This is a genomic window from Streptomyces sp. NPDC031445, from assembly GCF_055581365.1.
Genome location: NZ_JBVIJO010000006.1, coordinates 1 through 113926 on the forward strand (window position 1 = coordinate 1; position 113926 = coordinate 113926).

The following is a 113926-nucleotide window of genomic DNA, read 5'->3' on the forward strand; positions in this document are numbered from 1 at the left end:
GTGAGTTCCAGGCCTCGACGCGGTGTCGCCTCCCAGTGACCTGCTGTGTTCATCCCGGCATCGTACGTGTGTCAGCGGCATGCGGGATGATCGGGGGAAAGGCGAGTGAACGAGGAGCGATGTGGACATGAGCCAGGACGTCAGGACGAGGCCCGAGAGCAGTGGGCAGTCCCTGAGCGAGGCGTACGACACCGCGCTGCTCGATCTGGACGGGGTGGTGTACGCGGGCGGGAGCGCGATCGCGCACGCGGTCGACTCGCTGGCGGCGGCCCGGTCGGGCGGGATGCGTCTCGCGTACGTCACCAACAACGCGCTGCGGACCCCGGACGCGGTGGCCGGTCACCTGACGGAGCTGGGCATACCCACGGGCGCGGACGACGTCATCACCTCCGCGCAGGCCGTGGCGCGGCTGATCAGCGAGCAGGTTCCGGCCGGGGCGCGGGTGCTGGTGATCGGTGGTGAGGGGCTGCGGGTGGCGCTGCGCGAGCGGGGTCTGACGCCGGTGGAGTCGGCGGACGACGACCCGGCGGCGGTGGTGCAGGGCTACGGCGGGCCGGAGCTGCCCTGGGGGCGGTTCGCGGAGGCGTCGTACGCCGTTCGGCGGGGCGTGCCGTGGTTCGCGTCCAACACGGACCTGACGATTCCGAGCGGGCGGGGCATCGCACCGGGCAACGGGGCGGCCGTGGAGGTCGTGCGGATCGCGACCGGCGCCGAGCCGCAGGTCGCGGGCAAGCCACTGCCCCCGATGCACCGGGAGACGATCATCCGGACCGGTGCCGAGCGGCCGCTGGTGGTCGGGGACCGGCTGGACACGGACATCGAGGGCGCGTTCAACGGCGAGGTGGACTCGCTGCTGGTGCTGACGGGGGTCACCGACGGGGCGCAGTTGCTCGCCGCGCCGCCGCAGCACCGGCCGACGTACGTGGACGCCGATCTGCGCGGGCTGCTTACCGGGCAGCCGGACATCACCCGGGAAGGTGACGGTTTCCGGTGCGGCGGGTGGACGGCGGCGGCCGGGACGGACCGGTTGGAGCTGACGGGCGACGGCGAGCCGCTGGACGGGCTGCGGGCGCTGTGCGCGGCGGCCTGGACGGCGGCGGGCGAGGGCACCTGCGCGCTGGACGGGGAGAAGGCGCTGGCCAGGCTGGGACTCTGACGGCTCTTCGGACGGAGCCCGGCGGGCCCCCGGGGCGACGGGACGACACCGGGCGTCGAAGGACCTCGGCGGACCTCACAGCGACCAGGGATCGAGATCGTATGCGAGGGTAGGCTAACCTAACCTCGTGTTGGTCGACAGTCCTCCGGAACAGCGCGCGGAGACCGCCCCCGCGCCCCCAACCCGCCGGGCGGCGCGAGCCCTTGGGCTCCTGCTCTCGGTCGCGCTCCTGCTGTGCGTCGCCCTGGCGAGCATCGCGATCGGGGCGAAAGCGCTGTCGCTGGACCAGGTCTGGCACGGCCTGTTCCACGACACGGGGACGTACGGCGACGTGGTCGTCGACGAGCGGCTCTCGCGCACCGCCCTCGGTCTGCTGGCCGGTGCCGCGCTCGGGCTGTCCGGCGCGGTGCTCCAGGCGCTGACCCGCAACCCGCTGGCCGAGCCCGGTCTGCTCGGCATGAACGCGGGCGCGTCCGCCGCCGTCGTCACGGCCATGACCTACTGCGGCGTCACCAGCCTCAGCGGCTATGTGTGGTTCGCGTTCCTCGGCGCGGCCGCCGTCGGCGCGCTGGTGTGGTTCCTCGGCGGCAGCCGGGGCGCCACCCCGGTACGGCTCGCGCTCGCCGGCACGGCGATCAGCGCGGCCCTGTACGGCTACCTCCAGGCCGTGATGATCACGGACGGCGCGGCCCTCGGCAAGATGCGCTTCTGGACGGTGGGTTCGCTGGTCTCGGCCACGAACGCGACCATCGTGCAGGTCCTGCCGTTCCTCGCGGCCGGCACGGTCCTCGCGCTCGCCCTGGCCCGGCCGCTGAACGCCGTGGAGATGGGCGACGACACCGCGCGCGCCCTCGGCGCGAACCTCAACCGCACCCGGGCGCTGGCCATGCTGTCCGCCGTGGTGCTGTGCGGTGCCGCGACCGCCGCCTGCGGCCCGATCGTCTTCGTCGGCCTGATGGTCCCGCACGTCGTGCGCTCCTTCACCGGGCCCGACCTGCGCTGGATCCTGCCGTACGCCACGGTCCTGGCGCCCGTGCTGCTGCTCGGCGCCGATGTCGTCGGCCGGGTCGTGGCCCGCCCCGCCGAACTCCAGGTCGGCATCGTCACCGCGGTCATCGGCGGCCCGCTCTTCATCTTTCTCGTACGACGGCGGAGGACGGCCCAGCTGTGAAGACGCACTCCAGGAGCTGTGCCGTGCGCACCCCCGGCGGGCTCTCGCTGCGCCTGGACCCGCGTGCGCTGATCGTCGTCGTGCTGCTGCTCGGCGCCGCCTGCGCCGCCGGTGTGGCGCTGATCGGCACCGGCGAGGCGAGCATCCCGGCGGCCGACGTGCTGCGGACGCTCGCCGGCCACGGCACCGCCTACCAGGACTTCATCGTCAACGAGCTGCGGCTGCCGCGGGTCCTGGTCGGCCTGCTGGTCGGTGCCTCGCTCGGTCTCGGCGGGGCGCTGTTCCAGTCGGTCTCCCGCAACCCGCTGGGCAGTCCGGACGTGCTCGGCCTGTCGCAGGGTTCGACGGCCGGCGCGCTCGTCGTGATCGTGCTGATGTCCGGCAGCGCCTCCCAGGTGACCGTGGGCGCGCTGGCCGGCGGCCTGGCGACCGGTGTCGCCATCTACGCGCTCGCCTGGAAGCGGGGCGTGCACGGATACCGGCTGGTGCTCGTGGGCATCGGCGTCAACGCCGTCATGACGGCGGTGAACGGCTATCTGCTGACCAAGGCCGACCTGGTCGACGCGACGCGCGCGGTGGTGTGGATGACCGGCTCGCTGAACGGCCGGGACTGGGACCAGGTGTGGCCGCTGCTCGGGCTGTGCGCCGTCCTCGTCCCGCTGGTCCTGGCGAACGCGCGCGGCCTGCGGATGATGGAGATGGGCGACGACATCTCGAACGCGCTCGGCGTGCGCGTGCAGCGGGTCCGGCTCGTGCTCATGGTCTGCGCCGTCCTGCTCGTCGCCGCCGCCACGGCCGCCGCGGGCCCCGTCAGCTTCGTCGCGCTGACCGCGCCGCAGCTCGCCCGCCGCCTCACCCGCTCGCCGGGACCGAACCTGGTGCCCTCCCTGTGCATGGGGGCGACCCTGCTGGTCGCCGCCGACTGGGTCTCGCAGCGCGCCTTCGGCGCCGACCAGCTGCCCGTCGGCGTGGTCACCGGCGTCCTCGGCGGCGCCTACCTGCTGTGGCTGCTGGTCACCGAGCGCCGGGCGGGCCGGATATGAACCGCGCGCAGGGCCCGGACGGAAGCGCCGCGCACCCGAACACCCCTAGGAGCACCGTGAACCGCCTCTCCGCCGACAACGTCACCCTCGCCTACGACCAGCGGGTCATCGCCGAGCAGCTGTCGGTGGAGATCCCCGACCACTCCTTCACGGTGATCGTCGGACCGAACGCGTGCGGCAAGTCGACGCTGCTGCGGGCGCTGTCGCGGATGCTCAGGCCCAGCGAGGGCCGGGTGCTGCTGGACGGGCAGGCCATCCAGTCGCTGCCCGCCAAGAAGGTCGCGCGGACCCTCGGCCTGCTGCCGCAGTCGTCCGTCGCGCCCGACGGCATCACCGTCGCCGACCTCGTCGGCCGCGGCCGCTACCCGCACCAGGGCCTGCTGCGTCAGTGGTCGGCGGAGGACGAACGGGTCGTGCGGGAGTCGATGCGGCAGACCGGGGTGGCGGAGCTGGCCGAGCGGTACGTGGACGAGCTGTCCGGCGGACAGCGGCAACGGGTGTGGATCGCCATGGCGCTCGCCCAGCAGACCCCGCTGCTGCTCCTGGACGAGCCGACCACCTACCTGGACATCCAGCACCAGATCGACGTCCTCGACCTGTGCGCCGAGCTGCACGAGGAGCAGGGCCGGACGCTGGTGGCGGTGCTGCACGACCTCAACCACGCCGCCCGCTACGCCACCCACCTGATCGCCCTGCGCGGCGGCACGGTGATCGCCGAGGGCGCCCCGGACGACATCGTCACGGCCGAGCTGGTCGAGGAGGTCTTCGGGCTGCGCTGCCAGGTCATCGAGGACCCGGAGACGGGCACCCCGCTGGTGGTGCCGGCGGCCCGGAAGGCGCGCGCGGAGAAGGCCGCGGCCGCCTCCTGACGGCACGCGTCGGACAGGGCCACGGCGGCCCCCCTGACGGCGTGCACGACGACGCGAACGCCCTACAGCAGCTTCCGCAGCCGGAACAGGTCCAGCAGGCTCGCCTCCAGCTTCACCCGGCCCGAGCCCCAGGCGGTCGCGAAGTTCAGCTCGCCGCCCACCAGGGCCACCAGGTCGTCCCCGGCCATGGCGAGCCTGATCTGCGCCTTCTCGCGCGGCGGGCCCGGATGCGTCTCGTCGACCTCGATCCGGCCGCCGGTCATCCGGCCCGCGAAGGTGACGTCGAGATCGGTGATGTGGCAGCTCACCGAGCGGTCGAGCGCGGCGGCCGCGCGGACGTCGCCCCCGGCCCCCTGCATGTTGTCCGAAAGCTTCCCCAGTGCGGCGCGGCACTCCTCGATCGTGGCCATCGCCCACGACGGTACCCCAGCGGTTCGCGGTAGCGTCTGGGCATGAGCGAGTCCGTGTCCGAGGCCGACATCGACACCGAGGCGGCGCCCGCGTACGACCCCGCGGCGCCCGCCCCCCTGAACGTCCCGCGCACCCCCACCGGCAACGCCGAGGTCGACGCCCGGCTCGACCGGCTGGCCGACGCCGACCACCTCGCCACCGACGGCCATGTCGAGGTGTACGAGGATGTACACCGGGGGCTGCGCGACGCGCTCACCGCGCTCGACGCCCGCCCGGGACCCGCGGCCCCCGCACCGTCGTACCACCAGAGCAGGAGCTGAACCGAACGTGGCAGGAGTCGCACGCCGCCGTCTCGACGCGGAGCTGGTCCGCCGGAAGCTCGCCCGTTCCCGCGAGCACGCCAGCCAGCTGATCGCCGCAGGGCGGGTCACCGTCGGCAAGACCGTGGCGACCAAGCCGGCCACACAGGTGGAGACCGCGGCGGCGATCGTGGTCCAGGCCGACGACAGCGATCCCGACTACGTCTCCCGGGGCGGGCACAAGCTCGCCGGCGCGCTGGCGGCCTTCGTGCCGCAGGGGCTCGTCGTCGAGGGCCGGCGGGCGCTGGACGCCGGCGCGTCCACCGGCGGCTTCACCGACGTCCTGCTGCGCGCGGGCGCCGCCCACGTCGTCGCGGTGGACGTCGGCTACGGCCAACTCGCCTGGTCGCTCCAGAAGGATGAACGCGTCACCGTCAAGGACCGTACGAACGTACGCGAATTGACGCTTGAGGCGATCGATGGGAAACCTGTGGATCTTGTCGTGGGCGATCTGTCCTTCATCCCGCTCGGGCTGGTGCTGCCCGCCCTGAAGCGGTGCGTGACGCCGGACGCCGACCTGGTGATGATGGTCAAGCCGCAGTTCGAGGTCGGGAAGGAACGGCTCGGCAGCGGGGGTGTCGTACGGAGTCCGCAGCTGCGGGCGGAGGCCGTGCGCGCGGTGGCCGCGAAGGCGTGGGAGCTGGGACTCGGGGTGCGGGGGGTCACCGCGAGTCCGCTGCCCGGGCCCTCGGGGAACGTGGAGTACTTTCTCTGGCTGCGGACGGGGGCACCCCAGGTGGACCCGGCCGACGTCGACCGTGCAGTGGCGGAGGGGCCGCGTTGACACAGAACCTGGCGCGTACTGTTTTCCTGCTCGCCCACACCGGGCGGCCCGCGGCGATCCGCAGCGCGGAACTCGTCGTCAAGGGCCTGCTGCGGCATGGCATCGGGGTGCGGGTGCTGGAGGAGGAGGCGCGCGACCTGCCGCTCCCGGACGAGGTGGCCCTCGTCAAGGAGGCGACCCCGCAGTGCCTGGACGGCTGCGAGCTGCTGATCGTGCTGGGCGGCGACGGCACGCTGCTGCGCGGCGCCGAGTTCGCGCGGGCCTCCGGGGTGCCGATGCTCGGCGTCAACCTCGGCCGCGTCGGGTTCCTCGCGGAGGCCGAGCGCGACGACCTCGACCGGGTCGTGGACCGGGTGGTGGCGCGGTCGTACGAGGTCGAGGAGCGGATGACCGTCGACGTCGTGGTGCACCGCAACGGCGACATCGTGCACACCGACTGGGCGCTGAACGAGGCCGCCGTGCAGAAGGCCGGCGCCGAGAAGCTGCTGGAAGTCGTCCTGGAGATCGACGGGCGGCCGGTGACGGGCTTCGGGTGCGACGGCGTCGTGCTGTCCACGCCGACCGGGTCCACGGCGTACGCCTTCTCCGCCGGCGGACCCGTGGTGTGGCCGGAGGTGGAGGCCCTGCTGATGGTGCCGATCAGCGCGCACGCGCTGTTCGCCAAGCCGCTGGTCACCTCGCCGGACTCGGTGCTCGCGGTGGAGGTGCTGCCGCACATCCCGCCGGGGGTCCTGTGGTGCGACGGGCGGCGGACCGTGGAGCTGCCGCCGGGGGCGCGGGTCGAGGTACGGCGGGGCGCCGTGCCGGTACGGCTGGCCCGGCTGCACCACTCGTCCTTCACCGACCGGCTCGTGGCGAAGTTCGCACTGCCCACCACGGGATGGCGGGGCGCGCCCCACCACCCCTCGGAGTGACACGGGCGGGCCATGTGCGTTCCCGGCCCCGGACCTCGTATGGTCTGTTCCGTGTTGGAGGAGATGCGGATACGGTCGCTCGGGGTCATCGACGATGCCGTCGTCGAGCTGTCGCCGGGGTTCACCGCCGTCACCGGTGAGACGGGTGCGGGCAAGACCATGGTGGTCACCAGCCTGGGACTGCTGCTCGGCGGACGGGCCGACCCGGCGCTCGTGCGGATCGGGGCCGAGAAGGCGGTGGTGGAGGGGCGGGTCGCCGTGCCCCCCGGCGCCGCCGCCGTCGTGCGGGCCGAGGAGGCCGGGGCCGAGCTGGACGACGGGGCCCTGCTGATCAGCCGGACCGTCTCCGCCGAGGGCCGCTCCCGGGCGCACCTGGGCGGGCGCAGCGTGCCCGTCGGGCTGCTCGCCGAGCTGGCCGACGACCTGGTGGCCGTGCACGGGCAGACCGACCAGCAGGGACTGCTGAAGCTGTCCCGGCAGCGGCAGGCACTCGACCGGTACGCGGGCGACGCCGTGGCCGTGCCGCTCGCCAAGTACGGCGAGGCGTACAAGCGGCTGCGGGCCGTCTCCGCCGAGCTGGAGGAGATCACCACGCGCGCGCGTGAGCGGGCGCAGGAAGCCGACATGCTGCGCTACGGCCTCGACGAGATCGCCGCCGTGGAGCCCCGGCCCGGCGAGGACGTGGAGCTGTCCGAGGAGGCCGAGCGGCTGGGGCACGCGGAGGCGCTGTCGTCCGCCGCGACGGCCGCCCACGCCGCTCTCGCGGGCAATCCGGAGGACCCCGAGGGGATCGACGCCTCCACCCTCGTCGCGGGCGCCCACCGGGCGCTGGAGGCCGTGCGGTCGCACGATCCGGCACTGTCCGCGCTCGCCGACCGGATCGGGGAGATCGGCATCCTGCTGGGTGACGTGGCGGGTGAGCTGGCGGGGTACGCCGACGATCTCGACGCCGACCCGCTGCGGCTGGCGGCGGTGGAGGAGCGCCGGGCCGCCCTGAACGCCCTGACCCGTAAGTACGGGGACGACGTCGCCGGCGTCCTGGCCTGGGCCGAGCGGAGCGCCGCGCGGCTCACCGAGCTGGACGGCGACGACGAGCGGATCGAGGAGCTGACGGCCGAGCGGGACGCGCTGCGCACCGAGCTGGGCGGGCTCGCGCAGGCGCTGACGGACGCGCGGGCCGAGGCCGCCGAGCGGTTCGCCGCCGCCGTGACCGCCGAGCTGGCCTCGCTGGCGATGCCCCACGCGCGCGTGTCCTTCGACATCCGCCAGACCGAGGACGCGGACGGCGTCGAGGTCGGCGGGCGGACGGTCGCCTACGGCCCCTCGGGCGTGGACGAGGTCGAGCTGCTGCTCGCCCCGCACCCGGGCGCCCCGCCGCGGCCCATCGCCAAGGGCGCGTCCGGCGGTGAGCTGTCCCGCGTGATGCTCGCTGTGGAGGTGGTGTTCGCGGGCACCGACCCGGTGCCGACGTACCTCTTCGACGAGGTCGACGCCGGTGTCGGCGGCAAGGCGGCGGTCGAGATCGGGCGGCGCCTGGCCAAGCTCGCCAGGACCGCGCAGGTCGTCGTGGTCACCCACCTGCCCCAGGTCGCCGCGTTCGCCGACCGCCAGCTGCTGGTGGAGAAGACCAACGACGGCTCCGTCACCCGCTCCGGCGTGAAGGTCCTGGAGGGCGAGGAGCGCGTCCGGGAGCTGTCCCGGATGCTGGCGGGCCAGGAGGACTCCGAAACGGCCCGCGCCCACGCGGAGGAACTCCTGGCGACGGCCAGGGCGGACCTGTAGGGCCCTCGGGGCGCCGGGGCCCGTGGGGGAGGGACCCGGGGCCCGGCCGGTCGCCGGGCGACGGGTGCCGCCGTGGCCGTGCTGCCCGACGGCCCCGGTGCGTGCGGGATGCCCGGGGACACGGGACGCGCGCCCCCGGTGCCGCACCGAGGGGCGGCCGTGGTGGTGGGAAACCGGCGCGCGGGAGTTCTCGCGCGCGCCCTCGCTCCGGTGGCCGCCGCACGGTACGGGGGCCGGGCCGGTGTCCAGGAGCGGGTCTGTGAGGGGCTGACCTCGTCGTATGCCCTCGTGCACCGTTCCGCCGCGGCTGGCGCTTCCTCACCCGTGTGGGTGATGTGCTCCGGCGCATTGCCCCGGCCCGCCGCATGGTGCGCCCTGCCGGATGTCCCTGAACGGCCGTACGTCCTGGCATGCTTGACGGGGAACGCGGGGCGAACAGGGGGTACGGACGGTCCGCCCGGGAGGCGCGCGGGATGCGTCCACCCGCCCCCCTGAGCCCGCTACCTTCTGTACGTTTCCTCGTGACCACCCCACGCCGACCCCGTGCCCGTCCCCGTGAACCAGGAGCCCCGGCCCCGTGAGCCCCCTGAGCAGCAACGCACCGCACGGCCAGTCGCCGCTGCGCACCGTGCAGGTGCTCGGCGGAGGCAACGCCGGCAGCAGCGCGCACGTGCGCTCCCTGGCCGAGGGGCTGGTGGCGAGGGGCGTGCGGGTCACCGTGTGCGCCCCCGCCGAGGCCGAACACGCCTACGACTTCCTCGGGGTCGGCGCCGACCACGTGCACGTGCCGCGCAGCAGCGACCCCGTCGCCGTGGCCGCGCTCCGCACGGCCTGCGCGAACGCCGACCTGGTGCACGCGCACGGCCTGCACGCCTCTTTCCGGACCGTGCTCGCGCTCAGCGGGCGCACCACCCCGCTCGTGGTCACCTGGCACAACCGGGCCCACGCGGAGGGCCCGCGGGCCCATCTGCTGCGGCTGCTGGAGCGGCGCGTGATGAGGACCGCGGCCGTGGTCCTCGGCACCAGCCCCGACCTGGTCGACCGGGCCCGGCGCACCGGCGCGCGCGACGCCCGGCTCGCGGCCGTCGGCCTGCCGGGCCGGCACCGCGCCGGCGGCCTCCTCGACGCCGACGCCCTCGCCCCCGAAGGGGCGGACGCCGTCGACGGCCCCGACCGCGACGACCCCGACCGGCGGCGGCCCAAGACCCGGGCCGAACTCGGCGCCACCGGACGCCCGTTGCTCATCGCGGTCGGCTCCCTGGACCGGCACCGCGGCTACGACGTCCTGCTCGACGCCGCCCGCGCCTGGCGCGACCTCGAACCGGTGCCGCTGGTGGTCGTCGCGGGGGAGGGGCCACTGCGTCCGGTGCTGCAACGGCGGATCGAGGACGAGGAACTGCCGGTGCGGCTCATCGGGCACCGCGAGGACGTGCCCGAGCTGCTCGCCGCCGCCGACTTGGCCCTGCTGACCAGCAGTTGGGAGTCGCGGTCCGTCCTCGCCCAGGAGGCGCTGCACGCGCGCGTGCCGCTCGTCGCCACCCGCGTCGGCGGCATCCCGGACCTCGTCGGCGACGCGGCCGAACTCGTCCCGTACGGCGACCCGGAAGCCCTCGCCGGCACCGTCGTACGGCTCCTCGCGGACCCGGAACGCCGCGCGGTGCTGCGCGAACGCGGGACGCGGCAGGCCGCCACCTGGCCGACCGAGGACGAGACCGTCGCCCAAGTGCTCAGCGTGTACGACGAGTTGACCCAGCCCCGACCGCTGGCCTGAGCGGCGTCAGGGCACGTGCCGACGCGCCCGCAGGGCCAGGCTCAACGCCAGTACCGTCTGCGGGTCGTCCAGGTCGGTGCCCAGCAACTCCTCGATCCGGGCGAGCCGGTTGTACAGCGTCTGCCGGTTGAGGTGCAGTTCGCGGGCCGTCTCCGCCTTGCGGCCGGCGTGCGCCAGATAGGTCTCCAGAGTCGGCAGCAGCGGCGGCCGGGAGCGGTGGTCGTGGTCGCGCAGCGGGCCGATCGCCCGGTCCACGAAGGACGCGAGATCCGGGTGGTCGCGCAGCCGCCACAGCAGCAGGTCGATGTCCAGGCGCCGGGCGTCGTACCAGGGCAGGTCGGTCAGGCCCTGGGCCGCGGTCGCGGTCTCCGCCGCGTGCCGCAGACCCGCCGAAGCCGCCGCCCAGCCGCCCGCCACCCCGACCACCACCACCGGCGCCGGCGAGCCCGGCCGGCGCATCCCGGCCCGCTCCACCCCCGCCCGCAGCGCCGCCGCCACCCGGTCCGCGACCGCGGCCCGCTCCGACTCCGAGCGCAGCCCCAGCAGCACCAGCACCCGGCCCTCCACCGGCCGCACCCCCAGCAGCACCGGCACCCCCACCGCGGCCAGCTCCTCGGAGACCGCGCGGGCCAGCACCGCCCAGCCGCCGCCGGGGGAGAGGGTGTCCCCGATCCGCATCACCACGGGCAGCAGCGGGCTGTCGCCGGGCTTGAAGCCGAGCACCCGGGCCTGCGCCGGGGCGTCCTGCGCCGCGATCCGGCCCTCGGCGAGATCGGTGAGGAAGTCGCCCCGCCCGCGCGCCGCCAGCTCCTCCTCCTGCCGCGCCTGCATCAGCACCACGGCCAGGATTCCCGCGGCCCGCTCGGCGGCGATCCGGTGCACCGGGGCCAGCGGTGAGCGGACCGGCAGCAGCACCAGGCGGGCGCGCACGGCACCGGCGGTCCCGGGCCCGCCGCCGGGCACGTCCACCAGCACCGACCCGGCGGGCGGCGGGGCCTGCTTGTGCGGGCCGCGCAGCCCCTCCCACACCTGGAGCGGGTCCGCGCCCTCCGGCCCGGCACCGGCGGCGTACAGCAGCCGGCCGTCGGCGGTCTCCAGGAACACCGGGTTGCCGCCGAAGCCGGCCAGGATGTCCAGCACCTGCGGCACCCCGCCCCCGCCCAGCAGGGCCTCGGTGCAGCGCCGGTGCACCTCCTCGGCGCGCTGGAGCAGCGCGTAGTGGCCGTTGACGATCTCCGTGTGGATCTCCTCGGTCACCGCCACGAACGGCACCTCGCGGTGCAGCTGGACCAGCGGCAGCCCGGCCGCCCGCGCCGTGTCCACCAGGGCGGCGGGCAGCCGGGTGAAGCGCGGGCCCAGCTCCACCACGAGGGCGGCGATCCCGCGCTCGGCGAGGGTGCGCACGAACGCCCGCTGCTCGGCCGGCCGGGTGCCGAGGCCGTAGCCGGTGGTCAGCAGCAGCTCGCCGCCCTTGAGCAGCGAGGCGATGTTCGGAACCTCGCCCGCGTGCACCCAGCGCACGGTGCGGCCGAGCCGGTCGGCGCCCGCCAGCACCTCCGGCAGCCCGCTGCGCAGCCCGGGCAGCTCCAGCGCCCGCTGCACGGTGATCCCGGCGCCCTGGTTGTCGGATCGGTGGTCCGTACGGCTGTGCATGCGGCGACGCTACCTGCGAAGACGCCCTCGGGACAGCTCCCGCCCAGACCCTAGACCGGACGGATGTTGTGGTTGAAGCGGAAGACGTTGTCGGGGTCGTAGCGCCGCTTCACCTTCGCCAGGCGCAGGGTGTTCCCGGCGCCCAGGCCCGCGCGGACCCGTTCGGGGCCCTCGTCGCCGATCAGGTTGAGGTGCACCGCCCCCGTGCTCCACCGCCGCAGGCCGGCCCGCACGTCCCGCACCCAGCCGATCGCCCGCTCGTCGTCGGCCGGGTCCGGCCAGATCGCGAGCGGGTGCGCCGCCCAGGGCGCGTCCCGGTAGGCCACCGGGTACTCGTGCGGACCGGCCGCTGCGGCCCCGCCCTGCGGGAAGAGCAGGTGCTGGGTGGGCGTCGGCACCGGCATGCCCTCCGCGCGGGCGCAGAAGGCGTCCACGGCCTCGTCGGGCAGCCCGGCCAGACACTCCGCCGACCAGTGGTCGCGCAGCCCCGCCGGCCGGTCGAGCATGCACTGCGCGTCGGCGTACGGCATGTCACCGGCCAGCTCCACCTCGTGCGGCAGCGCGAGCAGCGGCTCGGCGAGCTTGCGCAGTGCGTCCTCGCCGCCGGCGTAGGTCAGCAGGGCCGCGCACAGCGGCGCGCCCACCAGCTCCGGCGGTGTGAACCGGGCGGGCGGGCCGGTGAGGTACAGCACCGCGCCGCCCACCTCGTCCGGCCCGGTGCGGAAGACCTCGCGGAAGGTGCGGAGCACGTCCGGTCCGGCGTCCGGCAGGAACAGCAGCAGGACGACCGAGAACTCCGGCAGTTCGTGCAGCCGCAGGGTGAGCGCGGTGGCGACGCCGAAGTTGCCGCCCCCGCCGTGCAGCGCCCAGAACAGCTCGGGGTTCTCGTCGGCGCTCGCGTGCACCCGCTCGGCGTCGGCGGTCACCAGCTCCACGGCGATGAGGTTGTCCACGGCGAGGCCGAAGGCGCGGTCGAGCCAGCCGGTGCCCCCGCCGAGGACGTAACCGCCGACGCCGGTGGTGGAGGCCCGCCCGCCGGTGGTCGCGAGACCGTACGGCTGGGTGGCGCGGTCCAGATGGCTCATCGTGGCGCCGCCCTCGATCCGGACCGCCTCGGCCGCCGGGTCGACGGTCACCTGGTGCATCCGGCGCAGGTCCACCACGAGCGCGCCGTCGCCCAGCGCCGTACCGGCCACGCCGTGGCCGCCGCCGCGCACCGCGATGTGCAGGTCGAGGTCCCTGCCGAAGCGCACGGCCCGCACCACGTCGGTCGCGTCCGCGCACTGCGCGATCACCGCGGGCCGCCGGTCGACCATCGCGTTGAAGACCGCACGGGCCTCCTCGTAGCCCGGATCCCCAGGGACGAGCACATCGCCGACCAGATCCTCGCGGAGCGCGACGAGGGCCGCGCCCGCCTTCGAGAGGGAAGCCATGGCCGCCCCCTTCCGGAAGGGGCATCTGTCCGGTTCCAGGGTAGGCGGCGCGCACCCCCGAACGGGCACGGGGAACCGCGCGACCGGCCCCGACGGGACCGCGGACGCGGGCGGGGAGCCCGCGCCGCGTCCGCGCGCGGAACGTCAAACGAGAGGCCCTAGCCCCCGTAGGCGCCCGACGCCGTCAGCCGCAGGGCCGTGTCGATCAGCGGGACGTGGCTGAACGCCTGCGGGAAGTTGCCCACCTGGCGCTTCAGGCGCGGGTCCCACTCCTCGGCGAGCAGACCGAGGTCGTTGCGCAGCGAGAGGAGCTTCTCGAACAGCTTGCGGGCCTCGTCCACCCGGCCGATCATCGCCAGGTCGTCCGCCATCCAGAACGAGCAGGCCAGGAACGCGCCCTCGTCACCCGGCAGGCCGTCGACGCCTTCGCGGTCGCCCTCCGTCGGGTAGCGCAGGATGAACCCGTCCGGGGTGGACAGCTCCCGCTGGATCGCCTCGATGGTGCCGATCACGCGTTTGTCGTCCGGCGGCAGGAAGCCCATCTGCGGGATGAGCAGCAGCGAGGCGTCCAGCTCCTGGGAGCCGTAGGACTGGGTGAAGGTGTTGCGCTCCTTGTCGTAGCCCTTCTCGCACACGTCCCGGTGGATGTCGTCGCGCAGTTCCTTCCAGCGCTCCAGCGGGCCGTCCGCGTCGCCGGACTCGATGAGCTTGATCGTGCGGTCGACGGCGACCCAGGCCATCACCTTGGAGTGCACGAAGTGCCGGCGCGGGCCGCGCACCTCCCAGATGCCCTCGTCCGGCTCCTGCCAGTGGTCCTCCAGGTAGCGGATCAGCTTCAGCTGGAGCAGGGAGGCGTAGTCGTTGCGGGCGAGGCCGGTCATGTGCCCCAGGTGCAGGGCCTCGGTGACCTCGCCGTACACGTCCAGCTGGAGCTGGTGCGCGGCGCCGTTGCCGACCCGGACCGGAGCGGACTTCTCGTAGCCCGGCAGCCAGTCCAGCTCCGCCTCGCCCAGCTCGCGCTCACCGGCGATGCCGTACATGATCTGCAGGTTCTCCGGGTCGCCGGCGACCGCGCGCAGCAGCCACTCGCGCCAGGCGCGGGCCTCCTCGCGGTAGCCCGTGCGCAGCAGCGAGGACAGGGTGATCGCCGCGTCCCGCAGCCAGGTGTAGCGGTAGTCCCAGTTGCGCACGCCCCCGATGTCCTCGGGCAGGGAGGTCGTGGGGGCGGCGACGATGCCGCCCGTGGGGGCGTAGGTCAGCGCCTTGAGGGTGATCAGCGAGCGGATCACCGCCTCCCGGTACGGCCCGTGGTACGTACAGTGCTCGACCCACTCGCGCCAGAAGTCCTCCGTCGCCTCCAGCGAGGTCTCCGGCTCGGGCAGCGGCGGCGGCTGCTTGTGCGAGGGCTGCCAGGAGATGGTGAACGCGATCCGGTCACCGGGGGCGACCGTGAAGTCGGCGTACGTCGTGAGCGCCTTGCCGTAGGTCTCGGCCTCGGTGTCGAACCACACCGAGTCCGGTCCGGCGACGGCCACCGTGCGCCCCTCGTGCTTGTGCACCCACGGCACCACGCGGCCGTAGGAGAACCGCATCCGCAGGGCGGAGCGCATCGGGACCCGGCCGGTGACGCCCTCCACGATCCGGATCAGCTGCGGGGCGCCGTCACGCGGGGGCATGAAATCGGTCACACGCACCGTGCCGCGCGGGGTGTCCCACTCGGATTCCAGGATCAGCGAGTCGCCGCGGTAGCCGCGCCGGGCGGCCGTGGGCGGCTTGGCGTCGGCGGCGTGCGCCGGTCCGAGCCGCCAGAAACCGTGTTCCTCGGTGCCCAGCAGGCCGGCGAAGACGGCATGGGAGTCGAAGCGGGGCAGGCACAGCCAGTCCACCGTGCCATCCCGGCAGACCAGCGCCGCTGTCTGCATGTCTCCGATGAGTGCGTAGTCTTCGATGCGCCCGGCCACGTGCAACTCCAGTCGAACGGCCACGTCACACCCCCGCGCAGGGGGCTGTCGCTAGTGCGGTCAAGGGATCGTTGTTAAGCGTCGTTGAGCGGTGAAGCAAAGCAGCCCGCCGAGCCCTGAGGCAACACGACAGTCTTTGCTCAACGAACTGCCGCGCTCTCGTTGTTCCGGGTGATGTTGGCGGGGGTGTGCCGTCGTTCCGGCCGGGCTCGGCAGCCAATGTCCGAGCAGGATACGACGCACGTAGATGATCTGCGTGCCGCTCCGGGCAACCTGTGTGGGCCGAACGGGTGAGCGCCGGGTGAGGACGGTGTGTCCGCGGTCGGTCAGAGTGACACGGGTGACCTGTGTGGCGGCTGGCTGTACCCGGGCGGGTACGAACAGTCGCCGGAAGCCATCCCGCCCAGGCGCTGATACGCTGGTAGCCCGTGGACCGGTGGGAGAAAACCCCCGAACCGCAGCGACGGCACCCCCGGAGAATCCCGGGAGGGTCGCCGTATCGCACCCCCCAGACCGCGACCACGGGAGCCCCCTCTTGGCCATGCCGCCCAACACCACGACGACCAAGCACATCTTCGTGACCGGGGGTGTCGCCTCCTCGCTCGGCAAGGGTCTGACCGCCTCCAGCCTGGGCATGCTGCTCAAGGCGCGGGGCCTGCGTGTCGTGATGCAGAAGCTCGACCCGTACCTGAACGTCGACCCGGGCACGATGAACCCCTTCCAGCACGGTGAGGTGTTCGTCACCAACGACGGCGCCGAGACCGACCTGGACATCGGCCACTACGAGCGGTTCCTCGACCGCGACCTGGACGGCAGCGCCAACGTCACCACCGGCCAGGTCTACTCCACGGTGATCGCCAAGGAGCGCCGCGGCGAATACCTGGGCGACACGGTGCAGGTCATCCCGCACATCACCAACGAGATCAAGCACCGCATCCGGCGCATGGCCACCGACGCGGTCGACGTCGTGATCACCGAGGTCGGCGGCACGGTCGGCGACATCGAGTCGCTGCCGTTCCTGGAGACCGTCCGCCAGGTCCGCCACGAGGTCGGCCGGGACAACGTCTTCGTGGTGCACATCTCGCTGCTGCCCTACATCGGCCCGTCCGGTGAGCTGAAGACCAAGCCGACCCAGCACTCGGTGGCCGCGCTCAGGAACATCGGCATCCAGCCGGACGCGATCGTGCTGCGCTGCGACCGGGAGGTGCCGACCGCGATCAAGCGGAAGATCTCCCTGATGTGCGACGTGGACGAGGCCGCCGTCGTCGCCTGCCCCGACGCCCGCTCGATCTACGACATCCCGAAGGTCGTGCACTCCGAGGGCCTGGACGCCTACGTCGTCCGCAAGCTCGACCTGCCCTTCCGGGACGTGGACTGGACGACGTGGGACGACCTGCTCGACCGCGTCCACAACCCCGACCACGAGGTCACCCTGGCGCTGGTCGGCAAGTACATCGACCTGCCGGACGCCTACCTGTCGGTCACCGAGGCGCTGCGCGCGGGCGGCTTCGCCAACAAGGCCCGCGTGAAGATCAAGTGGGTGACCTCGGACGACTGCAAGACCCCGGCCGGCGCCAAGGCCCAGCTGGAGGACGTCGACGGCGTCTGCATCCCCGGCGGCTTCGGCGACCGCGGTGTGCTCGGCAAGGTCGGCGCGATCCGCTACGCCCGGGAGAACAAGATCCCGCTGCTCGGCCTCTGCCTGGGCCTGCAGTGCATCGTGATCGAGGCCGCCCGCAACCTGGCCGACATCCCGGACGCCAACTCCACCGAGTTCGACCCGGCCACCGCCCACCCGGTCATCTCCACCATGGCCGAGCAGCTCGACATCGTCGCCGGCGAGGGCGACATGGGCGGCACGATGCGGCTGGGCATGTACCCGGCCAAGCTGGCCGAGGGCTCGATCGTGCGCGAGGTCTACGACGGCAAGGAGTACGTCGAGGAGCGCCACCGGCACCGCTACGAGGTCAACAACGCCTACCGCGCGGAACTGGAGAAGAAGGCCGGCATCGTCTTCTCCGGCACCTCCCCCGACGGCAAGCTCGTGGAGTACGTGGAATACCCGCGCGACGTCCACCCGTACCTGGTCGCCACGCAGGCGCACCCCGAGCTGCGCTCGCGGCCGACCCGCGCGAACCCGCTCTTCGCGGGCCTGGTGAAGGCCGCGGTCGAGCGGAAGAACTCGAAGTAACACACCAGTTGTACGGTGGCCGGGGTGCGAACCTTCACAGGTGAGCACCCCGGCTTTCTTTGTCGGCCGGTCGTCTCGCACAGCACGTGGAAGGACAGGGCATGACGATCAAGGACACCCCCGAGGAATGGGAGATCCGCGCCACGGACACCCCCTTCGTGGGCAACAAGACCTCCGTCCGCACGGACGACGTGGTCATGCCCGACGGGTCGGTGGCCCGCCGCGACTACCAGGTCCACCCCGGCTCCGTCGCCGTCCTCGCCCTTGACGAGGAGGACCGGGTGCTGCTGATCAACCAGTACCGGCACCCGGTGCGGCACAAGCTGTGGGAGATCCCGGCGGGGCTGCTGGACGTGCCCGGCGAGAACCCGCTGCACGCCGCGCAGCGGGAGCTGTACGAGGAGGCGCACGTCAAGGCCGAGGACTGGCGGGTGCTGACCGACGTGTACACCACCCCGGGCGGCTGCGACGAGGCGGTGCGGATCTTCCTGGCCCGCGGCCTGTCCGACGCCGAGGGCGAGCGCTTCGCGGCGGAGCACGAGGAGACCGACATGCAGCACGCGCGCGTGCCGGTCGGGGAACTGGTACGCCGCGTGCTGGCCGGGGACCTGCACAACAACTGCCTCGTGGTGGGCGTGCTCTCCCTGGTCGCCGCCCGCGGCGGCGACGGCCTGGACGCCCTGCGCCCCGCCGACGCGCCCTGGCCGGCCCGCCCCTTCGAAAACTGACCCGACCCGTCCGGGGCGCGGCTGGGCTCGTCTGGGGCCTGGTCTGGCTCGTCTGGGGCGGCGTGGCCTTTTTGGGGCTCGGCTGGGACCTGGCCGGGCTCGGGTCGTCTGGGGCCTGGTCCGGCCTGGCTGGGCGCGGCCTGGCCCGTCCGGTCCCTGCGGAACCCGACCCGCCTCCCGACCCGTCCCCTCCGGGACCGACCCGGCCCATGAAGGGCGCGGCCCGCCCCTCCCGGACCCGGTCGGCCCCCCTCAGGATGCCGGTGTGACGATCGCCTGATCCGATCGGGGGAACCCTCCGCCGCGCTCTTCCGGGAACGTCGCAGAGCGTGAACTAGGCTCTTCAACGCCCGTATCGGAAGACACCGGCGGGCTTGCGCGTGCGGTGGGACGGGAGTGTGGCCCGTGACGGATCAGGCGGTGGACCCAGACGGTGCGGAGCGGACCGCGCACCCGGCCAGGGAGGACCGATTCCTGGGCCGGGCGCGGGAGTTGAAAGAGCTGCGCGCCGACATCGAGCGCGCCGGACTGGACACCCTCTCCGGCCGCAAGGCCCCCCGCGCGCGCGTGCTCCTGATCGCCGGCCGCCCCGGTTCCGGCCGGACCAGCCTCGCCGAGGAACTCGTCCGGCAGATCGCCGGCCGCTACCCCGACGGAGTGCTGCGGGCCCGGCTCAGCGAGCCCGGCGGCACCCCGGTGCCCGTCGAGCAGGCCGCCCGCGACCTGCTCGGCGCACTGGAGCTGCCCGCCCCCGCCGGAGCCGCCGAGGACGACCTGGCCGCGGCCCTGCGCACCGCCCTGGCCGGCCGGCGCATGCTGCTCCTGCTGGACGACGCGGCCGGCGCCGAGCAGGTCGACGCGCTGCTCCCGGACGCCCCGGACTGCCTGGTGGTGGCCGTCTCCGGGGGCCCGCTCACCGGCATCGCGGACGTCCGCCCCTGCACGCTCGGCGGCCTGGACACCAAGTCCGCGGTGGAACTGCTCACCGGCTACACCGGCTCCGTCCGCGTCACCGTCGACCCGCGCTCGGCGGAGAGCCTGGTCGAGGCCTGCCAGGGCCACCCGGCCGCGCTGGTGCTGGCCGGCGGCTGGCTCGCCGCCCGCCCCCAGGCCGCCGTCTCCGACCTCACCAAGCGGCTGCACACCGACGCCGGCGCGGACGGCACCCCGCTGTCCCGCGTCTTCCGGCTCGTGTACGACCAGCTGCCCGGCCCGGCCGCCCGCATACTGCGACTGCTCTGCCTCGCCCCGGCCGGCCTGGCCGACCCGCACACCGCCTCCGCGCTCGCGGGCTGCTCGGTCGACGCCGCCCGCACGACCCTGGACGACCTCGTCGCCCTCGGTCTGCTGCGCGCGCTGCGCACCCCGCTGCCCCAGTACGAGGTCCCCGGCTGTCTGCACCCGCTGCTGCGCGCCCTGGCCGAGACCCAGGAGCGGCCCGCCGAGTTGCAGCTGGCTCGGGCCCGGATGCTGGAGCGGACGGTACGGCTGCTGCAGTCCTGCCGGGCGATCACCGAGACCGACAGCCCGCAGGCGCGCGAGAAGCTGAGCGGCCTGCCCCCGGCGCTGCGCTTCCCGACCCCGCGGGCCGCCGCCGACTGGCTGCGCATCCGGCGGCCCGCCCTGCTGGCGTCCGCGCGCCTGGCGGTGGCCGACGGCGAGCTGGACACCCTCGCCCGGCGGCTGATGTCCCAGCTGGTCAGGGCCCTGGCCGCGCACGTCGGCACGCAGGCCGCCGCCCCCGACCTGTACGGCCTGCACGGCCTCGTCCTGGGCATCGCCGAGCGGCGCGGGCTGCCCCGGGAGAAGGCCGCGGCCCTGCTGAACCTCGGCGACCTGGACGCGCAGACCGGCCGGACCCGGGAGGCGCTGGTCCGCTACCGGGCCGCCCTGGACGCCGGACGCGAGGCGAACGACCCGTACGCGACCGGCCGCGCGATGGAATCCGTAGGCGGCGCGTACCAGGAGCTGGGGGACCACGACCGGGCCGCCGACTGGTTCGGCCGGGCGCTGGCGGAACGGCTGGCCCGGGGAGAGCACCCGGAGGCGGCCCGGCTGTACGGCCGCATCGGCACCGCCCACACCTACGCCGGCCGGTACGGGGAGGCGCTGCGGAACTGGCGGGCCGCCCTCGCCGGCTACCGCCGCAGCGGCGATGTCGCCGCCAGCGCGCGGGCGTTGAGCGAGATCGCCCGGGTGCAGGAGTACGCGGGGCGGCCCGAGGAGTCGCTGCGCACCTGCCAGGAGGCCGTGGAGTGGGCGCGGCGCGCGGAGGACGCCCGGTTGCAGGCCGCGCTCCAGCTCCGGCTCGCCGACACCCTGGACCGGCTGGGCGACCCCGCGTCGGCCCGCCTGCACCGCGCTGCGGCGGAGCGCATGCTGGATGAGGAGCCACCGGAAGAGGACGCAAGGCCGGAACACGACGCTAACGCCTGCGAAATCCGTAGTGTGCCCAGCGAAGATTGATGCAATGGAAGGCTAGACAGCCGGAATACCTTCATTAAACTGGCTCTGCCGCTCGTTCTCCTGCGGTGTCTCCCGGTATGCCCCCGCATGTCTGGGTACGTCTTCAATGCACCCCCATACCCTCTGAGCCAAGGACCGTGATCGACGTGAAGGTCGGCATCCCCCGCGAGGTCAAGAACAACGAGTTCCGGGTGGCCATCACCCCCGCCGGTGTGCACGAGCTGGTGCGCAACGGCCACCAGGTCGTCGTCGAGCGGGGCGCCGGCCTCGGCTCCTCCATCACGGACGAGGAGTACGTCTCCGCCGGTGCCGCCCTCCTCGACACGGCCGACGAGGTGTGGGCCGCCGCCGACCTGCTGCTGAAGGTCAAGGAGCCCATCGCCGAGGAGTACCACCGGCTGCGCAAGGACCAGATCCTCTTCACCTACCTGCACCTGGCGGCCTCCAAGGAGTGCACGGACGCGCTGATCGAGTCCGGCACCACGGCCATCGCCTACGAGACCGTCGAGCTGCCCAACCGCGCCCTGCCGCTGCTCGCCCCGATGTCCGAGGTCGCGGGCCGGCTGGCCCCGCAGGTCGGCGCCTACCACCTGATGCGCGCGGCCGGCGGCCGCGGCGTGCTGCCGGGCGGCGTCCCGGGCGTGACCCCGGCCAAGGCCGTGGTCATCGGCGGCGGCGTCTCCGGCTGGAACGCCACCCAGGTCGCCATCGGCATGGGCTTCGAGGTGATCCTGCTCGACCGCGACATCAACAAGCTGCGCGAGGCCGACCGGATCTTCGGCACGAAGGTCAAGGCGATCATGTCCAACGCCTTCGAGCTGGAGAAGGCCGTCCTCGACGCCGACCTGGTCATCGGCGCGGTCCTCATCCCGGGCGCCAAGGCCCCGAAGCTGGTGACCAACGAGATGGTGTCCCGCATGAAGCCGGGAAGTGTCCTTGTCGACATCGCGATCGACCAGGGCGGCTGCTTCGAGGACTCCCACCCCACCACGCACGCCGAGCCGACCTTCCGGGTCCACAACTCGGTCTTCTACTGCGTCGCCAACATGCCGGGCGCGGTGCCCAACACCTCCACCAACGCCCTCACCAACGCGACGCTGCCGTACATCGTCTCCCTGGCCAACAACGGCTGGGTGGAGGCGCTGCGCCGCGACCCCGCGCTTGCCAAGGGCCTCAACACCCATGACGGCAAGGTGGTTTACAAGGAGGTCGCCGAGGCCCACGGCCTGGACCACGTCGAGCTGGAGAGCCTTCTCGGCTGAGCCAAAAGGCGATTCGTCAACACGGCTCGTCAACAGCGCGCACCCGGCCGGACCTTGCCCGACAAGGTCCGGCCGGGTGTGTGTATGGTCACTTTGCGGCTCTCGGTCAACTCGCCTCGAACGTAACCCTTCGACCGATTCGCACACCGGTGAAACCTGCCGTGCGACGGCCGTACGCCCTTGACAGAGGGATGTTTCATTGCCGACACATCCTGCCGGGTCCGGCGGATTGTGTTGCTGCGGACGCCCGACACGCCATAGAGTCGCGAACCGTCGGCATGGTGCCACGCTGACCTTGTCTAGAAGTTTCCTGGTCACCAAGGAGGTAAGACGACTTGTGAATGAGTCGACATTTTCTCCCGGAGGTGGTCGACCAGGAATGCCCGCAGGGGGCCAGGGCCCCGCGGGATTCGAGGCTGTCGGCTCCGTAGCTGTGCGCACCTTCGCAGCCCACCAGAGTTCCGGTCCGCAGGCGGCCCGGACAGCACACCAGAGCATGGATGGCCATCACGTGAACGCCATGGCCGGCGACGGAAGTGGCGCGCCCCACAACCACTTCGCCGACTACGACGAACTGCCCGAGGGGCACTTCTACGACCCCGACGCCGAGTACGAGCCCGATCCCGAGTACGCGGCCACGCTCGCGCCCGACGCGGCCCGCCAGCGCCGTGAGCGCATCGGCCCGACCGGACGCCCGCTGCCGTACTTCCCGATCCCGGGCCCGCTGACCGACCACGGCCCCGCGACGATCATCGCGATGTGCAACCAGAAGGGCGGCGTCGGCAAGACGACGTCGACCATCAACCTGGGTGCCGCGCTCGCGGAGTACGGCCGGCGCGTGCTGCTCGTGGACTTCGACCCGCAGGGCGCGCTGTCGGTCGGCCTCGGCGTCAACCCGATGGAGCTGGACCTCACCGTCTACAACCTGCTCATGGAGCGGGGCATGTCCGCGGACGAGGTCCTGCTGAAGACGGCGGTCCCCAACATGGACCTGCTGCCGTCCAACATCGACCTGTCGGCCGCCGAGGTCCAGCTGGTCTCCGAGGTCGCGCGCGAGTCGACGCTCCAGCGCGCCCTGAAGCCGCTGCTGCCCGACTACGACTACATCGTCATCGACTGTCAGCCCTCGCTCGGCCTGCTCACCGTCAACGCGCTGACGGCCGCGCACAAGGTCATCGTGCCGCTGGAGTGCGAGTTCTTCGCCCTGCGCGGTGTGGCCCTGCTGACCGAGACCATCGAGAAGGTCCAGGAGCGGCTCAACCCCGAGCTGGAGCTCGACGGCATCCTGGCCACGATGTACGACTCGCGCACCGTGCACAGCCGTGAGGTGCTCGCGCGTGTCGTCGAGGCGTTCGACGACCACGTCTACCACACGGTCATCGGCCGCACGGTCCGCTTCCCGGAGACCACGGTCGCCGGTGAGCCGATCACCACGTACGCCTCCAACTCCGTCGGTGCCGCCGCCTACCGCCAGCTCGCCAGGGAGGTGCTCGCCCGGTGTCACGCCGAGTGAGTCTGCCCGGGGCCGACGAACTGTTCCGCACGACCGGGGGGATGGCGCTCCAGCCGTCCACGCCCCGCCGCGCGGCCAACGGCGAGGCCCGGGTGCCGGCTCCCGCGGGGGAGAGCGACGAGGCGGCCGCCGCCGAGGACGTACCGCAGTCGGTACCCGTCCGGAGCGGTGACGGAGAGGGCGCGGAGCACGTGGCGGCGGAGGCCGAGTCGGCCGAGGCCGGCGAGTCCCGCACCCGCCCGGCACGCCGGCAGGCGGAGCAGGAAGGTTCTGCCGCGCAGCCGCGCAAGCGCGGCCGGGCGGCGGCCCGGCGGCCCAGCGGACGCGAGCGGCACGACGAGAAGATCACCGTCTACGTCTCCGCCGAGGAGCTGATGGACCTGGAGCACGCGCGGCTGGTGCTCCGCGGCGAGCACGGGCTCGCGGTGGACCGCGGCCGGATCGTCCGCGAGGCGGTGGCCGTGGTCCTGGCCGACCTGGAGTCCCGTGGGGACGCGAGCATCCTCGTGCGCCGGCTGCGCGGGCGGTAGCGGTAGCCTGCGGGGGCTATGACCTCGTATGGAGCCCCTGTCCCCGGCGCATCCGCCGGTCGTCGGCGTGCGCTGGGGCGAGGGCCGGGAACCGCACCGGACGAGCCGGCCGCCGTACTCGCCGGGGCGCCCGAACGGGAGCTGCCCGAGCCGGAGCCCGCCGGGCCGGGGCCGGAGCTGCCCGAGCCGGAGTCCGAGCCCGCATCAGAGCCCGCCGAGCCGGTGTCCGACGGATTCCGCGGCGAGTCCGACCCCGTCGAGTCCGACCCCGCTTCCGACGGTGTCTTCACAGTGCGCCTCGCGAACTTCGAGGGCCCCTTCGACCTGCTCCTCCAGCTCATCTCCCGGCACAGGCTGGACGTCACCGAGGTCGCCCTGTCGAAGGTCACCGACGAGTTCATGGCGCACATCCGGGCCATGGGACCCGACTGGGACCTGGACCAGACCACGGAGTTCCTGGTCGTCGCGGCCACACTGCTCGACCTGAAGGCCGCCCGGCTGCTGCCCGCCGCGGAGGTGGAGGACGAGGCCGACCTCGCCCTGCTGGAGGCCCGGGACCTGCTGTTCGCCCGGCTGCTCCAGTACCGCGCCTACAAGCAGATCGCCGACATCTTCGACCGGCGGCTCGACGACGAGGCCCGGCGCCGGCCCCGTACCGTCGGCCTCGACCCGCAGCACGCCGAGCTGCTGCCCGAGGTCGTCATCAGCATCGGCCCCGAGGGCTTCGCCAGGCTCGCCGTCAAGGCCATGCAGCCGAGGCCCAAGCCGCAGGTCTACGTCGACCACATCCACGCCCCGCTGGTCAGCGTGCAGGAGCAGGCCGGGATCGTGGTCGCCCGGCTGCGCGAGCTGGGCGAGGCCAGCTTCCGGGCGCTGACCGAGGACACCGACGACACGCTCACCGTCGTGGCGCGGTTCCTCGCGCTGCTGGAGCTGTACCGGGAGAAGGCCGTGGCCCTGGAGCAGGAGGCCGCGCTGGGGGAGCTGACCGTGCGCTGGACCGGCGGGGACACGGACGCGGCGCCCAGGGTCACCGACGAGTTCGACCGGCCCCCCGAGCCGCCCAAGGAGGAGGAGAAGCCGTGAGTGAGCAGACCGCCGGGGTCCCGGCCGGGCTGCGGACCGTCGCCGACCTCGACCTCAAGCCCGCCCTGGAGGCGATGCTCATGGTCGTGGACGAGCCCGCGACCGAGGAGCACCTGGCGAAGATCCTGGAACGCCCCAAGCGGCAGATCGCGGACGCCCTGCGAGAGCTGGCCGACGAGTACACCGTGCAGGGCCGCGGCTTCGAGCTGCGGTTCGTCGCCGGCGGCTGGCGCTTCTACACCCGAGCCGCCTACGCGCCCGCCGTCGAGCGACTGGTCCTGGACGGGCAGACGGCCCGGCTCACCCAGGCCGCGCTGGAGACCCTGGCGGTCGTCGCCTACCGCCAGCCGGTCAGCCGCAGCCGCGTCTCCGCCGTGCGCGGGGTGAACTGCGACGGCGTGATGCGCACCCTCCTCCAGCGCGGTCTGGTCGAGGAGGCGGGCACGGAACCCGAAACAGGTGCGATCCTGTACAGGACGACGAACTACTTCCTGGAGCGGATGGGCCTGCGCGGCCTGGACGAACTCCCGGAACTCGCGCCCTTCCTCCCGGAGGCGGAGGCGATCGAGGCCGAGACCCAGGAGGGGGTGCCGTCGTTCGACCCGGACGCGCCCGACGCGCCCGGCGGTCAGGACGCAGACGACTAAGACGGAAACCTTGATGCGAAGCAGCGGCAGCGGCAAGAGCGGCGGGCGCGGTAACTACCGCGGCGCAGGCAACGACAGGGACCAGAAGCAGGGGCAGGACCGGCCCCGCAAGCCCCGCCCCGAGGAGCGCCGCTACGACGTGGGCCCGGGGGCCACCAAGGACGGCCCCAAGGCCGGGCGCGGCGGCGCCGCGCGGGGAGGGGCCAAGGGCGGCCCGAAGCGGTCCCCGCAGGGCGGCCGGACGGCCCCGTCGCGCTCCCGCGAGTACGAGACGCGGGTCGAGGAGCGCAACCGGGAGCGGTACGCCGGCAAGAAGGACGTCAAGCTGCCCAAGACCTTCCCCGGCGCCGAGCAGGAGGGCGAGCGGCTGCAGAAGGTCCTCGCGCGCGCGGGCTACGGTTCCCGGCGGGCCTGCGAGGAGCTGATCGACCAGGCCCGCGTCGAGGTGAACGGCGAGATCGTCACCGAGCAGGGCAAGCGGGTCGACCCGGAGAAGGACGAGGTCAAGGTCGACGGCCTGACGGTCGCGACCCAGTCGTACCAGTTCTTCTCGCTGAACAAGCCCGCGGGCGTGGTCTCCACCATGGAGGACCCGGAGGGCCGGCAGTGCCTCGGTGACTACGTCACCAACCGCGAGACCCGGCTCTTCCACGTCGGCCGGCTGGACACCGAGACCGAGGGCGTCATCCTGCTCACCAACCACGGCGAGCTGGCCCACCGCCTCACGCACCCCAAGTACGGCGTGAAGAAGACCTACCTCGCGCACATCGTCGGCCCGATCCCGCGCGACCTGGGCAAGCGGCTGAAGGACGGCATCCAGCTGGAGGACGGCTACGCGCGCGCGGACCACTTCCGCGTGGTCGAGCAGACCGGCAAGAACTACCTGGTCGAGGTGACCCTGCACGAGGGCCGCAAGCACATCGTGCGCCGCATGCTGGCCGAGGCGGGCTTCCCGGTCGACAAGCTGGTGCGCACGGCCTTCGGCCCGATCACCCTGGGCGACCAGAAGTCGGGCTGGCTGCGCCGCCTGTCCAACACCGAGGTCGGCATGCTGATGAAGGAAGTCGACCTCTAAGGCGCCTTGCCGTGATCACCGTCCCCCTTTATTGTCATGGTGACGATAAAGGGGGACGACGCATATGCCCACACAGCCGGCGACCGGAGCACTCCTCGGCCTCGCCCTCGGGGACGCCCTCGGCTACCCGACCGAGTTCAAGACCGTGCCGCTGATCCTCTCGACGTTCGGGCCCTGGCGGGAGCTGCGGCTGCCGGAGCGCGCCCGGGTCTCCGACGACACCCAGATGACCCTCGCCGTCGGCCGCGCGCTCGCCACCGCCCTGGAACGCGGCCCCCTCGCGCCGAAGCGGCTGGAACGGCCCCTGCGCGAGGAGTTCGTCGACTGGTACCAGTCGCCCGAGAACAACCGGGCCCCGGGCCGCACCTGCCTGACCGCCTGCGCTCTGCTCAAGGCGGAGGGCCGCGCCTGGCAGGACGCCAGCCAGACCGGCTCCAAGGGCTGCGGCGCCAACATGCGCGTCGCCCCGATCGGGCTCGCGCCGGGCCTGAGCGGCGAACAGCGCGCCGGCGCCGCCCAGTTCCAGGCCGCGCTCACCCACGGCCACCCCACCGCGCTGGCCGCCTCCGACCTCACCGCCCACGCCGTCCACCTGCTCGCCCGCGGCACCGACCCGGCCGGACTGGTCGGACGGCTGCGCTCCTACGCCCTTCGGAACCGCACCCGCTACCACCGCACCTGGCTCGGCGACCTGTGGGCCCGCGCGCAGGACCCCGGCCCGGAGCAGTTCATCGCGCGCGGCTGGGACGAGTGCCTGGAGATCCTCGGCCGGCTCCAGGAGGCCGTACGGACCGTCTCCCCGGAGACCGATCCGTGCCTGGCCACCGGTGAGGGCTGGATCGCCGAGGAGGCCCTCGCGACCGGACTGCTGTGTTTCCTGCTCTTCCCCGACGAGCCCGTCACCGCCCTGCGCCGCGCCGCCTGCACCGCCGGCGACTCCGACTCCATCGCCTGCCTCACCGGCGCCTTCGCGGGTGCCTGGCTGGGCGCCGGGGCCTGGCCCGCCGACTGGGCGGGGCGGATCGAGTACCGGGGAGACCTGTTGGCCCTGGGAGCGCTCTGGGACGCTTGAGCCATGATCGACGATCTCGGCATGGACCTGGCCCCGGTGGTCGCGGAACAGCCCGACCCCCTGCTGTTCGCCACCGTCTCCGGAGCCCACCTGTACGGCTTCCCCTCGCGGGACTCCGACGTGGACCTGCGGGGCGTCCACCTGCTCCCCGCCGCCGACCTCGTCGGGCTGCGCGAGCCGGAGGAGACCCGCTCGCGGGCCTGGGTCCGCTACGGCGTCGAGCTGGACCTGGTCACCCACGACCTGCGCAAGTTCGTCCGGCTGATGCTCCGCCGCAACGGCTATGTGCTGGAACAGCTGCTCTCGCCCCTGGTCGTGCTCACCTCCGAGGCGCACCGGGAGCTGGCCGCCCTGGCCCCCGGGGTCCTCACCGGCCACCACGCCCACCACTACCGGGGGTTCGCGGTGACCCAGTGGCGGCTGTTCGAGAAGACCGGCGAACTCAAGCCGCTGCTCTACACCTTCCGCGTGCTGCTCACCGGCATCCACCTCATGCGCAGCGGCGAGGTCCAGGCCCATCTGCCCACGCTGCTCGACGAGGTGGGCGGCCCCGGCTACCTGCCCGAGCTGATCGCCGCCAAGCGGGAGCGGGAGCACGGCAAGGCCGACGTCGACCACGCGCGCGTGGAGGCCGACGTGGAACGGCTGCACACCGTGCTGGACGAGGCGCAGGCCGGTTCAGCCCTGCCCGACGCGAGCGGTGCCCACGACGCCCTGCACGACCTGGTGGTCCGGCTCCGCCTCCAGGGCTGAGGCCCGGCGCACCCGGTGGAGGAACGCGGCCACGCGCGCGTGGTCCGGCTCCGGCGGCAGCGGGCTGCCCGCCAGCGTCTCCTCGGCCTCGTCCGCCAGCCGGACCATCCACGCCTCCACCCGCGCCCACGGCACCTCGCCGTGCTTCACCGCCAGCAGGCGCCCGCGCCGCTCACCGACGTCGATCCGCAGCTCACCGGTGCGCAGCAGGTCCCGTGCGCTCATCAGCAGGCGCAGCAGGTGCATCGCGTGCTTCCAGCGCGGGGCGCCCGTCGTGCGGACGTCGGCGTCGAGCTTCCTGCGCTGGCCGAGGGCGTACCGGGTGAAGGTGCCGTACGCCTGCCGGGACAGGAAGGCGCCGCGCAGGGACAGCAGCTCGCGGCCGGTGGCGTCCGCGTACTCCACCAGCGGGGAGTGCAGGCACTCCAGGATGTTCGGGTTGCCGCGCAGCGCCAGCTCGCAGAACCGCTCCAGCTCCCAGGAGAACCGCTCCTCGCCCGGCCCTTCCACATGCGTCGGCGGCTTTTCGAACCGCCAGAACAGCGGGGTCGGGGCGAGGAACACCCCGCGCCGGTCGGTGTCGCTGGCGTCCGTCGCCAGGCCGAAGGCGCGGGAGCCCATGACACAGGCGTAGACCGTGTGGTCGCGTACGAGATCCTCGGGCCGCATCCCCGGAGCGTACGCGGCGGCCCTCAGGCCAGGCGGATGGATTTCCCCTCCACCTTGATCGGCCGCTTGGGCAGCGGCCTGGTCGCGGGGCCGTGGGCCACCGAGCCGTCGGCGACGCGGAACCTGCTGCCGTGACAGGGGCAGTCGATGGTGCCGTCCGCCACCGTGTTCACCGTGCAGCCCTGGTGCGTGCAGATCGCGGAGAAAGCCTTGAAGTCACCCTTCTTCGGCTGGGTGACCACCACCTTCTCCTCCTTGAACACCTTGCCGCCGCCCTCCGGGATGTCGCTCGTCGCCGCCAGCGCCTTCCCGCCGGCACCGGACTCCTGCGGGGACGACGCCGGCGCCGAAGCCGGGGCCGACGCCGACCCCGACGTGGTCCCGCCGCCCTCCTTGCCGCCGCACCCCACGCATCCCAGGGCGAGCGCACCGGCGCCCGTGGCGATGACTGTCCGCCGTGTCGCTGGCTGGGGCATGTCAGACCTCCGTACAGACGTGCGTAACGGTGGATACCGGAACTCTCGCATCGTCTCAGCGAGCGAGCGGCGCGCGCCCGTCGCGCGCGGGCTGACTACGCTGGACGGACCAAGAACGGAACACGCACGTCAGCGAGGAGCAGCGCCGTGGCGGTACGAGCGGTCCGGGGGGCCGTCCAGCTGGAACAGGACGAGGCCGGTCACATGGAGGAGCGGGTCGGGGCCCTGCTCACCGCCGTCCTGGAGCGGAACGGGCTGACCGCCGACGACCTGATCAGCATCTGGTTCACGGCCACCCCCGACCTGCACAGCGACTTCCCGGCCGCCGCCGCCCGCAAGCTCGGCATCGTCGACGTCCCCCTCATCTGCGCGCAGGAACTGGACGTCGAGGGCGCCATGCCCCGCGTCGTGCGGATCCTCGCGCACATCGAGTCGGACCGGCCCCGCGCCGACATCGCCCACGTCTACCTCGGCGCCGCCGCGGCCCTGCGCAAGGACATCGCCCAGTGAGAACCGCACTCGTCATCGGAACCGGCCTGATCGGCACCTCCGCCGCCCTGGCCCTCACCCAGCGGGGCGTCACCGTCCACCTCGCCGACCACGACCCCGAGCAGGCCCGCACGGCCGCCGTGCTGGGCGCCGGCACCGACCAGGCCCCCCAGGGCCCGGTCGACCTGGCGATCGTGGCGGCCCCGCCCGCCCACGTCGCCCGGGTCCTCGCCGACGCCATGCGCCGGGGCGTGGCCCGCGGCTACGTGGACGTCGCCAGCGTCAAGGGCGGCCCCCGCCGCGAACTGGAGGCGCTCGGCCTGGACCTCGCCGCGTACATCGGCACGCACCCCATGTCCGGCCGCGAGAAGTCCGGCCCGCTGGCCGCCACCGGCGACCTCTTCGAGGGCCGCCCCTGGGTGCTCACCCCGACCCGGGACACCGACACCGAGGTGCTCAACCTGGCCCTGGAGCTGGTCTCGCACTGCCGGGCCGTGCCGGTCGTCATGGACGCCGACGCCCACGACCGCGCCGTCGCCCTCGTCTCCCACATGCCCCACCTGGTGTCCAACATGGTCGCCGCGCGCCTGGAGCACGCCGAGGAGGCCGCCGTACGGCTGTGCGGGCAGGGCATCCGGGACGTGACCCGGATCGCCGCCTCCGACCCGGGCATGTGGATCGACATCCTGTCCGCGAACCCGGGACCGGTCGCCGACCTGCTCTCCGACGTCGCCGCCGACCTGGACGAGACAGTCCGGGCCCTGCGCGCCCTGCAGTCCTGCGACGAGGCCAAGCGCGGCGAGGGCACCGCCGGGATCGAGGACGTGCTGCGCCGCGGGAACGCGGGCCAGGTGCGGGTACCCGGCAAGCACGGCAGCGCCCCGCGCGCGTACGAGACCGTCGTCGTCCTCATCGACGACCAGCCCGGCCAGCTGGCCCGCATCTTCGCCGACGCGGGCCGGGCGGGGGTCAACATCGAGGACGTCCGGATCGAGCACGCGACCGGGCAGCAGGCCGGTCTGGTCCAGCTGAGCGTCGAACCGAAGGCGGTGCCCGTGCTGGAGGAGGCACTGCGCGAGCGGGGCTGGGCGCTGCGCCGGTAACACCCGGTGAGGGCGCCTCCCGCGAGCCAGTAACCTTGTGCGGGGCGCCCTCGCGCCCCGGACCCCGCTCCCCACCCTTCACCAGGAAGGTGCCCTCCCGTGGAAAACGGCGCCGCCCCGACCGCCAAGCCCGTGATCGTCGCGATCGACGGTCCCTCCGGCACGGGCAAGTCGAGCACGTCGAAGGCCGTGGCCGCGCAGCTCGGCCTCAGCTACCTGGACACCGGTGCCCAGTACCGGGCGATCACCTGGTGGATGGTGACCAACGGCATCGACCTGGAGGACCCGACCGCCATCGCGGCCGTCGCCGGCAAGCCCGAGATCGTCTCCGGCACCGACCCGGCCGCCCCGACCATCACGGTCGACGGCGTCGACGTGGCCGGCCCGATCCGCACCCAGGAGGTCACCTCCAAGGTCAGCGCGGTCAGCGCGGTGCCCGAGGTGCGCGCCCGCATCACCGAACTCCAGCGCTCCCTGGCCGCCGGCGCGGCGAACGGCATCGTGGTCGAGGGCCGGGACATCGGTACGACCGTCCTGCCGGACGCCGACCTGAAGGTCTTCCTCACCGCCTCCCCGGAGGCCCGCGCGGCCCGCCGCAGCGGCGAGCTGAAGGGCGCCGACGTCAACGCCACCCGCGAGGCCCTGATCAAGCGGGACGCGGCCGACTCCAGCCGCAAGACCTCGCCGCTCGCCAAGGCCGGCGACGCCGTCGAGGTGGACACCACCGAGCTCACCCTCGCCCAGGTCATCGAGTGCGTCGTCACCCTGGTCGAGGAGAAGCGGGCCGGGAAGTGAGCCGTCCGCCGGTCGCGTCGGAGCGGGGCGCCGAGATCGGGCGGCGCATCGGCGTCGGCCTGATGTACGGGCTGTGGCGGCCGCGCGTGCTCGGCGCCTGGAGGGTGCCGGCCACCGGCCCGGTGATCCTCGCGGTGAACCACTCCCACAACATCGACGGCCCGATGGTCATGGGCGTGGCACCCCGGCCGACGCACTTCCTGATCAAGAAGGAAGCCTTCACCGGCCCGCTGGACCCCTTCCTGACCGGCATCGGCCAGCTGAAGGTGGACCGCGCCGCCGCCGACCGCACCGCGATCGGCCAGGCCCTCGACGTGCTGGCGGCCGGGGGAGTGCTGGGCATCTTCCCGGAGGGCACCCGGGGCGAGGGCGACTTCGCCGCGCTGCGGGCCGGGCTGGCCTACTTCGCGGTCCGCAGCGGGGCGCCGATCGTCCCCGTGGCCGTCCTGGGAAGCGCGGAGCGTCCCGGCCGGTTGATAAAGGCGCTGCCGCCATTGCGCTCCCGCGTCGACGTCGTCTTCGGCGACCCGTTCCCGGCGGGCGACGGCAGCGGGCGGCGTACGCGCAAGGCGCTGGACGAGGCGACCGAGCGCATCCGCAAGCAGCTCAGCAGCCACCTGGAAAACGCCAGGCGCCTGACCGGGCGCCGGGCGACACTTGAGTAGTGGATCAGCCGCTGTACAGCGGTCCACCGATCACCACGAACGAACGAGGTACGGACTTCATGAACGACGACATCCAGCCCGACGGCTCGGACGTGTACGACAACGCGCACGAGTACGAGCACGGGGCTCTCGGCGACGCCGAGTACGCGGAGTTCATGGAGCTCGCCGCGGAAGAAGGCTTCGACATCGAGGACGTCGAGGGCGCCATCGAGGCGGCGGGCCACGGTCCGCTGCCCGTGCTCGCCGTCGTCGGCCGCCCCAATGTCGGCAAGTCGACCCTGGTGAACCGGATGATCGGCCGCCGTGAGGCGGTCGTGGAGGACCGGCCGGGCGTCACCCGCGACCGCGTCACCTACGAGGCCGAGTGGGCCGGCCGCCGCTTCAAGGTCGTCGACACCGGCGGCTGGGAGCAGGACGTCCTCGGCATCGACGCCTCCGTGGCGGCCCAGGCCGAGTACGCGATCGAGGCGGCCGACGCGGTCGTCTTCGTGGTCGACGCCAAGGTCGGCGCGACCGACACCGACGAGGCGGTCGTCCGGCTGCTGCGCAAGGCCGGCAAGCCGGTCGTGCTGTGCGCCAACAAGGTCGACGGCCCGAGCGGCGAGGCCGACGCGGCCTACCTGTGGAACCTGGGCCTCGGCGAGCCGCACCCGGTCTCGGCCCTGCACGGCCGCGGCACGGGCGACATGCTCGACGCCGTCCTCGAGGTGCTGCCGGACGCGCCCGAGCAGTCCTTCGGCACCGCGATCGGCGGCCCCCGCCGCGTGGCCCTGATCGGCCGCCCCAACGTCGGCAAGTCCTCGCTGCTGAACAAGGTGGCCGGCGAGGAGCGCGTCGTCGTCAACGAGCTGGCGGGCACCACCCGCGACCCGGTGGACGAGATCATCGAACTCGGCGGCAAGACCTGGAAGTTCGTGGACACCGCCGGTATCCGCAAGCGGGTCCACCTCCAGCAGGGCGCCGACTACTACGCCTCGCTGCGCACGGCCGCCGCCGTGGAGAAGGCCGAGGTCGCCGTCGTGCTGATCGACGCCTCGGAGTCCATCTCCGTGCAGGACCAGCGGATCATCAGCATGGCGGTCGAGGCGGGCCGCGCGATGGTCATCGCCTTCAACAAGTGGGACACGCTCGACGAGGAGCGCCGCTACTACCTGGAGCGGGAGATCGAGACGGAGCTGGGCCAGGTGGCCTGGGCGCCCCGGGTCAACGTCTCGGCGCGCACCGGCCGGCACATGGAGAAGCTGGTCCCGGGGATCGAGACGGCGCTGGCCGGCTGGGAGACGCGCGTTCCCACGGGCCGGCTGAACGCCTTCCTCGGCGAGCTGGTCTCGGCGCACCCGCACCCCGTCCGGGGCGGCAAGCAGCCGCGCATCCTGTTCGGCACCCAGGCCGGCACCAAGCCGCCGCGGTTCGTGCTCTTCGCCTCCGGGTTCATCGAGGCGGGCTACCGGCGCTTCATCGAGCGCCGCCTGCGCGAGGAGTTCGGCTTCGAGGGCACCCCGATCCACATCTCGGTGCGGGTGCGCGAGAAGCGCGGGTCGAAGAAGAAGTAACGGCGGTACGACGAGGAGGGCGGCCCCGGTGTTCCGGGGCCGCCCTCCTCGTCCGTGTGCCCGTCACGCGCTCCGGCGCGGCCCCGGCGGCAGGGCGGCCGCGGCCGGCACGTGCTGCATCCCGGTCTCGTGGTGCCGGCCCAGCGTGCCGACCCGCTGCCACTGCGACTGCTGCCGGGCGCTGTACGCCCCCGCGCTGTAGGCGCTGTAGGAGCTGCTGAACGACCCCGCCCGGTGCCCGCCGTACGATCCCGAACCGTCCGGGAAGTCCCCGAAGGCACTGAACCCCAGATCCTCCTCACCGCTGCGGTCCCCCGGCAGTGTGCGGAAGGTCCTGACCCACTCCGCGTAGAGCGAGTCGTAGATCGGCGTGGCCGAAGACCCGCCGGACGGCTCGTGCGCCGTCCGGGCGGACGGTACGGAGGAGAAGGACCGGCGGGGAGGAGTGTCGTATGCGTGCACGTATGTCCAAACGACCGTAACCGGAAAGAGATGCGGCCGGAGGGCTCGCCGGGGCTCAGGTGCCCGCGAGGGGGAGCGCGGCGGCGACCAGCCGGCCGCCCGCGGCGGCCTTGTCCAGCGCGTCCCGCAGCAGGTCCTCCCGGGGCTGGCGCCCGATGGACCCGACCGGAGCGGCGAACATCAGTACCTGCTGGTGCTTGTTCGCGGCGGCCCGCCAGCTGTCGGTCACCTGGAGCGGCTGGTGCGCCTGCCACCAGGCCACCGGCTGCCCGCCGGCCGCCGAGGGCTGGAGCACCGCGTGCAGCTGGCCCACGGCCAGCAGGACGGACCAGCCGTGCAGCACCGGCGGGACGGACGCCAGCTCGGTCACCGGCATGAAGCCCTGCTCGATGAGCAGCGGCAGGAAGTCGTCGCCCGTGCCGGTGGTGCCCGGACGGACGATCGGCGAGGTCGGCTCGACGACGAGCGCGGGGTGCAGTTCCCCGTCGACCAGGACGAGTCCGCTGGTCACGCCGAGCACCGCCTGCTCGGGCACGGAGGTGCGCGGTTCACCGCCGGCCGGGTCGCCGCCGACGGCGCCGATGGAGCGGACGGCGCCCTGGAGCTGCTCCTCCGTCACCTGGACGACCTGCGAGGGCAGACAGCTGGCGTGGGCGAAGGCGAGGACGGCGGTCTCGTCGCCGACGAACAGAACGGTGCTGGTGCGCTCCTGCTCGGAGTCGCCCGGGGTGCGACATGACGTGCAGTCGTAACTGCCCGGGGCGTTCTCTCCGGCGAGCAGCCGGTCGGCTTCTTCGTCGCCGATCTCGGCGCGTACGGCGTCGCTGACGTCGAGCATGCGCGGCACGGGTGGCTCCCTCGGGATGCGGTGCTGGGTCGGCCGGGTGGCTCCCGGCCGATGAGCCCCGGGGTTCCCGGGCTCATGAAGAAGACAACGGGCGTCCTGTGGTGGTGGTCACGCCCCGGGGACGACCGGTTCGCACCTTCCACCGCGTACGGTCACCTCGGGTGCGGAATCGAACACTCACGGTCAACTCCGTCCGCCGTCAAGGAACTTGAACGAGTGAAGTGGGTCACAGGCCGCGTCCGTCGGTGGTCGACAAGTCAGGACATCAACGGATGTAGTGGGTGACCGAAAATCACCGCTACCCGAGGTAACAGGCAAGTGGCCTGGAACGACGGCGAGTTGGTTGATTCCCCCGGCTCGACCTCCTTACATTCCTCCGCCGTGTGCAACGAGCACCGCTCGGGTACGTCCGCCGGCCGGCACCAGGCAGCGCAGCATCGCCGACACCGGTCACGGCGGGCGGGGCGGGCGCGAGGAACCGCGGTCCTACGCGGTGAGCCGCGCTCCGCCTTGGGGGAGCCCGGGTTCGTGGAGAGGGAACTACATGTCCGAGTGTGCCGATACCACCCGTAGCACCGCCCGCCCCGACGGCGCCCGTTCCGACGGCGCCCGCAAGGGCCGTACGACGGCCGCGCTCGCCGGAGCCGCCCTGCTGGCCCCGCTGGGACTGCTGGCCGCGACCGGCAACGCCGCCGCGGCGGACAACGGGGTGTGGGACCGCATCGCCCAGTGCGAGAGCGGCGGCAACTGGCACATCAACACCGGCAACGGCTACTACGGCGGGCTCCAGTTCTCCGCCGGCACCTGGCGCGCGTACGGCGGCACCGCCTACGCCCCGACGGCCGACCAGGCATCCAGAAGCGCGCAGATCGCCGTCGCCACCAGGGTCCAGCAGGCCCAGGGCTGGGGCGCCTGGCCGGTCTGCTCGGGCCGGGCCGGAGCCTCCGGCGCCGCCCCGGCGGCGGCCCGCACCGGCTCCTCCGGCACGGCGGAGCGCACCAGCGGCGCGACGACGAAGTCCGCCCCCGCCCGGTCCACCCCGGCGCAGGCGCCGGAACGCCCCGCGGCCACCACCCGCCGAGGTGTCCCGCACGGCGGCTACACCGTCCGCCAGGGCGACACCCTGAGCACCATCGCGGCCCGGCACGGCACCACCTGGCAGCGGGTCTACGCCGCCAACAGGGCCGTCATCGGCGACGACCCCAACCTGATCGTGCCCGGGCAGCGCCTCGCGCTCTGAGCCCGGCCCGCGAGGCGGACAGCCGCTGATCCCGTCGAGGACAGCGGCTGTCCGCGTGCCCTGGCAGACTCGGGCCCATGTTGGAGACCTCGGCGCGCCTGCTGCGCCTGCTCTCGCTGCTCCAGGCCCACCGCGAGTGGTCAGGACCGCAGCTGGCCGAACGGCTCGGCGTCACCCCGCGCACCGTCCGCCGGGACGTGGACCGGCTGCGCGAGCTGGGCTACCCGGTCCACGCCAGCCCCGGCACCGGCGGCGGCTACCAGCTGGGCGTCGGCGCCGAACTCCCGCCGCTGCTGCTGGACGACGACGAGGCCGTCGCCGTGGCCGTCGGCCTGCGCACCGCCGCCGGACAGGGCATCGAGGGCATCGGCGAGACCTCCGTACGGGCCCTCGCCAAGCTGGAGCAGGTGCTGCCGCACCGGCTGCGCCGCAGGGTGAGCGCCCTCAACGCCTTCACCGTGCCCATGCTGCGCGGCGGCCCGCCGGTGACCCCCGTCGACCCGGCCCTGCTCACCGAACTCGCCCACCTGTGCCGGGACGCCGAGCTGCTGCGGTTCGCGTACCGCACGCACGAGGGCGCCGACAGCCGCCGTACCGTCGAACCGCACCGGCTGGTGTGCACCGAGCGGCGCTGGTACCTGGTCGCCTGGGACGTCGACCGGGCGGACTGGCGGACCTTCCGGGTGGACCGGATCACCCCCAGACCGCCGCACGGGCCGCGCTTCACCCCGCGCGAGCCGCCCGCCGAGGACCTCGCCGCCTATGTGTCCCGGGGTGTCTCCACGCGCGCGTACGCCACGCACGCCACCGTCCGGCTGCTGGTGCCCGCGCAGGAGGCCGCCGAACACGTCTCGCCGTCCTCCGGGACGCTGGAGCCGGACGGCGCGGACGCGTGCCTGCTGCGCTGCGGCGCGGCGAGCCTGGACGTGATGGTCGTTCACCTGCTGATGCTGGACCTGCCGTTCGAGGTGATCGAGCCGGCCGGGCTGACCGACGCCGTCAGGAGGCTTCGGGACCGGCTTGATGGCGCTCTGGCTCGGGCTGCGGGGCCTGGGCCGCGTACTGCGGGTGGTGCAGGTCGAACGCCGGGGACTCCGAGCGGACCCGGGGCAGGGTGACGAAGTTGTGCCGGGGCGGCGGGCAGGACGTGGCCCACTCCAGGGAACGGCCGTAGCCCCAGGGGTCGTCGGTGTCCACCTTCTCCCCGTACCTCGCGGTCTTCCAGACGTTGTAGAGGAACGGCAGCGTCGACAGGCCCAGCAGGAAGGAGCCGATGGTCGACACCGTGTTGAGCGTGGTGAACCCGTCGGCCGCCAGGTAGTCGGCGTACCGGCGGGGCATCCCTCCGGCGCCCAGCCAGTGCTGCACCAGGAACGTGGCGTGGAAGCCCACGAACAAGGTCCAGAACTGGATCTTCCCCAGCCGCTCGTCCAGCATCTTGCCCGTGAACTTCGGCCACCAGAAGTAGAAGCCGCCGAAGACCGCGAAGACGACCGTGCCGAAGACCACGTAGTGGAAGTGGGCGACGACGAAGTACGAGTCCGTCACGTGGAAGTCCATCGGCGGCGACGCCAGGATCACCCCGGTCAGCCCGCCGAGCAGGAACGTCGCCAGGAAGCCCATCGCCCACAGCATCGGCGTCTCGAAGGACAGCGAGCCCTTGATCATCGTGCCGGTCCAGGTGAAGAACTTCACCCCCGTCGGCACCGCGATCAGGAACGACACGAAGGAGAAGAACGGCAGCAGCACCGCGCCCGTGGCGAACATGTGGTGCGCCCACACCACCATGGACAGCCCGGTGATCGCCATCGTCGCGCCGACCAGCGTCAGATAGCCGAAGACCGGCTTCCGGCTGAACACCGGGATGATCTCCGTGATGATCCCGAAGAACGGCAGCGCGATGATGTACACCTCGGGGTGCCCGAAGAACCAGAACAGGTGCTGCCACAGCAGCGCCCCGCCGTTCGGCGCCTGGAACACCTGCGAGCCGAACCGCCGGTCCGACTCCAGTACCAGCAGCGCCGCCGCCAGCACCGGGAACGCCATCAGGATCATGATCGACGTGAAGAGCGTGTTCCAGGTGAAGATCGGCAGCCGGAACATCGTCATGCCCGGAGCGCGCATCCCGATGATGGTGGCGAGGAAGTTGACCGCGCCGAGGATCGTCCCGAAGCCGGCCAGCGCCAGGCCCATGATCCACAGGTCCGGTCCGACGCCGGGGGAGTGCCGGGCGTCGTTGAGCGGCGCGTAGGCGAACCAGCCGAAGGCGGCCGGCCCGGTGGGCACCAGCAGCGAGCCGAGCACGATCAGCCCGCCGAACGCGAAGAGCCAGTACGACAGCATGTTCAGCCGGGGGAAGGCCACGTCCGGGGAGCCGATCTGCAACGGCATCAGCTCGTTGGCGAAGCCCGCGAAGCTGGGGGTCGCGAACAGCAGCAGCATGATGGTGCCGTGCAGCGTGAACAACTGGTTGTACTGGTTGTTGCCCATGAGCTGGAGCCCCGGCCGGGCGAGTTCCGCGCGCATCAGCAGCGCCATGACCCCGGCGGCCAGGAAGAACCCGAAGCCCGTGATCAGGTACAGATGACCGATCTTCTTGTGGTCGGTGGTCGTGAGCCAGTCCACCACCAGCCGGCCTGCCCCGGCCCGGCGCACCGGCCGCACCGGCGCCCCTGCGGTCTCGGTCCCCATCGTTCGCTCGCCCCTTCGCATCGTCGCGCCCGCGCCCGCGGCACCCGCGGCGCGCGCACCCGCGAGCTGCCGCCCTGGGGCTCGCCGGGCGCGCGCTCGGGCAGGGCGCGTCCGGCGGTTGTGTGCTGAATCCGTGAATTTCCCATGTGGCGTCAGCTGCCGTGGCGCCACTGCGGATTGCGCGGGGAATCGCGGCCCCGGGCCCGCCCCGATCCCCACTGCGGCACTTTCCGCCGGGTAATTCGGAGCGGCTCTCCGACACGCGTGAATTCTGTTCGATTACCCCGATGGGCCGAACGGAAACCCCCGTTCGTGTGACACCCGCCGTCGCAGCCGATGATCTGACCGCGGCCGAAACGGGATCGCGGTGGCTGTGACAGAAGTGTGACGACAGCCGGATACGGCTCTTACCCGTCCGTGCCCGGCTTCCGTCACCGCCGGTCGCGGCCTAGCGTGGCCGTATGGCACCGATTCCCACTCCGTCAGCGGAGCCCCAGGACAGCCCGGACGGGTACGTCGGCCTCGAAGCGGCGCACGCCGAACGGCTCGCGCGGCAGCGCGGCTGGTCCACGGTGCGGTCGCTGCCACCGGGCGCGATCATCACCATGGAGTACCGGGCCGGACGGCTGAACTTCGAGGTGCGGGACGGCCGGGTGGCCCGCGCCTGGAAGGGCTGACGACCCGTTCCCTGCCCCGGTACGCCACAGGGCCCCGCTCCAGGACAGGAGCGGGGCCCTCGTCGTTGCGCGGGGCGGTGGTGCGTACCGGACCCCGTGCCGGCCCGGCCGTCAGCCGCCGGTGAGCGGCCGGGCCGGCTGGGACGTACCGCGCGGGAGGCGGTCGGCGTGCGGGGGGCGGCGGCTGCCCGCCGGGGTGACCGGGGTGCGTTCCGAACGGGCCGTGTGCGGTCCCGGCGCGAGGTGCGCCAGGCCCCGCGAGGACCGGGTGGAGGCCACCGGCTCGCGGGCCGGCACCGGCTGCTCGGCCGGCAGGCCGCGCGGCTTGAGCGGCACCGGCGCGACCGGCACGGCCGGTTCGGGCGCGGGCAGGCCGCGGCGGGCACGCCAGCGGTCGCGCAGGTCGAAGAGGCCCAGCTCGGCCTTGGCGATCAGCGGCTCGAACCAGGGCAGGGCGAGCAGGATCAGCAGACCGGCGGCCCAGCCCAGCAGCACGTCGCTCAGCCAGTGCGTACCGAGGTAGACGGTGGTGAGGCCGACGCCGAGCGAGGTGACCGCGGAGAGGGCCGACAGCCAGCGGCGCGCCGTCGGGGTGGAGGCCAGATACGCCAGGATTCCCCAGGTCACCACCGCGTTGGCGGTGTGGCCGCTGGGGAATATATCGCCGCCCAGGCCCATCTCGTTCGAGCCGATCACGGTCGCGTAGTGCGGACCGAGCCGCCCCATGCCGAGCTTGGCGGCGCCGACCGTGATGTTCAGCAGGAGCAGTGAGGTGGCCAGGGTGAGCAGCGGGCGCAGGGTGTGCTGCCGCCAGGAGCGCCAGCCGAGCCAGGCCGCGACCATCACGGCGGTCGGGCCGCGCTGGCCCAGCACCACGTAGTAGTCGAGGAACGCGTGGATCTCGGGCCACTGCTGGTACGGCCGGAAGAACATGACCTGCCAGTCCAGCCGGACCAGCCAGGAGGTCGTCACCACGGCCCACACGATCGCCAGGTAGAAAGCCAGGGTCGCGGAGAACAGAACGACCCGGTGCCGGCTCATCCTCGGCACATCGATGTGGGCCGGTCGTTCCGGCTCACGGTCCAGTCTGGCGAACACCCGGTCCAGACGCCGGGTGAGGTTTCGTTCGGTACGCACCCAATCGACGTTACAGCGAGTGAGCGGTGTTCCCGGTCGAAACAGCGTCTTTGTGATGACGATGTGATGTGGGAAACCTCTCAAGGGCGGTCCGAATTCTCGGGATTCCGCAATCCTGTGAGTCCGATCGGGCCAATTCCTTTGATCATGCCGGGTGTTGTTTATATGGCGCTTATGAATGTGTTAACCCGGTCCTGGCACGCAATTCTCCGGGACGTCATCGGACGGCCCGGCCGGTCACGGGGGGCCGGAGCCGTTCAGCCAGAAGGCCCCGTAGACCGCCGCCGCGACCGCCAACCCCGCCGTGAGCAGGGCCGATCGGGACGTACGCGGCCGGGCCAGGGCGCGGGCGAGCGGCAGCAGCAGCGGGAAGGCGGGCATCAGCAGCCGCGGCTTGGAGCCGAAGTAGCTCGAAGCGCACAGGGCGAGGGCGAGCACGACGCCCGTGTAGACCAGCAGTTCGACCGGCTGGCGCGCGCGGACCCCGGTGACGTACAGCCAGATCAGCAGGGCCACCCCGGCGATCAGGCCGAGACCGGCGAGAGCGGACGGAACTGACGTGAACTTGTCGGCCACGAAGCGGGCGAAGGCGTAGCCGCCGTCGAACCCGTTGCGCCATCCGGCCTGCACGTCCAGATAGCCGAAGGGGCCCTTGCCGGTGCGGTGGCCGACCCAGAGGACGTAGCCGGCGGCCCCGAGCGGAGCGAGCAGCATGCCGAGCGCACGCCGCCGGCCGGGGGCGTACGGGACGACGGACGCGCCGGATCCGTGCGCGGGCGCGTGTCCGTCGTCGCGTGCGCCCGGCGCGTGCCGCGTGTCGCGCTCTCGCCCGAAAGAGACCGACGCGTCGCCCTCCCCTTCGACCGAGACCGACGTGTCGCGCTCTCGCCCGAAAGAGACCGCGCCCGCCACCCACACGGCGGCGACGACCGCCGCCCCCACCGGCCGGGTCAGGCCGGCCAGGGCCGCCAGCGTGCCCGCGCCCACCCAGCGCCCGGTCAGCAGCGCGTACAGCGACCAGGCCGCCAGCGCCGTGAACAGCGACTCGCTGTACGCCATCGACTGCACGATCCCGACCGGCAGCACCGCCCACAGCAGCACCGCGCACACCCCGGCCCGACGGCCGTACACCCGGTCCGCGACCGCGAAGATCCCGGCCGCGGCGGCGAGCGAGGCCACCAGGCTCACCACGAACCCGGCCCCCGCGTACGACAGCGGGGTGACCGCGTGCAGCAGCCGCTCCAGCCAGGGCAGCAGCGGGAAGAACGCGAGGCTGGAGTGGACGTCCCCGTTCGGCAGCCGCACCGCGTAGCCGTACCCCAGCTCGGCGACCCGCGTGTACCAGAGCGAGTCCCAGCGCGCGGTCAGCAAGGTGAACGCGCTCTTGCCGCGCGCGGCGCTCCAGACCGCCAGCACCACGAGACCCAGCGCGCGGACCGCCGCGTAGCCCAGGAGGGCCGGAGCGGCCCGGCGCAGGAGGGGGGCGCGGGTCGGAGCCAGGCGCGTCGCGAGATCGGTCACGGGCTCGATTATCGACCGCGCGCCCCACCGGACCTCTCGCCGGGGTCGGGGTCAAGAGGGGCTGACGTGGCGTACGCCACACGGGTTCCCTCCGGTGGGTGAGAGGTCCGCCACGTGACCGCGCTGCGGACTCGCGTACTGTGACGAGTCACCCGCGTGGGTTCGCGCGGGCCGGAGACACCGCTCTCTCCGGCCGTACGACAGGGGGTCCCCGCCCCGTCGGTCCGCCCCGCACGAGGGAGCATCTGGGAGGTACGTACATGTCCGGGACGACCACGGCTGCCGCACGGCCGCGCCGTCGGGCGCCCGGGGCAGGTGCCAACCGCTGGGTCGTCCTCGTCGTGCTCTGCGTCAGCCTGCTGCTCGTCGCGCTCGACGCGACCGTGCTGCACGTGGCGGTCCCCGCCGTCACCGAGGACCTCAAGCCCGGCGCCATCGAACTGCTCTGGATCGTCGACGTCTATCCGCTGGTCTGCGCCTCGCTGCTGATCCTCTTCGGCACCCTAGGCGACCGGGTCGGCCGCAGACGCGTCCTGCTGCTCGGCTACGCCCTGTTCGGGGTCGCCTCCGCCGTGGCCGCGTTCGCGCCGACCGCCGAGACGCTCATCGCCGCCCGCGCGCTGCTCGGCGTCGGCGGCGCCATGATCATGCCGGCCACCCTGTCGATCCTGCGCCAGGTCTTCCCCGACCGGCGCGAGCGCGCCCTGGCCATCGGCGTCTGGAGCGCGGTCGCCGCGGTCGGCGCGGCGGTCGGACCGCTGCTCGGCGGCTTCCTGCTGGAGCACTTCTGGTGGGGCGCGGTCTTCCTGGTCAACATCCCGCTGATGCTGGTGAGCCTGCCGGTGGGCCGGGTGCTGCTGCCGGAGTCCCGGGGCGACGGCGAGGGTCCCTGGGACGTGACCGGCGCGCTGATGGCGGCGGCCGGACTGTTCGGCGTGGTCTTCGGCGTGAAGCGGCTCGGCGGCGAGGCGGTCGCGAGCCCCCTCACCGTGCTGCCGCTGCTGACCGGCGCCGCTCTCCTCGTCCTCTTCGTACGGCGCCAGCGGCGGCTCGCGCATCCGCTGGTGGACCTGCGCATGTTCCGCCGGCCCGCGTTCAGCACCTCGGTGGGCTGCATCGTGCTGGCCATGCTCGCGCTGGTCGGCCTGGAGCTGATCGCCGCCCAGTACCTGCAACTGGTGCTCGGCCTGTCCCCGCTGCGGACCGGCCTGCGACTGCTGCCCCTCACGCTCGCCGCGATGGCGGCCGGCCTCGCGGGCGCGCGCATGCTGCGCCGCTTCGGCCCGCGCCGCATGGTGTGCTTCGGCTTCTGCCTGACGGCCGCGGCGGTGCTGACGCTGACGGGCATGGGCGGCACCGACGACCCGACGCTGCTGCTGGCCGGTTTCGTGCTGCTGGGCTTCGGCCTGGAGACCACGCTCTTCGGGGCCTACGAGTCGATGCTGAGCGAGGCCCCGGCCGACCAGGCCGGCGGCGCGGCGGCGATCGGCGAGACGTCGTACCAGCTCGGGGCCGGTATCGGCATCGCGCTGCTGGGCAGTGTGATGAACGCGGCCTACGCGCCGGGGCTGCGGTCGGTGCCGGGCGTGCCCCGGCCCGCCTCGGCCGCGGCAGGCCACTCGCTCGCCGAGGCGTACGAGGTCGCCGGACGGCTCGGCGGCACGGCCGGGGCCGCGCTGCGCCGCACCGCGCGGGACTCCTTCGTGCACGGGCTGCACATGACGCTGCTGGTGAGCGCCGGTCTGCTGCTGCTGGGCGCGGTGATGGCGCTGCGGCTGCCGTGGGTCATGCAGTGCGGCGAGGAACAGGCGGGCGTCGAAGCGGCGGGCGGCGAGCGCGCGCTGCCGTCGCCGCGCGAGGCCGAGGCGGCGGCCGGGAAGCCGCGGGTCAGCGCCTGACCTCCTCTGGACGTGCGGGACACTGCACCGTAACGTCGGCCGGAGAGCCGTAACTAGCGTTGCTAGTTTTGCCGACGTCCCGTGTGGCGTCCCGTGTTCCGGAGGGTGTTCCATGTCCGCGTCCGCGAAGCTGCCCCCGTTCGATGCCGCCGACCCGCTCGGGATCGACGACCTGCTGGAGCCGGAGGACCTGGCCGTCCGGGACACCGTCCGCACCTGGGCGGCCGACCGTGTGCTGCCGTACGTCGCCGACTGGTACGAGAAGGGCGAACTGCCCGGCATCCGGGACCTCGCCCGGGAACTCGGCTCGATCGGCGCCCTCGGCATGTCCCTCACCGGCTACGGCTGCGCCGGCGCGAGCGCTGTCCAGTACGGCCTGGCCTGCCTCGAACTGGAGGCCGCCGACTCGGGCATCCGGTCGCTGGTCTCCGTGCAGGGCTCCCTCGCGATGTACGCCATCCACCGGTTCGGCAGCGAGGAGCAGAAGCTCCAGTGGCTGCCGCGCATGGCGGCCGGCGAGGTGATCGGCTGCTTCGGGCTGACCGAACCCGACCACGGCTCCGACCCGGCCTCGATGCGCACCCGCGCCAAGCGGGACGGCGAGGACTGGGTGCTCGACGGCCGCAAGATGTGGATCACCAACGGTTCGGTCGCCGGGGTGGCCGTCGTCTGGGCGCAGACCGAGGAGGGCATCCGCGGCTTCGTCGTCCCCACCGACAGCCCCGGCTTCTCGGCACCGGAGATCAAGCACAAGTGGTCCCTGCGCGCCTCCGTCACCAGCGAGCTCGTCCTGGACGACGTACGGCTGCCCGCCACGGCCGTGCTGCCGGAGGTCACCGGGCTGCGCGGGCCGCTCAGCTGTCTGTCGCACGCCCGCTACGGCATCGTCTGGGGCGCGATGGGCGCCGCCCGCAGCAGCTTCGAGGCGGCCCTCGACTACGCACGGTCACGGGAGCAGTTCGGGCGGCCCATCGGCGGCTTCCAGCTCACCCAGGCCAAGCTCGCCGACATGGCCGTGGAACTGCACAAGGGGATTCTGCTTGCCCACCATCTGGGGCGGCGGATGGACGCCGGCCGCCTGCGTCCGGAGCAGGTCAGCTTCGGCAAGCTCAACAACGTCCGCGAGGCCATCGAGATCTGCCGTACGGCGCGGACGATCCTCGGTGCCAACGGGATCTCCCTGGAGTACCCGGTGATGCGGCACGCGACCAATCTGGAGTCGGTGCTCACTTACGAGGGCACCGTCGAGATGCACCAGCTCGTGCTGGGCAAGGCGCTCACCGGGCTCGACGCCTTCCGGTGAGCACCGGGGCGGGGGCGGGGCCGGTGCGGCGGCCCCGCCTCAGCTCTGGTTGAAGAAGCCGTCCGAGCGGTGGGCGGACGCCTCGCCGCTGATGATCTCGGTGTCGGCCGGGGTGAGCAGGAACACCCGGTTCGAGACGCGGTCGATCGAGCCGCGCAGGCCGAAGATGAGCCCCGCCGCGAAGTCCACGACGCGCTTGGCGTCGCCGGGCTCCATGTTGGTGAGGTTCATGATGACCGGGACGCCGTCCCGGAACAGCTCGCCGATGGCGCGGGCGTCCCGGAAGCTGTCCGGGGTCACCGTGCCGATCCGGCGGCCCTTGTCCTCGGCCGTGTCCGTGGCCACCTTCACCCGCGGGTCGGTGACCCAGGCGTCCCCGGACTCGGTGCCCTCGGAGTAGTCGTCGTCGTAGTAGCGCTCGTCATCGTTGTCGTCGACGAGGCCGAGCCACGCACTCGCCTTGCGTACCGATCCCATGGACGCCTCCTCTCACAGCGGTCTCTCTTGCTTTCCGCATCCCTATGGTCATCCATGATGCGGACGCCTCGCCAAGTGGATAGACGCCGCGCGGGGGGTTTGTGACGGTACTGGTGCACAGCGGATCCGTCGAGAGTCCTTGTGCCCCAAGGGGCGAGACTCATACGGCTGCTGACTGAGAGTGAAATATGATTGTCTGCGGCGGACGGGTGATGCACGGTGCGTACGGGTGAACCCCAACGTCGTATCACAGTACGGGGGATGTTGTGTTCGGAATCGTCAGGCCCTGCCCGCACCGGCTCGGTGAGCGGCCCAGGGCCGACTGGACGGCGCACTTGTGCGGGCTGTGCCTGGCCCTGCGCCGCGACCACGGCCAGTTCGCGCGGATCGTGACGAATTACGACGGGCTCCTCATATCGGTCCTGACGGAAGCTCAGACGGGCCCGCTGAGCGGCACCCGCCGCACGGCCGGACCGTGCGCGCTGCGCGGCATGCGGACCGCGTCCGTCACCCAGGGTGAAGGCGCCCGGCTCGCCGCCGCCGTCTCCCTCGTCCTCGCCTCCGCGAAGGTGCGCGACCATGTCGCCGACCGGGACGGGCTGCTGGCCCGCGCGCCGGTCGCCGCCGCCGCGCGCCGGATCGCGGCGAACTGGGGCCGGGCCGGGGAGCGCGGCGGGACGGCGGTCGGCTTCGACACCGGCGTCCTCGTCGACGCCGTCGACCGGCAGCCCGGCGTCGAGGCCCTCGCCGGTCCCGGCACTCCGGTCCTCACGGTCACCGAGCCGACCGAGACCGCGACCGCCGCGGCCTTCGCGCACACCGCGCTGCTGGCCGGGCGGCCGGAGAACGCGGGACCCCTGGCCGAGGCCGGGCGTCTCTTCGGCCGGCTCGCCCACCTGCTGGACGCGGTGGAGGACCGGGAGGCCGACGCCCTGTCGGGTGCCTGGAACCCGCTCACCGCCACCGGCACGCCCCTCACCGAGGCGCGCCGGCTCGCCGACGACGCCTTGCACGGCATCCGGCTCGCCCTCCGGGAGACCGGGTTCCATGACGGCCGGCTCGTCCACCTCCTCCTCGTCCACGAACTGCGCCGCTCGGTGGACCGCGCCTTCGGGGTGGAACCGGGGTGCGCGGCCGGGCGGCACGGGGGGCCGCGGGGGTCCTACGACGCGGGGACGCGGCCGGGGCCGTACGGAGCCGGAGTGCCGCGTCAGCCGTACGGCGCCGGCGCCCCCGTCCCGGGCAATCCGTACGCCGGCGGCGGTTCTCCCAGCGGGGGCGGCGGCTTCGGAGGGGGCGGCGGTTTCGGGGGCGGCTTCGGTCCGCCGCCCGAGCCGGTCAAGGGCCGACGCGGTTTCTGGGCGGGCTGCGGGATGTTCTTCGCGCTGTGCTGCACGTGCAGGATGTGCTGCGCGGAGGAATACGAGGGGCCGTGGTCCCGGAAGAAGCGGGAGGGCTGCTGCCGGGACTGCGACTGTCCTTGCGACGGCTGTGACGGCTGCGACTGCTGCTGCCCTTGCGACGGTTGCTGAGCCCAGTGCCGTCATGAAATGCCTGACGCCCCGCCGGAACTGCTCCGGCGGGGCGTCAGGCATTTGACGCCTGTTCCCTCGTCAGGTCTCTCTCAGCGCTCTTGCGAGCTGACTTTCCGGATCCCACCCCTCTGGCTTCGCCCGGGGATCCGACCAGGTGTAACCGCGCGCAGCCCATCGAGCGCGAGCCCTGAAGACGCCGGCGTCGGTGGCATCCTCGTAGCCGAACTCCGCACCACAGCACGCGCAGATCTCAAAGGTGGGGGAATCGCCGTCCTCTCCCCACGGAGGCGCATCCTGGACCAGGCCGCACACGAAGCAGGAGGTTCCCGTCCGGCTACTGCGCATCGAAGTAGTCCTGATTCGTCGCGTAGCCGTGAACCCGCGGATCCGGCTTGTAGTACGTCCGAATGCTTCCATCGGGTGTCATGATGCCGAAATCCTCGGTGACTCGGTTGTACCGGACTATGTCGCCATTCGCCCGGACTTTGGTCTGGATCCAGGGGTCCTGGCTTCTCATGAATCGCTGGGCTTCCTCCACGTACTGCTTGGCGTTCTGGAGATGGGGATAGTCACCCTTGTGCTTCTTCCAGTGCCCCAGGGCGTTCTGCATCGGGCCCTTGGTCGCTGTCCCCGTCCAGCACGAGGAGTTGTGAACAAGAACCGGAGTGGAGCCCGCCAGCACATAGTACGTGTGGACGTTCTCGACCGTGAGGTTGTACGTGCGGGCGTGCGTCGTGAACGGGCGGTTGGCGGTGATGACGACCGTGTGGCCGTCGTCGGTGCGCAGGGTCATGCCCGGCTTGAGGTCGCCGGCCTGGACCCAGTCGTGTCGTGACGGGGACCAGAAGGGGTGTTCGTGGGTCGCCGTCAGTTTCTCGATGCCGTCCTCGGTCGCGACGGACAGCTCGTTGAAGTGCTTGTCGGTGTCGGTGGCGATGCGGCGGGTCACCCGTTGCGCGGTCGTCTCGCCGGTCTGCGGATCGGTGGTGAGGACCCTGTCGCCGACCTTGACGTCCTCGATGTCCTTGGTCGTCTTGCCGTCGCCCATCAGGACGTCCGTGCCGGCGAGGAAGCAGTTGCACCCCTTGGTGAGTTTGGCGACCCACTCCTCGGCGGCCTTGGCGCCCTTCTTCAGCACGGAGTCGGGCACCAGCTTCATCGCCTTGCCCCACGGCAGGTCCGTGCCGGCGATGAGGCAGCTGGAGACGCCCGAACCCGACAGGCAGTCCTTCCACGCCTTGGGGTCGGGCAGGAAGGTCGAGGCGAGCGCCTTGATGACCGTCACCTGGACGCTGATGTCCAGGGGCTTGAACACGATCTTCTTGCCGAGCGGGGGCAGGTCGCTGCCCGTCTTGACGACGCTGTGCAGCTCCCCCTGTCCGTTGTAGACGTAGTGGGAGTACTCGTAGTGGTACGACCAGGTGCCGTCACCGTTCGGGGACATCCAGTCCCGGTAGCTGTCGTCGCCGCTGCCGCAACCGTATTCACAATCCGTGATGGGCCTCAGCCCGTCGGGGTCGCTGTAGGTGACGGGGTTGTTGAGGGAGTACGAGTAGGCGTTGAGGTACTGCGGGTCGTACGGCGAGTTCAGCGGGTCGGGGCTGAGGAACCGGCCCAGTTTCGGGTCGTACATGCGGGCGCCCAGGATCGACAGGCCCGTCGCGTCGTCCTCGGTCTTGCCGAGGAAGCCCCGGTCCGAGCCGGACGGCAGGGCGGTGCCGCCGTTCTGGGCGCCGAAGGGCAGGTAGCGCCGGCGCTGCGCGGCGCCCGTGCCCGCGTCGATGGTCAGCTGGGTCGACGCCTGGGTGTCGGACATGATCCAGCTGAGCTTGCTGCTGGTCTTGTCCACCGCGGTGCGCATCGCCACGGTCGTCGTGCCGTCGCTGTAGTAGCGGGTGGCCTCCGCGGTGGCGCCGGGTGCCTTGTGGACCTCCTGGCCCGTGAGGTACAGGACGGTCTCGTCGGTGGACCTCCGCTCCAGGAGGTCACCGGAGGCGGCGTAGACGTAACCGGTGGTGGCGGCGCCGGAGGCGGACGTCACCTGGTGCAGCTCGTTCCAGACGAGGGTCGTCTGCTTCCCGCCGACGGTGCGGCTCTTCAGCCGGCCGTCGTCGTCGTAGTCGTAGAGGTCGGTGCCCGTCGGGGTCTTCACCGAGGTCACGGCGTGCGGGTGGGCGGCGCCGGCGGTGTAGGCCGACTGGTCGGCGGAGTAGCCGGGGTAGACGTAGTCGTTGACCTGGGCGCCGGTGGCGGTGGTGTTGGTGACCTTCTGGAGGTTGCCGATGCCGTCGTAGGTGTAGTCGAGCTGGTAGGGGTCCTTGCCGGTGGCCAGGTCGGGGGAGAAGGGGCCGGCGCAGCCGGTGCCCGCCCCGGTGGTCCAGGCACGGCTGAGGCGGTTCAGCTCGTCATACGTGTAGCACTGGTGCTGCCCGGTGTTCCTGTCGGCCAGGTCGGTGGTCTGGCCGGCGTTGTCGTAGAGGTAGTCGTCGTTCTGGACGGTGCCCTTCGTGCTGCTGGTGGTGGTGATGTTCTTCAGCCAGCCGGTGCCGTCGGCGTCGTCGTAGGTGTACGACCGGCTGGCCGTGGTGCCGGTCGTGGCCGTGGTGCCGTAGGTGCGGTCGCTCAGCCGGCCCACGCGGTCGAAGCCGGTGGAGTCGACGTAGACCGTGTTGTTCAGGTCGCTGGTGACCTTCTCCGGGTTGCCGAAGCCGTCGTACTGCGTGGTGACGGTCTCCTGCGGCAGGTCGCCGACGGCCGGGTAGGTGACGCTGGTCTGCTGGCCCAGCGCGTTGTAGCCGGACTTCGTGACGTAGGTGTTCTCGAAGCCCGCTCCGTCGGCCGGGACGGTCGTCTGCGTCTCGGTGGCGTTGCCGTCGGCGTCGTAGGTGTCGACCTTGTCGGTGTAGGCGTAACCGCCCGCGTACGACGTCGAGGTGGCCGGCCTGCCGATGCCGCCGGTGGCCGTGTCGTAGGTGGTGCGGGTCAGCACCTTGGTGCCGTTCTGCACGGTCAGCGGACGGCCGAGGTGGTCGTAGGTGTAGGTCAGGACCGTGCCGCCCGCGTCCTTGACGGTTTCGACGTTTCCGTTGTCGTCGTAGGTGATGGCACCCGTGCCGTTGAGGTCCGCGTCGGGGTCCTTGCCGCCGGTGCGTTCGCCGAGCCAGTCGTAGGTGTAGGTGGTGAGGTTCCCCTTGGAGTCGGTGATCTTGGAGAGCTGGCCGCTGCGGTCGTACTCGTAGTACGTCGTGTACGTGGACGGACCGAACTCGACGACCTTGCTCACCTGCCCGAACACGTCGGTGTAGGTGTTGGTGCGCTCTCCGGTGGGAGGCATCGTGGTGGTGTAGTCACCGTGGTAGTTGGTGATCGTCTGGCCCTGGGCCTGCGGATCGCCGTTCGCCATGATCCGGGACTCGGTGGTGCGGCCGGCGTAGTCGACGACCAGGTCGGTGTAGGACGGCAGCGTGTCCACGGTGGGCAGGACCATGCCCGAGCCGGCGGCGCCGGAGTTGTAGAACGGGGCACTGGTGCCGGTGACGTTGCCCGAGGTGTCGTACCGGGTCGAGATCACGGTGCGTCCGGTGCCGGTGGCCGCCGGGACCTGGGTCTCACGGGCACGGCCGAGGCCGTCCAGGTAGTCGTAGCTGGTCAGGACCTTCCCGGCGGACTGAAGCGTGGTCGTGGTGACCTTGGGCGGGACGGTGGAGACCAGGTCCGGGACGCCCTCGCTGTTGTCCGAGGTCGTGAGGTCGTAGCGGTAGGCGATCGAGGGCGTGCCGTCGGGGTAGGCGGAGATCTGCGAGGGCTTGAACACCTTCGAGACGCGGCCCACGGAGTCCAGGACGATGCGCGTGGTCTGGTTGTTCGGGTCCTGGATGCGGTAGGGCACCCCCCACAGGCGTGAGTACCAGGTCGTGGTGGTCTGCGGTGCGGCCGGGCCGTCGCTGCCGTCGGGGTCGGGCGTGGTCACCTTGACGCCGTCGACCGGCCACGAGGTGTTCGGCTGGTACGTCGTCGTGGTGGTGTTCTGCTTGCCGTCGGTCGTGGAGGTCTGCCGGCCGGCCTGGTCGAACTTGGCGGTCGTCGTGCGGTAGTGCGTGGCGTCCGTGTAGGCGCGCACGGTGGTGGGGTGCCCGTCGGTCGGCTTGTCGGCGTCGACCGAGGTCGCGTCGTCGTACAGGGTGACGGCGTAGGCGTCCTGGTTGGCCGAGGACCTGGCCGCGCAGTCGGCGGCGTAGTGCCTAGTCTCGTCGGGCAGCACCATCCAGCGCTGGACCTGCGAGCCGGGGAAGTAGTCGGTGTTGTAGGCGCGGCCGTAGGTGGTGCACCGGTTGTCGTCGGTGCCGGACAGGCCCCAGTCGTTGGTGCGCATCGGCAGGCCGTACTTGGTGCTGGCCGGCTCGGCGTCGTCGTACTCGTTCTTGACGGTGTGCTCGCGCCAGCCGCTGGAGGTCAGCTCGTCCGTGGTGGTCTGGGAGTCGCGGACGAAGCGGGCGTCGGGCAGGCCGTCGTACTGCGCTGTGTCGTGGACCCAGTAGGTGTGCCAGACCCGCTTGTGGGACTGGCCGGAACCGTCGCGGTTGCTCGACTCCAGCACCTTGCCGCTGAGCCAGGGCGAGTCGGTCACCGCCGGGCGGCCGCTGTCACCGTCGTCCACGGTCACGCTGCGCGTCTTGGACGGGTCGTCCTTGTCCGTGCGGTCGCCGTCCATGCCGCGGTACAGCCAGTAGTAGGTGGAGGCGGCGTTGGACTTGGTGCCGGTGTGGACCTCGACCTGCTGGTAGCCGCGCCAGTCGGTCCAGGACTCGTCCTTGTCCTTGGTCAGCGGGTCGTTGGGGAACGCCCACGCGGGCTTGCCGACGTAGTCGTACGTCGTCGTCATCACCGGGTCGCCGTCGTTGCCCGAGCCCGATCCCGGGCCGGGGTCGACACTGACCTTGGCGACGACGTACTTCTTGAACCAGCCCGTCTTCTCGTCCGTGGCGCCCTCGGGCACCCAGCGCTGCTTGAAGCAGGCCTGGGTGTTGTTCGACTCGCTGGGCGGGTTGTTGATGTCGCAGGCGTCCTGCGCGTCGTAGTCGCGGTAGGTGACGTTGACGAACGAGCCGAGGTCCTGGTGGATCTGGGTGACCCGGCGGAAGTTCAGCACACCGCTGCCGAGCTGGTTGTCCCGCCACTCACCGTTGATGTTGATGGTGGGCAGGGTGATGTCGGTGCCGTCGCCGTAGCCCTTGCGCTGGATGTAGTCCAGCCACAGGGTGTTGTCGATGGTGCCTTCGGGGTTGGGCAGCCCGTACTTCATCTGGTACTGCATCGCCGGGTCCCACGCGGAGCTGTCGTCGTCGCGCACGTAGGTCTTGACGTCCCACAGCATCTTCGTGGCGAAGAACGTCGGCGAGTACGTCTCACCCTTGATCGTCTTGCAGCCGTCGTCGGCACTCGTGCCGTCGCACATCAGGTCCGTCGGCACGTCCGGATAGGAGTCCGGGTGATCGGAGATGCCGGGACAGTCCGCCGGCTCGCTCGCCAGCGGATCCTTGTCCGCCATCCGCTCCACACAGCGCCCCACATAGCGCAGGTCCACCTTCGCGGGCAGCTGCGCGCCCGGAATCTGGGAGGCCCAGCCGTACTCGACACGCACCGGGTAGGCGGCGGAGTCGTACGCGCGTGCCTGGTCGGCGAGGAGCACCGAACGGTAGTGGTTCTGCTCCTTGTCGTAGAAGTAGGCGGTCTCCACCTCGTCGGCGTCCACGACCCGGTCCAGACCCCAGCGGTAGGCCTGCGTGGTGACGCCGACACCGCCGTTGTAGCCGGGCTCACCCGGGTTGTTGCCGAAGACGGGCACGGTCAGCACCGAGTCCGTCGCGGCGTCGGTGCGCTCGGAACGGCCCCAGCCGAAGTAGTAGCGCATGCCGTCCTGGGTGGAGATCACCCAGTACTCGTCGTCCGACCCGTGGCCACCGGTCAGGTGCTGCACACGCCAGCCCGGGTCGTCCTGCACATGGTAGGAACCGGTGCCGTTGTCGTCCTGGACCAAGGTGGAGCTGACGCCGTTGAAGTTGATGACGTAGACGGCCCCGTCCGGCTCCTTGGCGGAGTTGGGCGAGTCCCAGCACAGGTCGCCGACCCAGCCGGTGCCCGTGCCGTCGTCCTGGCAGCCCCGGTAGCGGCGCTCGATGAAACCGATGCCGCTCAGGTCCCAGCCGAGGCCGGTCCAGTTCGCCTGGGTGTTCTGCGCGGAGGTGAGGGCGTCCACCGACTGCGAGTTGTACGACAGCGCGAGCGAGGGCGCCTGGCCGGCGGGCGGCTTGGGCACGTCGAGGGGCAGGCTGTACGAGAAGGCGCCCGAACCGGTCGAGACGTTCCAGGAACCGGACGGCTTCAGCGAGGACGCCCGGTAGTCACCGGCGTCGGAGGACGACGTCGACGCCAGCGCGTACACGGTCGCGCCCGAGGCCGTGGCGGCGCTCAGTGCCGAGGACGAGAGCGCGGACTTCGCGGTCCGGTCCGGCTGGATCACGGAGATGGACGGCTTGGGGTCGCCGTCGGCCTGGACGGTCGCGGTGATGGTGCCCTTGGCCAGGTCGTTGTGGACCGGCACGGGCCGCGGTTCGGCCGTCGAGCAGCCCTTCGCCTCCGGTGTCGTCAGCGCGCAGGCGGGCAGGGCGACCAGGCGCAGCCGGGCGGCGAAGTTGCCGCCGTAGGCGTACCTGAACGTGGAGTAGTCGAAGGTGACGTTCACCGGGCCGGGCGTGCCGCGGCCGTCGCGCCGGGTGAGCTGGACGCCCATGCCGATGCCGTTCGTCCGCTTCAGCCCGGTCCGGTCCAGGACCTTGACGTCTACGTCCGTGGGGGCGGGCACCGCGATGGCCGACCGCTGCCTGGCCACGGCCGCCGCGGGAGCCGGTCCCACCCGCACGGCGGCCGTGTCCGGGGCGTCGCCTGCCGGTGTCACCGGCAGGGTCTTGCCCGGCTTCAGACCCGACAGGGCCAGCCGGGCGTGCGCCGCCTTGGGCCACACCGGCCGGACCGGCTTGGTCTGGGTCGGCTCCGCGCCGTCACGCGGCACACCCCCGGCCGCCCGCGCGGGCACGTCGACCGGCTGCTTGCGCCCGGCCGCGGTCGCCTTGGCCGCACCCGCGGCCTGGGCCGCCGGCGCGGCGAGCAACGACGCCGCCAGCGCCATGGCCAACGCCCAGGAGGCGCCTCTTGCTTGTCTGTGCGCGCGTCGCACGGACCATCCCCAACCCGAAGAAGGCCGGGACACCGTCCCGGCACGTGTGCAAAGCAAAGGCCGCGTGGCATCGGGCTGTCGATGAGGTGAAAGCCGCATGAGGCCAGGCCAACGCTGCACGTTAAGCAGGGCTCGGCGCCAGCGAACAGCCCCTCAAAACGGACCGATGAGCCGCAACCATCTCTTCACGTCACGTTTACAGTTGTGTTCTCGATCACGTTTGCTCTCGTGGTCCTGGCGGGTCCTCCGAGCTGGGCAAACGAGGCTGGCGCGAGCCTGGACGGCATGGTTCAATCCTGCGTCGCACACATCGTGCACACATCAAGGCCCCGGTCGCGGGCCGACGCAACGTCCCGGAGATCACATGAAGCGCGAGCCGTCCAGCGGTCCGACCCGGCGCCAGATACTGCGCGGTGCAGGCGGGTTGACGGCAGCGGCCGTCGTCGGAGCCGTCGCCCTCGACCAGGCCGGCACCGCCTCCGCGGCCGTCAGCACCTCCAAGCGCTTCGACCTCACCGACGCATCCGACGAATGGTTCCGCGAGATCCCGCTCAACGAGACCCGCATCCTGCAGTCGTTCGCGTTCGACAACACCAACAAGCACCTCTACACCGCCCAGTTGATCCAGGGCGGCCGCATCCTGCCCGGCGAGACACAGGCCTCCAGCGGCACCGACCGGGCCAAGAACGGCGACCTGTGCATCACCCGCCTGGACTGGCAGGGCTACATCATCGGCCGCATGTACCTCAAAGGCTTCGGACACGGCGTCTCCATCGGAGTCGAACCCTCCGGCAACAGCGCCTACCTGTGGACCGAGTGCGACTCCGTACCCGACAGCGAGAACAACGGCTACGGCACGAAGATCGCCCGCTTCAAGTTCGCCAACGGCACCGTCCTGCAGCCCGACTCCGCACAGGTCACCCGCTACACCCCCGTCCCCGGCTCCGACCACAACACCGTCGCCATCGACCCCGTCACCAACCGCATCGCCCACCGCCACCGCCTCAACGGCACCTGGAAGTACAGCCTGTACGACCTGGCCGCCTTCAAGGCCGGCACCTTCACCCCGCTGGCCACCATCACCCAGCCCGCCGTGCTCACCGGCCCCACCTTCCAGGGCTACACCAGCATGGGCCAGTACCTCTACACCATCGACGGCACCGCCTACACCTACGACGCGACCGACGGCCACCGCACCAGCGACAGCAACACCTACGTCACCTCCATCGACTGGAACACCGGCACCGTCTACGAACGCCGCCTCAGCAAGGCCGGCGAAAGCCTCTACTACCGCGAGCCCGAAGGACTGGCCGTCCAGATCCCCGACACCAGCACCCCCACCGCCGCCCGCCTGCACCTCGGCTTCGGCTCCGAGGAATCCGACACCCAGACCGACAAGAAGGCCAGCTTCTACTACAAGGACCTCCTCGTCTGACGCCCGGGAGGGGAACGCGTCAGTCCTTCAGCTCCGGCGGGCTGATACGGGACTCCTTGATCGCGGAACCCGTCGTGCCCCACTTCTCGAGGATCCTGTCGTAGCTGCCGTCGGACAGCAGCCTGTTCACCGCCGCCTGGAACGCCGGCGCCAGTTTCGTGCCCTTCTTGAAGGCGAAACCGACGTCCAGGCGGTGGTACTCGTTGAGGAACTTCAGGCCCTGCTGGTGCGCCACGGCGTACCGCAGGCCGTTGATCGTGGACATCACGATGTCGCTGCGGCCCTGCTGGAGCGAGGACCAGATCGCGCTCGGCTCGGCGTACGTCTGCACCCGGTACGCCTTCTTGCCCGCGTCGGAGCACACGTGCTTGCCGGCCTCCAGCGTGGCCTCGAACGTCGTGCCGGCGCCGGTCGCGACGTTCAGGCCGCACAGCTGCTTCAGATCGGTGATCTTCGCGAGCTTGCTGTCCTTCCGGGTGGCGAAGCCCTGGCCGTCGTTGACGTAGGTGACGAAGTCGATGGTCTTGCGGCGCTCGTCCGTGACGCCGAAGTTGCTCGCGCCGAAGTCGTACTTGCCGCTGTCCAGGGCGGGCAGGATCGCCTCGAAGCTCGCCTGCTCGATCTTCAGCCTGATGCCGAGCACCCGGGCGACCGCCTTGGTGAAGTCGACGTCCTGACCGGTCAGGGTCGTGCCGTCGGCGAGGTACGTGGTGCCGGGCGGGGTGCCGCCGACGCTGACCGCGACGGTGAGGCCCGTGGTGCCGGCGGGCAGCAGCTTCGCCGCGGCGTCGTCCTTGCGCACGGCGGAGACGACGTCCGTGGTGGGCACCTCGTCGGACGTGGCCGCCACCCCGGAGGCGTCCGTGCCGCCCGGGTCGCCGGAGCCACAGGCGGTGAGGAGCAGCGCGGCCGAGGTGATGGCGACAAAGGGCATGAAATGGCGGTAAGCGGACATGCGCATCGGGTAGCGGTCTCCTGAGGCGGGAGGGGTGCGGAACGCGAGGGGAGGGGTGCGCGTGTGAAGGCGGAGAACAGGCCGGGAACCGGCGGGAGAGCGCGAGCGGGCCCGCCCGGCGGACGGGCGGGAGCAGGGGGTCAGCTCAACAGGAAGAGGACCACACGCGACCGAAGTCGATGTGGGAGCGGGTGACCAGCCACTGCTGCGGATGCATGGGCCAAGTGGAACAGGCATCCGGTTCCGCGTCAACCGAGCTGAGACGTACTGCTCACAGTGCGGACAACCTTGACAGCGTACGGAAACGCCCCCGTACTCTCGGTGTACGGCCCTGCTGAGGGGCTCGGCCGTGTCCGCGCCGTGCGGCGGCGCGCCCCGTGTGAAGGCACCACCCGTTCTGACGACTCAGCGCGTCCTCGGCGACGCGCGTCACGGAGCCTTCATGTCATCGGACACCCTCGCCAAGATCCCCACCGTCCCGAACCCGCCCGGGCCCGCGGACGTGCCGCGGATCGTCCCGCAGCGCCGGTACGGCCAGTGGGCGGCGGCCGTCGTCGTCCTCGCGCTGCTCGGGTTCGCCGTCGACTCCGTCGCCCGCAACAAGGCGTTCCAATGGGACGTCGTCGGCGACTACTTCACCTCCGACTCCGTCCTGCGCGGGCTGTGGCTCACGCTGTGGCTGACCGCGGTCGTGATGGTCCTGGGATTCGCCCTCGGCACCCTGCTCGCCGCGTTCCGGCTCTCCGCCAACCCCGTGCTGCGGGCGGTCAGCTGGGGGTACGTGTGGCTGTTCCGGTCCATCCCGATCCTGGTGCAGCTGCTGCTGTGGTTCAACATCGGCGCGCTGTACCCGCGGGTGTTCGGCGTGCGGACGGTCGACCTGCTCAGCCCGGTCGCCGTCGCGATCATCGGCCTCACCCTGCACGAGGCCGCCTACGCCGCCGAGGTCGTGCGCGGCGGCATCCTCTCGGTCGACCGCGGGCAGATCGAGGCCGCCCAGGCGCTCGGTCTGAGCCGGTGGCGGCGCTGGTGGCGGATCGTGCTGCCGCAGGCGATGCGCGCGATCGTGCCGCCCGCCGGCAACATGCTGATCGGCACCCTCAAGGGCACCTCGATCGTCAGCGTCATCGCCGTCAACGACCTGCTGTTCTCCGCCCAGTTGATCTACCACCGCACCTATCAGGTGATCCCGCTGCTGATGGTCGCCACCCTCTGGTACGCCCTCGTCACCACCCTGCTGGGCATCGCCCAGACGTTCGTCGAGAAGCACTACGCGCGCGGCACGGAGAACGCCCGATGAGGCAGCAACTGGTCATCGTCGGAGCCGGGCCGCGGGGGACCGGCCTCCTCGAACGCCTCGCCGCCAACGCGCCCGAGCTGTACACCGGTCCGGGCCTCGACATCCACCTGGTCGACCCCCACCCGCCCGGCGGCGGGCGCATATGGCGGCAGGCGCAGTCACCGCTGCTGTGGATGAACTCGCAGGCCGAGGACGTCACCATGTTCACCGACGACACGGTGGCCATGGCCGGCCCGGTGCGCGAGGGCCCCACCCTGCACGAGTGGGCCCGGCTGGACGGCCGCACCTTCCCCGACCGCCGCACCCAGGGCCGCTATCTGCGCTGGGTGTACGAACGGGCCGTCGCCGACCTGCCCCCGAACGTCACCGTCCACCACCACCCCCACCGCGCGGTCCGGGTCGACGGCCCCCGCGAGGGCCGCCAGCGGGTGTGGCTGGAGGGCAGCCCGCACCCGCTCCCGGCCGACCTGGTGATCCTCACCCTGGGCCACCTGGACGGCGAACCCGACGCCGAGCAGGAAGAGCTGTCCGCCTACGCCCGTGAGCACGGCCTGGTGCACCTGCCGCCCGACTTCACCGCCGACAGCGACCTGACCGCGCTGGCGCCCGGCGAACCCGTCCTCGTCCGCGGCTTCGGGCTGGCCTTCGTCGACCTGATGGTGCTGCTCACCGAGGGGCGCGGCGGACGGTACGAGGGGGAGACGTACCGCCCCTCGGGGCGGGAGCCGGTGCTGTACGTCGGCTCGCGGCGCGGAGTGCCGTACCACTCGAAGATCGGCTACGACTGGACCGGCGACCGGCCCCCGCTGCCCCGCTTCCTCGGCCCCGCCGAGGTGGCGGAGCTGCTGGCCCGGCCCGAAGGCTTCGACTTCCGGCGCGATGTGTGGCCCCTGGTCGAGAAGGAGCTGGGCTTCGCCCACTACCACCGGCTGTTCACCGCCCACCCCGGGCGTACGGCCATGGCCTGGGCCGACTTCGAGGAGAAGTACGCGGCGGCCGGCGACCCCGCCGAGACCCGGGCGCTCGTCGCCGCCGCCGTACCGGACCCGGCCGACCGGCTCGACCTCACCGTGCTCGACCACCCCCTGGAGGGTGTGCGGTACGCCTCGCACGAGGACTTCCAGGAAGGGCTGAGGGGCTACATCGAGGACGACCTGCGACGCCGCCACGATCCCGCCCACAGCCCGGACCTCGGGGTGTTCCTCGGGCTGCTCTCCGTCTACGGGCAGCTGGTGCGGCTCGGGGACATCGGGTCCTGGTGGCACGGGTTCTTCAGCTACCTGGCGTCCGGGCCGCCCGGACCCCGGCTGCGGCAGATGCTCGCGCTGTCCCGGGCCGGACTGCTCCGGTTCGTCGGGGCGGGCATGACCGTCACCGCCGGGGACGGGGTGTTCCGGGCCGCCAGCCCCACCGTGCCGGGCTTCTCCGTCGAGGCCCGGGCGCTGGTGGAGGCCCGGCTGCCCGCGCCCACCGTCCGGCGCGCCCGCGACAGCCTGCTGCGCGAACTGCACGCCGACGGCGCGGCCGAGACCCCCGACGGGCTGCTCCGGGTCGACCCCGGCGACGGCCGCGTCCTCGACCGCGCCGGGCGCCCGCACCCCCGGCGCTTCGCGCTCGGCCCGTACACCGACACCCGCGCCCCCGGCGCCTTCACCCGCCCCCGCACCGGCGGGCCCGCGTTCCGGCAGAACGACGCGACCGCCCGGGCGGTGCTGGCCTCCCTCAGCGGCTCACTCGTGAAGGAACTCGCGCGATGAGCGTCATGGCCGACATCAGGCCGGCGCACAAGAGCCTCCCGGGGACGCCGGAACGTCAGCCTCCACACTCCGCTCCCCTCCCGGGCCGCCCTCGCCGGTGCCTTTGGCAGGGGAAAGCCGATCACCGATGAAAGGAACCGACGGCATGACGACGGACGCGTCCGACGCCTGGAAGCAGTGGCACGAGCAGCGCGTCGAGCGGGTCTCGGCGCCCTACGGGCCGCTCGCGCTGACCGCGACGCACTGGATCGAGGACTATCCGGATGGTCGAATTCCGGACATTCCCGGGAACTGGGCGGCGGATGAGGGCGGGGTGGTGCTCACCGCCGCCGGGACCGACGGCCTGACCGTGGACGGCCGGCCCTTCGCGGGCGAGGTCAAGCTGACCGCCGACCGCGGCCCGGAGGCGCGGGCACGGGTCGCGCTCGGCGAGAAGCGGCTGGTCGTGCTGGTGCGCGAGGGCGTCTGGGGAGTGCGGGTGTACGACCCCGGCTCCGCCGCCCGGCAGGCCTTCCGGGGCATCGAGGCCGGGCCCTACGACCCTCGCTGGTCGGTGCCGGGGCGGTTCACGCCCTACGAGGCCACGCGGACCGTCCGGCTCGGCAACGCGGACGGCCGCGAGCGCGGCTTCGACCTCGCCGGGGAACTCACCTTCACCCTGGCCGGCAAGGAGCGGACGCTGAAGGTCGCGCGGCAGGGGGACGGACTGCTGTGGGCGGTGTTCGCCGACGCCACCAGCGGCGGGACGAGCTTCCGGTTCCGCTTCCTGTTCGCGCCGGCCCCGGACGCCGAGGGGCGCACGACCGTCGACCTCAACCGCGCCCAGCTCCCGCCGTGCGCCTTCGCCGACCACTTCATCTGCCCCTTCCCGCCCCCCGGCAACACGCTGGACGTGGCGGTCGAGGCGGGGGAGCGCCACGTGAGCCGGTCCCGGTCGGCGTAGCCGGCCCGGCCGGACGCGGGGAGGGGTCCGACGGCCGAAAGGCACCCTTGTGCCGACCGGCCGTTCGGCCGAATACTCCCCCTCAGCGCTTGTCAGGGGCATGCATATTCGAATCCGGTCGAGCCCCTGGCTGCGCCTCACGGGCCCCGACCCCACGCGGGCCCCCGACTTCCCTTGGAGGGAACGACAAGTGAGGATCAAGCGCACCACTCCCCGCGGCGGTACGGCGAGACGGGTCCGGCTGACCGCCGTGGCCACCGGCTTCCTGGCCGCCGCCGCGTTCGCCGCCCCCACCGCGAACGCCAGCGACGTCCACACCTTCAGCGCCACCCAGCTCACCAAGGCGAGCGACTCCGTCCGCCAGGCCGACATCCCCGGCACCGCCTGGGCGGTGGACAGCAAGACCGGCCGCGTCGTCGTCACCGTCGACAGCACGGTGTCCCAGGCCGAGATCGCCAAGATCAAGAAGCAGGCCGGCGCCAACGCCGACGCCCTGGTCGTCAAGCACACGCCGGGCACGTTCAACAAGCTGATCTCCGGCGGCGACGCCATCTACGCGAGCAGCTGGCGCTGCTCGCTGGGCTTCAACGTGCAGGACTCCAGCGGCAACTACTACTTCCTGACCGCCGGGCACTGCACCGACGGCGCGGGCACCTGGTGGTCGAACTCCTCCCACAGCACGACGCTCGGCACCACGGCCGGCTCCAGCTTCCCCGGCAACGACTACGGCATCGTGCGGTACACCAACAGCTCGGTGGCCAAGTCCGGCGCCGTGGGCAGCCAGGACATCACCAGCGCGGCCACGCCCTCCGTGGGCACGACCGTCTACCGCCGCGGGTCCACGACCGGCACGCACAGCGGCCGCGTCACCGCGCTCAACGCCACGGTCAACTACGGCGGCGGCGACATCGTCTCCGGCCTGATCCAGACCACCGTCTGCGCGGAGCCCGGCGACTCCGGCGGCCCGCTGTACGGCGGCACCACGGCCTACGGTCTGACCTCGGGCGGCAGCGGTGACTGCACCTCCGGCGGTACGACCTTCTTCCAGCCGGTCACCGAGGCGCTGAGCGCCTACGGGGTGCACGTCTTCTGACGGCCCTTCTCCGCTGACGGACGACACCGGGAAGCCCCCGCGCGCACACGGCGCGCGGGGGCTTCCTGGTGCGTTTGCGCAGGTGAGGGACGCTCGAACGAGTGTCGTACACATGTTCGGGAATGAGGGTATGGTGGGAGTGGGGAAACTGGGAACTGATGTTCGAGAGCCGTTCGGGGCTCACGAGTGCGGGAGGTGTGCGTGCCGGGCTTCGCGCATCTGCGCACCGTCTCCGGGTTCTCCCTGCGGTACGGGGCGTCCCACCCGGAGCGGCTGGCCGAACGTGCCTCCGAGCGGGGGATGGACACCCTCGCCCTGACCGACCGCGACACCCTCGCCGGGGCGGTGCGCTTCGCCAAGGCCTGCGCCGGCGCGGGCGTCCGTCCGCTGTTCGGAGTGGACCTGGCCGTGGCGACGGCGGAGTCCGTACGCCGTGACCGGCGGCGGACGCCGGTGCGCGGAGGCGCCTTCGTGGACGAGTCGGCCCCCCGCGCGACCTTCCTCGCCCGGGACGGCGCCCGCGGGTGGGCCGGCCTGTGCCGGCTCGTCACGGCGGCGCACGAGGGCGGGGGCTCTCCGCTGCTGCCCTGGGCGGGCCGGCACGGCGACGGTCTGGTGGTGCTGCTCGGGCCGGGTTCGGACGTGGGGCGCGCGCTCGCTGCCGGGCGGCCCGACCGGGCGGCCGAACTGCTCGCGGCGTGGCGCGAGATCCACGGCGACGCGCTGCGCCTGGAGGCCGTCTGGCACGGCCGTACCGGCACGGGGGCCGGTTCCCTGCGGCTGGCGGCCCGCACCGTCGGGTTCGCCGCCGAGCAGGGGGTGCGGCCGGTGCTCAGCAACGCCGTCCGGTACGCCGATCCCGGGGCGGGGCCGGTCGCCGACGTGCTGGACGCCGCGCGGCGGCTGGTGCCGGTCGACCCCCGGGGCGAGCTGGACTCCGGGGAGGCGTGGCTGAAGGACGCGCAGACGATGCTGGGCGTCGCCGAGCGGGTCGTGGAGGCCGCCGGGTTCCGGCGGGAGAGTGCCCACCGGCTGCTGGAACAGACCCTGGCGACGGCCGCCGAGTGCCGCGTGGACCCCGAGGACGACCTCGGCATCGGCACCGTCCACTTCCCCGAGGCGCACCTCGTCGGCGCCGGCCGGCGCACCGCGCAGCGCGCGCTCGCCTCGCGGGCGGCGGAGGGGATGCTGCGGCTCGGGTACGGCGGGCGGCGCGCGTACTGGGAGCGGATGCACCAGGAGCTGGACATCATCGCCCACCACGGCTTCGCCTCCTACTTCCTGACGGTGGCCCAGGTGGTCGACGACGTCCGGGAGAGGGGGATCCGGGTGGCCGCCCGCGGCTCCGGGGCCGGATCGCTCGTCAACCACCTGCTCGGCATCGCGCACGCCGACCCGGTCGAGCACGGGCTGCTGATGGAACGCTTCCTGTCCAAGGAGCGGGTGGTGCTGCCGGACATCGACATCGACGTGGAGTCCGCGCGCCGGCTGGAGGTCTACCGGGCGATCATCGGCCGGTTCGGCACCGAGCGGGTCGCCACCGTCTCCATGCCGGAGACCTACCGGGTCCGGCACGCGATCCGGGACGTGGGCGCCGCGCTGTCCATGGACCCGGCCGAGATCGACCGGATCGCCAAGTCCTTCCCGCACATCCGGGCGCGCGACGCCCGCGCGGCGCTGGAGGAACTGCCCGAGCTGAAGCGGCTGGCGGGGGAGCTCCAGCGGGAAGGGGAGAAGTACGGCAGGCTGTGGGAACTGGTCGAGGCGCTCGACGCCCTGCCGCGCGGGACCGCCATGCACCCGTGCGGGGTGCTGCTGTCGGACGCGTCCCTGCTCGCCCGTACGCCCGTGGTGCCGACCAGCGGTGAGGGCCTGCCCATGTCGCAGTTCGACAAGGAGGACGTGGAGGACCTCGGGCTGCTCAAGCTGGACGTGCTGGGCGTGCGGATGCAGTCGGCGATGGCGCACGCGGTCGCCGAGGTGGAGCGGGCGAGCGGGGAGCGGATCGACCTGGACGCGGTGGAGCCGGGGGACCCGGAGACGTACCGGCTGATCCGGTCCGCCGAGACCCTCGGGTGCTTCCAGATCGAGTCGCCGGGGCAGCGGGACCTGGTGGGGCGGCTCCAGCCCGCCGGCTTCCACGACCTGGTCGTCGACATCTCGCTGTTCCGGCCCGGCCCGGTCGCCGCCGACATGGTGCGGCCGTTCATCGAGGCGCGGCACGGGCGGGCGCCGGTGCGCTACCCGCACCCGGACCTGGAGGAGCCGCTGAAGGGGACGTACGGGGTCGTCGTCTTCCACGAGCAGGTCATCGACATCGTCTCGATCATGACCGGCTGCGGGCGCGGCGAGGCCGACCGGGTGCGGCGCGGGCTGTCCGATCCCGAGTCGCAGGGGCGGATCAGGGTGTGGTTCGCCCAGCGGGCGGCGGCCAAGGGGTACGACGCGGAGACGATCGGGCGGACCTGGGAGATCGTGGAGGCGTTCGGGTCCTACGGCTTCTGCAAGGCGCACGCCGTCGCCTTCGCCGTACCCACCTACCAGTCGGCGTGGCTGAAGGCCCATCACCCCGCCGCCTTCTACGCCGGGCTGCTCACGCACGACCCCGGGATGTACCCGAAGCGGCTGCTGCTGGCCGACGCGCGGCGGCGCGGGGTGCCGATCCTGCCGCTGGACGTGAACGTCTCCGGGGCCGCCCACAGGATCGAACTGGTGTCTGAATCACCGGCGGCGTGGGGGCTGCGGCTCGCGCTCCGTGACGTCCACGGCATCAGCGAGGCCGAGGCGGAACGGATCGCGGAGGGGCAGCCGTACTCCTCGCTGGTGGACTTCTGGGAGCGGGCCCGGCCCAGCCGGCCGCTCGCCGGGCGGCTCGCGCAGGTGGGCGCGCTGGACGCCTTCGGCGCCAACCGGCGCGATCTGCAACTGCACCTGACCGAGCTGCACCGTGGCGCCCGGAGCGGTGGCGGTGGCCAGCTGCCTCTGGCCGGCGGACGGAAGACCGCGCCGGCCGGGCTGCCCGACCTGACCTCGGCGGAGCGGCTCAGCGCCGAGCTGGGCGTGCTGTCCATGGACGCCTCGCGCAATCTGATGGACGACCACCGGGAGTTCCTCCAGGAGCTGGGCGTGGTCTCCGCGCGCCGGCTGCGCGAGGCCCGGCACGGCGAGACCGTGCTGGTCGCGGGCGCCAAGGCAGCCACCCAGACCCCGCCGATCCGCTCCGGCAAGCGGGTCATCTTCTCCACCCTGGACGACGGGACGGGACTGGTGGACCTGGCCTTCTTCGACGACTCGCACGACGCCTGCGCCCACACCGTCTTCCACTCCTGGCTGCTGCTGGTGCGCGGAGTGGTGCAGCGGCGCGGTCCGCGCAGCCTGAGCGTGGTGGGCTCCGCCGCCTGGAACCTCGCCGAACTGGTGGAGGTGCGCCAGGAGGAGGGACTCGACGGGGTCGCGGCCCGGCTGGCCGGACCGTCCGGCGCGGACGGCACGCCGGACGGGGGCGACGGCGGTCCGCTGCGGGCCCGGCTCGCCGGTTCCGAGGGGCTGCCCGCGCCGGCCGGCTCCGCGGCCCGTGACCGGATGGCGGACCGGACGATCCGCATGCCCACGGGGTACGAGATGCACCCCTGGGCCGATCTGCGGCCCGCGGGCCAGGACGCCGCGCAAGGGCCGGCGTCGGTGAGGAAGTTGTGGCACCAGAGCCCGGGGAGTGCGGGATGACCATCCTCTGCGTACGTTTCCAGCTGCCGCCGGCGCACGAGGCCGCCCTGCCGGAACTGCTCGGCCTGCTGGAGGAGTTCACGCCGGTCGTGGAGGCGCTGCCGCCGGACGGGGCGCTGGCCGATCTGCGCGGCGCCGAGCGGTACTTCGGGCGCGGCGCGGTGGAGCTGGCCTCGGTGATCCGGGTGCGGGCCCTCGCGCGGTACGGCGTCGACTGCGCGATCGGCGCCGGGCCGGGCCCGATGCTGGCCCGCGTGGCACTGCGCCACGCCCGGCCCGGGGTGACCCGCGCGGTGCCCGAGGACGCGGTCGCCGGGTTCCTCGCCGGCAAGCCCGTCGCCGCGCTGCCCGGCGTCGGCGCGGCGACCGCCCGCACCCTGGACGAGTACGGCCTGGACACCCTGGGCCGGGTCGCCGCCGCGCCGCTGTCCACGCTCCAGCGGCTGCTCGGCGCCAAGGCGGGCCGGGAGCTGCGGGAGAAGGCGAGCGGCATCGACCGCGGCCGGGTCGTCCCGAACGCCGTCTCGCGGTCGCTGGTGACGGAACGGGCCTTCGGCATCGACGAGTTGGACCCCGGCCGGCACCGCCGGGCGCTGCTGTCGGCCGCCGAGGAAATCGGCTCCCGGCTGCGCGCGGTGGAGAAGGTCTGCCGCACCCTGACCCTCACCGTGCGCTACGCCGACCGCTCCTCGACCACCCGCAGCCGCACCCTGCGGGAGCCGACCGCGCACTCCGCGGACCTGACCAGGGCGGCCTACGGCATGTACGAGGCGCTCGGCCTGCAACGCGCCCGGGTCCGCGCGCTCGCCCTGCGCGCCGAGGGCCTGACCTCCGCCGGCCAGGCCTCCCACCAGCTCACCTTCGACCCCGTGGACGAGAAGGTCCGCCGCGTCGAGGAGGTCGCGGACCGGGTGCGGGCGAAGTTCGGGCCGCGGGCGGTGGTGCCGGGGACGCTGGCCCTGGCGTGCGCCCCCGGTCGGCCCACGGCGGCGTGAGGCGAGTGCCACCGGCCGGGTGGCGGTTCTGCCGGGTGAGGGCCATGTGCGCGCGCCGCGGGGCCACTTGGCGCGGGCCGCGCCCCGGGGGCCGATCCGTCCGGCCTGGTGACGCCGCGTCCGGCGTCCCGGCGGAGATCCCCGGTTAGCACCGCGAGTTTTTACTGACGCGTAACTTCACACGTGCACTACTCGCCCGTAACTTGACGAGTGAACAGCATCCCGTGATCCGGATCACAGGGTTAGGCCGTGCACCTCCCGTGAGCCGCAAGGAGACCACACGATGCTGCCCTGGAAACGCGCGCTGAGACCCCTCGCCGCCCTGCTCCTCACCGCCGCCGTCGCCGTCGTGCCGGCCGCCACCGCCAGCGCCTCCGACGCCCCCCACTCCGGCTGGAACGACTACACCTGCCGGCCCTCCGCCGCCCACCCCCGCCCCGTCGTCCTCGTCCACGGCACCCTGGGCAACTCGGTCGACAACTGGCTCGGCCTCGCCCCCTATCTGCAGAGCCGCGGATACTGCGTCTACTCCCTCGACTACGGCCAACTGCCCGGCGTCCCCCTCTTCCACGGCCTCGGCCCCATCGACGCGTCGGCCGGACAACTGGCCGCCTTCGTCGACAAGGTGCTCGCCGCGACCGGAGCCGCCAAGGCCGACCTGGTCGGCCACTCCCAGGGCGGCATGATGCCCCGCTACTACCTGAAGTTCCTCGGCGGAGCCGCCAAGGTGAACGCCCTCGTCGGCATCGCCCCCGACAACCACGGCACCGACCTGGACGGCCTCACCCACCTGCTGCCGTACTTCCCCGGCGCCGAGGACCTGCTCAAGGCCACCACCCCCGGCCTCGCCGACCAGATCACCGGCTCCGCCTTCCTCACCAGGCTCAACGCGGGCGGCGACACCGTTCCCGGAGTGCGCTACACGGTCATCGCCAGCCAGTACGACGAGGTGGTCACCCCCTGGCGCACCCAGTACCTGAGCGGGTCCGGCGTCCGCAACGTCCTGCTCCAGGACCTGTGCCCGCTCGACCTCTCCGAGCACCTCGCGATCGGCCTGTCCGACCGGATCGCCTTCCACGAGGTGGCCAACGCGCTCGACCCGGCCCACGCCACCGCCACCACCTGTGCGTCCGCCCTCAGCTGAGGTGCGCCGGGGTCTGTCCGGCCTGAGCCGCCGGACGGACCCCGGAACCCTCACCGGCGCTGACCGCCGGACACGCGGCGTACGAGCGTGCGGAACTCCTCCGAACGGTGGCGGGGCGGGCCCGGATCCCGTGGGGTGATCCGAAACTAACCCCGGGGAGCCGTGGAACCACCCGCGGGGAGCGGGCGGGGGAGATCTTTATGGTCCGCTTAAGGAAGCGCTCAGACTGCGCTCAGGCAGACGGCGCGCGGCGCCGTGTCAGCCGTCGGGCCACCAGGTGCGGGCGATGTCCTTGCGCACCTCGGGGCGCCCCGCCGGGCGCTGCTCCGCCTCGTCGCGGATCCGGCGGCTGTCCGTCCTCTTCAGGGGCTTCTGCACGGTCGTACGGCGCATGGCTGCCTCCTTCAGTGCCTACCGGGTTCCGTGTTGTCACGGAGGTAGACGCTTTCGGCGAGAGTTCCTCATCGGTGCCGGTTTGTCAGTGGCGGCTGTCACGTCCGCGCTGTCAGTGGCCTGTGTCACCCTCTGGGCATGACGAGCGAGAACGCGCACAGGGGTGCGGCTGCCCCGGAAGCGGACTGGGATGCGCAGGCCGCCGCCTTCGACGACGAACCCGACCACGGCCTGCGCGATCCCGAGGTGCGCGCGGCCTGGGCGGACCGGCTGCGCGGCTGGCTCCCCGGGCACCCCGCGGACGTCCTCGACCTCGGCTGCGGCACCGGCAGCCTGTCACTCCTCGCCGCCGAACAGGGGCACCGGGTGACCGGTGTCGACCGGTCCCCGGCGATGGCCGAGCGGGCCCGGGCCAAGCTCGCCGGGCGCCGCGCGACGATCCTGTGCGGGGACGCCGCGGCCCCGCCGGTGGGGGAGCGGCGCTTCGACGTGGTCCTCGTACGGCATGTGCTGTGGGCGCTGCCCGATCCGGCCGGGGCGCTGCGGCACTGGCGGGAGCTGCTGCGCCGCGCGGGCCGGTTCGTGCTGGTCGAGGGCGTGTGGGGGACCCTCAGCCCGGTCGGCGTACCGGCCGCCCGGCTCACCGCCCTGCTGGAGCCGCTGAGCCGGGACGTGCGCGTGGAGCCGCTGTCCGGCGACTCCCTGCTGTGGGGCAAGGACGTGGACGACGAGCGGTACGCCGTGGTGGCCACCGTGTGACCCCGGGCAGCCGGGCCGGCGGTCAGGCCAGCAGTTCCGCGAAACCGCCGGGGCGGACCGCCAGCGCCTGAAGCGCGTCGAGGGCCGCCACCGCGGCGGCCGCGGCCCGCGGGTCCGCCTCCGCGAGACCGCTCGCGGCGAACTCGTCCTCGTCCAGGCGCCGTACGTCCCGCCCGTCCGCGGAGCGCCACAGGTCCAGGTCGAGATCCTCCACGACCAGTTCCGTGCCGGAGCGGACCGCGGGACGCGTGATGTCGCAGTACCAGCCCTTGACCGAGCCGTCCGCCGCGCGGACCTCCTTCACCGAGTACCACCGCTCCCGCCAGTAGTACTCGGTGAACACGTCACCGGGCTCGAACCGCACGAACCCGAAGTCCCGCACCCCCGAGCCCGCCCAGGGCGCGCGCACGGCGATCCGGTCGCCGTCGTCCCCGAGCAGTTCCGCCGGGTAACGGATCTTCGTACGGCCCGCCTTGACCAGGACGACCTCCAGCCGGGCCGGCTCAGCCGAGTTCGCGGACATAGCGCACCTCCGTCGCGCAGACCTCGTACCCGAGCCACTTGTTGACCGCGATCATGGGAGCGTTGCCGGTGTCGTTGCCCGTGAAGGCCTCGGTGACACCGGCGGCGCGGGCCCGGTGCAGAGAGTGGGCCTTGGCGAGCTTGGCCAGACCGCGGCCGCGGTGGGCGCGGGCGGTGCCGGTCATCGCCGTGGAGTAGCGGCCGTCGCCGTCGGTGTAGGCCACGGTGAAGGCGACCGGACGGCCGTCGGCACAGGCGGTCGTGGTCAGCTCCCGGTCCAGCAGCGGGTGGTTCCAGGTCTGCGCGAGCCAGGCGTCGTAGTCGGTGAACTCGTAGTCCACGTCGCCCGGTTCGTCGAGCACCGTCTCCGCGTCCAGGTCGAACAGCGGCCGGGGGTCGTCCGCGAAGTCGGCGGCCGTGCGCAGTTCGACGCCGGGCGGGATCTCCGGGAGCGGCGGCAGCGTGCCGTCGGCCAGGTCCAGGCGGAGGAAGTGCGCGGTACGGCCCCGCCGGTAGCCGCGCCGCTCGGCGAAGACCTGGTTGGCCGGCTCGTCCAGGGCCCAGGCGAACAGCCTGGTCGCCCCCACCCGCGCCAGGTACTCCTCGGCGGCCCGGACCAGCAGCCGGCCGGCACCGCGGCGGGTCCGGTCCGGGCGGACGTAGACGTTGAGGGCGCCCTGGCCCGGGTCGGGGCTGTCGGGGATCAGGTGCACCTGTGCCGTGCCGATGATCTCGCCGTCCTCCTCCGCGACGAGCGGCCGGAAGCGGGCGTCCGGGTGCGTGTGGACCACCGTGTGCCTGACCGAGTCCGGCGTGAACAGGATGTACGGCAGGGCGAGGCGGCGGACGCGGGCGAAGCCCTCGGCGTCCGCGGGGACGTCGGGGCGCAGGGGGCGCACGAGGACGGTCATGAGGAGGCACCGTACGGGCCGGGAGGACCGGGTGCCTCTCATTTTCCGGCGGGTGCGGGACAATCGCCCGTGTGAGCCTGAAGATCCGCATCGATGACAGCGCGCCCCCGTACGAGCAGGTCCGGGCGCAGATCTCCGAGCAGGCGCGGTCCGGCGCGCTCCCAATGGGGTACCGGCTGCCGACCGTGCGGGGGCTGGCCGAGTCCCTCGGACTCGCGGTGAACACGGTGGCGAAGGCGTACCGGGCGCTGGAGGGCGACGGGGTGATCGAGACGCGGGGGCGCAACGGCACGTTCGTGGCCGCCGCCGGCTCGGCCGCGGTACGGGAGGCCGCCCTGGCCGCCCAGGCGTACGTCGAGCGTGTGCGGCGGCTCGGGCTCGCCGAGGACGAGGCACTGGGTGCCGTGCGGGACGCCCTGCGGGCGGCCTACGGGCAGGGCTGAGCGCGGGGGGACGGAGGGGCACGGGCGACGGGAGGGGTGAGCGGCGCCGACGTGCCGGCCGGGCGGGGGATCAGCCCAGTCCCGCCGGCTCCGGTGTCCTCGTCACCGTCACGCCGGCCCGGCGCGCCGCCCGGGCGAACGCCACCGCGTCCTGGACCGCCGCGCCGCCGGGGTCGTTGTTGAAGTACGCGTACACGTCCTCGGCGCCGGACCAGGTCGTCGCGACACGGTCCACCCAGGTCTCCAGCGAGCGGCGGCCGTAGCGCGGCCAGGGCCGGGCGCGGCCCTGGTGGAAGCGGACGTAGCCCCAGCCGGCGGTGCGCCACAGCGGGGTGACCGGGCGGGCCAGGACGTCCGCCCAGCACAGGGCCGCGCCACGGGACGCCAGCACCTCGCGCACCTCGCCCGTCCACCAGGAGTCGTGGCGGGGTTCCACCGCGACCCTCGTACCGGCCGGGAAACAGGCCAGGCAGGCGTCCAGCAGCGGCGGATCGGCGCGCAGGGTGGGCGGGAGCTGGAGCAGGACCGGGCCCAGGCGGTCGCCGAGGCCCGCGGCGTGGGTCATCAGGCGGTGCACCGGCTCCTCGGGGTCCCTGAGCCGCTTGATGTGGGTGAGAAACCGGCTGGCCTTGACCGCGACCACGAAGTCCGGCGGCACCCGGACGCGCCAGGCGGCGAAGGTGTCGTACGACGGCAGCCGGTAGAACGCGTTGTTGAGCTCCACGGTCGCGAACAGCCGGGTGTACTCCTCCAGCCACAGCCGCGCCGGCACCCCGGCCGGGTAGACCTGGTCCCGCCAGTCCTTGTACTGCCACCCCGACGTGCCGACGAACAGGGTCATACCCTCATCAAAGCACTAGAGGTACAGGCCCGCGTCCGCGCCCTCCCGGGCCCCCGGCACCGAGGTCGGCGCGGTGCCCCGGCGCAGCGCGTACAGCTCGGCGAGGGTCGCGCCGTCCCGGCCGACGCCCTCCTCGGTGCCGAGCCACTTCACCGCCTCCGGGCGGGTCAGCGGGCCGACCTCGATGCGGGCCAGGCAGCGGCCGGGGCGGACCACGGCCGGGTGCAGCCGCTCCAGGTCCTCGTTGGTGGTGACGCCGACCAGGACGTTGCGGCCCTGGCCGAGCAGGCCGTCGGTGAGGTTCAGCAGCCGGGACAGGGCCTGGCCCGCCGTGTGCCGGGCCTCGCCCCGGATCAGCTCGTCGCAGTCCTCCAGCAGCAGCAGGCGCCAACGGCCCTTGCCCGCGCCGTCGTCCTCCCCGATGGCGATGTCCATCAGATAGCCGACGTCGGAGAAGAGCCGCTCGGGGTCCAGGACGCAGTCGACCTGGCACCAGTCGCGCCAGGAGCGGGCGAGGGTGCGCAGGGCCGAGGTCTTGCCGGTGCCGGGCGGGCCGTGGAGCAGCAGCAGCCGGCCCGCGATGTCCTCCGGGGTCGTCTTCATCAGACGGTCCATCGCGTCCGCCACCGGCGCCGTGTAGTTGGGCCGGACCTCGTCCCACGTGCCGGCGGAGATCTGCCGGGTGGTGCGGTGCGGGCCGCGCCTGGGGGAGACGTACCAGAACCCCATCGTCACGTTCTCCGGCTGGGGTTCCGGCTCGTCGGCCGCGCCGTCCGTGGCCTGTCCGAGGATTCGCTCGGCCAGTTCGGCACTGGTCGCGGTGACGGTGACGTCCGCGCCCCGGTTCCAGCGGGAGACGAGCAGCGTCCAGCCGTCCCCCTCGGCGAGGGTCGCGCTGCGGTCGTCGTCGCGGGCCATCCGCAGCACGCGGGCGCCCTCCGGCAGCAGGGTCGCGCCCGAGCGCACCCGGTCGAGGTTCACGGCGTGCGAGTACGGCTGCTCGCCCGTCGCGAAGCGGCCGAGGAACAGCGCGTCGACGACGTCGGACGGCGAGTCGGAGTCGTCGACGTGGAGCCGGATCGGCAGAGCGTCGTGTGGGTTGGCAGACATGCCGCCATGATCCGTCACGGAGGGGGCCCGCGCACGGCATTTCCCGTCCCTCGTCCCGGCGCTGACGGGCGGTCGGCCGACGGGGCGGGCATGCGCAAGAGACGAGCGGTGAACGTCCTGGGCCGATCCTGTCGAGATGGCGACTATTTTGGCATGAACACTTCCGGTCAACACGCGTAGCTGCTACCACAGTTGCTGGCAGACATCCTGCTAAAGGGAGGTTCCATGAGACGTTCCCGACTTACCGGATTCGTGACCTCGCTCCTCCTCGCCGCCGGCCTCGGTCTCACCGGGGCCGCTTCGGCGCAGGCGTCCTCGACCGCCGTGACCGGCGGCTACGTCGCACTCGGCGACTCCTACTCCTCCGGGGTGGGCGCCGGCAGTTACATCAGCTCGAGCGGCGACTGCGACCGCAGCACGAAGGCCTACCCCTACCTGTGGAACGCCGCCCACAGCCCCTCCTCGTTCGCCTTCAACGCCTGTTCCGGCGCGAAGACGGACGACGTGCTCGCGGGCCAGCTCGGCTCGCTGAACTCCTCCACCTCACTGGTGTCCCTCACCATCGGCGGCAACGACGCCGGTTTCGCCGACGTGATGACCACCTGCGTGACCAGCTCGGACAGCACGTGCCTGTCCCGCATCAACACCGCCAGGGCGTACGTCGCCAACACGCTCCCCGGCAAGCTGGACACCGTCTACAACGCGATCAGCGCCAAAGCCCCGTCCGCCCGGGTGGTCGTCATCGGCTACCCCCGCTTCTACCTGCTCGGCCAGACCTGCCTCGGCCTCTCCGAGACCAAGCGCTCCGCGATCAACGACGCCGCCGACTACATGGACAACACCATCAAGGCCCGCGCCACCGCCCACAACTTCGTCTTCGGCGACGTCCGCACCACGTTCTCCGGCCACGAGATCTGCTCCGGCGACTCCTGGCTGCACAGCGTCAACTGGCTCGACATCGGCGTGTCGTACCACCCGACCGCGTCCGGCCAGTCCGGCGGCTACCTGCCGGTGCTGAACAACGCGGCATGACCCGTCCGGGCTCACCCGGCAGGGTGAAGTTCTCCGGGTGAGCACGAAGGTGAGGCGGGGGTCCCGGACGACGGGGTCTCCGCCGCCCTCGTACGCCCGCCGGGAACGGCGCATCCGAAGCGGCTCAGCCCAGCGCGGCCACGGCCCCCTTGAGCACCAGTCCCACGCCCAGCGCCAGCACGACCAGGGCCGACCCGAGCGGCAGGGCCCGGCGCGCCAGGACGGCCACCGGGTGGGCGCTCCAGCGCGGGCGCCGCTCCAGCACCCGTACCGCCCCCGCGCCCAGCCGTACGACGGCGCACCCGGCGGCGGTGAGCGTCAGCGCGAGACCGGCTCCGTACGCCACGACGAGCAGCAGGCCGAACCAGGCCTTGCCGAGCGCGGCGGCGCCGACCAGGACGACCACGGCGGACGGGCTGGGCACCAGCCCGCCGGCGAACCCGAGCAGGATCGTGCCGCGGAGTGTGGGCACGGTGGGGTGGGTGTGGGTGTGGCCGCCGTGGCTGTGCGTGTGCCCGCCGTGGCTGTGCCCCCCGTGGCTGTGCGAGTGAGGGTGTGCGTCGTCCCCATGGGCGTGTTCCACACCGTCGTGGTGGTGATGCTGGAGGGCGGCGCTGTGTCCGCCGCCCACAGTCGCCAACTCCCGTCGCTCCACCACGTCCTGGGCCACCGTGATCGCCCGCGCACGGTCGCGCCAGGCACGGCGGACGAGGGTGACGCCCGCCACCAGCACCAGGACGCCACCGGCGAGGCCCAGCCAGGAGATCACCGCCGGCGCGGCCGCCGAACCGGCCGTGACCAGCAGGCCCAGGGCGACCACGCCGAGGGTGTGGGTCACGGTGACCGAGGCGGCCATCGGCAGCACGTCCCGTGGCCGGGCCCGGCCCCCGCGCGCCGCCGCCGTCGCGGCCATCAGGGTCTTGCCGTGGCCCGGCGCCAGCGCGTGCAGCGCGCCCAGGGCGACGGCGACGAGCAGGGCGAGGGCGGCGAAGCCGGCGGTGAGGTCCTGCCGGGCCACGAGGTCCTCCAGGGCCCGGGTCCAGCGGTCGGCACCCCGGGGGAGCACACCGGCACCCGGGGCCGCCCGCCGCCGCGCGTCCGCCGCGAGCGCCGGACCGCCGGGCCGCACCCGCAGCGCGGCCGATCCGGTGTCGGCGGGGGAGGACAGCAGGTCCTGGGGGTAGGAGGTCAGTTCCCGGGACACCGACTCCTTCGGCACGTCGGTCGAGGTGAGCGTCATGCGGTCGCCCCGCGCCGTGATCTCCCGCCAGCCGGGCCCGCCGGCGGCCCTCGCGCCCCGGAAGCCGAGGGTGACGGCTCCCGCGCGGGGCAGCGGGGCGGTCAGCCGGCACTCCACGCGCAGGGTGTCGAGGCCGGCCTGGCCGGGACGCGTGCGCGCGCTGCCGCGGACGGCCGTGAGGGCGGTCGTACGCCCGTCGACCCGCAGGCCGCTGCCGGCGGCCGCCCGTGCGCACCGCTGCCGGGCCCACGCGCCCAGTCCCAGCCGCTCGATGTCGGCCCCGGCCTGGGTCGCCGGGATCTCGGCGAGGTCCTCCACATGGTCCACGCGGAGCTGTCCGGGAGCGACGACCAGGCCGTCGTAGCGGTTGACGGTGAAGTTGCCGAGGGGGTGCGCGTGCGCGGCGCCGGCCGGCACGAGTGCCAGGGCGCACACGGCGACCAGGACGCACAGCGGACGCGGTGCCCCCCGGCGCGGACGCGGCCCGGCCGGGCGTCCACGTGGTGCGGCGGGGCGTGGTGCGACGGGGCGGGGCCGTGGTGTCACTCGGCCCCCTCCAGCGCGGTGCGGGCCCGTGCCGCACCCAGCGGGGAGAAGCCGGGGTTCAGTTCCAGGGCCGAGGCGAGCGAGGCCCGGCCGGCGGCCCGGTGGCCGGTGGCCAGCTCGATCACGCCCCGGTGGTAGCGGAAGGCGGCGTTGCGGTAGCCGGTGGCGCCGGCCCGGCGGGCGTAGGGCAGGGCCTCGGTGTCGTGGCCGTTGACGTGCAGCGCCCAGGCGAGGGCGTCGGCGGTGTGCACGGTGTGCCGGCGGGCCCATTCGGCGCGGGCCGCGCGCAGGGCGGCCCGCTTGTCGCCGTGGTCGGCCGCGGCCAGCGCGGTGTCCAGGTCGGCGTTGACGCCGTTGGCGCGGGCCAGCGCCGTCCAGGCGTCGACCAGCGCGTACTGCCGCCGGGCCCGCGCCCGGTCGCCGGCCGCGCCGCGCGCCTCGTACAGCTCGCCGAGTGCGACCAGCGGGCCGGGCAGCGGGGAGCGGGCGACCACCGTCTCCATGTCCGTGACCGCCCCGGCCCGGTCACCGCTCGCCGCCCGCGCGCGGGCCCGGCCCTCCAGCGCCGGCAGGTAGCCGTCGTCGGCGGCCAGGGCGCGGGCGTAGCAGCTGAGTGCCGCCTTGTAGTCCCCCTGGTTCCAGGCGAGTTGGCCGAGCTGTGTGGCCACGTACGCCGTGTCGCCCGGCGAACCGGCGGCGGACAGCGCCTGCCGGAGGACCCGGCGTGCCGTGGTCACGTCCCCGCGCAGCTCGCGCACGTACGCGTACCGGGTGAACACCGGTACGCCCGGCTTGCGCGCGTCGGCGGTCTTCGCGGCCCCGGCGGCGTCGGTGTACCGGCCGAGCTCGACCAGGGCGTCGATCCGGGAGGACAGCGCGCGTTCGCTGTACGGATTCCGGCGCAGGGCCGCGTCCGCGAAGGCGAGGGCGTCCTCGAAGTCGTGCCGGGCGGCGGCGAGGGCGGCGCGGCCGGCCAGGGCCTGGTCGCCGCCCGGCGCCAGCGACAGGGACCGCCGCAGCGCCTGTTCCGCCCGCGGGTAGCGGGACGGGTCGCCCTTGGTCCGCGCCTGCTCGACGTAGGCCAGACCGAGGGTGGCCCAGCCTCCGGCGTCCCTCGGCTGGGACCGCAGGTGCCTCTGGAGCGCGGTGACGCCCGCGTCCAGATCGCCGCCGCCGAGGACGCCGGGGTCGACGGCACCGGCGGAGACCGGCGCCGCTGCCGGCGCCCGGTCCGCACCGAGCGCGACGGCCCCACCGGTCAGCGCGACCGCCAGCAGGGCGGCGCCGAGCGTGAGCCGGGCCCTGCCTTGCCACAGCCGCCCGGCAGCACCGACCCGCCGGACGGCGGCGCCCCGCTCATCGCCCGTGCCCGGTCCGTGCTCCTGGGCACCCTCCGCCCTCCGCACGTCCCGCTCGTGGTCCCGCTGCACCACCCGCTGCCCGTCCTGCTCGTCGTCCTGCCCGCGCGGGCCCATGCGTTCTCCTCCGTCGGTCGTGTGGGAGGCGCGGCCCGCCGTGGGGGGAGAGGAACACGGGCCGCGCCGGTCTGGGTGAGTGCGGGTCAGTACGGGCGCCGCACGCGCCGGCGCCACCAGGCGAGGGCGCTGCCGGCCAGCAGGATCCCGGCCGCACCGGATGCCGCCGACGCGGCGATCAGCACGGTGTCGCCGGAGCCGCCGGAGGCCCCGGCCGGCTGGAGGGCGTCCCCGAGCCGGCTGCGCACGTCCGTCCCCGCCGTCGTGCCCTTGGCGAGCGGGCCGCGCGAGCCGGACGTGGGCTGGGCGACGTAGGGGAAGGAGTTCTCGAACTCCTTGTCGTTCCTGTCGACCGCGTCGCCCAGGTCGTTCTTGGCGCCGACCAGTTCGCCCTCGACCACCTGGAGGGCCGCGTCGACGACGTCGTCGGTGAGCCGGCGGCCGTTCGGGAAGCCCGCGTTGTCACCGTCCAGCACCCCCAGCCGCTTCGGGTGCGTGCTCGGCTGGACGGAGGTGTTCAGCCGCAGCTCCTCCGCGGGCCGCACGTCCGGCGGCTGGTTGAGGCCCTTGACGCCCTTGAGGAAGACGTCGACCAGGTCGTTGCGCGGCTCGGCGGGTGCCTTGATCTTGTAGATCGACTCGATGAGCTTCGGCAGCTCCGGGTTGGTGACGTTCTTCAGGAACTGCGCGTCGTACGCGGGCTGGGAGGCGTTGAACCTGTCCTTGTCCTTCTGCGGGTTGACGACCTCGTTGACCAGCGGGTTCCCGAGGCGCGAGACCTGGCTGTAGTAGCCCTGCGCGTTGCGGCGCCGGGTGGTGGACCACAGGCCGACGACCGGCTGGCGGGCGGACTCGCGGATCAGCTCGTTCGGCACCTGGAGGGCGAGGGTGTTGACGTTGTAGCCCTTGAGGGTGTCCCGCCCGACCTCGGTGAGGTTCCCGCCGTACAGCAGGTCGAAGACGCGCAGGTCCAGGAAGAACGGGTCGTCGGCCTGCCCGGCGAAGGTCGCCGCGCCGCCCGCCGTCCTGTACACCGCCTGCGCGCGCAGCTTGCCGTAGTCCGGCATGGACGCCTTGCCGACGTTCGACGGCGCCACCGGCACGTCGTCGGCCAGCTTGGTCCTCGACGTCTCGTGCCCGCCCCGGAGCCTGATGAGATCGATGTCGTAGGTCTGGGTGACGTTGAGGTCGGGGTCGTCCAGGCTGGTGACCGGGCCGGTGTTGTACAGGAACGTGTTCCCGTTCTTCGTACGGGTCCTGAAGGTGTAGCGGAAGACCAGGTCGCCCTGCGCGTCACCGTTGTTGTCGATGTGGAGGTCGTACTGGGCGTCGTCGGCGAACGTGTAGAAGTTCGGTCCGCCGGCCGGCTCCTCGAAGGGGATCCAGTTCGCCACGATCGTCGTCGTGTCGGGCTTGTCCGGGCTGACGAACGCGTACAGGTCCGTGTTGTCGTACTGCGGGGTGCCCGAGATCAGCGGGGCCTCCCGGTGGGAGGAGGCGGCGGCCGTCCCGGGTTCCAGCGTCGCGACGCCGGCGGCCGTGAGCCCTCCGGCGGCCAGCGCCCCGCAGATGAGCGTGACCAGGCCCGTGCGTCCGGTGCCGCGCCCGGAGTGTGCCCTGCTGGCGAGGGCGCCCCGGGAGAAGAGAGGTGTCATGCCGTCCGTCCTCAGTGCCGACTTGCCTTTGACGGACGGGTATACGGAGCGGGGACGCGAAGCGGATTGGCCGGACGGGAAAAACTTTTCGCCGCTCCCGGACCCGCGTTTTCGGCCCGCTGATCCGTACCCCCTCGGGGAGGTGTGTCACGGTGCGGATGCGCGGTGCGCGAGGAAGAGCCGGCTGCGGCCACGGAGAGGGGACCCGCACACAGGCGGACGAGCTGCTGGTGCTCGTGGCCGGCGGCGACCACAGGGCGTTCGAGGAGCTGTACGGGCTGGTCTCCGGGCCGGTGTTCGGCCTGGTGCGACGGGTGGTGCGGGACCCCGCACAGTCCGAGGAGGTCGCCCAGGAGGTGCTGCTCGAACTGTGGCGCTCCGCCGCTCGGTTCGACCCCGCGCGGGGCAGCGCCCTGTCCTGGATCCTCACCCTCGCCCACCGCCGCGCCGTCGACCGGGTGCGCAGTGCCCGCGCGGCCGGCGAACGCGAGCAGCGCGAGGCCCTGCGCGCCGGGGAGCCCGCGTTCGACCAGGTCGCCGAGGAGGTCGAGGCCGGCCTGGAACGCGAGTGGGTGCGCCGCTGCCTGAACCGGCTCACGGCCCTGCAGCGCCAGTCGGTGACCCTGGCCTACTACGACGGATACACCTACCGTGAGGTGGCCGAGCGGCTCGCGCTGCCGCTCGGCACGGTCAAGACGCGGATGCGCGACGGACTCACCCGGCTGCGCCAGTGCCTGGGAGGCGCCGCATGAGCATCCTCGGCACGCTGCTGCGCCGCGAGGACCGGCACTCCCTCGCCGCGCCCTACGCGCTCGACGCGCTGGAGCCGGGCGAGCGCCGCCGCTTCGAGAAGCACCTGGCGGGCTGCGACCGGTGCGCCGCCGACGTGCGGGAGCTGGCCGAGGACGCGGTCCGCCTCGCCTGGTCGACGGCGGCCCCGGCGCCCGCCGCCCTGCGCGACCGGGTCCTGGCCGCCGTCCGCACCACCCGGCAGGAGCCGGCGCGCGGCCGCGCGGGCGCCCGGGAGCGGACGCCCCGGCTGCCGCCGCACGTCTGGGGCGCCCAGCCCCCGCCGGGCCGTGCCCGTGCGTCCCGCACGCGCCGCCCCCTCCTCGTCCCGTTCGCCACGGTCACGGCCGCCGCGGCGCTCGTCGTCGCCTCCCTCTTCGCGGTCCAGGCCCATCGCACCGAGGACCGGCTGGCCGCCGAGCGGGTCCGGGCACGTGAGATCGCCCACGTTCTGGCCGCTCCGGACGCCCGCGCGGTGAGCGGCGGGGACGCGCGCGGCCGCGGTATCGGAGTAATCGCTTCCGCCTCCGAGCGGGAAGCCGTCGTCACCCTCAGCGGATACGGCACCCCGTCCGGCGGGCGCGTGCACCAGCTCTGGCTCATGCGTCCCCGGGTGCGACCGCGCTCCCTGGGGCTCCTGGCGGGCGACACGCCCTTGGTCGCCAAGGGTCTCGACGCCGCCTCGACGTCACTCGCCGTGACCGTCGAGCCTGACGGTGGGTCAGCTCAACCCACTGGTCAGCCCATTGTCCAACTCACCCTGAAATCGGTCGGATTCGGAGAGTAGTCAAAGGCGGATGATCAACCACCTTACGGGGAAGGTGAATCCTGTGGCCGAGATACACGCGTGCCTCACCGGGGCGATAGGGTTACCCTGCCCGGGCCGGGTGGACTCGTACGGGTGGGGAGTGACATGGAGCAGATAACAGTGCGCAGCAGGGCCAGGGTCCCTGCGATCACCTGCGGGAGCAGTGCGACCAGTTCGCGGCTCGACCGCCATCTGTCGGTGCTGGCGGGTCCCGCCATACCGCAGCGGGAGACGGTCGAGGCGACCTCGCTGATGCGGGAGCTGACGGCGCGCGACTCCGTGCACCAGCGCAGTGACCGGGGCACGCGGATCGGCCGCGTCTCCCTCTTCGCGCCGCTGCGCCGGCTGCGCCGGTCGCTGTTCGGCGGTCACTGACCGCACCGCAGGGCCCCGACCCGAGCAGGGGTGCCCGCGCTCAGGCCGCCACACCGTCCCGGCGCAGCGCTGCGATCTCGTCGTCCGTCATCCCCACGGCACGCAGCAGCGCTCCGGTGTGCTGTCCGAGAGCGGGCACGTCACCCATCCGTGCCTCGTCCCCGCTCGGCAGCGTGATGGGGGGCAGCAGCGCCTTCAGCGGCCCGGCCGGCGACCCCACCTGACGCCACCGCTCCCGGGCCGCCAGCTGCGGATGCTCCGCCAGTTCGTGCAGATCCCGCAGCCGGGCGCAGGCGATGCCCGCCTTCTCCAGCCGGGCCAGCGCCTCCCCGGCGTCCAGCACCGCCAGCGCCCCCGCCACCAGGGCGTCGGTCTCCTCGCGGTGCGCCACCCGCGCGGCATTGGTCGCGTACGCAGGGTCGGTGGCCAGGTCCGGGCGCCCCAGGACCTGTTCGGCCAGCCGCCGCCACTCCCGGTCGTTCTGCACCGACAGCAGCACTCGTCCGCCGTCCGCCGTCGGATAGGCGTCGTACGGCGCGATCACGGCGTGCGCGAGTCCGGTGCGGGCCGGCGGCTCACCGCCGTGCAGCGCGTGGTGCAGCGGATGGCCCATCCACTCGGCGAGCGCCTCCAGCATGGACACCTCCACCGGCCCGCCCCGCCCGGTCGTCCCGCGCCGCACGAGCGCGGCCAGCACCCCGGAGAAGGCGTACATGGCCGCCGCGATGTCCGCCGCCGGGATGCCCGCCTTCACCGGCTGCCCGGGCGTCCCGGTCACCGACACCAGCCCCGCCTCGCACTGCACGAGCATGTCGTACGCCCGCTTGTCCGTGTACGGTCCCGAGCCGCCGTAGCCCGAGATGTCCACGGCGATCAGCCGCGGGTGCGCGGCGCACAGGGTGGCCGCGTCCAGGCCGAGCCGGGCCGCCGCGCCGTGCGCGAGGTTCTGCACGAACACGTCCGCGTCCGCGACCAGCCGCCGTACGACGTCCAGGCCGCGCGGGTCCTTCAGGTCCAGCGCGATGGACTCCTTGCCGCGGTTGCACCACACGAAGTGCGAGGCGAGGCCGCGGGCGGCGGTGTCGTAGCCGCGCGCGAAGTCGCCGCCGTCGACCCGCTCCACCTTGATGACCCTGGCCCCCAGGTCGGCGAGCTGCCGGGTCGCGAAGGGCGCTGACACGGCCTGTTCGACGGCGACGACGGTGATGCCGTCCAGCGGCAGCGGGAGGTGATCCATGGGGTGGATGATCTCCCCTGACCGGCGGCTCTGTCAGCAGTGCGGACTCACTCGGCCCGCGCGTACCCGCGCACGGTCAGCGGCAGGAACAGCGCGGTCAGGGCGAGGCTCCACGCCAGCGCCCCCGCGACCGGGTGGGCCACCGGCCAGGCGGCGCCCTCCGGGACGGGCGCGTTGCCGAAGAGGTCCCGCAGGGCGGTGGTCACCGCGCTGATCGGGTTCCACTCGGCGAGCACGCGCAGCCAGTGGGGCAGGTCGCCGGTCGGGATGTACGCGTTCGACAGCAGCGGCAGCACGAAGGAGGCGGCGCCGAGCTGCCCGGCGGCCTCCTCGCTGCGGGACAGCAGGCCCAGCAGGATCCCGGCGCAGGTGCAGGCGAACCGGAAGAGCAGCAGCAGGCCCACGGCACCGGCCGCTTCGGCCGCGGACCCCTCGATCCGCCAGCCCACCGCGAGCCCGGTCAGCAGCAGCGGCACCGTCCCGACGGCCGTGACGAGCAGGTCGGCGACGGCTTGCCCGAGCGGTACGGCGGCCCGGCTCACCGGCATCGTGCGGAACCGGTCCGTCACCCCCCGGTGGGTGTCCTGGGCGGCCTGGAACATGCCGGTCATCAGTCCGCCGGCGGCCGTGGCGACGAGCAGCCCGGGCACCAGGAAGGAGCGGTACTCGCGGCCGGGCACCGCCAGGGCGCTGCCGAACACGTAGCCGAAGAACAGCAGCATGTTGACCGGCATCAGCTGGGTCAGGACCGCCAGGCCCGGGTTGTTGCGGACCCGGCGCAGCTGCCGGCCCGCCATCGCCAGTCCGTCGTACGCCAACGCGCTCACGCGGCACGCTCCTCAGGGCCGGCCGACTCACCGGTGAGCCGCAGGAAGACGTCGTCGAGGGTGGGCGGCCGGATGCCGGCGTCCAGCAACGGCACGCCGGCCGCGTCGAGTTCGCGCACCAGGCGGGGCAGGGTCAGCGTCGGATCAGTGGTGACCGCGCCGACCGCACGGCGCTCACGGTCGAACACGGGCTCCCTGCCGGTCAGCCGGTCGAGCACGGCCGCCGCCCGGGTCAGCGCGCCGGCGTCCGCGACCACCGCCTCCACATGGGACCCGATGAGCGCCTTCAGCATGGCGGGCGAGCCGGTGTGGGCGACCCGGCCCCGGTCCACCAGGGCGATGTCGTCGGCGAGCCGGTCGGCCTCCTCCAGGTACTGGGTGGTCAGCAGCACGGTGGTGCCGTCCGCCTTCAGCTCGCGCACCGCCTGCCAGATGCGGGCGCGGCTGGCCGGGTCGAGCCCGGTGGTCGGCTCGTCCAGGAAGAGCACGTCGGGACGGCGCAGCAGGCTCGCGGCGAGGTCCAGCCGGCGCCGCATGCCGCCCGAGTACGCCGCCGCCTTCCGGTCCGCCGCCTCGGTCAGCCCGAAGCGCTCCAGCAGTTCGTCGGCGCGGGCGGCCGGTCCGCGCACCCGGAGCAGCCGGGCGAACAGCCGCAGGTTCTGCCGGCCGGTGAGGTCCCCGTCGACGGAGGCGTACTGCCCGGTGACCGCGATCCGGCGCCGCACGGCCGCCGCCTCCCGCACGAGATCGTGCCCGGCGATCCGCGCCGAGCCCCCGTCCGGGCGCAGCAGCGTGGTCAGCAGCCGGACCGCCGTCGTCTTCCCCGCCCCATTGGGGCCCAGCAGCCCGCAGACCGTGCCCTCGGCCACGGCCAGATCGAGCCCGCGCACGGCACGCACAGCCCCGAAGCGCTTCTCCAGACCTTCACTAAGTACGGCGTACGTAGTTGTCATGCCGACACCGTACCGCACTACGTACGGCGTACGTAACTACGATGGTGACCGAGGTGATGAGCGATGGCAGTCCGAGGGGCCGTCCCCGAAGTGATCTGGGCGCGCCCCGAGCGCACCGGCCGCGGTCCGAAACCGGCGTACACGCGCGACGACATCGCCGCCGCCGCCGTCCGGATCGCCGACGCGCGAGGGCTCGACGCGGTGTCCATGCGGCACGTCGCGGCCGAGCTGGGCTGCGGCACCATGTCGCTGTACAACTACGTCCCCCGCAAGGAGGACCTGTACGAGCTGATGGTGGACGCCGTCGGCGCGGAGCACGAGCTGTGGGAGCCCGGCGGCGACTGGCGCGGCGACATGCGCCGGGTGGCCCGCCAGACCCGTGAGCTGATGCGCCGGCATCCGTGGCTGCCGCGCCTGATGTCCCCCGTCTACGGCTTCAGCCCGCACGCCCTGCGCTACCTGGAGCACTGCCTGGCCTGCCTGGACCCGCTGGAGGCCGCGTACGGCACCAAGATGGAGTTCATCGCGATGCTGAACGGCATGGTCACGGCCTACGTCCGCAACGAACTCGACACCGCCGAGCGGGTGCGGGCCCTGCCGTGGTCGCAGGACGAGGAGAACGCGGTCCGCACCGCGTACCTGGGCCGCCAGATCGCATCCGGCGCCTATCCGCGCATGGCGGCGGCGTTCGCGGAGGACTCGGGGCCGATCGATCTGGAGGCGGTGTTCGAGCGGATGGTGGAGCGGGTCCTCGACGCGTTCGCGCCGCGCTAGCCGGGCGGGCGTGGCGGCTGCGGACCGTGGGTGGCCGGTCGCGCCGTTCCTCGCGCCCCCTGGGGGGCGCGGTAGGGGCGGGGTGGCTCGTCGTCCGCAGGTGCCGGGGGTGCCGTCGCGCTCCCGCCTGCGCGGTGCCGGATCGGGGACGGTCGGTGACGGTGGCTAGAGCAGTGCGAACTGCCCGTCCGGGCCTTCCTCGTGGTGGTCGAGGACCGAGGCGGGGCGGCGGGAGGACTCCGGCACCGGCAGTACGCCCGCCTCGCGCAGCTCGGCCGCCGTGACCGGTGACGTCACCTTCATCTCGTCCCGCGTCGAGCGCAGTTCCGCCAGCAGGGCGAGGACCGTGATCAGCTCCAGCAGCTCCGACGTCCAGGCCTGCGGCCAGACCGCGGGACGGATCGCGGCGAGCGTGCCCGGCTCCCCGGGCGCGGTGCGCGCCGCGAACCAGTTCTCCAGCACCCGCACCCCGGCCACCTCGTAGTCCCAGGCCTCGGGCGGGACGGGCGAGATACGGCCGTCGTCCAGGTGCAGGGTCTCCTCGTCGCGGTCGTAGTGCACGGTGAGCGGACGGCCCGGCAGGGGCGCGCGGACGTACGGGCGCCGCCCGCCCGGCAGCCTGGGGCGCTCGCCGTCCCGGCGCATCAGCCACAGTGCCCGGCGGCCGCTCTCCACGCCGGACGCCCACAGGCCGGGGTCGTCGGTGAGCGGGACGGCGAGGCCGGGGCCGGCCGCCATCAGGATCCAGGCCAGCACGTCCGGTGCCGAGGGCCGCGTGCCCAGCCGGGCCGCCAGGTGGTCCAGCAGGCCGGGGGCGAGGTTCGGTTCCGTGCCGCCGGGGCGGCGGTAGAGCGGGCGGACGCGGCCCGGGCGCAGGGTGGGCAGCAGCGCGGTCGCCAGCAGCGGGACGCCGGCGTCGCCCGTCTCGACCGTGAACACCTGGTGCGCGTCCGCCACCCGCCACAGCTCCGGGCGGGCCGTGTCGATCAGCCGGTGGTCCGGGATCAGCCACTGCTCGTCGAAGGGAGCGGCCAGCACCCGCACCGGTTCCGGGCAGGGCCCCGCGGCGCGCGCGAGCCGCTCGGTGCCGGCGGGGGAACCGGGCAGCTGGCCCACCGCCGACTGGAGCGTGCGGGCGCGGGTGGGCTCGAACAGCGCCTCCCGGTCCGCGCCTCCCGCCTTCAGCAACGCGTCCCAGCGGGCCCTGAGCGAGGCCGGGTCCGGTGCCGTCGGCCAGGAGCGGCCCGGCCGCAACGGTGCGACGGACCACGGCATGAGGTCCGCCAGCAGCGGAGCGTCGTCGTGCGTCACGCACGGCATGCTACGACAGCGGGTGGCGCCCCGGAGGGGCACGAGGAACGGCGCGACCCACCGCGAGGGGCCCCGCGGACGACGGACGGCCCCGCCCGGCCGAGCCGGCGGAGCGCCTACGCGTCGAGCGTGACGGTGAACGAGAAGCGGTCGCCCCGGTAGTGGATGACCGCCACGTCCAGCACCCGCCCCTCGCTGTCGTAGGTCACCCCGGTGTAGTGCAGGATCGGGCTGAGCAGCGGCACTTCGAGCAGCCGGGCCGTCTCCGGGTCGGCGAGCCGGGCCTCCACGGTGTCCGTGATCCGGCTGATGTCCGCTTTCACCACGTCCCGCAGCACCTTGGTCATCGGCCAGCGGACCAGGTCGTCCGGGTCGATGCCCTCGGCCAGTTCGGGGCGGATGTGGTTGACGGCGTGGTTGGTCGGCTCACCGGTCTTCTCGTCGCTGCGCAGCCGGTGGTACGCGGCCACCTCCGCGAGATCCGGGAAGTGCTCGGCGAGCCCGGCGGGCACCGGCACGCTGCCGTGGCCGAGCAGTTCCGTCGTCATCCCGGACTGCTGGGCCACGATCGCGTCCACCGAGCCCAGCAGCCGGACCGGGGCCCCGCGCCGCGCCGCGGGCTCGATGAACGTGCCGCGCCGCCGGTGCCGGCTGATCAGACCCTCGTCCTCCAGTTCCTTCAGTGCCTGCCGCATGGTCAGCACGCTCACCCCGTAGTGCTCCGCCAGCCGCTCCTCGGTGGGCAGGCGCAGCGGGGCCTCGGGGGAGCGGCCCAGTATCGAGGCGCGCAGCGACTGCGACACCTGGTACCACAGCGGCAGCTTGCGGTTCAGGACGATCGAATCCGGGGCGAAGGAGGTCACGCGGCTATCCGTACCTGGCGGAGAACGTTCGGCGCAACGGCGGCGGTCACCCCCGGAAGTGCCGCTCCAGTCCCCGCCACACGTCGTCGTAGTGCTGCTGGAGGTGGTCGGCGCCCGCCGCCTGCGGGGTGAGGGTCACCGGCCAGCGGGTCTCGAACATGAACGCCAGTCCGTCGTCGATCTTCTGCGGCCCCAGTTCGGCCGCGCTCGCCCGGTCGAACGTCTCCCGGTCCGGCCCGTGCGCCGACATCATGTTGTGCAGCGAGCCGCCGCCGGGCACGAAGCCCTCCGCCTTGGCGTCGTAGGCGCCCTCGATCAGGCCCATGTACTCGCTCATCACGTTCCGGTGGAAGTACGGCGGCCGGAAGGTGTCCTCGCCCACCAGCCAGCGCGGCGCGAAGACCACGAAGTCCACGCCGGCCAGGCCCGGGGTGTCCGACGGCGAGGTCAGCACCGTGAAGACGGACGGGTCCGGGTGGTCGTAGGAGATGGTGCCGATCACATTGAAGCGGCGCAGGTCGTAGACGTACGGCACATGGTTGCCGTGCCAGGCGACCACGTCCAGGGGGCTGTGGTCGTAGGTCGCCGTCCAGAGGTTGCCGCAGAACTTGTTCACCACCTCCACCGGCCCCTCGACGTCCTCGTACGCCGCCACCGGAGCCCGGAAGTCGCGGGGATTGGCGAGCCCGTTGGCGCCGATCGGGCCCAGGTCGGGCAGCCGGAAGGGCGCCCCATAGTTCTCGCACACATAGCCCCGGGCCGACTCGTCGAGCAGCTCCACACGGAAGCGCACTCCGCGGGGGATCAGCGCCACATGGCCCGGCTCCGCGTGGAGGCGGCCGAACTCGGTGTGCAGCAGCAGTCCGCCGCGCTCGGGCACGACCAGCAGCTCGCCGTCGGCGTCGGAGAAGACCCGTTCCATCGAGGCGTTGGCGTGGTACAGGTGCACGGCCATGCCGGTGCGCTGGGTCGCGTCGCCGTTGCCGCCCAGCGTCCACAGGCCGGCCAGGAAGTCGGTGCCGGCCGGGGGCTCCGGCAGCGGGTTCCAGCGCAGCCGGTTGGGGTCGGGGACCGCCTCGGTGAAGGGCGCCGTGCGGATCGCGCCGTTGCCGGCGCGGGTGAACGCCGGATGGGCGGCCGAGGGGCGGACGCGGTAGAGCCAGGAGCGCCGGTTGTGCGCCCGCGGCTCGGTGAACGCCGTACCGCTCAGCTGCTCGGCGTACAGGCCCAGCGGCGCGCGCTGCGGCGAGTTGCGGCCCTCGGGCAGGGCGCCCGGCACCGCCTCCGAGGCGTGTTCGTTGCCGAACCCGGTCAGATACGCCAGCCCCTCGGCGGTCTTGCGTCCTCCCCCGCGCTCGAACACGCTCGCGCGGGAGGTGCCCCCATCGCTCATGATCGCTCCTTGTGCTCCCGATTCCTATGCATCACCGTAGGAATGAGCGGGGGTCCGCGCAAGAGGGTCGCCGTCCTCCCTGCGGGGTAGGGCTGGAACCAGACTTCAGGGGGATCCGGAGCGCCGCCGCGCTGTTCTACGCTCCCGGTCATGTCGTGGACGAAGTGGACGCGTGGGGCCCTCGCCGCGCTCGCGGTGGGCGTCCTGCTGCCGCTCGGAGCGGCGGCCTGCACCAGCGGTGAGGCGCGCGGCGGGGCGACCGTCCCGCCGTCACCCGTGGGGAAGGTGCTGGACGGCACCGACGAGACCGGCCGGAACCTGCGCGAGGTGGCCCCGCTGAACGCCCCCGAGGTCGCCTTCGAGGTCACCCCGGACTCGGCCGGCGGCTGGGACGTACGGCTGACCCTCCGTCACTTCCGGCTCTCCCCGCCCGGTACCCGGCCCGCGGCGGCCATCGGCCGGGGGCTGGCTCACCTGTTCGTCGACGGCCGCCGGGTCGCACGGCTGCGCGCCCCCACGTACCACCTGGCCGCCGGCCGCGTCCCGCACGGCACCCACCAGATCACCGTCCGCCTGTACGCCGACGACGGCACGGTGTGGGCCGTCCGCGGCAAGCCGGTCCAGAGCACGGCCGACATCACGGTGTCCGGCGCGGAGACGGGCCGGGGCTGAGCGCCGGCCGGCGCCGCCCTCACCGACGGACGGCGGTCAGGGCGGCTCGCGCCCCCGGCGGGCGGCGGTGACGGGAACCGTGCGCCACCGGTGGACGGTGGTGACGGCAGCCTGCGCCCCGGCGGGCGGCGGTCGCGGAACCGTGCGCCACCGGCGGGCGGCGGTGACGGCGGCCTGCGCCCCGGCGGGCGGCGGTCGCGGAACCGTGCGCCACCGGCGGGCGGCGGTGACGGCGGCCTGCGCCATCGGCGGACGGCGGTCACGCAACCCTGCGCCCCCGGCGGACCTCGGTCGCCGGCCCCTCGCCCCCCTCGGCGGAGGAGGAGCACCGGCATCCCGCCTCCGCCGGCGAATGAGTGCAAGGGCCACCTGTCTCCGTACTGTGGGGGGAGGTTCACCGGATCCCGGCGGAAAGGCATCATGAAGCCCGTGCCCCACGCGACATCGCTCCGCCGCGCGCCCGTCCAGCGGCGCAGCGCCGAACGGCTGACCAGGATCCTGGACGCCTGCGCCGAACTCCTCGACGAGGTCGGCTACGACGCCCTGAGCACACGCGCGGTCGCCCAGCGCGCCGGCGTGCCCATCGGCTCGGTCTACCGCTTCTTCGGCAACAAGCGGCAGATGGCCGACGCCCTCGCCCAGCGCAACCTGGAACGGTACGTCGAGCGGGTCACCGGGCGGCTGAAGAAGGCCGGCGAGGGGGACTGGCGGGCCGCCATGGACGCCGTCCTGGACGAGTACCTGGGCATGAAGCGCACGGCGCCCGGTTTCTCCCTGGTGGACTTCGGCAACCAGATACCGGTCGGCACCCGTCACACCGAGCCCAACACCCGGGTCGCCGACCGGCTCACCGACCTGCTCGCCGGCTACGTCGGCCGCACCCCGGACGCGGACCTGCGGCGGGTGTTCCTGGTCGCCGTGGAGAGCGCCGACACCCTGGTCCAGCTGGCCTTCCGGGTCGATCCGCAGGGCGACGAGGCGATCATCACGGAGACCCGGCAACTGCTCCGGTCGTACCTGGGACGCGTGCTGGACTGAGCCGGGGCCGGCCGGAGCGTCCCGCACGGCCGGTGCCGGGCCGGAACGACCGCCGGGGCAGGCGGGGCCGCGCAGGGCCTCCCCTCCGTGCATACCGGTCGGTATGCTCGGCGCAGCCGGTCCGCCCGCACGTGCGTGGGCGACCCCGTCGCCGACCCCTCCGGGAGGACCCGTGTCCCGCACCGCCCTGCGAATCTGCCCCCTGTGCGAGGCCACCTGCGGGCTGACCCTCACCGTCGAGGGCGCCCGCGTCACCGGCGCCCGCGGTGACCGGGACGACGTGTTCAGCAAGGGGTTCATCTGCCCCAAGGGCGCCGCCTTCGGCGCCGTCGACGGTGACCCCGACCGGCTGCGCACCCCGCTCGTCCGGGAGAACGGCAGCCTGCGCGAGGCCACCTGGGAGGAGGCCTTCGACGCGGTCGCCGCGGGCCTGCGCCCGGTGGCGGAGCGGTACGGCCCGGACGCCGTGGGCGTGGTCCTCGGCAACCCCAACGTGCACACCGTGGCCGGCGGCCTCTACCCGCAGGTCCTGCTCGGCGCCCTGCGCACCCGCAGCCTGTTCACCGCCTCCACGGTCGACCAGATGCCCAAGCACGTCTCCAGCGGGCTGCTGTTCGGCGACGCGGGCGCCATCCCGGTGCCGGACCTCGACCACACCGACCACCTGCTGCTCATCGGGGCCAACCCCCTGGAGTCCAACGGCAGTCTGTGCACCGCGCCCGACTTCCCCGGCAGGCTCAAGGCGCTCAAGGCGCGCGGCGGCCGGCTGACCGTCGTGGACCCGCGCCGCACCCGCACCGCGAAGCTCGCCGACCGCCACCTGGCGATACGCCCCGGCACCGACGCCCTGCTGCTCGCCGCGATGGCCCACACCCTCTTCGCGGAGGACCTCGTCGACCTGCGGCACCTGGCCCCGCACGTCCAGGGGCTGGACGAACTGCGCGACGCGCTCGGCGACTTCACCCCCGAGGCCGCGGCCCCCGCCTGCGACCTGGACGCCGGCGTCATCCGCGCCCTCGCCCGCGACCTGGCCGCCGCCCCGGCCGCCGCCGTCTACGCCCGCATCGGCAGCTGCACCGTCCCGCACGGCACCCTGGCCAGCTGGCTGGTCGACGTCCTCAACGTCCTCACCGGCAACCTGGACCGGCCCGGCGGCGCGCTCTTCCCGCAGGCCGCCACCGACAGGACGCCCCGCCCGGCGGGCCCTGGCCGCGGCTTCGCGCTCGGCCGCTGGCACTCCCGGGTGAGCGGACACCCGGAGGCGAAGGGGGAGTTGCCGCTCGCCGCGCTCGCCGAGGAGATCGACACCGCGACCGACCAGGGGACGCCCGTGCGCGCGCTGATCGCCGTCGCCGCCAACCCCGTGCTCTCCGCGCCCGACGGCGACCGGCTCGACAAGGCCCTGGACTCCCTGGACTTCATGGTCAGCGTCGACCCGTACCTCAACGAGACCTCGCGCCATGCCCACGTCGTGCTGCCCCCGCCCCCGCCCTCCCAGAGCCCGCACCACGACTTCGCCTTCAACACCCTGGCCGTGCGCAACCAGGTCCGCTACACCCGCCCCGCCGTCCCGCTGGAGCCCGGCCGGATGGCGGAGACCGAGATCCTCGCCCGGCTGGTCCTGGCGGCCGGCGGGATGCACGGCGCCGACCCCGCCGCCGTCGACGCGATGGTGATCGACCAGACCCTCGGCAAGGCCGTCCAGGACGCGCACGGGCCGGTGCACGGGCGCGATCCGCACGAGCTCGCCGCCCTGCTGACCGGTGACAACGGCCCCGAGCGGCGGCTCGACCTGATGCTGCGCCTCGGCCCGTACGGCGACGGCTTCGGCGCCCGCCCCGACGGGCTGACCCTGGAGAGGCTGCTCGCCCACCCGCACGGCATCGACCTCGGCCCGCTGCGCCCGCGCCTGCCGCAGCCGCTGAGGACCCGCAGCGGCAAGGTCGAACTGCTGCCCGGGCCCATCGCCGGCGACCTGCCCCGGCTCCGCGCGGCCCTGCGCGAGCGGCCCGCGGGCCTCGTCCTCGTCGGCCGCCGCCATCTGCGCTCCAACAACAGCTGGATGCACAACGTGCCCGCGCTCACCGGCGGCAGCAACCGCTGCACCGTGCACGTCCACCCCGAGGACGCGGCCCGCCTCGGCGTCCGGGACGGCGCGGACGTCCGCGTCAAGGGCGCCGGGGGAGAGGTGGTGGCCCCCGCCGAGGTCACCGACGGCGTCCGGCCCGGTGTGGTGAGCCTGCCGCACGGCTGGGGCCACGACCGGCCCGGCACCCGGCTGGGCCACGCCTCCACCGACCCCGGCGTCAACGTCAACCAACTGCTCGACGGCAGCGTGCTCGACCCGCTGTCGGGCAACGTGGTCCTCAACGGCGTACCCGTCGAACTCGTCGCACTGCCGTGACCTGGACTTTCGCGCTTATTGCTCGCACGTCGACATCTTGTTGACGCCGTTCGCGCGGACCTAACGTCATCGCACCGCCGGCCCCCAGGCGGGATGTTCAAGGGCGAACGTTAGGTATCCATCCATGCTGACCATCCTCGGCTTCGCCATGATCGCGACCTTCCTGGTCCTGATCATGCTGAAGAAGATGTCGCCGATCGCGGCGCTCGTGCTCATACCCGCGCTGTTCTGCGTGTTCGTGGGCAAGGGCGCCGGGCTCGGCGACTACGTCATCGACGGCGTCACCGGCCTCGCCCCCACCGCGGCGATGCTCATGTTCGCGATCGTCTACTTCGGTGTGATGATCGACGTCGGCCTCTTCGACCCGGTCGTGCGGGGCATCCTCCGCTTCTGCAGGGCCGACCCGCTGCGGATCGTGGTCGGCACGGCGGTCCTCGCCGCGATCGTCTCCCTGGACGGCGACGGCTCCACCACCTTCATGATCACCGTCTCGGCGATGTACCCGCTGTACAAGCGCCTGAAGATGTCCCTGGTCGTGATGACCGGCGTCGCCGCCATGGCCAACGGCGTGATGAACACGCTGCCGTGGGGCGGCCCCACCGCCCGTGCCGCCACCGCGCTGAAACTCGACGCCGGCGACATCTTCGTGCCGATGATCCCGGCCCTCGCGACGGGCCTGCTGTTCGTCTTCGCACTCTCCTACGTCCTCGGCCGCCGCGAGCGCAAGCGGCTCGGTGTGCTGACGCTGGACGAGGTGCTGGTGGAGGAGACCGAGACGGTGCTGGTCGGCTCCGGTGCGGGCAAGGACGTGCGGAGGGCCGGCGGGGACGTGCGGAGGGCCGGCGGTTCCGGCCCGGGTGCGGACCTGCCCGACGAGCCCGGGGACGAGGGCTTCCAGGGCCTGGACCCGGACCGCCCCACCCTGCGCCCCGGGCTCTACTGGTTCAACGCGCTGCTCACGGTCGTCCTGCTCACCGCCATGATCATGGAGTGGCTGCCGATCCCGGTGCTGTTCCTGCTCGGCGCCGCCCTCGCCCTGACCGTCAACTTCCCGCACATGCCGGACCAGAAGGCCCGGATCGCCGCCCACGCCGAGAACGTCCTCAACGTCTCCGGCATGGTCTTCGCCGCCGCCGTCTTCACCGGCGTCCTCCAGGGCACCGGCATGGTCGACCACATGGCGGCGTGGCTGGTCGGCAACGTCCCCGACGGCATGGGCCCGCACATGGCCCTCGTCACCGGCGTGCTGAGCATCCCGCTGACGTACTTCATGTCCAACGACGGCTTCTACTTCGGCATCCTGCCGGTGCTCGCCGAGGCGGGCCAGGCGCACGGCGTCTCCGCGGTGGAGATCGCCCGCGCCTCGATCGTCGGCCAGCCCCTGCACATGTCCAGCCCGCTCGTCCCGGCCGTGTACGTCCTGGTCGGCATGGCCAAGGTGGAGTTCGGCGACCACACCCGGTTCGTGGTCAAGTGGGCCGTGCTCACCTCGCTCGTCGTCCTCGGCGCCGGCGTCCTGTTCGGCATCGTCTGACCCCCTGGAGGACATCATGGGGCCCGGTGGGAACCGCGGCTGGCTGCTCCGCCTCGTCATCGCCTTCGGCTGCGCGCAGGGGGCGGTGTCGATGGCCCGGCCCGCCGTCTCCTACCGGGCCCTCGCGCTCGGTGCGGACGGACGGGCGGTCGGCGTCATCGCCGGTGTCTACGCGCTGCTGCCGCTGTTCGCCGCCGTACCGCTCGGCCGCCGTACCGACCGCGGCCGCTGCGCGCCCCTGCTGCCGGCCGGTGTCGTCCTCATCGCGGCCGGCTGCGCGCTCAGCGGGCTCGCCGGCTCGCTGTGGGCGATGGCCCTGTGGAGCGGGGTGATGGGACTCGGCCACCTCTGCTTCGTGATCGGCGCCCAGTCGCTGGTGGCCCGGCAGTCCGCGCCGCACGAACAGGACCGCAATTTCGGCCACTTCACCATCGGCGCCTCCCTCGGCCAGCTCATCGGACCCGTCGCCGCGGGCGCCCTCATCGGCGGCCCCGGCCTGGCCCGCAGCAGCGCCCTCGCCCTCGTCGTGGCGGGCGCGGGCGCGGCGCTCGCGTTCACCGCGCTGTGGCGCGTCGAGGACCGTACGGCCGGGGGCTCCCGCGCGCGCGGCGGCGGGCGGGTGCCGGTCGGCGGCATCCTGCGCGCCCGGGGCGTGCCCGCGGGCATGCTGATCAGCCTGTCGGTGCTGTCCGCGACCGACATCCTCACCGCCTATCTGCCGGTGGTCGGCGAACACCGGGGGATCGCGCCCTCGGTGATCGGCGTCCTGCTCAGTCTCCGGGCGGGCGCCACCATCGCCTGCCGGCTCGTCCTCACCCCGCTGCTGCGGCTGCTCGGCCGGCCCGCGCTGCTCACCGTGACCTGCCTGCTGGCGGCCCTGCTGTGCGCGGGGGTGGCGCTGCCGGTGCCGGTGTGGACCCTCGGCGCGATGCTGACGGTCCTCGGCTTCTGCCTCGGCGTGGGCCAGCCGCTGTCGATGACGACGGTGGTGCAGGCCGCGCCGGCCGAGGCCCGCTCCACCGCGCTCGCCCTGCGGCTGACCGGCAACCGGCTGGGCCAGGTCGCCGCCCCGGCCGCCGCCGGTCTGGTCGCCGGTGCGGCGGGCGTGGCTGCGCCGTTCGTGATGCTGGGGGCGCTGCTGCTGGTGTCGTCGGCCGTGGCGCCGCGCTCGCCGGGCCGCCCCGGGGGGTCGCCCGGACGGGTGACCGGAAAGCGGCCGAAGCGTCCGGGACTGCGCCGCACGAGCGATCTCTGACGGCGCGTCGGGCGTCAGTGCCCTGGGCCGCGCGGCCCATGAAGGAGAGTCCAGGCGAACGAGCGATTTGTATGAAAATCGTCTGAACTCGGAGGAGTGCGCATGCCCACCATGACCCCACGTGCCGTCGGCCCCCGCGCGGGCGCCACAGTCGTCCTCACCGCCCTCGCCGCGGCGGGCGCGTCATGGGTGGCGGCGCCGAGCGCGGCGGCCCAGGGGGAGAACGGCGACATCAGGATTCACGACGAGCGCCACCTCCACGGGACGCCGCTCGTGGGGTCGGCCAAGGACGATCCCGTGGTGTGCCGGTTCTATCTGGAGGCCGTCAACTTCGACACGCTCACCGCCATCGCCTACACCATCACCCCGCAGCCCCCGCTCCCCGCCGCCGCCACCGTCGCCGGCACCATCCCGCTCGCCGGGGGCGCCGGGCACACGGACCCGCTCGGCCTCTCGGACGGCCAGTACAAGATCAGCTGGCTCGTGGGCACCCCCGCCGCCCTGAAGGAGAAGGTCTTCCACGTCAACTGCAAGGACGGGCGTCACGAGGGTGAGCACGGGCCGGGCGGACAGATCTCCGACGGCCGGCACGACAGCGACGCGTCCTGGGGCAAGGACGACCAGAACGGCCCCAGGGGAGGGGTGCACGCGGGCGGCGGTGGTCTCATCGACACGGCCGCCGCCTACTCCCCGGTGGCCGCCGCGGGCGCCGTGGGCCTGATCGCCGTCTGTGGTGTCGTGTACGTCCGGCTGGTCCGCCGGCGGCCCCATGGCGCCGCGTAGGCGCCGGCGCAGGCCCTGGTACCGCACCCGCGCCTACCGCCTGGCCAGGACGGCCCTGCTGGTGTCCGTCCTGGTGACGGTGGGGTCGCGCTGCGGACCGGGCGGCGGGGCGGCAGGGCCGGGTCCGCACGCCGTGGCGGCCGGCACGGAGTCCGCCCGGGTCGGTCCGGCCGCCCCGCCGGCGCCGCCGCCCCGCCCGCTGCCCCGGTCCCGGCCGACATCCTTCCGCGTCCCCTCCCTGGGCATCGACGCCCCGGTCACCCCGCTCCGCCTGGAACGGAACCGGGAGCTGGAGACTCCGCCCGTCGACAGACCGCAGCTGGTCGGCTGGTACCAGGGCGGCCCCACGCCCGGCGAGGCCGGCACCGCCGTCGCCGTCGGTCACCGCGACACCCGCACCGGCCCCGCCGTCTTCGCCGGCCTCGCCCAGGTCAAGCCCGGCAAGACCGTCGAGGTCCGGCGGGCGGACGGCCGCGTCGCCGTCTACTCCGTCGACCGGGTGAAGGTCTACGACAAGGCCGGCTTCCCCGACGAGGAGGTCTACGGCCCGACCGGGCGCCCCGAACTGCGGGTGCTCACCTGCGGTGGCCTGTTCAGCCGGCGGACCGGCTACACCAGCAACGTGGTGGTCTTCGCCCATCTGACGGCGACCAGGTGACCGGTGGACCGGCCGGTGCGGGCGCCGTTCCCGCACCGGCCGGTCCCTTCCGTGATGATGTCCGTGACGTCCGCTGACCGGGAATGTCTGGCGCAAGAAAACTATCATCGCTAGTTTGTGTGCCGGACGACGCGGACCCGCCGGGAGGACACAGCAATGAAGGCACACGACGGCCTGTACATCGACGGCGCCTGGCGCCCCGCCGGGAGCGGGGACGAGACCGAGGTCGTCAACCCCGCCGACGAGCAGGTCATCGCGCGGGTCCCGGCCGCGTCGGCCCTGGACGTCGACACCGCCGTACGCGCCGCGCGGGCCGCGCTCCCCGCCTGGGCCGCCACGCCCCCGGCCGAACGCGCCGCGCGCCTGGCCGCCCTCCGGGACGCCCTGGCGGCCCGCAAGGACGAGATCGCCGAGACGGTCACCGCGGAACTCGGCTCGCCCCTGCCGTTCTCCCAGGCCGTGCACGCGGCCGTGCCGATCGCGGTCGCGGGCTCCTACGCCGAGCTGGCCGCCGCGCACGCCTTCGAGGAGAAGGTCGGCAACTCCACGGTGCTGCACGAGCCGATCGGCGTGGTCGGCGCCATCACCCCCTGGAACTACCCCCTCCACCAGATCGTCGCCAAGGTCGCCCCGGCCCTCGCCGCCGGCTGCGCGATCGTCGTCAAACCGGCCGAGGACACCCCGCTCACCGCCCAGCTGTTCGCCGAGGCGGTGCACGAGGCGGGCGTGCCGGCCGGTGTGTTCAACCTGGTCACCGGTCTCGGCCCGGTCGCCGGACAGGCCCTCGCCGAGCACCCGGGCGTGGACCTGGTCTCCTTCACCGGCTCCACGGCGGTCGGCCGGCGGATCGGCGCGGTGGCCGGCGCGGCCGTGAAGAAGGTCGCCCTGGAACTCGGCGGCAAGTCCGCCAACGTCATCCTGCCGAGCGCCGACCTCGCCAGGGCGGTGAACGTCGGTGTCGCCAACGTGATGTCCAACTCCGGTCAGACGTGCAGCGCCTGGACCCGCATGCTGGTCCACCGCGACCGCTACGCCGAGGCCGTCGAACTCGCCGCGACCGCCGCCGCCAAGTACGGCGACCGCATCGGACCGCTGGTCAGCGCCAAGCAGCAGGAGCGGGTGCGCGGTTACATCGAGAAGGGCGTCGCCGAGGGCGCCCGCCTCGTCGCGGGCGGCCCCGAATCCCCGCGCGAGCGCGGCTGGTTCGTCAGCCCGACGGTCTTCGCCGACGTCACCCCCGACATGACCATCGCCCAGGAGGAGATCTTCGGCCCGGTCCTGTCGATCCTGCGGTACGACGACGAGGACGACGCCCTGCGCATCGCCAACGGCACGGTGTACGGCCTCGCGGGCGCCGTCTGGGCCGCCGAGGAGGCCGAGGCGGTGGCCTTCGCGCGCCGCATGGACACCGGCCAGGTCGACATCAACGGCGGCCGGTTCAACCCCCTCGCGCCCTTCGGCGGTTACAAGCAGTCCGGCGTCGGCCGGGAACTGGGCGCGCACGGACTCGCCGAGTACCTCCAGACCAAGTCCCTCCAGTTCTGAGGAGTCGCGCACCCATGGCCGTACGAGCCGCCGTCCTGCCCGCCATCGGCGCCCCGCTGGAGATCACGGGGATCGAGCTGCCCGACCCGGGCCCCGGACAGGTCCGGGTCCGCCTCGCCGCCGCCGGCGTCTGCCACTCCGACCTCTCCCTGTCCGACGGCACCATGCGGGTGCCGGTCCCGGCCGTCCTCGGCCACGAGGGCGCGGGCACGGTCGTCGCCGTCGGGGAGGGCGTCACGCATGTCTCGCCCGGGTCCCCGGTCGTCCTCAACTGGGCGCCTTCCTGCGGCGGTTGCCACGCCTGCGCGCTGGGCGAGGTGTGGCTGTGCGCGAACGCGCTGAACGGCGCGGCCGACGTCCACGCCCGCACGGCCGACGGCACCGACCTGCACCCCGGCCTGAACGTGGCCGCGTTCGCCGAGGAGACGGTGGTCGCCGCGTCCTGTGTGCTGCCGCTGCCGGACGGGGTGCCGCTGGTGGACGCCGCCCTGCTGGGCTGCGCCGTCCTCACCGGCTACGGCGCGGTGCACCACTCGGCGCGCGTCCGGTCCGGCGAGACGGTGGCCGTGTTCGGCGTCGGCGGAGTGGGTCTCGCCACGCTCCAGTCGGCCCGCCTCGCGGGGGCGTCCCGGATCATCGCCGTCGACGTCTCCCCGGGGAAGGAGGAACTGGCCCGCGCCGCCGGCGCCACGGACTACGTCCTCGCCTCCGACACCACTGCCCGCGAGATCCGCGCCCTGACCGGCAGGCAGGGCGTCGACGTCGCCGTGGAGTGCGTGGGCCGCGCGGTCTCCATCCGCGCGGCCTGGGAGTCCACGCGCCGGGGCGGCCGTACGACGGTCGTCGGCATCGGCGGCAAGGACCAGCAGGTCACCTTCAACGCCCTGGAGCTCTTCCACTGGGGCCGCACGCTATCGGGCTGCGTCTACGGCAACAGCGACCCGTCCCGGGACGTGCCGCTCCTCGCCGAGCACGTGCGCGAGGGCCGCCTGGACCTCTCCCTGCTGGTCACGGACCGCATCACCCTGGAGGAGATCCCGACGGCCTTCGGGAACATGCTGGCGGGCAAGGGGGGACGGGCGGTGGTCGTCTTCTGAGGGCGAGCACCCCGAGGGGCAACCGGGCGACCCGTCCTGACGCACCGGCGCCCGGCCCGGCGCCGCAACCCCGGCCCCCTCACCCGGTCTCCAGCCAGGGCCGCCCGGAGATGCCGAGCAGGTCGGAGAACACCCGCTCCCCGGACGGGGTCACCGCGACCGCCCGGCCCGATCCCACCCGCACGCACCAGCCCGCCTCCAGCGCCCGCCGGCACAGGGCCGCCCCCGCCGCCCCGGCGAGATGCGGTCGCCGTTCCGTCCAGTCGAGGCACGCGCGGGCCAGCGGCCGCCGGCCACCGGGGTCCAGCGGCACGCCCGCCGCGCCGAACCACGCCACGCCCGCGTCCGTCAGCGCGAACCCGGTGTCCTGCCGCAGCAGCCCCCGCCGGGTCAGCGCGTCGGTGAGCACGATCCCGAGCCGCCCGGCGAGATGGTCGTAGCAGGTCCGCCCCCGGGCCAGGGCGGCGCCGGCGCTCGCCTCGCGCAGGCTGCGCGGAGGGCGCCGTACCGCTGCCGCGGGCACCTGCGCGGCGAGGTCCTCGACCACCTGCGCCACCCGGGCGTCGGCCAGCCGCACATACCGGTGCCGCCCCTGCCGTTCCTCCGCGAGCAGTCCGCCGGCCACCAGCTTGCCGAGGTGCTCGCTCAGCGTGGAGGCCGCGACCCCGGCGTGCCGGGCCAGCTCACCGGCCGTCCACGCCCGCCCGTCCAGCAGCGCCAGCAGGCACGCGGCCCGGGTCCGGTCGGCGATCAGCCCGGCCAGCGCCGCCAGCCCGGCCGCCTGGGGATTCTCGGTGCTCATGCCCCCAGCATGCGGCAGGGACGCTTCGGCGGCGGCCGAAGCGTCACCGGCCGCGCGTGCTCAGACCCGCGTCTGCCGGTACTGCTGCGCCAGCCCGTCCAGCAGCGCGGCGAGCCCCGTCTCGAAGGCCCGCTCGTCGATCTTCTCCTGCTGCTCGGCGAGCAGATGGGCCTGTCCGAGGTGGGGGTAGTCGGCGGGGTCGTACGCGCTCGCGTCGTCCACGAAGCCGCCGGCGAAGGAGCCCAGCGCCGAGCCCATGATGAAGTACCGCATCAGCGCGCCGATGGAGGTCGCCTGCGCGGGCGGCCAGCCCGCGTCGACCATCGCGCCGTAGACCGCGTCCGCCAGCCGCAGCGCGGCCGGGCGGCGGCCGGGGCCCCGGGCGAGGACGGGGACGATGTTCGGGTGGTCGCGCAGGGCGGCCCGGTAGGAGACGGCCCAGTCGTGCAGCGCGGTCCGCCACTCCCGGCCGTCCTCGAACATCGACAGGTCGACCAGGGCGCTCACCGAGTCCGCGACCGCCTCCAGGATCTCGTCCTTGGTGCGGAAGTGGTTGTAGAGCGAGGGCCCGCTCACCCCCAGCTCGGCGGCGAGCCGGCGCGTGGAGACGGCCGCCAGACCCTCCCGGTCCACGAGGTCCCGGGCCGTCTCGACGATCCGGTCGGTGCTGAGGAGGGGCTTGCGCGGTCGGGCCATGGCGCACATAGTAGGGCTGCGGCCGGAAACTAGCAGTGCTAATTTAAATGTACGGCTTTCAAGATCCATCGGTGAAGAGGTGATCTCGTGGTGAACCTGGGGCTCAGCGAGGAGCAGACGGCCGTACGGCGGCTCGCCCGGGACTTCGTGGAGCGCGAGATCGCCCCGCACGTGGTCGCCTGGGACCGCGCCGAGGAGGTCGACCGGGGCATCGTGAAGAAGCTCGGCGAGGTCGGCTTCCTCGGTCTGACCGTGCCCGAGGAGTACGGCGGCTCCGGCGGCGACCACCTCTCCTACTGCCTGGTCACCGAGGAGCTGGGGCGCGGTGACTCCTCGGTCCGCGGGATCGTCTCCGTCTCCCTGGGCCTCGTCGCCAAGACGATCGCCGCCTGGGGGGGCGAGGAGCACAAGCGGCGCTGGCTGCCGGGGCTCACCGCGGGCGAGTACGTCGGCTGCTTCGGCCTCACCGAGCCCGGCACCGGCTCCGACGCGGGCAACCTCACCACCCGGGCGGTGCGCGACGGCGACGACTACGTCGTGAACGGCACCAAGATGTTCATCACCAACGGCACCTGGGCCGACGTCGTCCTGCTCTTCGCCCGCTCCACCGACGCCCCCGGCCACAAGGGCGTGTCCGCCTTCCTCGTGCCCACCGACACCCCCGGCCTGACCCGCCGTACCGTCCACGGCAAGCTCGGCCTGCGCGGCCAGGCCACCGCCGAACTCGTCCTGGAGGACGTGCGCGTGCCCGCCTCCGCGATGCTCGGCGCGGAGGGCAAGGGCTTCTCCGTCGCCATGTCCGCGCTCGCCAAGGGGCGGATGTCGGTGGCCGCCGGCTGCGTCGGGATAGCCCAGGCCGCGCTCGACGCGGCCGTGCGGTACGCCGGTGAGCGCGAGCAGTTCGGCAAGCCGATCGCCCGTCACCAGCTGGTGCAGGAACTGATCAGCGACATCGCCGTCGACGTGGACGCGGCCCGGCTGCTGACCTGGCGGGTCGCCGACCTCGTCGACCGCGGCGAGCCGTTCGCCGTCGAGTCCTCCAAGGCCAAGCTGTTCGCCTCCGAGGCCGCGGTCCGCGCCGCCAACAACGCCCTCCAGGTCTTCGGCGGCTACGGCTACATCGACGAGTACCCCGCCGGCAAGCTCCTGCGCGACGCCCGGGTGATGACCCTCTACGAGGGCACCAGTCAGATCCAGAAACTCCTCATCGGCCGCTCGCTGACCGGGGTGTCGGCCTTCTGAGTACGCGGCGCACCCGGGTCTGAGTATCCCGGCGGATGTGGCGCGGGACACGTCCGCCGATGCTGGTCGCCATGAGTGACACACCGGTCAAACAGCAGAGCACGGCCGCGTTCTACGGCCAGGCCGTCGCCTCCTTCGCGGTCGCCATGGCGGCCACCGCCATCGGCATCGCCCGGCTCGAGGCCAGCGCCTGGGTCCGCGGCTTCCTGGCCATCGCCGTCCTGTACCTCGTCACCTCCGCCTTCACCCTCGCCAAGGTGATCCGGGACCGGCAGGAGGCCGGGCAGATCGTCAGCCGCGTCGACCAGGCCCGGCTGGAGAAGCTGCTCGCCGAGCACGACCCCTTCGAGAAGCCCTGAACGGCTCCGCTAAGCGCCCGCTCACCGTCGGCGGTATGGTGGTGCTCCTGTCACCGAGAGGGGCGAGCGAGCGATGAGTACGGCGCAGGAGACGACCGGCGGCGACGTGGAGCCGTGGGAAGAGGTCACCCCTGACGCGGCCCGGCGGCTGCTCGTCGCGGCTGTGGAGGCGTTCGCCGAGCGCGGCTACCACGCGACGACGACCCGTGACATCGCGGGCCGCGCCGGCATGAGCCCGGCCGCGCTCTACATCCACTACAAGACCAAGGAAGAGCTGCTCCACCGGATCAGCCGCATCGGCCACGACAAGGCCCTGGACATCCTGCGCACGGCGGCACGGCGAGAGGGCACCGCGGCCGAGCGGCTGGCCGACGCGGTCGGCTCCTTCGTCCGCTGGCACGCGGGCCGGCGCACCACCGCGCGGGTCGTGCAGTACGAGCTCGACGCCCTCGGCCCCGAGGCCCGCGCGGAGATCGTCGCGCTGCGCCGCCAGGTGGACGCGGAGGTGCGCGGGATCATCGAGGACGGCGTGGCCTCGGGCGAGTTCGACGTGCCGGACGTCCAGGGCACCACGCTCGCCGTGCTGTCGCTGTGCATCGACGTCGCCCGCTGGTTCAACGTGAACGGCCCGCGCACCCCCGAGGAGGTCGGCGCGCTCTACGCCGACCTCGTGCTGCGCATGGTCGGGGCCGGGTAGCCGCCGGAATCTACAGGTAGTAGCGCGAGACCGACTCCGCGACGCACACCGGCTTGTCGCCGCCCTCGCGCTCCACGGTGAAGGCGACCGTCACCTGCACCCCGCCGGTGACGTCCTCGACCCCGGTGATCCTGCCGGTGGCGCGCAGCCGGGAGCCGACGGGGACCGGGGCGGGGAAACGGACCTTGTTCGTGCCGTAGTTGACGCCCATCTTCACGCCCTCGACCCGGATGAGCCGCGGCCCGAACAGCGGCAGCAGCGACAGGGTGAGGTAGCCGTGGGCGATGGTCGTCCCGAACGGTCCGGCGGCGGCCTTCTCCGGGTCCACGTGGATCCACTGGTGGTCCCCGGTCGCCTCGGCGAACAGGTCGATCCGCTTCTGGTCGATCTCCACCCAGTCGGTGGGGCCCAGCTCCTCGCCCACGGCCGCCCTCAGCTCGTCGGGGGAGGTGAAGGTCCTCGGTTCTGCCATGTTCCCGGCCTCTCGCTCGCGTCTCTAAGCAACTGCTTAGCATGGTCGGGTGGGGAGTCGATGTCAACGGACCGCGGACCGGCCGGGTGGGTAATCTCTGGGGAGTGCCCCAGATTCCCGAGAAGATCCACGAGCTGACCGTCGGCCAGTTGTCCGCCCGCAGCGGAGCCGCGGTGTCCGCCCTGCACTTCTACGAGTCCAAGGGACTGATCACCAGCCGGCGGACCCCCGGCAACCAGCGCCGCTACAGCCGGGACACACTGCGCCGGGTCGCCTTCGTCCGCGCGGCCCAGCGGGTGGGCATCCCGCTCGCCACGATCCGGGAGGCCCTGGCCGAACTGCCGGAGGAACGGACGCCGACCAGGGAGGACTGGGCCCGCCTGTCCGAGAAGTGGCGCTCCGAACTGGACGAGCGCATCCAGCAGCTGAACCGCCTGCGCGACCACCTCACCGACTGCATCGGATGCGGCTGCCTGTCCATGGAGACGTGCGTGCTGTCCAACCCGGACGACGAGTTCGGCGCCCGGCTGACCGGATCACGGCTGATGGCGGAGCGCCGCTGAGGGGGAGCGGACCGGCCGGCGCCCCGCGCGTGCCCGGCGGCGCGTGCGTCAGACCGTGTCGGCCGCCGCGGCCAGGACGCGGGCCAGCTCGGCGGGGCGGGAGACCATCGGCCAGTGGCCCGCGTCGATGTCGGCGAAGCCGACGCGCCCGGCCCGGGCCAGCTCCGGTACGTCACCGCCGTCGATCCACTTTTGCGCCTGCGCCGGCGTGAACTCCGGGCACACGACCACGACCGGGACGCCGAAGCGCCGCTCGTCCGCCAGCCGCACCACGCCCCTGGCCACGGCGGCGGGTACGGGGACCGCGGCGGCCGCCAGCCGGCGCCTGGCCTCGTCGTCGAGGTCGGCGGTCTCCGGCCCTTCGAAGGGGGCCCAGCCCGGGAAGGGCATGACGCCGTCGCGCACCTCGAAGAAGTCGGCGTACGTGTGACCGTCGGAGTACGGGAAGCCGCCGATGAAGGCGACCCCCGCCAGCCGCTCCGGCCGCCGGTCGGCGGCCAGCCAGGCCAGGGTGCAGGCGGCGGAGTGCCCCACCACCATGGGCTTGCCCGGCGCCGCGTCCACCGCGGCCAGCACCGCCGCCACCTGGTCCTCCAGGGTGGCCGACGCGGAGCCGTCCCCCTGGCCCGGCAGGGTGAGCGGCACCGGGCGGTGGCCGAGCGACTCCAGCGCCGAGGCCACGCGGCCCCACACCGATCCGTCCAGCCACAGCCCGCCGATGAGCACGATGTCCATGGTCGCTTCCCCTTTTTCCGGTTCTTCCGGTTCTTCCGGGTCGTGAGCGTCTTCCCGGCCGCGGGAGCCACCGTAGGAGCGGTTCCGGACGATCCACTGCCGGTTCGTCCCCTGACCGCCGTCCGACCGGTGAGCGGACTAGCCTGCACGGGTGCCGAACGATCTCAGCCCCACCGCGCGAGCACTGCGCGCCCTGGAGGTCCTCCGGGCCCGCCCCGGTACGACGGCCGGCGAACTCGCCGCGCGGCTGGGCGTCACGGAGCGGGCCGCGCGCCGGTACGTCGGCATCCTGCGCGAGGCCGGAATCCCCGTGGAGTCGGTCCGGGGGCCGTACGGCGGGTACCGGCTGGGGCGCGGGACGCGGCTGCCGCCCGTGCACTTCACGCAGCCCGAGGCCCTCGGACTCGTCATGGCGGTCCTCGCCGGCCGGCCCGCCGCGGCCGACGCCGACGACCTGGTCGGCACCGCCCTGGGCAAGGTCGTCAAGGCGCTGCCGGAGAGCGTCGGCCGGCAGGCGGCCCTGCTGCGGGAGTACGCGGCGGCCGCGCCGGACCCGTACGCGGTCCGCCCGGACCCGGCCGTCACCAGCGAACTCGTCGCCGCCGTCGCGGCCCGGCGCCGGGTGTCGGTCACCTACCGCGCCGAGGCCGGTGACGAGTGGGAGGCGGAGGTGGATCCCTGGTCCGTCGTCGTCCGCCACGGACGCTGGTACCTGCTGTGCCACTCGCACCGCGCGGGGGCGATCCGCACCTACCGGGTCGACCGGGTCCGCGCGGTCCGGCCGACCGCGCACGGCTTCGCACCACCCGGCGACCTGGACCCGGTGGCGGTGCTGGAGGAGAACCTGGGCCTGGGATGGGTGTTCCCCACCCGCGTGGTGTTCGCCGCGCCCCTCGCCGAGGTGGCCCCCTGGATCCAGCCGCCCATGGGACGGCTCGAACCCTCGGGGGACGGCTGCGTGCTGGTCGGCAGCACGCGCAACCCGGCCGCGTACGCACGGGAGTGGCTGGCGCGCGTGCCGTTCGCCTTCCGCGTCGAGGGCGGCGAGGAACTGCGCGCCGCGGTCGCGCAGCTGGCGGCGCAGTTCACCGCGGCCGTCTCGGACCAGCCCTGACCGGGCCGGGGTGCTGCGCGGCGACGGGCACGCCGGGACTCACGCCGGGGCCGAACCCGCTTGTCCCGCACCGCCGTCGCCGTCGCCCGCACGGGCAGCGGAACCGTCTTCGGCGGTTCCGTACCGGGCCCGTGCCTCCGCCACCAAGCGGGCGTTGGACCCGGCCCGCCGGCCGTCCGGGAGGAACAGGGTGTCCTCCAGGCCGATCCGCGTGGCGAGGCCCAGCCGGCCCGCCAGCCGGAGCACCGGCCAGGTCCCGCCCTCCTCGCCGTGCAGCAGCACCGGCCGGCCGTGCGCCGCACCCAGCTCGGCCAGCAGCGCACGCGCCGACGCCTCGGCCGTCGCCGGGTCCGGGTCGGTCACCTCGGCCAGCACCCGTGACACGGCGGGCCCGAGCGGCGAGTCCGCGAACCGGCGCGCGCCCCCGGTGCCGGACCAGATGCCCGCCTCCACGGCCACACCCATCGACAGCAGCTGTCCGGCGACCTCCTCGGCGCCCGGCTCGTGCCAGTTGACCGAGGCGAAGTCGGGCAGCACCGGCCAGGAGCGCACCCGGGCGAGCCGCGCCGACGGATCCGGTTCCGCCCAGGCGCCGGTGGTCACCCCGACCGGCACCCGCACCCGTGCCCGGATCGCCTCCAGGGCCGGGACCAGGACGCGCGGGGAGAGACTGTCGTGGCCGCACGGCGTCTTCGGGTGGACGTGGACCGAGGTGGCGCCGGCCGCCACCGCCTCGGCGGCGGAACGCGCCAGATCCTGCGGGGACATCGGCACGGCGACGCCGTCGGCGGCCGTACGACGCCCGTTGAGACACACCTGCACCATGACTCGATGGTGCCGCACTCCCGCGGCAGAGGGCGCGGCATCCCCAGCGCGCCCCCCGGTCGGCACGCCCCTGGGAACGCCGCCGGCTCAGGCCGACATCAGCACGCGTCCCCGACGGGCGTACTCAAGGGCCCGCGGGCTGAGGACCGGACGCGGCACCAGGATGCCGCAGTCCGCGCACACCGGGCCGGAGGACGGCTCGTGGTCCAGGCCGTACCTCCACACCAGGCGCTCGCCGCCGCACACCGGGCACGACGAGCCCGGTTCCCGCTCCAGCGCGGCGATCAGCCGGCGCAGCACCACCGCCAGCGGCTCACCGGGGTGCACCCGCGGGTCGTCGCACCAGGCGACCCCGAAGCCGCCCCAGGTCAGCCGGTGCCAGTCGTCCACGCTGCCCGGCCGGCGCAGCCCGTCGTGCTTCTCCTTCCTGCGGCGTTCGGTGAAGTCGGTCTCGTAGGCGAGCCAGACGTCACGGGCCTCCTCCAGCTCCTCCAGCGCGGCCACGAGCCGCGCCGGATCGGGGGAGCGGTCCTCGGGGCCGAACCCCGCCCGGGAGCACAGATGGTCCCAGGTCGCCCGATGCCCGTAAGGGGCGAACTTCTCCAGGCACTTGCGCAGCGAGTACCGCCGCAGCGCCAGATCACAGCCCGGATCGCGTACCTGTCTCGCCAGACTCCGGAAACCTGCCATCGCCCTGCACCTCCGTCACACCTGCACCTGTACTCCGGTCACTTCGGCGTCGTCGCACGGACGTCGTCGAAGAGACGTATCGACAGGCGATTCGGCTCCATCTCTTCTCGGGATCTGTCTCCAGACTCCAGAAAGTGACGCATGTTCATCTTTAAAGCTGGGGATACCGGCGGTAACGTTCGGCCACCTCTGTCGCTAGGAGCTGCCATGCCACGGCGAACCCCACGTACCGCCCTTGACAGACTGAGAACGTCCCGCCGTCTTCCCGGGTTCCTGAAGACCGCGTCCGTATGCGTCCTCGTCGCAGGTCTTCTCTCCCCCCTCACCCAGACGGCGGTGGCGGCGACCGACGCCACGGCCGCCAACGACTACTGCGGCGGCCGGTGTTCGGACATCATGCCGCCCGGCGAGAACGGCAACGCCACGCTCGCCCAGATCCTGCTCAACCAGGCCTTCGGCACCCAGCCCGCGCACGCCGAGGACCAGCTCGGCCCGTACGCCGACCTGGCCACCGGCTACAAGGGCCTGACCGACACCACGATCAACACCTTCTTCAACGACGCCTCGTTCGGCGTCCCCGCCGACCAGGTCGCCTCCACCGAGAAGCCGGCCGGCCGCGGCGACGTGACCATCGTCCGCGACAAGAAGACCGGTGTGCCGCACATCACGGGCACCACCCGCTACGGCACCGAGTTCGGCGCCGGGTACGCGGCGGCCCAGGACCGGCTGTGGCTCATGGACGTCTTCCGGCACGTGGGCCGCGGCCAGCTGACCTCCTTCGCCGGCGGCGCACCCGCCAACCAGAGCCTGGAGCAGCAGTTCTACCGCAACGCGCCCTACACCGAGGCCGACCTCCAGGCGCAGATCGACAACGCGGTCGCGAAGAACGGCGCCCGCGGCCAGCAGGCCCTCGCCGACGTCAAGGCCTACCTCGACGGCATCAACGCCTACATCGACGCCTCCGACAGCGGCCGTTACTTCCCCGGCGAGTACGTCCTGACCGGCCACAAGGACTCGATCACCAACGCCGGCACCATAGAGCACTTCAAGGTCACCGACCTCGTGGCGCTCGCCTCCGTCATCGGCTCGCTGTTCGGCTCCGGCGGCGGCGGCGAGGTCGACAACGCCGTCTCCCTGCTGGCCGCCCAGGCGAAGTACGGCGTCGAGGAGGGCACCAGGGTCTGGGAGTCCTTCCGCGAACGCAACGACCCCGAGGCCGTCCTCACCCTCCACGACGGCCAGAGCTTCCCCTACGGCGCCAAGCCCGCCGACGCCCAGGGCGAGGCCCTGCCGGACGCCGGCTCGGTGACCCGCGAACCGCTGGTCTACGACCGTACCGGCAGCGCGTCCGCCGCCGCCGCCACCGGCACCTCGGCCTCCGCCGCGAAGAACGTCCTCGGCTCCGCCCGGCGCGGCATGTCCAACGCACTCGTGGTCAGCGGCAAGTACACCGCCAGCGGCCACCCCATCGCCGTCTTCGGGCCGCAGACCGGCTACTTCGCCCCGCAGCTGCTCATGCTCCAGGAGATCCAGGGCCCGGGCATCAGCGCCCGCGGAGCCTCCTTCGCGGGCCTGAGCATGTACGTCGAACTCGGCCGCGGCCAGGACTACTCCTGGAGCGCCACCACCTCCGGCCAGGACATCATCGACACCTACGCGGTCGAGCTGTGCCAGGACGACTACCACTACCTGTACCACGGCACCTGCACGGCCATGGAGAAGATCGAGCAGAAGAACGCCTGGAAGCCCACCACCGCCGACGGCACGGCCGCCGGGTCGTACACCATGCGCGCGTGGCGGACCAAGTACGGACCCGTGGAGTACCGCGCCACCGCCGGCGGCAAGAAGGTCGCCTACACCACCCTGCGCTCCTCCTACCTGCACGAGGCCGACTCCATCATCGGCTTCCAGATGCTCAACGACCCCGACTACGTCAAGGGGCCGAAGGACTTCCAGAGCGCGGCGCAGCACATCAACTTCACCTTCAACTGGTTCTACGCCGACTCCCAGCACACCGCCTACTACAACAGCGGTGACAACCCCGTCCGCGCGAGCGGCGTCGACAGCGAGTTCCCGGTCTGGGCGCAGCCGGCGTACGAGTGGCGGAACTGGGACCCGGCCACCAACACCGCCGACTACACCCCGCCCTCCGCGCACCCCAACTCCGTCGACCAGGACTACTACGTCTCCTGGAACAACAAGCAGGCCGAGGACTACGCGGCCGCGCCCTGGGGCGAGGGCTCCGTGCACCGCGGCAACCTGCTGGACGACCGGGTGAAGAAGCTGGTAGCGGCCGGCGGGGTCACCCGGACCAAGCTGGTGCAGGCCATGGCGGACGCGGGCCTCGCCGATCTGCGCGCCGAGGACGTGCTGCCCAAGCTGCTCAGGGTGGTCACCTCCTCGCCGGTGACCGACTCCACGGCCGCCGCGGCGGTGAGCAAGCTCCAGGCGTGGGCGGCCGCCGGCGCCAAGCGCACCGAGACGTCGGCCGGTTCCAAGAAGTACGCCGACGCCGACGCGATCCGCATCCTGGACGCCTGGTGGCCGCTGCTGGTCAAGGCCGAGTTCGAACCCGGCCTCGGCAGCGACCTCTACACCGCGGTCACCGGAAACCTGCCGGTCGACGAGGCACCGTCCGCCGGCCACGGCCCGACCGGCTCGCACGCCGGCAGCTCCTTCCAGTACGGCTGGTGGTCCTACGTCGACAAGGACATCCGGGCGGTGCTCGGGGAGTCCGTGCGGGGCGGTCTCGCCCGGACGTACTGCGGCGGCGGCAGCCTCACCGCCTGCCGGGACACCCTGATCAGCACCCTGAAGCAGGCCGCCGGCCTGACCGCCGCCCAGGTCTACCCGGGCGACGACCAGTGCTCGGCGGGCGACCAGTGGTGCGCCGACTCGATCGTCCAGCGCACGCTGGGCGGCATCAAGCACGGCAGGATCAGCTGGCAGAACCGGCCGACCTTCCAGCAGGTCGTGGAGTACACCTCGCACCGCTGACCCGCCACGGGCGGCGGGTCAGGCGATACGGCCCGCCGCCAGCACCAGCCGCGCCAGTTCGGGGTGCACGATGTCGCTGTGCGCCCCGGACGGCGCGCCACCGCGCCGGACCACGGCCGCCGCGTCCACGTTCACGCACCCCGACGCGGGCAGCCGGCCGCCGAGAGCCGCCGCCAGGTCGAGCCGCACGGTGCCCGGCACCGCCTGCGTCCCGTCGTGGCCCATGGCACCCCACCGCGGCCCGAGCACCGCCGCGATCTCGCTGCCCGCGCACGTCCGGTCGTCCCCGGTCAGCCGGGAGGCCAGCGGATAGAACGTGCCGAGGGCCGCGTCGAAGCGCGAGTGGCAGCACACCAGCGGGCCGTCGACGCGCCGCTGGAGGTCCTTGAGCGCGCCCGACCGGTCCGGGGCGTGCGGCAGCCGGGCCGCGAACGCGTAGTGCGAGAAGGCACCCTGGAGCAGGGTCACCGACTTCACCGCGCCGACTCCGGCGGGCAGCCCGCGCAGCGCGAACGCCACCAGCCGGCCGCCGAAGCTGTGCCCGAGCAGATGCACGCGCACCCCGGGCGCCGCCCCCGCCAACCGCCCCAGCAGCGGGCCGAGTCCCCGCTCGCCGACCGTCCCGGCCCGCCGCTTCATCTGGAGGTACGTCGCCTGCCGCAGCAGTTCCTTCGCGCCGTCCCAGGGGTTCGGAAGGGTGAACCGGGGCGCGTCGCCCGATGCGTCGAGCGCGGCCAGGGCCTCGGCGAACTGCTCGCACACGGTCACCGGGTCATCGCCGAACACGGCCGGTTCGCCGTCCTCGTCCGTGTCGGCCGCCGCCCCCTGCCGGCCGTCGCCCAGCAGCAGCCGCACCAGCCCCCCGAACTCGGTCAGCCCCTCGGCGCCGCCCGGCCGTTCGTCCAGCATCCGGGCCAGCCGGTCCAGCACGGCCGTCCGGCCCGGGAACGCCTCCAGCAGGGCGCGCCGGGTGCCCTGGTCCAGCGCCGGACGCGGTGCCGCCGCCTCCACGGCCGCCACGGACCCCGGGAAGTCCGGGATCGGCTCGTCGCTGAACCGCATGGACGGCCAGATCACGCCGACGTACCCCAGCCGGGCCCCCGGGGCCAGCGCCGGGAGGGGGGCGAGGAAACGGCGGTACAGCGCGGTCGCGCCCGAGCGGTCGTTGTTCCAGCCGTGCGAGAAGACGACCAGGTCACGGACGCCGTGGCCGGTGACCTGCGTCAGCAGCCGGTCGCGTTCGGGGCCGTCCACGTCCCCGTCCGCGTCGAAGGTCAGCTCCCAGTAGGGAGTCACACTCGTCCCGGGCTCCGCCATGCCAGACCCCCAAGCTCCCGGAGGGAGGAGCGCTACGTGTACAGGAGATACCCCTTCCGGACCCGCCGGAACGCGGCCAGCTCCTCCTGCCAGGCGCCCGTCACCTCGTCGGTGCCGGCGCCCGCGTCGATCATCGTGCGGACCTGCGCGGAGCCGGTGAGCTTGTCGATCCAGTCGTCCGGCCGCCAGGCGAAACCGCCCCACGCCTTCCGGGCGGTCACCAGCAGCGCGATCCCGGTGCGCACGGGGTCGTAGGCGGCCCGGTCGGTCACGTGGACCTGCACGCCGCCGACGGTCTTGCCCTGGAACTTGGAGAACGTGGGCGTGAAGTACGCCTCCCGGAACCGCACACCCGGCAGCCCCTCCTCGTTCGCGGCCGCGGCCCAGCGGCCGTCGAGGCCCTCGGCGCCGAGGAGTTCGAAGGGCCGGGTCGTGCCGCGCCCCTCCGAGAGGTTGGTGCCCTCGAACAGGCAGGTCCCGGAGTACACCAACGCGGTGTCCGCCGTGGGCATGTTGGGGCTCGGCGGCACCCAGGGCAGACCGGAGGCGTCGTAGAAGCCGGAGCGCTTCCAGCCCGACATGCGGACGGTCTCCAGCGGGACGGGCGCGGCCAGGAACTCGCCGTTGAACAGGCGGGCCAGCTCCGCCACCGTCATCCCGTGCGCCTGCGCGATCGGCTGCCGGCCGACGAAGGTGGCGAACTCCTTGTGCAGCACCGGGCCGAGCGCCTCGCGTCCGGTCACCGGGTTCGGGCGGTCCAGCACGACGAACCGCTTGCCGGCGAGCTGGGCCGCCTCCATGCAGTCGTAGAGCGTCCAGATGTACGTGTAGAAGCGGGCGCCGACGTCCTGGATGTCGAAGACGACGGTGTCGACGCCGGAGGCGGTGAAGACGTCGGCGAGCGGGCGGCCGCTCTTCAGGTACGTGTCGTACACCGGGAGGCCGGTCGCGGGGTCGTCGTAGCGGCCCTCGGAGCCGCCCGCCTGCGCGGTGCCCCGGAAGCCGTGCTCCGGGCCGAAGACCGCCGTCAGCCTGACGCGGGGGTCCCGGTGCATGACGTCGACGATGTGCTCGGTGTCCCTCGTGACGCCGGTGGGGTTGGTGACGACGCCGACGCGCCGGCCGTCCAGGACGGCGTAGCCGCCGGCCGCGAGTCTTTCGAAACCGGTGTGCAGACGCGCACGGTCTCCGGGAGTGGTGGCCGGCAGGGCCGCTGTCGTCGCCGAGGCGAGAACGGTCCGTCGGGACAGGGGCATGGGGACCTCCGGTGAGTGGGCACGTGCGGGCCGTCCGGGTTGCTCGCGCACACGCGGCGCAGCCGCACACCGGCAACGCCCCGCGCCCCTAGAGGTTGGCGCAGTCACCCTTTCTTTTACACATACCGACCGGTTAGTCTGGCGAGCGCTGAGCCGAGTCGCACCGTGTCG

The 113926-nt window shown here is 73.1% G+C and carries 97 protein-coding genes; 61 read left to right on the top strand and 36 right to left on the bottom strand.

Translation table 11 applies throughout. From position 1 onward, the window contains the following. Nucleotides 1–127: 127 nt before the first annotated feature. The 4 genes from ACZ5DC_RS17325 to ACZ5DC_RS17340 all read left to right on the top strand — a co-directional run bounded on the left by ACZ5DC_RS17325 (nt 128) and on the right by ACZ5DC_RS17340 (nt 4239). The gene (locus ACZ5DC_RS17325) at nt 128–1156 is read left to right on the top strand and encodes an HAD hydrolase-like protein (protein ID WP_468653567.1); all 1029 of its coding nucleotides are present in this window, start codon (nt 128–130) and stop codon (nt 1154–1156) included. 127 nt (nt 1157–1283) lie between these two features. Further along, nucleotides 1284–2327, top strand: a complete 1044-nt coding sequence (locus tag ACZ5DC_RS17330; protein ID WP_468653569.1) for a FecCD family ABC transporter permease — start codon at nt 1284–1286, stop codon at nt 2325–2327. Next, nucleotides 2324–3370: a FecCD family ABC transporter permease gene (locus ACZ5DC_RS17335; RefSeq protein WP_468653571.1), complete on the top strand. Its 1047-nt coding sequence runs from the start codon at nt 2324–2326 to the stop codon at nt 3368–3370. Before ACZ5DC_RS17330 ends, ACZ5DC_RS17335 begins: the two co-directional genes overlap by 4 nt. Beyond that, nucleotides 3367–4239 carry an ABC transporter ATP-binding protein gene (locus ACZ5DC_RS17340; protein ID WP_468653573.1) on the top strand — a complete coding sequence of 291 codons (873 nt, stop codon included), beginning with the start codon at nt 3367–3369 and terminating at the stop codon, nt 4237–4239. The genes ACZ5DC_RS17335 and ACZ5DC_RS17340 overlap by 4 nt, the downstream gene beginning before the upstream one ends. 62 nt (nt 4240–4301) lie before the next feature. On the opposite strand, the gene ACZ5DC_RS17345 is transcribed toward ACZ5DC_RS17340, so the two are convergent. Next, entirely contained in the window at nt 4302–4649 is a 348-nt protein-coding gene (locus ACZ5DC_RS17345) for a sterol-binding protein (protein ID WP_468653575.1), read from the bottom strand. Between the two features lie 42 nt (nt 4650–4691). On the opposite strand from ACZ5DC_RS17345, the gene ACZ5DC_RS17350 reads away from it, so the two are divergent. The 5 genes from ACZ5DC_RS17350 to ACZ5DC_RS17370 all read left to right on the top strand — a co-directional run bounded on the left by ACZ5DC_RS17350 (nt 4692) and on the right by ACZ5DC_RS17370 (nt 10260). Further along, entirely contained in the window at nt 4692–4970 is a 279-nt protein-coding gene (locus ACZ5DC_RS17350) for a hypothetical protein (RefSeq protein WP_468653577.1), read from the top strand. 7 nt (nt 4971–4977) lie between these two features. Continuing rightward, entirely contained in the window at nt 4978–5793 is an 816-nt protein-coding gene (locus ACZ5DC_RS17355) for a TlyA family RNA methyltransferase (RefSeq protein WP_468653579.1), read from the top strand. Further along, on the top strand, nt 5790–6707 hold the full coding sequence (locus tag ACZ5DC_RS17360) for an NAD kinase (RefSeq protein ID WP_014671839.1): 918 nt from the start codon (nt 5790–5792) through the stop codon (nt 6705–6707). The genes ACZ5DC_RS17355 and ACZ5DC_RS17360 overlap by 4 nt, the downstream gene beginning before the upstream one ends. 39 nt (nt 6708–6746) lie before the next feature. Further along, on the top strand, nt 6747–8489 hold the full coding sequence (gene recN, locus ACZ5DC_RS17365; protein WP_468653581.1) for a DNA repair protein RecN: 1743 nt from the start codon (nt 6747–6749) through the stop codon (nt 8487–8489). Nucleotides 8490–9066: 577 nt separating this feature from the next. Next, the gene (locus ACZ5DC_RS17370; RefSeq protein WP_468653583.1) at nt 9067–10260 is read left to right on the top strand and encodes a glycosyltransferase family 4 protein; all 1194 of its coding nucleotides are present in this window, start codon (nt 9067–9069) and stop codon (nt 10258–10260) included. Between the two features lie 6 nt (nt 10261–10266). On the opposite strand, the gene ACZ5DC_RS17375 is transcribed toward ACZ5DC_RS17370, so the two are convergent. From ACZ5DC_RS17375 to ACZ5DC_RS17385, 3 genes are all read right to left on the bottom strand, one after another. Beyond that, complete coding sequence (locus tag ACZ5DC_RS17375; RefSeq protein ID WP_468653585.1) at nt 10267–11913, bottom strand: PucR family transcriptional regulator; 1647 nt, start codon at nt 11911–11913, stop codon at nt 10267–10269. Nucleotides 11914–11963: 50 nt separating this feature from the next. Then, nucleotides 11964–13346 carry an FAD-binding protein gene (locus tag ACZ5DC_RS17380; RefSeq protein ID WP_468653587.1) on the bottom strand — a complete coding sequence of 461 codons (1383 nt, stop codon included), beginning with the start codon at nt 13344–13346 and terminating at the stop codon, nt 11964–11966. Between the two features lie 158 nt (nt 13347–13504). Further along, on the bottom strand, nt 13505–15307 hold the full coding sequence (locus tag ACZ5DC_RS17385) for a glycoside hydrolase family 15 protein (RefSeq protein ID WP_468654175.1): 1803 nt from the start codon (nt 15305–15307) through the stop codon (nt 13505–13507). Nucleotides 15308–15848: 541 nt separating this feature from the next. Between ACZ5DC_RS17385 and ACZ5DC_RS17390 the strand changes: the two genes are divergently transcribed. The 11 genes from ACZ5DC_RS17390 to ACZ5DC_RS17440 all read left to right on the top strand — a co-directional run bounded on the left by ACZ5DC_RS17390 (nt 15849) and on the right by ACZ5DC_RS17440 (nt 28630). Continuing rightward, nucleotides 15849–17498: a CTP synthase gene (locus ACZ5DC_RS17390; RefSeq protein WP_366750630.1), complete on the top strand. Its 1650-nt coding sequence runs from the start codon at nt 15849–15851 to the stop codon at nt 17496–17498. Between the two features lie 101 nt (nt 17499–17599). Next, entirely contained in the window at nt 17600–18226 is a 627-nt protein-coding gene (locus tag ACZ5DC_RS17395) for an NUDIX domain-containing protein (protein WP_189882491.1), read from the top strand. A gap of 405 nt (nt 18227–18631) precedes the next feature. After that, nucleotides 18632–20692 carry a tetratricopeptide repeat protein gene (locus ACZ5DC_RS17400; RefSeq protein ID WP_468653589.1) on the top strand — a complete coding sequence of 687 codons (2061 nt, stop codon included), beginning with the start codon at nt 18632–18634 and terminating at the stop codon, nt 20690–20692. Between the two features lie 146 nt (nt 20693–20838). Next, the gene (gene ald / locus ACZ5DC_RS17405; RefSeq protein ID WP_468654177.1) at nt 20839–21954 is read left to right on the top strand and encodes an alanine dehydrogenase; all 1116 of its coding nucleotides are present in this window, start codon (nt 20839–20841) and stop codon (nt 21952–21954) included. A 379-nt stretch (nt 21955–22333) separates the two neighbouring features. Then, nucleotides 22334–23467: a ParA family protein gene (locus ACZ5DC_RS17410; protein WP_366750633.1), complete on the top strand. Its 1134-nt coding sequence runs from the start codon at nt 22334–22336 to the stop codon at nt 23465–23467. Next, nucleotides 23452–23997, top strand: coding sequence for a hypothetical protein (locus ACZ5DC_RS17415; RefSeq protein ID WP_468653591.1), 546 nt, complete (start codon nt 23452–23454; stop codon nt 23995–23997). The genes ACZ5DC_RS17410 and ACZ5DC_RS17415 overlap by 16 nt, the downstream gene beginning before the upstream one ends. An 18-nt stretch (nt 23998–24015) precedes the next feature. Beyond that, nucleotides 24016–25083 carry a segregation and condensation protein A gene (locus ACZ5DC_RS17420; RefSeq protein WP_468653593.1) on the top strand — a complete coding sequence of 356 codons (1068 nt, stop codon included), beginning with the start codon at nt 24016–24018 and terminating at the stop codon, nt 25081–25083. Further along, on the top strand, nt 25080–25730 hold the full coding sequence (scpB, locus tag ACZ5DC_RS17425) for an SMC-Scp complex subunit ScpB (RefSeq protein WP_366750636.1): 651 nt from the start codon (nt 25080–25082) through the stop codon (nt 25728–25730). Before ACZ5DC_RS17420 ends, scpB begins: the two co-directional genes overlap by 4 nt. A gap of 13 nt (nt 25731–25743) precedes the next feature. Next, a complete protein-coding gene (locus ACZ5DC_RS17430) occupies nt 25744–26805 on the top strand; it encodes a pseudouridine synthase (protein ID WP_468653595.1) in 1062 nt (353 codons plus the stop codon). Nucleotides 26806–26869: 64 nt separating this feature from the next. Beyond that, nucleotides 26870–27877 carry an ADP-ribosylglycohydrolase family protein gene (locus ACZ5DC_RS17435; protein WP_468653597.1) on the top strand — a complete coding sequence of 336 codons (1008 nt, stop codon included), beginning with the start codon at nt 26870–26872 and terminating at the stop codon, nt 27875–27877. 3 nt (nt 27878–27880) lie between these two features. After that, entirely contained in the window at nt 27881–28630 is a 750-nt protein-coding gene (locus ACZ5DC_RS17440; protein ID WP_468653599.1) for a nucleotidyltransferase domain-containing protein, read from the top strand. Here the strand turns inward: ACZ5DC_RS17440 and ACZ5DC_RS17445 are convergent. Both ACZ5DC_RS17445 and ACZ5DC_RS17450 read right to left on the bottom strand, forming a co-directional pair. Then, complete coding sequence (locus ACZ5DC_RS17445; protein WP_468653601.1) at nt 28556–29299, bottom strand: nucleotidyltransferase domain-containing protein; 744 nt, start codon at nt 29297–29299, stop codon at nt 28556–28558. The genes ACZ5DC_RS17440 and ACZ5DC_RS17445 overlap by 75 nt on opposite strands. 23 nt (nt 29300–29322) lie before the next feature. After that, nucleotides 29323–29775 carry a Rieske (2Fe-2S) protein gene (locus ACZ5DC_RS17450; protein WP_468653603.1) on the bottom strand — a complete coding sequence of 151 codons (453 nt, stop codon included), beginning with the start codon at nt 29773–29775 and terminating at the stop codon, nt 29323–29325. A 147-nt stretch (nt 29776–29922) separates the two neighbouring features. Here ACZ5DC_RS17450 and aroH point away from each other — a divergent pair, with 147 nt between their 5' ends. The 5 genes from aroH (at nt 29923) to der (ending at nt 34380) form a co-directional block, all read left to right on the top strand. After that, nucleotides 29923–30285: a chorismate mutase gene (gene aroH, locus ACZ5DC_RS17455; protein ID WP_468653605.1), complete on the top strand. Its 363-nt coding sequence runs from the start codon at nt 29923–29925 to the stop codon at nt 30283–30285. Further along, nucleotides 30282–31367 carry a prephenate dehydrogenase gene (locus ACZ5DC_RS17460; RefSeq protein ID WP_468653607.1) on the top strand — a complete coding sequence of 362 codons (1086 nt, stop codon included), beginning with the start codon at nt 30282–30284 and terminating at the stop codon, nt 31365–31367. The genes aroH and ACZ5DC_RS17460 overlap by 4 nt, the downstream gene beginning before the upstream one ends. 99 nt (nt 31368–31466) lie before the next feature. Further along, nucleotides 31467–32162, top strand: a complete 696-nt coding sequence (cmk, locus tag ACZ5DC_RS17465) for a (d)CMP kinase (RefSeq protein WP_468653609.1) — start codon at nt 31467–31469, stop codon at nt 32160–32162. Then, nucleotides 32159–32827, top strand: a complete 669-nt coding sequence (locus ACZ5DC_RS17470; RefSeq protein WP_468653611.1) for a lysophospholipid acyltransferase family protein — start codon at nt 32159–32161, stop codon at nt 32825–32827. The genes cmk and ACZ5DC_RS17470 overlap by 4 nt, the downstream gene beginning before the upstream one ends. Before the next feature lie 59 nt (nt 32828–32886). After that, the gene (gene der, locus ACZ5DC_RS17475; RefSeq protein WP_468653613.1) at nt 32887–34380 is read left to right on the top strand and encodes a ribosome biogenesis GTPase Der; all 1494 of its coding nucleotides are present in this window, start codon (nt 32887–32889) and stop codon (nt 34378–34380) included. A 63-nt stretch (nt 34381–34443) separates the two neighbouring features. Here the strand turns inward: der and ACZ5DC_RS17480 are convergent, their stop codons facing one another. Next, nucleotides 34444–34842, bottom strand: coding sequence for a hypothetical protein (locus tag ACZ5DC_RS17480; protein ID WP_468653615.1), 399 nt, complete (start codon nt 34840–34842; stop codon nt 34444–34446). Nucleotides 34843–34897: 55 nt separating this feature from the next. Next, nucleotides 34898–35689, bottom strand: coding sequence for a hypothetical protein (locus ACZ5DC_RS17485; protein WP_171157730.1), 792 nt, complete (start codon nt 35687–35689; stop codon nt 34898–34900). A gap of 544 nt (nt 35690–36233) precedes the next feature. Between ACZ5DC_RS17485 and ACZ5DC_RS17490 the strand changes: the two genes are divergently transcribed. Together ACZ5DC_RS17490 and ACZ5DC_RS17495 are read left to right on the top strand one after the other, a co-directional pair. Next, nucleotides 36234–36929 (top strand): LysM peptidoglycan-binding domain-containing protein, encoded by a 696-nt coding sequence (locus ACZ5DC_RS17490; RefSeq protein WP_468653617.1) that lies wholly within the window; start codon nt 36234–36236, stop codon nt 36927–36929. Nucleotides 36930–37006: 77 nt separating this feature from the next. Beyond that, nucleotides 37007–38047, top strand: a complete 1041-nt coding sequence (locus ACZ5DC_RS17495; RefSeq protein ID WP_468653619.1) for a helix-turn-helix transcriptional regulator — start codon at nt 37007–37009, stop codon at nt 38045–38047. Here the strand turns inward: ACZ5DC_RS17495 and ctaD are convergent. Next, the gene (gene ctaD / locus ACZ5DC_RS17500; RefSeq protein ID WP_468653621.1) at nt 37929–39620 is read right to left on the bottom strand and encodes an aa3-type cytochrome oxidase subunit I; all 1692 of its coding nucleotides are present in this window, start codon (nt 39618–39620) and stop codon (nt 37929–37931) included. The two genes, ACZ5DC_RS17495 and ctaD, sit on opposite strands and share 119 nt — an antisense overlap. A gap of 461 nt (nt 39621–40081) precedes the next feature. Between ctaD and ACZ5DC_RS17505 the strand changes: the two genes are divergently transcribed. Next, nucleotides 40082–40297, top strand: coding sequence for an I78 family peptidase inhibitor (locus ACZ5DC_RS17505; RefSeq protein ID WP_366750651.1), 216 nt, complete (start codon nt 40082–40084; stop codon nt 40295–40297). Between the two features lie 111 nt (nt 40298–40408). On the opposite strand, the gene ACZ5DC_RS17510 is transcribed toward ACZ5DC_RS17505, so the two are convergent. Then, nucleotides 40409–41434, bottom strand: coding sequence for a phosphatase PAP2 family protein (locus ACZ5DC_RS17510; protein WP_366750652.1), 1026 nt, complete (start codon nt 41432–41434; stop codon nt 40409–40411). Between the two features lie 237 nt (nt 41435–41671). Beyond that, nucleotides 41672–42955 carry a glycosyltransferase family 39 protein gene (locus ACZ5DC_RS17515; RefSeq protein ID WP_468653623.1) on the bottom strand — a complete coding sequence of 428 codons (1284 nt, stop codon included), beginning with the start codon at nt 42953–42955 and terminating at the stop codon, nt 41672–41674. A gap of 260 nt (nt 42956–43215) precedes the next feature. Between ACZ5DC_RS17515 and ACZ5DC_RS17520 the strand changes: the two genes are divergently transcribed. Both ACZ5DC_RS17520 and ACZ5DC_RS17525 read left to right on the top strand, forming a co-directional pair. After that, complete coding sequence (locus ACZ5DC_RS17520; protein WP_468653625.1) at nt 43216–44853, top strand: MFS transporter; 1638 nt, start codon at nt 43216–43218, stop codon at nt 44851–44853. A gap of 112 nt (nt 44854–44965) precedes the next feature. Next, nucleotides 44966–46156, top strand: a complete 1191-nt coding sequence (locus ACZ5DC_RS17525; RefSeq protein ID WP_468653627.1) for an acyl-CoA dehydrogenase family protein — start codon at nt 44966–44968, stop codon at nt 46154–46156. 39 nt (nt 46157–46195) lie between these two features. Here the strand turns inward: ACZ5DC_RS17525 and ACZ5DC_RS17530 are convergent, their stop codons facing one another. Next, a complete protein-coding gene (locus tag ACZ5DC_RS17530) occupies nt 46196–46633 on the bottom strand; it encodes a cell division protein SepF (protein ID WP_103812297.1) in 438 nt (145 codons plus the stop codon). A 266-nt stretch (nt 46634–46899) separates the two neighbouring features. Here ACZ5DC_RS17530 and ACZ5DC_RS17535 point away from each other — a divergent pair, with 266 nt between their 5' ends. Then, nucleotides 46900–48165 carry a DUF5685 family protein gene (locus ACZ5DC_RS17535; RefSeq protein WP_468653629.1) on the top strand — a complete coding sequence of 422 codons (1266 nt, stop codon included), beginning with the start codon at nt 46900–46902 and terminating at the stop codon, nt 48163–48165. Nucleotides 48166–48502: 337 nt separating this feature from the next. On the opposite strand, the gene ACZ5DC_RS17540 is transcribed toward ACZ5DC_RS17535, so the two are convergent. After that, nucleotides 48503–55354: a polymorphic toxin-type HINT domain-containing protein gene (locus ACZ5DC_RS17540; protein ID WP_468654179.1), complete on the bottom strand. Its 6852-nt coding sequence runs from the start codon at nt 55352–55354 to the stop codon at nt 48503–48505. Between the two features lie 412 nt (nt 55355–55766). Here ACZ5DC_RS17540 and ACZ5DC_RS17545 point away from each other — a divergent pair, with 412 nt between their 5' ends. After that, a complete protein-coding gene (locus ACZ5DC_RS17545) occupies nt 55767–56837 on the top strand; it encodes a phage baseplate protein (RefSeq protein WP_468653631.1) in 1071 nt (356 codons plus the stop codon). 19 nt (nt 56838–56856) lie between these two features. On the opposite strand, the gene ACZ5DC_RS17550 is transcribed toward ACZ5DC_RS17545, so the two are convergent. Continuing rightward, nucleotides 56857–57792, bottom strand: coding sequence for an ABC transporter substrate-binding protein (locus ACZ5DC_RS17550; protein WP_468654181.1), 936 nt, complete (start codon nt 57790–57792; stop codon nt 56857–56859). Between the two features lie 442 nt (nt 57793–58234). Here ACZ5DC_RS17550 and ACZ5DC_RS17555 point away from each other — a divergent pair, with 442 nt between their 5' ends. From ACZ5DC_RS17555 to ACZ5DC_RS17585, 7 genes are all read left to right on the top strand, one after another. After that, nucleotides 58235–59092: an amino acid ABC transporter permease gene (locus ACZ5DC_RS17555; RefSeq protein WP_468653633.1), complete on the top strand. Its 858-nt coding sequence runs from the start codon at nt 58235–58237 to the stop codon at nt 59090–59092. Continuing rightward, nucleotides 59089–60849: an FAD/NAD(P)-binding protein gene (locus tag ACZ5DC_RS17560; protein WP_468653635.1), complete on the top strand. Its 1761-nt coding sequence runs from the start codon at nt 59089–59091 to the stop codon at nt 60847–60849. The genes ACZ5DC_RS17555 and ACZ5DC_RS17560 overlap by 4 nt, the downstream gene beginning before the upstream one ends. Before the next feature lie 145 nt (nt 60850–60994). After that, nucleotides 60995–61792 (top strand): DUF1684 domain-containing protein, encoded by a 798-nt coding sequence (locus tag ACZ5DC_RS17565; protein WP_468653637.1) that lies wholly within the window; start codon nt 60995–60997, stop codon nt 61790–61792. Between the two features lie 190 nt (nt 61793–61982). Further along, nucleotides 61983–62885 (top strand): S1 family peptidase, encoded by a 903-nt coding sequence (locus ACZ5DC_RS17570; RefSeq protein WP_366750664.1) that lies wholly within the window; start codon nt 61983–61985, stop codon nt 62883–62885. A 201-nt stretch (nt 62886–63086) separates the two neighbouring features. After that, nucleotides 63087–66608 (top strand): DNA polymerase III subunit alpha, encoded by a 3522-nt coding sequence (locus tag ACZ5DC_RS17575; RefSeq protein WP_468653639.1) that lies wholly within the window; start codon nt 63087–63089, stop codon nt 66606–66608. Continuing rightward, nucleotides 66605–67603, top strand: coding sequence for a DNA polymerase Y family protein (locus ACZ5DC_RS17580; protein WP_468653641.1), 999 nt, complete (start codon nt 66605–66607; stop codon nt 67601–67603). The genes ACZ5DC_RS17575 and ACZ5DC_RS17580 overlap by 4 nt, the downstream gene beginning before the upstream one ends. 283 nt (nt 67604–67886) lie before the next feature. Then, the gene (locus tag ACZ5DC_RS17585; protein ID WP_468653643.1) at nt 67887–68747 is read left to right on the top strand and encodes an esterase/lipase family protein; all 861 of its coding nucleotides are present in this window, start codon (nt 67887–67889) and stop codon (nt 68745–68747) included. Nucleotides 68748–69005: 258 nt separating this feature from the next. On the opposite strand, the gene ACZ5DC_RS17590 is transcribed toward ACZ5DC_RS17585, so the two are convergent. Further along, complete coding sequence (locus tag ACZ5DC_RS17590) at nt 69006–69140, bottom strand: hypothetical protein (protein ID WP_366750669.1); 135 nt, start codon at nt 69138–69140, stop codon at nt 69006–69008. Nucleotides 69141–69278: 138 nt separating this feature from the next. Between ACZ5DC_RS17590 and ACZ5DC_RS17595 the strand changes: the two genes are divergently transcribed. Then, complete coding sequence (locus ACZ5DC_RS17595; protein WP_468653645.1) at nt 69279–69899, top strand: class I SAM-dependent methyltransferase; 621 nt, start codon at nt 69279–69281, stop codon at nt 69897–69899. 22 nt (nt 69900–69921) lie between these two features. On the opposite strand, the gene ACZ5DC_RS17600 is transcribed toward ACZ5DC_RS17595, so the two are convergent. Next, nucleotides 69922–70422, bottom strand: coding sequence for a ribonuclease FAU-1 family protein (locus ACZ5DC_RS17600; RefSeq protein WP_468653647.1), 501 nt, complete (start codon nt 70420–70422; stop codon nt 69922–69924). Continuing rightward, nucleotides 70403–71332, bottom strand: coding sequence for a GNAT family N-acetyltransferase (locus ACZ5DC_RS17605; RefSeq protein ID WP_468653649.1), 930 nt, complete (start codon nt 71330–71332; stop codon nt 70403–70405). The genes ACZ5DC_RS17600 and ACZ5DC_RS17605 overlap by 20 nt, the downstream gene beginning before the upstream one ends. A 71-nt stretch (nt 71333–71403) precedes the next feature. On the opposite strand from ACZ5DC_RS17605, the gene ACZ5DC_RS17610 reads away from it, so the two are divergent. Next, a complete protein-coding gene (locus ACZ5DC_RS17610) occupies nt 71404–71775 on the top strand; it encodes a GntR family transcriptional regulator (protein ID WP_468653651.1) in 372 nt (123 codons plus the stop codon). Between the two features lie 70 nt (nt 71776–71845). On the opposite strand, the gene ACZ5DC_RS17615 is transcribed toward ACZ5DC_RS17610, so the two are convergent. Both ACZ5DC_RS17615 and ACZ5DC_RS17620 read right to left on the bottom strand, forming a co-directional pair. Further along, nucleotides 71846–72616 carry a DUF72 domain-containing protein gene (locus tag ACZ5DC_RS17615; protein ID WP_468653653.1) on the bottom strand — a complete coding sequence of 257 codons (771 nt, stop codon included), beginning with the start codon at nt 72614–72616 and terminating at the stop codon, nt 71846–71848. Nucleotides 72617–72631: 15 nt separating this feature from the next. After that, nucleotides 72632–73726, bottom strand: coding sequence for a DUF5925 domain-containing protein (locus ACZ5DC_RS17620; RefSeq protein WP_468653655.1), 1095 nt, complete (start codon nt 73724–73726; stop codon nt 72632–72634). A 225-nt stretch (nt 73727–73951) separates the two neighbouring features. Here ACZ5DC_RS17620 and ACZ5DC_RS17625 point away from each other — a divergent pair, with 225 nt between their 5' ends. Then, nucleotides 73952–74758, top strand: coding sequence for an SGNH/GDSL hydrolase family protein (locus ACZ5DC_RS17625; RefSeq protein WP_468653657.1), 807 nt, complete (start codon nt 73952–73954; stop codon nt 74756–74758). Nucleotides 74759–74882: 124 nt separating this feature from the next. Here the strand turns inward: ACZ5DC_RS17625 and ACZ5DC_RS17630 are convergent, their stop codons facing one another. From ACZ5DC_RS17630 to ACZ5DC_RS17640, 3 genes are all read right to left on the bottom strand, one after another. Then, entirely contained in the window at nt 74883–76433 is a 1551-nt protein-coding gene (locus ACZ5DC_RS17630; RefSeq protein WP_468653659.1) for a HoxN/HupN/NixA family nickel/cobalt transporter, read from the bottom strand. A gap of 107 nt (nt 76434–76540) precedes the next feature. Next, on the bottom strand, nt 76541–78019 hold the full coding sequence (locus ACZ5DC_RS17635; RefSeq protein ID WP_468653661.1) for a tetratricopeptide repeat protein: 1479 nt from the start codon (nt 78017–78019) through the stop codon (nt 76541–76543). Between the two features lie 86 nt (nt 78020–78105). Further along, nucleotides 78106–79674: a DUF4331 domain-containing protein gene (locus ACZ5DC_RS17640; RefSeq protein ID WP_468653663.1), complete on the bottom strand. Its 1569-nt coding sequence runs from the start codon at nt 79672–79674 to the stop codon at nt 78106–78108. Between the two features lie 158 nt (nt 79675–79832). Here ACZ5DC_RS17640 and ACZ5DC_RS17645 point away from each other — a divergent pair, with 158 nt between their 5' ends. The 3 genes from ACZ5DC_RS17645 (at nt 79833) to ACZ5DC_RS17655 (ending at nt 81646) form a co-directional block, all read left to right on the top strand. Then, entirely contained in the window at nt 79833–80426 is a 594-nt protein-coding gene (locus ACZ5DC_RS17645) for a sigma-70 family RNA polymerase sigma factor (protein WP_468653665.1), read from the top strand. Next, on the top strand, nt 80423–81250 hold the full coding sequence (locus tag ACZ5DC_RS17650) for an anti-sigma factor (protein WP_468653667.1): 828 nt from the start codon (nt 80423–80425) through the stop codon (nt 81248–81250). The genes ACZ5DC_RS17645 and ACZ5DC_RS17650 overlap by 4 nt, the downstream gene beginning before the upstream one ends. A gap of 126 nt (nt 81251–81376) precedes the next feature. Beyond that, a complete protein-coding gene (locus ACZ5DC_RS17655; RefSeq protein ID WP_030650094.1) occupies nt 81377–81646 on the top strand; it encodes a hypothetical protein in 270 nt (89 codons plus the stop codon). Between the two features lie 40 nt (nt 81647–81686). Here ACZ5DC_RS17655 and ACZ5DC_RS17660 read toward each other — a convergent pair whose 3' ends face one another. Genes ACZ5DC_RS17660 through ACZ5DC_RS17670 form a run of 3 tightly spaced genes read right to left on the bottom strand, consistent with a single transcriptional unit; the run spans nt 81687 to nt 84663 of the window. Further along, nucleotides 81687–82883, bottom strand: a complete 1197-nt coding sequence (locus ACZ5DC_RS17660; RefSeq protein ID WP_468653669.1) for a CaiB/BaiF CoA transferase family protein — start codon at nt 82881–82883, stop codon at nt 81687–81689. Nucleotides 82884–82930: 47 nt separating this feature from the next. Beyond that, a complete protein-coding gene (locus ACZ5DC_RS17665) occupies nt 82931–83710 on the bottom strand; it encodes an ABC transporter permease (RefSeq protein WP_468653671.1) in 780 nt (259 codons plus the stop codon). Beyond that, nucleotides 83707–84663, bottom strand: a complete 957-nt coding sequence (locus ACZ5DC_RS17670) for an ATP-binding cassette domain-containing protein (RefSeq protein WP_468653673.1) — start codon at nt 84661–84663, stop codon at nt 83707–83709. The genes ACZ5DC_RS17665 and ACZ5DC_RS17670 overlap by 4 nt, the downstream gene beginning before the upstream one ends. A 63-nt stretch (nt 84664–84726) precedes the next feature. Between ACZ5DC_RS17670 and ACZ5DC_RS17675 the strand changes: the two genes are divergently transcribed. Then, nucleotides 84727–85437 carry a TetR/AcrR family transcriptional regulator gene (locus ACZ5DC_RS17675; RefSeq protein ID WP_468653675.1) on the top strand — a complete coding sequence of 237 codons (711 nt, stop codon included), beginning with the start codon at nt 84727–84729 and terminating at the stop codon, nt 85435–85437. Nucleotides 85438–85602: 165 nt separating this feature from the next. On the opposite strand, the gene ACZ5DC_RS17680 is transcribed toward ACZ5DC_RS17675, so the two are convergent. The 3 genes from ACZ5DC_RS17680 to hmgA form a co-directional block, all read right to left on the bottom strand. Next, a complete protein-coding gene (locus tag ACZ5DC_RS17680; protein ID WP_468653677.1) occupies nt 85603–86757 on the bottom strand; it encodes a type ISP restriction/modification enzyme in 1155 nt (384 codons plus the stop codon). Nucleotides 86758–86864: 107 nt separating this feature from the next. Beyond that, on the bottom strand, nt 86865–87611 hold the full coding sequence (locus tag ACZ5DC_RS17685) for a GntR family transcriptional regulator (protein ID WP_468653679.1): 747 nt from the start codon (nt 87609–87611) through the stop codon (nt 86865–86867). Between the two features lie 46 nt (nt 87612–87657). After that, nucleotides 87658–89004 carry a homogentisate 1,2-dioxygenase gene (gene hmgA / locus ACZ5DC_RS17690; RefSeq protein ID WP_468653681.1) on the bottom strand — a complete coding sequence of 449 codons (1347 nt, stop codon included), beginning with the start codon at nt 89002–89004 and terminating at the stop codon, nt 87658–87660. Between the two features lie 150 nt (nt 89005–89154). Here hmgA and ACZ5DC_RS17695 point away from each other — a divergent pair, with 150 nt between their 5' ends. The 9 genes from ACZ5DC_RS17695 (at nt 89155) to ACZ5DC_RS17735 (ending at nt 99990) form a co-directional block, all read left to right on the top strand. After that, complete coding sequence (locus ACZ5DC_RS17695; protein ID WP_468653683.1) at nt 89155–89676, top strand: hypothetical protein; 522 nt, start codon at nt 89155–89157, stop codon at nt 89674–89676. 420 nt (nt 89677–90096) lie between these two features. After that, nucleotides 90097–90714, top strand: a complete 618-nt coding sequence (locus ACZ5DC_RS17700; RefSeq protein WP_468653685.1) for a TetR/AcrR family transcriptional regulator — start codon at nt 90097–90099, stop codon at nt 90712–90714. 172 nt (nt 90715–90886) lie between these two features. Beyond that, entirely contained in the window at nt 90887–93118 is a 2232-nt protein-coding gene (locus ACZ5DC_RS17705) for a molybdopterin-dependent oxidoreductase (protein ID WP_468653687.1), read from the top strand. A 124-nt stretch (nt 93119–93242) separates the two neighbouring features. Continuing rightward, nucleotides 93243–94652: a CitMHS family transporter gene (locus tag ACZ5DC_RS17710; RefSeq protein WP_468653689.1), complete on the top strand. Its 1410-nt coding sequence runs from the start codon at nt 93243–93245 to the stop codon at nt 94650–94652. A gap of 16 nt (nt 94653–94668) precedes the next feature. Next, nucleotides 94669–95907: an MFS transporter gene (locus tag ACZ5DC_RS17715; RefSeq protein WP_468653691.1), complete on the top strand. Its 1239-nt coding sequence runs from the start codon at nt 94669–94671 to the stop codon at nt 95905–95907. Nucleotides 95908–96009: 102 nt separating this feature from the next. Then, entirely contained in the window at nt 96010–96690 is a 681-nt protein-coding gene (locus tag ACZ5DC_RS17720; RefSeq protein ID WP_468653693.1) for a hypothetical protein, read from the top strand. After that, nucleotides 96677–97348: a class F sortase gene (locus tag ACZ5DC_RS17725; protein WP_468653695.1), complete on the top strand. Its 672-nt coding sequence runs from the start codon at nt 96677–96679 to the stop codon at nt 97346–97348. The genes ACZ5DC_RS17720 and ACZ5DC_RS17725 overlap by 14 nt, the downstream gene beginning before the upstream one ends. Before the next feature lie 156 nt (nt 97349–97504). Beyond that, complete coding sequence (locus ACZ5DC_RS17730) at nt 97505–98893, top strand: aldehyde dehydrogenase family protein (RefSeq protein WP_468653697.1); 1389 nt, start codon at nt 97505–97507, stop codon at nt 98891–98893. Between the two features lie 14 nt (nt 98894–98907). Then, nucleotides 98908–99990 (top strand): Zn-dependent alcohol dehydrogenase, encoded by a 1083-nt coding sequence (locus tag ACZ5DC_RS17735; protein WP_468653699.1) that lies wholly within the window; start codon nt 98908–98910, stop codon nt 99988–99990. A gap of 79 nt (nt 99991–100069) precedes the next feature. On the opposite strand, the gene ACZ5DC_RS17740 is transcribed toward ACZ5DC_RS17735, so the two are convergent. Together ACZ5DC_RS17740 and ACZ5DC_RS17745 are read right to left on the bottom strand one after the other, a co-directional pair. After that, a complete protein-coding gene (locus ACZ5DC_RS17740) occupies nt 100070–100792 on the bottom strand; it encodes an ArsR/SmtB family transcription factor (RefSeq protein WP_468653701.1) in 723 nt (240 codons plus the stop codon). A 60-nt stretch (nt 100793–100852) separates the two neighbouring features. Then, nucleotides 100853–101488: a TetR/AcrR family transcriptional regulator gene (locus tag ACZ5DC_RS17745; protein ID WP_468653703.1), complete on the bottom strand. Its 636-nt coding sequence runs from the start codon at nt 101486–101488 to the stop codon at nt 100853–100855. Nucleotides 101489–101578: 90 nt separating this feature from the next. Between ACZ5DC_RS17745 and ACZ5DC_RS17750 the strand changes: the two genes are divergently transcribed. The 3 genes from ACZ5DC_RS17750 (at nt 101579) to ACZ5DC_RS17760 (ending at nt 103786) form a co-directional block, all read left to right on the top strand. Beyond that, nucleotides 101579–102730 carry an acyl-CoA dehydrogenase family protein gene (locus ACZ5DC_RS17750; protein ID WP_468654183.1) on the top strand — a complete coding sequence of 384 codons (1152 nt, stop codon included), beginning with the start codon at nt 101579–101581 and terminating at the stop codon, nt 102728–102730. A gap of 71 nt (nt 102731–102801) precedes the next feature. After that, nucleotides 102802–103089 (top strand): YiaA/YiaB family inner membrane protein, encoded by a 288-nt coding sequence (locus tag ACZ5DC_RS17755; protein WP_468653705.1) that lies wholly within the window; start codon nt 102802–102804, stop codon nt 103087–103089. Between the two features lie 73 nt (nt 103090–103162). After that, nucleotides 103163–103786: a TetR/AcrR family transcriptional regulator gene (locus ACZ5DC_RS17760; RefSeq protein ID WP_171157817.1), complete on the top strand. Its 624-nt coding sequence runs from the start codon at nt 103163–103165 to the stop codon at nt 103784–103786. A gap of 10 nt (nt 103787–103796) precedes the next feature. Here ACZ5DC_RS17760 and ACZ5DC_RS17765 read toward each other — a convergent pair whose 3' ends face one another. Beyond that, a complete protein-coding gene (locus ACZ5DC_RS17765; RefSeq protein WP_366761190.1) occupies nt 103797–104258 on the bottom strand; it encodes a MaoC family dehydratase in 462 nt (153 codons plus the stop codon). Nucleotides 104259–104362: 104 nt separating this feature from the next. On the opposite strand from ACZ5DC_RS17765, the gene soxR reads away from it, so the two are divergent. After that, nucleotides 104363–104821: a redox-sensitive transcriptional activator SoxR gene (gene soxR, locus ACZ5DC_RS17770; RefSeq protein ID WP_468653707.1), complete on the top strand. Its 459-nt coding sequence runs from the start codon at nt 104363–104365 to the stop codon at nt 104819–104821. Nucleotides 104822–104869: 48 nt separating this feature from the next. On the opposite strand, the gene ACZ5DC_RS17775 is transcribed toward soxR, so the two are convergent. Then, the gene (locus ACZ5DC_RS17775; RefSeq protein ID WP_468653709.1) at nt 104870–105556 is read right to left on the bottom strand and encodes an alpha/beta fold hydrolase; all 687 of its coding nucleotides are present in this window, start codon (nt 105554–105556) and stop codon (nt 104870–104872) included. A 151-nt stretch (nt 105557–105707) separates the two neighbouring features. Here ACZ5DC_RS17775 and ACZ5DC_RS17780 point away from each other — a divergent pair, with 151 nt between their 5' ends. Then, nucleotides 105708–106670: a helix-turn-helix transcriptional regulator gene (locus ACZ5DC_RS17780; RefSeq protein WP_468653711.1), complete on the top strand. Its 963-nt coding sequence runs from the start codon at nt 105708–105710 to the stop codon at nt 106668–106670. 39 nt (nt 106671–106709) lie between these two features. On the opposite strand, the gene ACZ5DC_RS17785 is transcribed toward ACZ5DC_RS17780, so the two are convergent. After that, nucleotides 106710–107495 carry a 3-keto-5-aminohexanoate cleavage protein gene (locus ACZ5DC_RS17785; protein ID WP_468653713.1) on the bottom strand — a complete coding sequence of 262 codons (786 nt, stop codon included), beginning with the start codon at nt 107493–107495 and terminating at the stop codon, nt 106710–106712. An 87-nt stretch (nt 107496–107582) separates the two neighbouring features. Next, nucleotides 107583–108185 (bottom strand): hypothetical protein, encoded by a 603-nt coding sequence (locus ACZ5DC_RS17790; protein WP_468653715.1) that lies wholly within the window; start codon nt 108183–108185, stop codon nt 107583–107585. 207 nt (nt 108186–108392) lie between these two features. On the opposite strand from ACZ5DC_RS17790, the gene ACZ5DC_RS17795 reads away from it, so the two are divergent. Continuing rightward, on the top strand, nt 108393–111182 hold the full coding sequence (locus tag ACZ5DC_RS17795) for a penicillin acylase family protein (protein WP_468653717.1): 2790 nt from the start codon (nt 108393–108395) through the stop codon (nt 111180–111182). Nucleotides 111183–111200: 18 nt separating this feature from the next. Here the strand turns inward: ACZ5DC_RS17795 and ACZ5DC_RS17800 are convergent, their stop codons facing one another. Next, nucleotides 111201–112499 carry a serine-threonine protein kinase gene (locus tag ACZ5DC_RS17800; protein WP_468653719.1) on the bottom strand — a complete coding sequence of 433 codons (1299 nt, stop codon included), beginning with the start codon at nt 112497–112499 and terminating at the stop codon, nt 111201–111203. Nucleotides 112500–112531: 32 nt separating this feature from the next. Beyond that, the gene (locus tag ACZ5DC_RS17805; RefSeq protein ID WP_468653721.1) at nt 112532–113755 is read right to left on the bottom strand and encodes an exo-beta-N-acetylmuramidase NamZ family protein; all 1224 of its coding nucleotides are present in this window, start codon (nt 113753–113755) and stop codon (nt 112532–112534) included. Between the last annotated feature and the right edge of the window lie 171 nt (nt 113756–113926).

Bases quoted from the DNA above. Each gene is read 5' to 3' on its own strand.
- ACZ5DC_RS17760 (WP_171157817.1), top strand. From the start codon at position 103,163: ATGAGTACGGCGCAGGAGACGACCGGCGGCGACGTGGAGCCGTGGGAA.
- ACZ5DC_RS17775 (WP_468653709.1), bottom strand. From the start codon at position 105,556: ATGGACATCGTGCTCATCGGCGGGCTGTGGCTGGACGGATCGGTGTGG.
- ACZ5DC_RS17700 (WP_468653685.1), top strand. From the start codon at position 90,097: ATGAAGCCCGTGCCCCACGCGACATCGCTCCGCCGCGCGCCCGTCCAG.
- ACZ5DC_RS17565 (WP_468653637.1), top strand. From the start codon at position 60,995: ATGACGACGGACGCGTCCGACGCCTGGAAGCAGTGGCACGAGCAGCGC.
- ACZ5DC_RS17755 (WP_468653705.1), top strand. From the start codon at position 102,802: ATGAGTGACACACCGGTCAAACAGCAGAGCACGGCCGCGTTCTACGGC.
- ctaD (WP_468653621.1), bottom strand. From the start codon at position 39,620: ATGGGGACCGAGACCGCAGGGGCGCCGGTGCGGCCGGTGCGCCGGGCC.
- ACZ5DC_RS17525 (WP_468653627.1), top strand. From the start codon at position 44,966: ATGTCCGCGTCCGCGAAGCTGCCCCCGTTCGATGCCGCCGACCCGCTC.
- ACZ5DC_RS17785 (WP_468653713.1), bottom strand. From the start codon at position 107,495: ATGGTGCAGGTGTGTCTCAACGGGCGTCGTACGGCCGCCGACGGCGTC.
- ACZ5DC_RS17715 (WP_468653691.1), top strand. From the start codon at position 94,669: ATGGGGCCCGGTGGGAACCGCGGCTGGCTGCTCCGCCTCGTCATCGCC.
- ACZ5DC_RS17560 (WP_468653635.1), top strand. From the start codon at position 59,089: ATGAGGCAGCAACTGGTCATCGTCGGAGCCGGGCCGCGGGGGACCGGC.
- ACZ5DC_RS17735 (WP_468653699.1), top strand. From the start codon at position 98,908: ATGGCCGTACGAGCCGCCGTCCTGCCCGCCATCGGCGCCCCGCTGGAG.
- ACZ5DC_RS17435 (WP_468653597.1), top strand. From the start codon at position 26,870: ATGCCCACACAGCCGGCGACCGGAGCACTCCTCGGCCTCGCCCTCGGG.
- ACZ5DC_RS17445 (WP_468653601.1), bottom strand. From the start codon at position 29,299: ATGCGGCCCGAGGATCTCGTACGCGACCACACGGTCTACGCCTGTGTC.
- ACZ5DC_RS17790 (WP_468653715.1), bottom strand. From the start codon at position 108,185: ATGGCAGGTTTCCGGAGTCTGGCGAGACAGGTACGCGATCCGGGCTGT.
- ACZ5DC_RS17550 (WP_468654181.1), bottom strand. From the start codon at position 57,792: ATGTCCGCTTACCGCCATTTCATGCCCTTTGTCGCCATCACCTCGGCC.
- ACZ5DC_RS17495 (WP_468653619.1), top strand. From the start codon at position 37,007: ATGTTGGAGACCTCGGCGCGCCTGCTGCGCCTGCTCTCGCTGCTCCAG.
- ACZ5DC_RS17640 (WP_468653663.1), bottom strand. From the start codon at position 79,674: ATGACACCTCTCTTCTCCCGGGGCGCCCTCGCCAGCAGGGCACACTCC.
- ACZ5DC_RS17605 (WP_468653649.1), bottom strand. From the start codon at position 71,332: ATGACCGTCCTCGTGCGCCCCCTGCGCCCCGACGTCCCCGCGGACGCC.
- ACZ5DC_RS17580 (WP_468653641.1), top strand. From the start codon at position 66,605: ATGACCATCCTCTGCGTACGTTTCCAGCTGCCGCCGGCGCACGAGGCC.
- ACZ5DC_RS17545 (WP_468653631.1), top strand. From the start codon at position 55,767: ATGAAGCGCGAGCCGTCCAGCGGTCCGACCCGGCGCCAGATACTGCGC.
- ACZ5DC_RS17625 (WP_468653657.1), top strand. From the start codon at position 73,952: ATGAGACGTTCCCGACTTACCGGATTCGTGACCTCGCTCCTCCTCGCC.
- ACZ5DC_RS17740 (WP_468653701.1), bottom strand. From the start codon at position 100,792: ATGAGCACCGAGAATCCCCAGGCGGCCGGGCTGGCGGCGCTGGCCGGG.
- ACZ5DC_RS17745 (WP_468653703.1), bottom strand. From the start codon at position 101,488: ATGGCCCGACCGCGCAAGCCCCTCCTCAGCACCGACCGGATCGTCGAG.
- ACZ5DC_RS17720 (WP_468653693.1), top strand. From the start codon at position 96,010: ATGCCCACCATGACCCCACGTGCCGTCGGCCCCCGCGCGGGCGCCACA.
- ACZ5DC_RS17765 (WP_366761190.1), bottom strand. From the start codon at position 104,258: ATGGCAGAACCGAGGACCTTCACCTCCCCCGACGAGCTGAGGGCGGCC.
- ACZ5DC_RS17375 (WP_468653585.1), bottom strand. From the start codon at position 11,913: ATGCACAGCCGTACGGACCACCGATCCGACAACCAGGGCGCCGGGATC.
- ACZ5DC_RS17675 (WP_468653675.1), top strand. From the start codon at position 84,727: ATGGCAGTCCGAGGGGCCGTCCCCGAAGTGATCTGGGCGCGCCCCGAG.
- ACZ5DC_RS17670 (WP_468653673.1), bottom strand. From the start codon at position 84,663: ATGACAACTACGTACGCCGTACTTAGTGAAGGTCTGGAGAAGCGCTTC.
- ACZ5DC_RS17430 (WP_468653595.1), top strand. From the start codon at position 25,744: ATGCGAAGCAGCGGCAGCGGCAAGAGCGGCGGGCGCGGTAACTACCGC.
- ACZ5DC_RS17390 (WP_366750630.1), top strand. From the start codon at position 15,849: ATGCCGCCCAACACCACGACGACCAAGCACATCTTCGTGACCGGGGGT.
- ACZ5DC_RS17600 (WP_468653647.1), bottom strand. From the start codon at position 70,422: ATGTCCGCGAACTCGGCTGAGCCGGCCCGGCTGGAGGTCGTCCTGGTC.
- ACZ5DC_RS17530 (WP_103812297.1), bottom strand. From the start codon at position 46,633: ATGGGATCGGTACGCAAGGCGAGTGCGTGGCTCGGCCTCGTCGACGAC.
- ACZ5DC_RS17490 (WP_468653617.1), top strand. From the start codon at position 36,234: ATGTCCGAGTGTGCCGATACCACCCGTAGCACCGCCCGCCCCGACGGC.
- recN (WP_468653581.1), top strand. From the start codon at position 6,747: ATGGTCTGTTCCGTGTTGGAGGAGATGCGGATACGGTCGCTCGGGGTC.
- ACZ5DC_RS17660 (WP_468653669.1), bottom strand. From the start codon at position 82,883: ATGGATCACCTCCCGCTGCCGCTGGACGGCATCACCGTCGTCGCCGTC.
- ACZ5DC_RS17710 (WP_468653689.1), top strand. From the start codon at position 93,243: ATGCTGACCATCCTCGGCTTCGCCATGATCGCGACCTTCCTGGTCCTG.
- ACZ5DC_RS17620 (WP_468653655.1), bottom strand. From the start codon at position 73,726: ATGTCTGCCAACCCACACGACGCTCTGCCGATCCGGCTCCACGTCGAC.
- ACZ5DC_RS17345 (WP_468653575.1), bottom strand. From the start codon at position 4,649: ATGGCCACGATCGAGGAGTGCCGCGCCGCACTGGGGAAGCTTTCGGAC.
- ACZ5DC_RS17380 (WP_468653587.1), bottom strand. From the start codon at position 13,346: ATGGCTTCCCTCTCGAAGGCGGGCGCGGCCCTCGTCGCGCTCCGCGAG.
- ACZ5DC_RS17450 (WP_468653603.1), bottom strand. From the start codon at position 29,775: ATGCCCCAGCCAGCGACACGGCGGACAGTCATCGCCACGGGCGCCGGT.
- ACZ5DC_RS17730 (WP_468653697.1), top strand. From the start codon at position 97,505: ATGAAGGCACACGACGGCCTGTACATCGACGGCGCCTGGCGCCCCGCC.
- ACZ5DC_RS17655 (WP_030650094.1), top strand. From the start codon at position 81,377: ATGGAGCAGATAACAGTGCGCAGCAGGGCCAGGGTCCCTGCGATCACC.
- ACZ5DC_RS17680 (WP_468653677.1), bottom strand. From the start codon at position 86,757: ATGCCGTGCGTGACGCACGACGACGCTCCGCTGCTGGCGGACCTCATG.
- hmgA (WP_468653681.1), bottom strand. From the start codon at position 89,004: ATGAGCGATGGGGGCACCTCCCGCGCGAGCGTGTTCGAGCGCGGGGGA.
- ACZ5DC_RS17590 (WP_366750669.1), bottom strand. From the start codon at position 69,140: ATGCGCCGTACGACCGTGCAGAAGCCCCTGAAGAGGACGGACAGCCGC.
- ACZ5DC_RS17635 (WP_468653661.1), bottom strand. From the start codon at position 78,019: ATGGGCCCGCGCGGGCAGGACGACGAGCAGGACGGGCAGCGGGTGGTG.
- ACZ5DC_RS17595 (WP_468653645.1), top strand. From the start codon at position 69,279: ATGACGAGCGAGAACGCGCACAGGGGTGCGGCTGCCCCGGAAGCGGAC.
- ACZ5DC_RS17520 (WP_468653625.1), top strand. From the start codon at position 43,216: ATGTCCGGGACGACCACGGCTGCCGCACGGCCGCGCCGTCGGGCGCCC.
- ACZ5DC_RS17340 (WP_468653573.1), top strand. From the start codon at position 3,367: ATGAACCGCGCGCAGGGCCCGGACGGAAGCGCCGCGCACCCGAACACC.
- ACZ5DC_RS17800 (WP_468653719.1), bottom strand. From the start codon at position 112,499: ATGGCGGAGCCCGGGACGAGTGTGACTCCCTACTGGGAGCTGACCTTC.
- ACZ5DC_RS17395 (WP_189882491.1), top strand. From the start codon at position 17,600: ATGACGATCAAGGACACCCCCGAGGAATGGGAGATCCGCGCCACGGAC.
- ACZ5DC_RS17420 (WP_468653593.1), top strand. From the start codon at position 24,016: ATGACCTCGTATGGAGCCCCTGTCCCCGGCGCATCCGCCGGTCGTCGG.
- ACZ5DC_RS17805 (WP_468653721.1), bottom strand. From the start codon at position 113,755: ATGCCCCTGTCCCGACGGACCGTTCTCGCCTCGGCGACGACAGCGGCC.
- ACZ5DC_RS17695 (WP_468653683.1), top strand. From the start codon at position 89,155: ATGTCGTGGACGAAGTGGACGCGTGGGGCCCTCGCCGCGCTCGCGGTG.
- ACZ5DC_RS17505 (WP_366750651.1), top strand. From the start codon at position 40,082: ATGGCACCGATTCCCACTCCGTCAGCGGAGCCCCAGGACAGCCCGGAC.
- ACZ5DC_RS17350 (WP_468653577.1), top strand. From the start codon at position 4,692: ATGAGCGAGTCCGTGTCCGAGGCCGACATCGACACCGAGGCGGCGCCC.
- ACZ5DC_RS17615 (WP_468653653.1), bottom strand. From the start codon at position 72,616: ATGACCCTGTTCGTCGGCACGTCGGGGTGGCAGTACAAGGACTGGCGG.
- ACZ5DC_RS17645 (WP_468653665.1), top strand. From the start codon at position 79,833: ATGCGCGGTGCGCGAGGAAGAGCCGGCTGCGGCCACGGAGAGGGGACC.
- ACZ5DC_RS17650 (WP_468653667.1), top strand. From the start codon at position 80,423: ATGAGCATCCTCGGCACGCTGCTGCGCCGCGAGGACCGGCACTCCCTC.
- der (WP_468653613.1), top strand. From the start codon at position 32,887: ATGAACGACGACATCCAGCCCGACGGCTCGGACGTGTACGACAACGCG.
- ACZ5DC_RS17440 (WP_468653599.1), top strand. From the start codon at position 27,881: ATGATCGACGATCTCGGCATGGACCTGGCCCCGGTGGTCGCGGAACAG.
- ACZ5DC_RS17585 (WP_468653643.1), top strand. From the start codon at position 67,887: ATGCTGCCCTGGAAACGCGCGCTGAGACCCCTCGCCGCCCTGCTCCTC.
- ACZ5DC_RS17410 (WP_366750633.1), top strand. From the start codon at position 22,334: ATGCCCGCAGGGGGCCAGGGCCCCGCGGGATTCGAGGCTGTCGGCTCC.
- ACZ5DC_RS17795 (WP_468653717.1), top strand. From the start codon at position 108,393: ATGCCACGGCGAACCCCACGTACCGCCCTTGACAGACTGAGAACGTCC.
- ACZ5DC_RS17725 (WP_468653695.1), top strand. From the start codon at position 96,677: ATGGCGCCGCGTAGGCGCCGGCGCAGGCCCTGGTACCGCACCCGCGCC.
- ACZ5DC_RS17325 (WP_468653567.1), top strand. From the start codon at position 128: ATGAGCCAGGACGTCAGGACGAGGCCCGAGAGCAGTGGGCAGTCCCTG.
- ACZ5DC_RS17555 (WP_468653633.1), top strand. From the start codon at position 58,235: ATGTCATCGGACACCCTCGCCAAGATCCCCACCGTCCCGAACCCGCCC.
- ACZ5DC_RS17540 (WP_468654179.1), bottom strand. From the start codon at position 55,354: ATGGCGCTGGCGGCGTCGTTGCTCGCCGCGCCGGCGGCCCAGGCCGCG.